We start from the raw sequence: 108,967 nt of genomic DNA, 5'->3' as shown, positions 1-108,967 counted from the left end.
GTCTGGGCCAATTGCCTGACCATCACCGGGCTGATCATCGCTTTCGGCGCGCCTCTGCTTGGGGCAATGGCAGATGTTTCGGGTCGCCGCATACCGTGGATTTTTGCGTTTTCGGTGATGTATGTGGTGGGGTCCGCCGCACTTTGGTACACGATGCCCGACGGTTCAAACATGTGGCTGATGCTGTCGGCCTTCGGGCTGGGCTTTGTCGGGGCAGAGTATGCGCTGATCTTTATCAACTCGCAGCTGCCTGATCTGGGCGATGATAGTCAGGTGGGTGAGATCTCGGGCTCGGGTTTTGCCTTCGGGTATTTTGGTGGGCTGATTTCTCTGGCGATCATGCTGGCGCTGTTTGTCGAACAACCCAGCGGTAAGACATTGATCGGGATGGAGCCTGCGCTGGGACTTGATGCCGCCACTCGTGAGGGTACGCGCTTTGTTGGACCTTTCACCGCCGCGTGGTTCGTTTTGTTCATGGTGCCCTATTTCCTGTGGGTACGTGATAACCCGAAAGCCGAGAAAACCGGCAGTTTCGCCGAGGCGCTACGCCTGCTGGGGCACTCAATCTCGAACCTGCGGCACCGGGTCAGTCTGGCGACCTATCTCGGGTCGTCGATGTTTTACCGCGACGCGTTGAACGGGCTTTATAGCTTTGGCGGGGTCTACGCGCGGCTGGTTCTGGAGTGGGACCTGATCAAGATCGGTGTCTTTGGGATTGTCAGCGTACTGGCCTCGGCCATCTTTGCGTGGATTGGGGGCAAGTTGGACCGGAAATACGGCCCTAAACCGGTCATTCTGGTTGCAATCTGGGTGCTGATCTTTGTTTGTATCACCGTCGTTTCGATGGACCGGACGCAGATTTACGGCATTGCACTGCCCGAAGGGTCCGGACTGCCCGACATGGTGTTTTTCGGCTGTGGAATCCTCATCGGCGGGATGGGCGGGGTTTTGCAATCCGCCAGCCGCTCAATGATGGTGCGCCATACCGATCCCGAAGCTCCGGTCGAGAGCTTCGGCCTTTATGGGTTGTCCGGCCGTGCGACTGCCTTTGCCGCGCCGCTCTTGATCGGGGTAGCAACAACTGTGACTGGTAGTGCAAGACTAGGGGTGTCACCGATCATTCTGTTGTTTATTCTGGGGCTATTCCTGATGCGCTGGGTAAAGCCGGAAGGGGATCAGAGCAGATGATTTTACTACGTTTTTTGGCACTATTAGCCACGATCACATGGGCAGGCACGGCGGGGGCGCAGCCTCTGGCCAAGCAGTTGTTCGGGGCGCAAAAGCAAAGCTCACAACAAAAACCTGCCGCCTTCGGCAGTTATTCGCGCGGATGCGCCGCCGGATCGGTGCAGCTGCCTGAAACCGGGCCCACATGGCAGGCCATGCGCCTGTCGCGCAATCGCAACTGGGGCCACCCCGAGGCGATTGACTACGTACAAGACCTCAGCCGGTTTGCGGCCAAGCAGCCGGGCTGGAATGGTCTCTATGTCGGGGATATCAGCCAGCCGCGGGGCGGGCCGATGACCTCAGGCCATCGCTCGCACCAGTTGGGGCTGGATATCGATATCTGGATGCTGCCCGGAGACAACATGCGGCTGTCGCGCAACGCGCGTGAGAATATCTCGTCGATTTCCCTGCGTCGCGCGAACGGAGCGTTCGTGAACGGCAACTGGACCAAACAGCACCACGCCGTTCTGCGAGCAGCCGCAAAGGACAAGCGCGTCGCGCGGATTTTTGTGTTCCCCGGTGCCAAGGTTCAGATGTGCAAGGAAGAAAAGGGCAACCGGGCTTATCTGCGTAAGATCAGGCCTTGGTGGGGCCATCACTACCACTTCCATGTGCGCCTGAAATGCCCGCGCGGGTCGAAAGGCTGCGTCAATCAGGACCCGCCGCCAAAGGGTGATGGCTGCGCACAAGCGCAGGAATGGGTCAACAATATCCTCAACCCTCCGCCACCCGATCCGAACGCGCCTGCGCCAAAGAAACGTCGCGAATATGTTTTGGCCGATCTGCCCCAGCAATGCGCTGCCGTTTTGTCGTCCAACTGATTTCAGCCGCTTTATGGGCCGGTCAGGTCGCAGCGGTTGAGATCAAGAGCGCCACATTTCTGGGCAGCTACACATGGGTCGAGGCCACCGATTGGTTCGGTGGCTTCTCGGCTATACACCTGAGCGACGACGGATCCTACGTCACCCTCCTGAGCGACCGAGCAACCCTGGTCACGGCACGGATCACGCGCGATGGAGATGCGATATCGGGTGTCGAAGTGCAAAACCGCAGGCCGCTTCTGTCCAGCATGGGGCGTAAGCTGAGCGGCCGGGCGGGGGACTCCGAAGGAATCGCCCTTGCGCCAGGTGGCGGCTTTTTCGTGTCCTTCGAAGGTGTTCATCGCGTGGCCTATTATAGCTCTTCGGAGGCTAACGCGTTGGTTATGCCGCGCCCTCACGCCTTCAGCACGCTGAATCGCAACGGTTCTTTCGAAGGGCTGGCGATTGACGGGCAAGGGCACCTCTATACCCTGCCGGAGAAAACCCGCACGGCGAGCGGCGATATTCCGGTTTTTCGCTGGAACGGGACCACCTGGTCGACCCCTTTTACCCTTCCACCGCGGGATCGCTTCCTGCCCGTTGCGGCTGATTTCGGCCCAGATGGGCGCTTCTATGTGCTTGAGCGTTCGGTCGCATTCATCGGATTTCGGACCCGCCTGCGCCGATGGGACGTCTCAAACGATTCACCACGCGCCGAGGAGGTTCTGCTGGAAACCGAAACCGGTACACATGACAACCTCGAAGGTCTGTCGGTCTGGCGCGACGATCAGAACCGCCTGCGCGCAACGATGATCTCGGACGATAACTTTCTGGCGCTGCAGCGGACTGAGCTGGTGGAATACCTCCTGCCCGATTGACAGGACCAGACCAAGGGTCTAAACGCACGGCTTGCCTTGGGATGAGCCCTTGGCCAAGTCGCCGCTACCTTGTCAAAACGGGCATCTGAAAATGCAACGCTCTTATATTCCCGGCATCCTTGCCATGGCCGCCATTGTTGTGGCCTCGAACATTCTGGTTCAGTTCCTGATCCTCGACGGACTGCTGACCTGGGGTGCTTTCACCTATCCGCTGGCCTTTTTGGTCACTGACATCATGAACCGCGTCTATGGCGTGGGTCCGGCCCGCAAGGTCGTATTCGCCGGGTTTGTCACCGGTATCATCTGCTCGCTGATCGGCAGCCAAATCATGCTTCAGGGCGACGGGTTCGAATATGCCGCCGTTCCGCTGCGGATCGCTGTTGCGTCGGGCACCGCTTTCCTGATCGCGCAGCTGACAGACGTCACCGTGTTCAACTCGCTGCGCGGTGGCCGCTGGTGGCGCGCGCCGCTGGTCTCGACGCTGGTTGGCTCGGCGCTGGATACGGCGATCTTTTTCACTCTCGCCTTCTCGGCCTCGGTCACCTTCTTCGGTGCCAACGCGGATGTCGCGATCAACTGGGCGTGGGAGCCTGTGCCGTTCATGCTGTCCGGCCCGATGGCTCCGCTGTGGGTCACGCTGGCCTTTGCGGACTGGTTGGTGAAGCTGTTACTGGCCCTGATCGCCCTGATCCCGTTCAAGGTGATCGTCGCCCGTCTGACTGCCGCACAGCCTGCGTAAAAAAGTGCTTTGAGAATGGCGCATCTTGTGTCAGGCTCAAAGTTAACCGCAACAGATAGAAAAGGAGGTGATCCAGTGTCAAGAAAGAGATTGGAGAGAGGTGTCGGAACAACCGGGGGGAAAGCCTGCTAGGGCAGCCCTTGGCGGAGCGCTCGCTCCGGCTGGTCGATTGATCTAACCGACCCGACCTCCTTGTACTTTCGAAGGGCCGTCCCACCGGGGCGGCCCTTTCTGTTTCCACCCGCGCCTTGTAAGGTCTGAACCATGTTGCGCATCACTGACGATATCACCCTGCAGGATTGGGAATTGACCGAGAGCTTTGTCCGCTCCTCCGGTCCCGGCGGGCAGAACGTCAACAAGGTCTCAACCGCTGTCGAGCTTCGGTTTGAGGCCGCGCGCTCGCCATCCCTGCCGGAGCCGGTGAAGAACCGCCTGAAACGTCTGGCCGGGCGGCGCTGGACCAAGGATGGTGCGATCATCATTCAATGCGAAGAAACCCGTTCTCAGGCCCGCAACCGCGAACTTGCGCGCACCCGATTGGCGGAACTGATCGCCCGAGCGCTGGTCAAACCCAAACGGCGGGTCGCGACGAAGCCGACCTATGGGTCGGTCAAACGGCGGCTGGCGGCGAAAAAAGCCCGTGGCGACGTCAAGGCCCTGCGCGGCAAAGTCTCGGAAGAATGATCTGGTATCTTTGGGATGCGTTGCTACTCTGCCCCTGACTGGCAGGAGGGGTAACGACGTGAGGCTGAACGGCAAAACCGCAATCGTCACCGGCGGTGCATCCGGATTCGGGGCGGGAATTGTACAGAAATTCCTGATCGAAGGCGCGCGCGTGATGATCGCTGACATCAACGGCGACGCGGCGCAGGACCTGGCGGCGCAACTGGGCTCCGCCGCCATGGCGCAACAGGTGGATGTCAGCGACGGCGCGTCGGTTAAGGCCATGGCCGACGCGGTCGAGGCCGCCTTTGGACAGCTCGATATTCTGGTCAACAACGCGGGCGTCACCCATCTGCCCACCCCGCTGGAAGACGTGAGCGAAGAGGATTTTGACCGCGTATTCAACGTGAACATGAAGTCAGTATACCTGACTGCCCGCGCCTTTGTCCCGGCGATGAAGGCGCGAGGTGCCGGGGCGATCCTCAACGTTGCCTCAACCGCAGGGCTGTCGCCGCGCCCCAATCTGAACTGGTACAACGCCTCCAAGGGCTGGATGATCACCGCGACGAAAACGATGGCGGTAGAACTGGCCCACTCTGGCGTGCGCGTCAACGCTATCTGCCCGGTTGCCGGGGAAACGCCACTGCTGAAATCCTTCATGGGCGAAGATACGCCCGAGATTCGCGCCAAGTTCCTTTCAACCATCCCGCTTGGTCGCTTTTCAACTCCACAGGACATGGCCAACGCGGCCCTGTTTCTCTGCTCGGACGAGGCCAGCATGATCACCGGCACAGCGCTAGAGGTCGACGGTGGCCGCTGCATCTGAACCGCTCTTCATCTGGCCAAAAATACCTCCGCCGGAGGCAGCGCGCGCCTGCGCGCTTTCGGCCCAACAAAAAAGGCGAAAATGACCCCCGGACCCCGAAACCTGATCACCGATGTCCCCGGCCTGAAGGTCGGCAATGCGCAGGACACTGCGCTGAAGTCTGGCACAACAGTCCTGACCGCCGACACGCCATTCACCGCCTCGGTCCACGTGATGGGAGGGGCCCCCGGCACGCGCGAAACCGACCTGCTGGCCCCCGACAAATCCGTCACCCATGTCGACGCCATCACTTTGTCCGGTGGATCGGCCCTTGGTCTGGATGCCTGCTCGGGCGTCTCGGACGCGCTACGGGCACAAGACCGGGGATTTCCTGTCGGCGATATCAAGGTCCCAATCGTTCCCGGCGCAATCCTGTTCGATCTGTTGAACGGCGGTGACAAGTCGTGGGACGAAAACCCTTACCGCGTTTTGGGACGCAAGGCTTTCGAAACCGCCAGCAAGGATTTCACCCTAGGCACAACTGGGGCCGGGACCGGGGCCTTGGCGGCGATGCACAAGGGCGGGCTGGGTTCGGCCTCATTTGTTTTGGACAGCGGTGTGATCGTTGGCGCTTTGGTGGCGGCGAACCCGCTGGGAAGTGTGACAACGCCGGGTGATCGCCATTTCTGGGCCGCGCCGTTCGAGATTGGCGATGAATTCGGCGGTTTAGGGCCTGATTCACGCGGCGGACTGGGCCAGCCGCAAGTCAGCCGCAAGTCGCAGGCCATGCGTGCCGATCCGCAAAAAGCCAACACGACGATCGCCATCGTCGCCACCGACGCGGCCCTCTCCAAACCTCAATGTCAGAGACTTGCGGTCGCCGCCCATGATGGGATCGCGCGCGCAATCCTTCCCGCGCATACGCCGGGCGATGGCGATCTGGTGTTTGGTGTCAGCAACGGAGCAAAGCCCATGACCTCCGAGGCCGAGCTTGGGCAGATCGGCCATGCGGCCTCTCTCTGCCTCGCGCGGGCCATCGCACGGGCGATTTATCTTGCGACACCCGTCTACGACGATTTGCTACCTTGCTGGTCGACGCTGAACGCAACAGATTAGAAACGCCCGTACAAACGCCCAGAGGCGCGTATGCGCGGCAATCTGCGCGTTGACTCTGGGCCGTTCCAAAGCACCATCTGCGCAAGCCACCAAGTATCGGAGCCAAAAAATGAATCGCATCCTAGCTACAGCAATCATCGGCCTGCTGGCCCTGCCAGCCTATGCAGAAGGCGACGCCGAAGCTGGCAAGAAAGCCTTTAACAAGTGCAAATCCTGCCACATGATCGCGGATCCCGAGGGTGAAGTGATCGTCAAGGGCGGCAAGACCGGGCCGAACCTCTATGGCATCGCAGGTCGGACTGCAGGCACCTATGAAGGGTTCAAATACGGCGACAGCATCGTTGCTGCCGGTGAAAACGGGCTGGTCTGGGACGAAGAGACCTTCGTCGCCTATTCGCAGGACCCCAAAGCGTTCCTGAAGGATTACCTTGGTGAAACCTCGGCCAAATCCAAGATGTCTTTCCGTCTGAAAAACGGCGGCGAGGATGTCTATGCCTACATCGTGAGCGTCTCCGGCGAGTAAAATCGGCCGAAAATCCCTTTGGACATGACGAAAGGCCGCACACCTGCGGCCTTTCGTGCGATTGATTACCTGACCAATCATTGCCACCTTCGTTCCATGCGGTGCCCCTGCTCAGCCTTATCACACCGAACCGCCACGCCGATCTGGCCATTGCAAAACCCCAAATTCCCGCCGTTCCGGTGGATCGGCATCAGGAGATGACAGATGGGATTGATGATTCCGGCCTGGGTTGATGGCCAATTGACCCCCGTCGACAAGCTGGAGGCACATGAAAAGGGCCTCAAGCACAAGGCCGTGTCTGTCTTTGTCGTGCGGGGCACAGAGATTCTGCTGCAGCGCCGCGCCATGGGCAAGTATCACACGCCGGGTCTTTGGGCGAATACCTGTTGCACGCATCCCGACTGGAACGAAAGCGCCTCGGCCTGTGCCGTGCGTCGCCTGCGTGAGGAATTGGGGATCACCGGCCTCTACCCGGAATACCGCCACCGGCTTGAATATCACGCTGATGTCGGCAACAGCATGGTGGAACATGAGGTCGTTGATGTTTTCCTCGCCCATGTCCGCGGACCTTTGAAAATCGAGCCTAATCCAGACGAAGTGATGGATATCCGCTGGATCGACTATCACGATCTGCTGGCCGAAGTACGCCGCCATCCCACCCGTTTCACGCCGTGGCTCAAGATCTACCTCGCCAACCATGCCGACACGATTTTTGGCCCAGATCTGATCATCTCGGCCAACAGGTAGGCGCTGCGCCTTGCAAGGACGGCCCAAGCCGCCTACATCATCGCGTCATGGCCAAGCAGAAGACAGACCCGAATTACAAAGTCATCGCCGAAAACCGGCGCGCCCGCTTCGATTACGCAATCGAAGAGGATATCGAGTGCGGCATCGTGCTGGAGGGCTCTGAGGTCAAATCCCTGCGGGCTGGTGGGTCGAACATCGCCGAAAGCTATGCCTCGGTCGATGACGGTGAGCTATGGCTAATCAACAGCTACATTGCACCCTATGAGCAAGCCAAGGTGTTCAAGCATGAAGAGCGCCGCCGCCGCAAGCTGCTGGTGTCGCGCAAAGAGCTGTCGAACCTGTGGAATGCAACCCAGCGCAAGGGCATGACGCTGGTGCCGCTGGTGCTGTATTTCAACCACAAGGGCCGGGCGAAGCTGAAGATCGGGATCGCCAAGGGTAAAAAGCTGCATGACAAGCGCGAAACGCAGGCCAAGCGGGATTGGTCGCGGCAGAAGCAGCGGCTGATGAAAGATCACAGCTAACTCGAAACGCTGTTGAGGGCGGTGCCGGGCTGAAGCCCGGCCTACCCGGTGATTGCAGATCGGCTTATCAGAACGCCATGGCCGCCTGAACGGCGCGTTGCCAACGGGAATAGGCCGCGTCGCGGTCCTCTTGCGGCATGTCAGGCTCGAATCTCTGATCCAGCTGCCATGTCTCGGCGAAACCGTCCTGATCGGGATAGATCCCGGCCTTCATGCCCGCCAACCAAGCCGCCCCCAAGGCGGTTGTTTCCTGCATCACGGGCCGATCGACCGGTGCGCCCAGAATGTTGGAGAGGCCTTGCATGGCCCAGTCAGAAGCGCTCATCCCGCCATCGACGCGCAAGATCACTTCGGCCTCGGCGCCCCAGTCACCTTGCATGGCGTGCCACAGGTCTCGAGTCTGGAAGGCGATGCTTTCCAGTGTGGCGCGGGTGATTTCGGCCCGGCCCGAGTTGCGGGTCAGTCCGAACATAGCGCCACGGCAATCCGGTTTCCAGTAGGGCGCGCCCAGCCCGGTGAAGGCGGGCACCAGCACCACATGCTGGTTCGGATCGGCCTGCGCGGCCAGATCGCCGCTCTGCGGGGCCGAGTCGATGATCTGTAGCGCGTCGCGCAGCCACTGCACGGCGGCCCCGGCAATAAAGATCGAGCCTTCTAGCGCATAGGTCCGTTGCCCATCCAGCTGATACCCGATCGTGGTGAGTAGACGGTTCTTCGAGGCAACCGGCTGCGTGCCGGTGTTCAACAGGGCAAAGCAGCCGGTGCCATAGGTCGATTTCATCATGCCCGGCTGGAAGCAGGCTTGTCCGATGGTGGCGGCCTGTTGGTCCCCGGCCACGCCCAGAATAGGGACATTGCCGCCAAGCAGCGTTGTCGCGCCGAAATCAGCTGCGCAATCCAGCACCTCTGGCAGCATCGCCATCGGGACGTCCAGCAGATCGCAGATCTCAGCGCTCCACGCGCCTTTGTGGATGTCGAACAACAGGGTCCGGGCGGCGTTGGTGGCATCGGTGACGTGCTTGCGCCCTTCGGTCAGCCGCCAGATCAGAAAACTGTCGATGGTGCCGAACAGAAGCTCTCCGGCTTCGGCCTTTTCGCGCGCGCCGGGAACGGTATCCAACAGCCATTTCACTTTTGTACCCGAGAAATAGGGGTCCAAAAGCAGCCCGGTTTGCAGGGTCACGTCATCCTCGCACCCGGCCTGTTTATAGCGGGCGCAGATATCGGCTGTGCGGCGGTCCTGCCAGACGATGGCATTGTGGATCGCTTTGCCGGTGGATTTGTCCCAGACCACGGTGGTTTCACGCTGGTTGGTGATACCAATCCCGGCAATCTGCGCAGGCGTTGTGCCCGTGGATTCCATCACCTCCTGACAAACGCTCAGAACGCTGTTCCAGATATCCTCAACATCATGTTCGACCCAGCCTTCCTGCGGGAAATGCTGGGGAAATTCCTGCTGGGCCGTTCCCACACGCTGCATCTGAGCGTCAAACAAAATGGCGCGCGATGATGTCGTGCCCTGATCAATAGCCAGAATATATGTCATGCCCGCGTTCCTCCCCCGGTGGTGTTTTGCGGGACTTTAGCGCAAACACTCGCGCAGGGGCCAGAGCAGAAATCAGGCTGCAGCGACCGGGATATTGTCGATCAGCCGAACGCCATCCGCCCAGGCGGTGACAAACAGGCGGGCCGGGCGGTCGGCGCGAGGCAGGGCCTGCAGCGTTTCGGCACAGCGCAGGTCGATATATTCGACCTCGGCGAAGCCCGCCTTAATCAGGCTATTCCGTGCAGTTTGCGCAAGCGGCGCGAAATCCGCGCCCTCTGACAGCGCCTCTGCCATCCTGCGCATGATCTGGTTCTTCTGCGCCGCGATCTGCAGCCCTTCGGCTGAGAGGCGTAGATTGCGCGAGGACATCGCCAAGCCCGACGGCTCACGCACGGTGGGGCAACCGATGACTTCGATCGGGATATCCAGATCACGGGCCATGCGCCGCACGACCAACAGCTGTTGATAGTCTTTTTCCCCGAGATAGGCTCGATCCGCCTGCGTTTGCAGGAACAGTTTGGCGACCACCGTGGCGACGCCTTCGAAGTGACCGGGGCGGAAGGGCCCCTCCATCACATCGGTCAGGCCCGCGACCGAAACCGTTGTCGAGAACCCCTCGGGGTAGATCTGATCCGGATCCGGCACATAAATCGCGTCAACGCCATAGGGAGCCAGTATTTCGGCGTCCTCACGCTCGGTCCGCGGGTAGTTGGCCAGATCCTCGGGGTTGTTGAATTGTTTGGGGTTCACAAAGATCGTGACAATCACGCGGTCGCACCCGGCCTTGGCCGCCTCGACCAGTGACAAATGCCCCTGATGCAGCGCGCCCATTGTGGGGACGACGCCGATGACCTCTCCGTCACGGTGCCATTGCGTGGTCAAAGCCCGCAGGTCCGCCAATCGGCGCAGAATAGGAGCGGTCATGTGCTGGCGCCTTTGGGGGCCTGATCCGCAAACACATGCTCATCCGCCGGGAAGGTGCGGGCGCGTACTTCGGCGGCGTATTCAGCAATGGCGGCTTCGGCCAATGGGCCAAGTTCGGCGTAGCGTTTGACGAATTTCGGTTTGAACGCGGTGAAAAAGCCAACCATGTCGTCGACCACAAGGATCTGCCCATCGCAGCCTGCCGAGGCCCCGATGCCGATGGTCGGAATTGCCACCTCAGCCGTGATCCGGTCGGCCAATCCTTGCGGAACCTTCTCTAACACAACGGAAAACGCACCTGCTTGTGCCACGGCGGCGGCATCAGCCAGCACCGCGTCGGCCTGTTCGTCGCGGCCTTGCACCTTGTAGCCGCCCAGCGTGTTGATGGATTGCGGCGTCAGGCCGATATGGGCCATGACGGGAATGCCGCGCTTGACCAGAAAGCGGATGGTCTCGGCCATCTCGACCCCACCTTCCAGTTTCACCGCACCCGCCCCGGTTTCCGCCATCAGGCGGGCGGCATTGCGGAAGGCTTGCGCTGGGTTTTCCTCGTAACTGCCGAAGGGCATGTCGATCACCATCATCGCGCGGTCCAGGCCGCGAGCGACGGCCTGACCGTGCAGGATCATCATTTCGATCGTCACGCCAAGGGTCGATTCCAGCCCGTGCAGCACCATTCCGACGCTGTCGCCAACAAGGACAAAGTCGCAATGGGCGTCCATCAGTCGGGCCGTCGGCGTGGTGTAGGCCGTCAGACTGACCAAAGGATCGCCGCCTTTACGGGCGCGGATATCCTCGGCGTTCGGGGCTTTTTTGCGGGCTGTGGCGCTCATGCTCGGCTCCGGCACGGTTCATGTTGCAGCGCGGCATAACAGATCTGACCGGGCCCGCGAAACCCCGGTTGCGCGAACATTTCCTTGAATGACCCTAGGTTTAAGGGAACACTGGCCTCCGATAGGCCCAAAAACACGCGGCTACGTTGACATCAACGGGGAGAGATTTTCATGACAAAGCAGATGTTTCGAACCTTCGGATCCATATTGGCGCTAAGCGCCAGTGTGCTGGCGACGCAGGCATTGGCGAAATCCGACATCACCATCGCCATGCAGCTGGAGCCACCGCATCTGGACCCGACCAGTGCCGCCGCACAGGCCATTGATTCGGTTGTTTACACCAATATTTTCGAAGGTCTGACCCGTTTCATGGGCGACGGCTCGGTCGTGCCGGGGCTGGCGGAAAGCTGGGAGATCTCAGACGACGGCACCATCTATACCTTTAAGCTGCGCGATGGAGTGACCTTCCACGATGGCACTACGATGGATGCCGAGGACGTCAAGTTCAGCCTGGATCGCGCTATGGCCGAGGACAGTGCGAATGCGCAGAAGGCGCTGTTCGCCGGCATCGAAAGCGTTGAAGCGGTGGACCCGACGACCGTTAAGGTCACCCTGTCCGAGCCAAACGGGAACTTCCTGTTCAACTTGGCCTGGGGCGACGCCGTGATCGTGGCCTCAGACAGCATCGACGACATCAAGACAAACCCGGTCGGAACCGGGGCTTTCACCTTTGGCGAGTGGGTGCAGGGCGACAGCATTACGCTGAACCGCAATCCCGATTATTGGGGCGATCAGCCAGCGTTAGAGACGGCTACGTTTAAATTCATTTCAGACCCGACAGCCGCTTTTGCCGCCATGATGGCCGAGGATGTGGATGTGTTCGACAATTTCCCCGCGCCCGAGAACCTGCCTCAGTTCGAGGCCGATCCACGCTTTCAGGTGCTTGTCGGCTCCACCGAGGGGGAGACGATCCTGTCCACGAACAACAAGCAGGCGCCGTTTGACGATATCCTCGTTCGGCAGGCGCTGGCCCACGCGATCGACCGTCAGGCGATCATTGACGGAGCCATGTTCGGCTATGGCACCCCCATCGGCACCCATTTCGCACCGCATCACCCGGCCTATGTCGATCTGACCGGGCAATCCGCCTATGACCCGGAGAAAGCCAAGTCCCTTCTGGCCGAAGCCGGATTGGCAGACGGGTTCGAAACCACGCTGCATCTGCCGCCCCCGTCCTATGCGCGCCGAGGTGGAGAGATCATCGCCGCTCAATTGGCCGAAGTCGGGATCACGGCTGAGATCATTAATGTCGAATGGGCGCAGTGGTTGGAATCGGTCTTCAAGGGCAAGGATTTCGGCCTGACCATCGTCAGCCATACCGAGCCCATGGATATCGGCATCTACGCCCGGCCCGAATACTATTTCCAGTATGAAAGCTCGGATTTTCAGGCGCTGATGGAGTTGCTGAACACCACAACCGACCCGGATGAGCGCACCCGCCTGATGGGTGAGGCACAGCGGCTGATTTCCAGCGACTACGTCAACGGATACTTGTTCCAATTGGCCAAGCTCGGCGTGGCCAAGGCAGGCGTGCAGGGGCTGTGGCAGAATGCGCCAACAGCCGCTATTGATCTGACCGCGATCAGCTGGGCTGAGTAACTGTCGGGGCTAACCCGCCCCGTCAATCAGCCAATTGCTATGAACCCAGCCCTTGCGACGGGGCTGGCCATAGTAGACGCCGATCCACTCCCCCTGCTGCGCGCAGGTGCGGACTGTGTCGCCGTTCCGCAGTTGGTCGACCTGGAAATAGTTCGACCCAGGCCCGGTGCGCACAGCCAGAAAGCCATCACCGTTCTGATCCAGACCCGAGACGATACTGGCCGCGCATCCTGCGGCTTGCCCGTCTTCGGTGATCACGAAATCCACATCCAGTTGCTGAGCGGGCGCCGTGCCCGCTGCGGCTAAAAACAAAGCCGCAAGTACAGGTATTCTCATCATCAATTTCCTTTCAAACAATGGTCTCAGAATAGGGCCCGCACTGATTCTCGACAATGGAACTGGTGCTGGACCCAAAGCGCGGCGCGGCCTAACGTGGCGCTGATGCTTCGCTATGCCCTCAAACGTCTGATTTCGCTGGTGATCAGCCTGGCGGTTGCCTCGGTGGTGATCTTCGCCGTGATCGAGATCGCACCGGGCGATCCAGCCTCATTCATGCTGGGCGTCAACGCGCAGCCCGATACGCTGGCCGCTCTGAGGGCCGAGTTGGGGTTGGATATGTCCAAACTTGATCGGTACTTTAATTGGATTGGTGGCATGCTGGTCGGCGATTTTGGTACCTCCTACACCTATCGCACGCCGGTATCGCAGATGATCGCGGATCGGCTATGGGTGTCATTGCCGCTGGCGCTATATGCGCTGACCCTGTCCACCCTGATCGCCTTTCCAGCGGGCATCTACGCCGCCGCCCGTCGCGGTAAACCGGGCGATCTGACGGTCATGGGGGCTACGCAACTGGGCATTGCGGTGCCGAATTTCTGGTTCGCGATGATGTTGGTGCTGATCTTCGCCATCAACCTCCGCTGGTTCAACGCCGGAGGGTTCGCCGGTTGGGACAAAGGGTTCTGGCCCGGGCTGCATTCCCTGACCCTGCCCGCCATCGCTTTGGCGCTGCCGCAAGCGGCCATTCTGGCGCGGGTGATGCGGTCGTCGCTGCTCGACATACTTGGCGAGGATTTCATGCGCACCGCCCGTGCTAAGGGGCTTTCCCGCCGTCAGGCGCTGTGGAGACACGGAGTGCGCAACGCGCTGATTCCGGTGCTGACGATCATCGGGCTGCAATTTTCGTTCCTGCTGGCCGGGTCGATCATTATCGAGCAGGTCTTCTACTTGCCCGGCCTCGGGCGGTTGGTGTTTCAGGCAATCTCAGCCCGCGATTTGATCGTTGTGGAATCCGTGGTGATGCTGCTGGTTTTCGCCGTCATCACAGTGAACTTTCTGGTCGATCTGGCCTATGCCGCCGTTGACCCAAGGCTGAGGAGCCGGACATGAGCCGAAACCTGATCCTTGGCGCAGTGCTGTCGTCTCTGGTTTTGCTGGCGGCGCTGATCTCGTTTGTCTGGACGCCCTATGACCATGCTGCACTGGACATTCCCGCGAAACTGCAGCCACCCAATGCGCAGCATTGGTTCGGCACCGATCACTTCGGGCGCGACATGTTCTCGATGATCATGGTCGGCGCGCGCACGTCCATCGCCGTTGCGTTGGTGGCGGTGGGGATCGGTATGGCGTTGGGCGTGCCCTTGGGCCTGACAGCGGCCGCACGCAAGGGATCTTGGCTGGATGAAGTCATCATGCGCGGTAATGATCTGGTCTTTGCCTTCCCCTCTCTGGTCATTGCCATCCTGATCACAGCCGTTTTTGGTGCCGGAGCGATCAATGCGATCATCGCTATCGGCATTTTCAACATCCCCGTCTTCGCCCGTATCACCCGCGGCGCGGCCCTGTCCCTGTGGGAGCGTGAGTTCATCCTCGCCGCCCGTGTCTCGGGCAAGCGAGCTGCATGGATTTCGGCGGAACATATCCTGCCCAATGTCGCCAACCTGCTGATCGTTCAGGGGACCATCCAGTTCAGCCTTGGAATCCTAGCCGAGGCGGGCTTGTCCTATGTCGGTCTCGGCGCGCAACCACCCACGCCAAGCTGGGGCCGGATGCTGGCCGATGCGCAGACAATGGTCAGTTTTGCCCCGCATTTGGCTCTAATTCCGGGTCTGGCAATCATTGTGACGGTGCTGGGTCTGAACTTGCTGGGTGACGGTCTGCGCGACTGGCTGGACCCCCGCATTCGGGTGGCCCGGGCATGAGTTTGTTGCGGATAGAAAACCTGTCTCTGGCCATTCACGAGGCTGAGATTCTGAAGCGAGTCAGCCTGTCTATAGCGCCCGGTCAGATCGTTGCGGTCACAGGAGAGAGCGGCTCCGGCAAGTCCATGACTGCGCTGGCTGTTATGCAACTGACGCCAAACGGAGCGCGCACCGACGGATCGATAAATCTGGACGAGCAAGAGATCCTAAACCTGCCCGAGACAGAAATGTGCGCCCTTCGCGGCGCGTCGATCGGAATGGTGTTTCAGGAACCGATGACCGCTCTGAACCCGGTTAAAACCATCGGTGATCAGGTTATGGAGACCATCCTGATCCACAAAGCGATGCCCCGCGCGCAAGCTGAGGCCCGCGCGCAAGAGGTTCTCAGTCGTGTTGGCCTGCCTCCTGACCGTTTCCCTCTGTCCCGCTACCCGCATGAGCTGTCGGGCGGTCAGCGTCAGCGCGTGGTCATCGCGATGGCGATTGCGCTCAGGCCCAGGTTGCTGATCGCGGATGAGCCCACGACAGCCCTGGACGTGACCACTCAGGCCCAAATACTGGACCTGCTGAAGGGGCTGGTGCGCGAATACGACATGGGGCTTCTGATGATCACCCATGATCTAGCCGTGGTGGCCGATATGGCGGATCAGATTGTGGTCATGCGTCGGGGCGAAGTGGTCGAGAGCGGAGTAACCGATCATCTGCTTAAAAACATGCAGCACCCCTATACGCGGATGCTATTTGACGCCTCGAACCATCAAGTTGCTCTACCCGAAACTCAGGCGCAAAAGCCCTTGCTTGAGGTCACCGACGTGGTCCGTGACTATCGCCTGCCGCGCACGGGACTGTTCACAAAGCCCGCCCATATGCGGGCGGTGGACAAGGTCAGCTTTACCCTCAACCGCGGGGAGCGTCTGGGATTGGTCGGAGAGTCAGGGTGTGGAAAATCGACCCTAACACGGGCTATTTTGGGGCTTGAGGAGGTCCAATCCGGCGATATCCGGCTGGATGGCGCGCCTGTTTTCTCGGGCCACAAGTCAAATCTCGACGTGCGCCGCAAGATGCAGGTCGTGTTTCAGGACCCTTATGGCAGCTTCAACCCGCGCCACCGCGTCGCGCGGTTGATCACGGAACCGTTTCACCTGCTGGAAACACCTCCGACAGGGTCCGAGCGTCAGGACAGGATCGCCGAGATGTTACGTGCTGTCGGCCTCAGCCCGGATGATGCAGGGAAATACATCCATGAATTTTCGGGTGGGCAGCGGCAACGTATCGCCATTGCCCGAGCGTTGATCATCCGCCCAGAGCTGATCCTGTTTGATGAGGCGGTCTCGGCCCTCGACGTGTCGGTCCGGGCGCAGATCCTCGATCTTTTGGCGGAACTGTGCGCGGCCTACGATCTGACCTACCTGTTCATCAGCCACGATCTGAGCGTCGTGCGTACGATCACGGATCGGGTGATGGTGATGCAGGCCGGGAAAATCGTCGAACAGGGCGAGACTGAGGATGTCTTTGCCAATCCCCGCCACCCTTATACCCAGAAGCTGATCTCTGCCGCGCCGCAGCTGCCTGAAATTGGGCGTAAAATCGCATGATATGCTCCGTATTAGAGCCTAAACACAGGAGTTCCCAATGACCAACCCGATTTGGTTCGACCCCAGCCAATGCCTGATCGGCGGGGAATGGCAAAGACCGGAAGCAGGGGAATACTTGCCGCTTGTGAACCCTTCGGACGGGTCGGAACTCTGCCAGATTGCACGTGGTCAGCAGGCAGATATCGATGCGGCTGTTGTTGCCGCGCGATCTGCGTTGAACGGGGACTGGGGCCGGATGCCTGCGTTTGAGAGGGGGCGCATCCTGAGCAGACTTGGGCAATTGGTTCTGGACCGGGTGGACGACCTTGCACGGCTTGAGGCCATGGATGTCGGCAAACCGCTGACCCAGGCCCGCGCCGATGCCATCGCTTTAGCGCGGTATTGCGAATTCTACGGGGGTGCGGCGGATAAGGTGATGGGTGAGACCATCCCCTATCTCGACGGTTATACCGTCTACACCCTGCGCGAGCCGCATGGTGTCACGGGGCATATCGTGCCGTGGAATTACTCGATGCAGATCATTGGACGCTCGGTCGGGGCGGCGCTGGCCATGGGCAACGCCTGCGTTCTGAAGCCCGCCGAAGAGGCCTGCCTGACCGCCCTCGCCTTCGCCCATCTGGCGGTTGAGGCCGGTTTGCCCGCCGGGGCGCTGAATGTCGTCCCAGGTCTGGGGGCTGAGGCTGGCGCGGCGCTGTCCGGGCATACGGGTGTCGACCATATCTCGTTCACCGGATCGGTTGCGACGGGGGCTTTGGTGCAGCAAGCGGCCGGGAAAAATGTGGTTCCAGTGACGCTTGAGCTGGGCGGGAAGTCTCCGCAATTGGTTTTCGATGACGCTGACTTAGAAGCTGCCCTACCGTTTCTGGTCAATGCGGGCATTCAGAACGCGGGACAAACCTGCTCGGCCTCGTCGCGCATTCTGGTGCAACGCGGTTTGTATGAGCAGGTCAAGGAGCAGATGGCCGAGGCCTACGCGCAACTGACCGTTGGGCCTGCGTTGGATGACCTGCGCGTAGGGCCGCTGATCTCGGACCGCCAGAAGGCAATTGTTTCCGGGTTCTTGTCCAAAGGCGCGGATTTGGCGATTGCAGGACAGGGGCAAATCGCACCCGACGCGCCCAAGGCGGGGGCCTATGTATGCCCGACCCTCTTCTCTGACGTGCCTGCCGATCACGCTCTGGCCCGGGAAGAGATCTTTGGTCCAGTGCAGGTCTTGATCCCGTTTGAGACCGAAGAACAGGCTCTAACCATAGCCAATAGCACCGACTATGGATTGGTCGCCAGCATCTGGACGCGCGACGGGGCGCGGCAGATGCGATTGGCCAAGCGCCTCCGTTCGGGGCAGGTGTTCATTAACAATTACGGCGCCGGCGGAGGCGTAGAGCTACCATTCGGAGGGGTCGGAAAATCCGGACACGGTCGCGAAAAAGGGTTCGAGGCGCTCTATGGCTTTTCGCAACTCAAGACGGTGGCTGCCTTACACGGCTAGACGATCACCTCGATCGGTTTCTGCGCGCCAACGCCGAACACCCGCTTGTAGCGCTCAATTTCGTCGGCGGGTCCCATGGCCTTTTCCGGGTTGTCCGACAGTTTGACCGTCGGACGCCCATTCGCCGAAACCGCCTTGCACACGAGCGAGAACGGCGCCAGCGCGTCATCTGGAACAAGGCCGCGGAAGTCGTTGGTCAGCAGAGTGCCCCAGCCAAAGGAGATATTGGTGCGCCCTGCGAATTGACTGTGCAGCTCTTTGATCTTTTCGACGTCCAAACCGTCCGAGAAGATGATCCGCTTCTGCTTAGGGTCCTCGCCTCGCGACGTCCACCAGTCGATCGCAATCTCGGCACCGGCGGCGGGATCGCCGCTGTCGATGCGGATGCCCGTCCATCCGGCCAGCCAGTCCGGGGCGTGATCCAGAAACCCTTTGGTGCCATAGGTGTCGGGCAGGATGATGCGCAGATTTCCCTCATGTTCGTCATGCCAGTCGCTGAGAACATCATAGGGGGCCTGCGCTAGCGCCTCATCTGAGTCTGCAAGGGCAGAATAGACCATGGGCAGTTCATGCGCATTGGTGCCGATGGCCTCAACCTCGCGCCGCATGGCGATCAGGCAGTTCGAGGTGCCGGTGAACGACTTGCCCAGCCCCTCGATCATGGCCTGAACGCACCAATCCTGCCACAGGAAGGAATGCCGCCTCCGGGTGCCAAAATCTGCAATCCCAAGCCCGTCGATAGAACCCAGCTGTTCGATCTTTTCCCACACACGCGTCATCGCACGGGCATAGAGCACCTGAAGTTCGAACCGGCGCATGTGGTTCAACACCGCGCGCGAGCGTAGCTCCATCAACACCGCCAAAGCCGGGATTTCCCACAGCATGACCTCATGCCATTTGCCCTCGAAGGTCAGTTCGTATTGGTCGCCTTTACGTTCCAGATGGTAGGGTGGCAGGCGCATATTCTCGAACCATTCCATGAAATCCGAGCGGAACATCTGCCTTTTGCCATAGAACATATTGCCCCGCAGCCACGTGCTTTCCCCCCGGCTGAGGCTGAGCGAACGGATGTGATCCAGCTGTTCCCGCAGCTCTCCTTCGTCGATCAGACGGGCCAGCGGCACATGATTCGAGCGGTTGATCAGGGAAAACGCGACATCTGTTTGGGGCTTGTTACGAAACACTGACTGGCACATCAGCAGTTTGTAGAAATCCGTGTCGATCAAAGACCGCACAATCGGGTCGATCTTCCATTTGTGATTGTAGACACGGGTCGCGATGTCGACCATGGGGAACTCCTGCAATTTCCGTTGTTAGATCAATCAGCACGGCGAATGGCAAGAGTCGCTGATTCGGTGACAATGCCCGTTTGACGTCACAATGCGGGCTTAATGTCCGGTGTTTTCACCAATTAGTGATGGGGTGGGATGGAAAGACAAAACTGATGGTTGTTAATGAGTTTGCTGTACGATTTTGATATGGTTGTAAGACCGGCGGAAGGGGATGTTCCGGCTCAGGTCTGTGCGCGGTTCAGAGATGTGAAGACCTCTGACGCGTTGCGAGGGGCTTCCCCAGGGATTCGTATGATGTTCCAGGACGCGGGGTTTGAACTCGATTCCCATGTCAGTGGTATCGTACCGGACAAGTTTCCAACCGAAGACCTGCCCGACCGAACCCGGATACTGCGCACCTTGTTCGACAACATCAAAACCCGCGGTGTGCGGGGCGAGTATTGTGGTGAGTTCGATCTACGGCAGTTCCTCGGCCACATTCGCCGCGCCGAGGCGGTTGATGGGCTTGTCCGGGTTATTCCCGTTCAACACCCTCCGATCCCACAGCCTGACATACCCAAACGCCGGACGGCAAAGGGGCGGATTGGTGTTGGTCTTGGAGTAGCGGTGATTCTCTTCGCCGTGTTTAAGTATCTCGCAGAAACGGGTGCAGCGCCTTAGTCGGCCAGAGTAACCCCAGCGGCCTGCATAGCCTGTTGCGCCGCAGCAAGTGAACCCTCCATGTCAATTGCACGGCAGGCGCTTTGAACTACCGTGACGTCGAAGCCCAGCTTCGCGGCATCAACTGCAGAATAGTGAACACAGAAATCGGTCGCGAGCCCCACGAGGGTCAGTTTCGAAAAGCCGCGCGTGTCCAGATACCCTTTCAACCCGGTCGGCGTCGCCTGATCATTCTCGAAAAACGCCGAATAGCTGTCTATGGCGCTTCGGAACCCTTTGCGGATGATCAGGTCGCCATCCGTGCGCAAATCTGGGTGAAAACCTGCGCCATCGGTGCCCTGCACGCAATGGTCGGGCCACAGAACCTGCGGGCCATAGGGCATCTCAGTCATTTCAAAGGGGGCCCTGCCCGGATGCGAACTGGCGAATGAAGAATGCCCCGCCGGGTGCCAGTCCTGCGTCAGGATGACGGCGTCGAACCTGTCCATCATGGCGTTGATCGGGGCAACGATCTCGTCCCCTCCGGCCACGGCCAGCGCGCCGCCGGGGCAGAAATCGTTCTGGACGTCGATGACAAGCAGGGCATGAGTCATGGCAATCTCTCCTTTGGTCTATCGGTACGGCGCAGTGCAGGACGCGTCAATCCGATCCCTTGCGACTCTGCGCTGTCAGGTTTAGACCGCGCGCATGTACACGATCGCTGCCCTCTACCACTTCACCCGTTTCGCTGATCACGCCGCCCTGCGCGCGCCGCTCCTGGACCTGTGCCGCGCGCATTCGGTCAAAGGCACCCTGTTGCTGGCGCAAGAGGGGATCAACGGTACGATTGCTGGTCCGCGTTCCGGGATCGACGCCGTTCTGGCGCATATCAAGGCCCTACCGGGCTGTTCCGATCTGGAGTGGAAAGAGGCCACTGCCGACCATCCGCCTTTTGGCAAGATGAAGGTGCGTCTGAAGAAAGAGATCGTGACCATGGGCCAGCCGGATGTCGATCCGCGTGCCCGCGTTGGCAATTATGTTGAACCCGAGGAATGGAACGATCTGATCCGCTCGGACGATGTGGTCGTGATCGACACACGCAATGACTATGAGGTGGCGATTGGCACGTTTGAGGGCGCAATAGACCCTGAAACCGCGAGCTTCCGCGAATTTCCCGACTGGTGGGCACAGAACAAGGACCGGTTCCACAATAAGCGCGTCGCGATGTTCTGCACCGGTGGGATCCGCTGCGAGAAATCCACCAATTTTCTGCTGGGGCAGGGGGTCGAGGATGTCTATCACCTCAAAGGTGGCATCCTGCGCTATCTCGAAGAAGTGCCCGCCGAGGACAGCACCTGGCAGGGCGAGTGTTTCGTCTTCGACAATCGTGTGTCGGTTGGCCACGGTCTGGTCGAGGGGCCGCATAACCTGTGCCACGGATGTCGCCGCCCGATCCTGCCTGAAGATGTGAAGCGCCCGGAATATGAACATGGCGTGTCCTGCCATCTCTGTGTGGATGAGACCTCGGAGGCCGACAAGATGCGCTTCCGCGAGCGGCAGAAACAGATCCTTCTGGCCCGCGCGCGCGGCGATGAGCATCTGGGCAGCGTCTGAATGCCGCTTGCAGGTCGGTGGGGAATCCCGATGATCACCCCAGAACTGCTGTGATGGAGCTTCAATGACCCGCAAACCGACAACTCTGGCGGAATGGAAATCGACCTTTCTGGCCGCTGCCGGGTTGGTGCTGGCCAGTTTCCTGGCATGGTTCGGCCTGTCGCGGTTGAGTGAGACCACCGCTGGGGACACGATCGGCACCATTGCCTCGGTCGCGTTGCTGATCTGGCTGGTGTCGCAGTCGTGGTACTACATGACCCAGGTGAAATCGCCGCGCAGGTTGTTGTTCCTGATGGGTGTATCCTTCATTCAGGTCGTGCCGTTCCTGTTTGCAGCCGTCTACGGGGCCTTTGGCTACAACGACAATTGCGTTCTCGGGGCGGAAGGCCCTGCCGATATCCTGTATTTCTCATATGTCACCTTCACCACGGTCGGGTATGGCGACATGAGCCCCACAGGCCTGTGCCGCGGATTGGCCGTGTCCGAGGCCGTCACGGGGTATATCCTTTTGGGCATGTTTGTTGCGGCTGCTGTGTCGCTTTATTCGCGAAACCACGCGCATTAGGCTCTATTTATTCTGGTCGATCCAACGCGACATCAACTGTTTGTCGCGAAAGCACTCGGACGGGATCGGGCGACGTTTGCTGCGCGATATCCGTTCAGCAAAGGCGACCTGTTTGCCGGTCGGGTAGTTGGCAAAGGGCGATGAATCCTCGGGCTTGTGAGCCGAGATCCAAGCAGACATGGACTTGCGGTCACGTTGCGCCTCCACCGGGATTTCTAGTGCGGTCTGCTCGGCGATGGCGCGGGCATAGCGCATCTGCCGATCTGTGACCGGCAGCAGGTGGTAGTCGTTCGAAGGGCCGTTTAGGGCCTGATTTCGGGCGCGGTAAGACATCGGAATGTTCCTCTGACTATGTGGAACATAAATAGAACATTAACTCTTTTTTTCAAGGGCACGGCGATTCACATCAGCGGGAGTTTGCCGTGATTCAGTTTTATTGACTGGCCAATCAACAAAAGATACACGCTTGGGAAATTGCTTCGGAAAAGGAACCCGGCATGAAATTTCAGCCCAAGGCGAGCCATTTCATCAATGGCGCATATGTCGAAGACACCAACGGCGCGCCGATTGATGTGATCTATCCTGCAACGGGTGAGGTCATTGCCCGGCTGCATTCAGCCACGCCCGAGATCGTTGATCAGGCTTTGAACAGTGCAAAAGCGGCGCAAGCGGAATGGGCAGCCATGTCCGGGACCGAGCGTGGCCGTGTTCTGCGCCGCGCCGCAGACATCATGCGCAACCGCAATTACGACCTGTCGGTTCTGGAAACACATGACACCGGTAAACCCCTGCAAGAGACGCTGGTGGCCGATGCGACCTCGGGCGCGGATGCGCTGGAGTATTTCGGAGGGCTGGCCGCATCCCTGACCGGTGAACACATCCCTCTGGGCGGTGGAGACTTCGTCTACACCATCCGCGAGGCGCTGGGCGTTTGCGTCGGGATCGGCGCGTGGAACTACCCAACCCAGATCGCCTGTTGGAAGGGCGCGCCGGCGTTGGCCTGCGGAAATACGATGGTGTTCAAACCGTCTGAAACGACCCCGCTCTCTGCGTTAAAAGTGGCCGAGATCCTGATCGAGGCAGGTGCACCCAAGGGCATTTACAACGTGCTTCAGGGCTATGGCGATGTGGGTGCATCGCTGGTGACTGATGCGCGCGTTGCCAAAGTGTCTTTGACCGGCTCGGTGCCGACCGGCCGCAAGGTCTATGCCGCGGCCGCCGATGGCATGAAGCATGTGACCATGGAACTGGGCGGCAAATCCCCCATGATCGTGTTCGACGACGCCGATATCGAAAACGCGGTCTCAGGCGCAATTCTGGGCAATTTCTATTCTTCGGGTCAGGTCTGTTCGAACGGCACACGCGTGTTCGTTCAAAAAGGTATCAAAGAGGCGTTTCTGACCCGCTTGGCCGAACGTCTGGCAACCGCCAAGATCGGCGATCCGCTGGATGAAGAGGTCAACTTTGGCCCCATGGTCAGCGAAAATCAGATGAACATCGCGCTGGGCTATGTGGAAAAGGGCAAAGCCGAAGGCGCGCGTCTGGTTTATGGAGGAGAACGGATCGAGGGCGAGGGGTTCTATATGCAACCCACCGTGTTCGCCGACGTCACCGACGACATGACCATCGCCCGCGAAGAGATCTTTGGCCCGGTCATGTCCGTTCTGGATTTCGACACCGAAGAAGAAGTCTTGGCCCGCGCCAATGACACTGAATTCGGCCTCGCGGCTGGGATCTTCACCAACGACCTGACCCGCGCCCATCGCATCGTCGCCGGGTTCGAGGCCGGGACATGCTATATCAACACCTACAACCTCGCCCCGGTGGAGGCGCCCTTCGGTGGCTCCAAGATGTCGGGCGTCGGACGCGAGAACTCGAAACTCGCCATCAACCATTTCAGCGAGATGAAAACCGTCTACGTCTCGATGAACGACGTCGAGGCGCCATACTGATCAACCGCCTTGTTGACGCTCTGCTCTCCTAAATACACGAGTGGCAGAGCGTCGTTCTATCGCGATCTGGATTCTTGTTTTCTCTGAGTATCGCCATGGGGTGCAATCGCGCTTTTCATGAGTTTCGCAGACCACCGATGTTCATTCTTTTTCAGAACGACTAAGCGCCTGAGACCCATTTGCCAAATCGCACAGGATGTAGGCTCAGGGTTCAAACCCAGTAGATGCCGGTCACGGCGAGAGTGACGGCTTAGAGATAAACACGCTTGGACATGGACCTTTACATCGTTTTCCAAGCCGTGAACCATGCAAAGGCTTGGAAAGCAAAATGTCTTGAGCCGAGGCGTTATGGGGAAAGTCTTGTTATCGGAACCTCTCAGAAAGTCGCCAACCTCTTTAGTCGGCGGCGTACAGTTGGTCATGTTTCTTTGTGGCTAACGGTCGAAGGACCGCGCGAAGTCCCGCCAGAATTTTCATCAAGGTATTTATCCAGCGTCGCACTAAGGGGAAATACGCTATTAGATTGAAAATGAATTATCGGAATCTGCGCTAGACCTTTGGTGTCATTGGTTGGGATCTGCTCCCTCGTCAGGCGCGCGTTCTGGGTCGGAGAGTAAACCGAAAAGGTCGGCAATATGCGCTCGGGTCTCTTCACTGTCGGCCAGTAGGCTGTTGGCGTCGGCCAGAGGCATCTCAATAAGACGACGAGGCGGTAAGGCAAGCTTGTCCGAAATCTCGGACAGGTTCGCAAATCGACCTTCAGGCTCAATATTTTCGGGCAATCCAGCCAACCAGAAATACCGGTTCGCAACCTCGGTTTCGCCGAGGTCTCGGTACAAGTCTGCCGTCGCATCCAGATCACCGGTTGCCGCCAGGGCCTGAGCGCGCAGGGTATCGGCGGCCACTGAAGCATCATCGGAAAGTTCCAGCATCGCTTTGTGCGGTTTTTGGTCCAACAGTGCCGCGCGCGCGCGCAATCGGGCCCGTTGGGATCGGTCCGTCGTGTCATGTGTCCGATTTGCAAAGGCAGAACTTTGAGCCGCAAATCCTAAAGCGCCCAACCGATCTGACACTGCAATAGCGGCTTGCGTGGTCAAAGCCATCGAGTCGCTATCAGACATGGACAGCACCTGTTTCAGAAAGGTTACATCGTTTGACCTTTCTTCCAGCAGATGTGTGTGGCGGTTTAGAACATCCGCGCGATCATCACCCTCGGGAAGAGCTTGGATCAGGTCGTAGGCCGTATCGAACTCATTGTTCAAACTCAGCGCAACGATATGTGCGTGCTGCATCATTGGTCCGGTTTCAGATCCACGAAACTCCAACGCGTAGGCTGCGGCAAGGGCAACGTCCTGCGGGGATACCGCCCCCCGCTCTGCCCAGCGTTTCTCGATCAAGCGCGCCAAGGCCAGAGGGGCATCTGTTGCGGTTTCCGGCGTAGAAATCACCTCTTCCAAGATGGCATCGGCCACCTCAGAGTCGCCTTCGGCCTGAGCGATCTGAGCCTTGGCAACGTTGGGCTGTTCCTCCGTTTCCACGCGATCAACGGAACGCATCACCCGCCGCGCCGCTTCCAGCTTATCAGCTTCAACCAAAATCGATGACAGTCTTGGGCCCAAACTGCGGCGCAAATGTCGGGGAAGGCTGGAGAAAGACTGCTCTATCGCGTCCAGATCGGCATCTGGACTCAACGTCTGCTCGCTGAGCAGTGACCAGAAAGCTGCATCGCTACTGCAACGCTGAAGACCCCGAAAAGGGCTTTCTTCTGAAGACTCACGGTGATCCACAAACCCGGCTATGGCTTGAACCCAGCTTTTCTCTTCGGAGTGGTCTTTAACCAGAGCAAGCGTGGAGACAGCTTCGGCACCGAAACCGAAATAAGCGTAGAGTTTTGCCAGCTTGAAGGCCTGGTCGGTGTCCACGCGATCGAATTCCTGAAACAGGCCAGAACGCAGGTCAGCGATCTGTTCGTCAAATGGGCGAGCGTCGGTCCATGTGTCGAACCCCAATCGAGCGCTGCTGATACAGGCAGGACGTTTTTCTATTTGGGGGATATCGGGGCCAAGAAGACCTTCCAGTTCGTCCACAACCGTTGAGACACTCATATTCGCTGCAAAATTCGGCAGCATGTCCGTGTCGTTCGGAGGTGTTGACGTGCGGGGGCCGATGGCGGCCAGGTCCAGGTCAAGGACCTCTCGGTCGGCACCTTGCAGTAGGCTGGCTGAGAGTTGATCTTTGAAGCCCTGTTGGTTCAGCGTCAAAAGCGGCAAAGCTAAGGGTTCAGGCGAATCTTCTACTCCCAACGGCGGCAGAGACGGTGGCAAAGGGATGTTGGCAGTCAAAGGCGGAGGCAAAGTGCCTTGCGAAATATCCACGACAATCATTGATTGTTGAAACAGAAAGGCCATGGCCACGCAGTCGCATCCAAACTCCAAATCAAGTGCGGCACCTGGTTCCGATTGAGACAGGGCTGACAAGCGATTTGATGTCAGTCGCCCGAACACGCCTTCTGTTTGAAACAGGACGTCGTCGATTGAAACGGTCAGCCGCGCCCCGTTTTTCCGGCGTGCAAGTACCCACTCGGTGCCCGGCGGAACCTTTACGACGAGGCGGGTGTGGCTTTCATGTTCTCCCGATCGGACAACCAACGTTTCAGCAGTGGCCGAGGTTGCTACTGTGATGAGGATCGACGTGAAGAGAGCCAGGCCTTTCATGCCGCCGCCTGTTTGAGTTCCTTGAGAGCATCCTCAAGTTCCGAGAAACCAGGCCGGTTGTGGGTTGGTGTGTTCTGGCGGCCGACTTCGATGCACATGGCGGCATTGTGGTTGTGCAGGTTGGCGACCAAAACTTCTTTGATCAGCTGGTAGAAGTGATTGTCTTCTTCCACGACGGATTTCAGCTTGCCAGCAAAGGGCCCCACCAGACCATAGGCTAGAAACACCCCTAGAAATGTCCCGACCAGAGCTCCCCCGATCAGCTTGCCCAGAACCTCAGGCGGCTGGTCGATTGACCCCATCGTTTTGATCACGCCCAGAACGGCGGCGACAATCCCGAGGGCGGGCAAGCCGTCGGCGACGGTTTGCAGCGCATGGCTGGAATGCATGGCGTGATGAAAATTGGCCTCCATCCGTTTATCCAGAACTTCTTCGACCTGATGGGGGTCATCATAGTTCAGCGCAGCCGAGCGCATCGTGTCGCAGATCAGGTCCACGGCTTCCTTGTCGGACTGGATTTTCGGGTAGACGGAAAACAGACTCGAGTTCTCGGGGTCTTCAATGTGCTGTTCAACCTCGACCGGGTTTGCGCGTGCGATGCGGATCAAAGAGAATAGAAGGCACAGAAGGTCACGGTAGTCTTCGGGTTTCCATTCTGCTCCCTTGAAGACCTTGCCCATGTCTTTGATCGTATGTTTGATCCCACCCATATCGTTGCTGATCAAAAAGGCACCAACAGCGGCGCCGCCGATCATCATCATCTCAAACGGCAGGGATTTCATGATAATCGTCATCTTGCCGCCCGCAGCCAGATAACCGCCGAACACCATCACAAAGATGACAACAATTCCAACAATTCCAATCATTTGCGATCTCCGACAAGTATCCAAATAGCCTTGATAAGCATGCGATTATTCCTGTGGCGCATTGGCATTTCGACCCGCCATGACGACACTGATCGTATAGGCAGCTTCGGGGCTGAGACCGGCCAGCACGCCCGCTGCGGCATCGGCGGGCATTCGCGACAGGAAACCGGCCGCAAAGCTGGGATGCATCGTCTCGAACAGGGCGGCGGCATCTTTGGGTTTCATGTTTTGGTAGACGTCCGTCAGCCGGGTCAGGTCCGTTTCAGCGGCCTTGTTTGCCAATGCTAGTGTTTCCCGCAGGTCTTCTTCGGCCTGCTGTAATACGGCCAAGCGCGTTTCGATGGCCCCATGGGCAATCTCCAGTGCCTTTTCCTTTTCTTCCAAGGCTTCTTCCCGCTGCTTCAGGCGTTTTTCACGGCGCAGAAGTTCGTTCAAAAGCACCTGCAGATCCGGAGAGGGTTTTGACTTCGACGGCTCTTCGGTCTTTGTCGGCTCAACAGTCTTAGCCAATGCCGGCCCCGCTTCCAGCCCAAGGCGAATCGCAGCGGAACCGATCATCAGCAGGGCAATCACCGCCAACACGCCGCCGCGGGGTCGCGCCCTGCCTATCTGCGTACCAGAGCGTTTCATTCCGCGGCCTCCACGCCCTGCCGTTTGTGCCGGAAGAACATCAAACCTTCAGGTGCCTTGTTTGGTTGGTCGGACTTGCTCTCGTCGGCGGGCGTGTCGACCATATCTGATTCCTGAGTGTCAGGTGCCTCCTCAGGCTCGGCCTTGCCCTCAGCCTCTTCATCCGGCTCTGACGATTCTTCCGGCGCGGGCGGTTCAGGCGCGGCCTGTTCTTCTGGGACGACGTCATGCATTGAGGCCATCATCAGTTCGAGCCGCTGCGCAACCGATTGCGCGCGTTCCGTCAGTTCTTTCAGCTCATTCCCGGATTGGTCCGAGGCAGCCCGAGCGCTGTCCAGCGACTTTTTCAACTCTTCCGCCTGGGTGGACAGCACCGCGACGGCACCACCCACGCCTTGTTCCAGATCTGTGAACCGTTTCAGGCGGCGTGACAGAACAAAGCAATACAGACCGGCGCCCAGCGCGCCCGCGACCAGCAAAATATCTGCAATAAGCTCCAATTTCGCCTCCTAATTCAGAACAAATTCCATCACCAGAACGTCGCGCACACGACCTTCTCCGACGACGATTTCAATGCGCCGCAGCAGATGTCCCCGGATACGCACCAGCGCTAAGGAGTCCTCGAGATCCGAAACCTCCAGCGCGCGAAGGTACCCGTTCAGCACATCCATGATTCGCGGCTGCATTTTTTCCACATCACTGATGTAGGCCGAGTTAACTTCGAGCTGCGCGTGGAATTTCAGATGCCGCGACTCACCAGCATTCACCGACAGGATGACGGGCGGAAGATCGACGAATTCCACGTCTGGCAGGGCCTTGGCCGGTTTGTCTTTTTCTGCGTCCAGCGATTCTGCCTTTTCGGATTTTGCCCCAAAGGGCAACAGCCCGGACGTGGTCGCGTAATAGCCGCCGCCCGCCCCGACGAGCGCCAGAATCAGCCCGACGATCAGACCCATTTTCCCTGATTTCTTGGGGGCTTCTGCCTCTTCCGCTACAGCGTCAGTCATGACGTCCTCATTCATTCGATCTGAAGCTGTCATAACCCGGCAGGGACTAACCGATTGTTAAGGGCAATCGTTCAAACAAGGGATGCGCCGGGCAGAATGTCGGCGAGTCGGAGGTGAGCGTGCAGCAGATCGGAACTGTCTGGGCAAGTTTGGACAAACGAAAGCAAATCATAGTCGTCGGCGCGGTTGCGCTGGTGTTTCTGGGGGTTCTCGGGATGTCCCGTCTTGTGACGGCACCCTCTATGACCCTTCTTTTTGCAGGGCTGGAAAGCGGGGCCGCGGGCGATATCGTGCGTGCGCTCGATCAGCGCGGCGTCACGTATGAGATCAGGGGCGGCTCGATTTACGTGCCTGGCTCGCAGCGGGATGAGCTGCGCATGACCCTGGCCAGCGAAGGTCTGCCTGCGAATGGCAATCGTGGCTACGAACTGCTCGATTCGCTCAGCGGGTTTGGCACCACCTCGCAGATGTTCGACGCCGCCTATTGGCGCGCAAAAGAAGGTGAACTGGCGCGCACCATCGTCGGAGGTCCTCATGTTAGTCAGGCCCGGGTGCATATCGCAAATGGCTCGGCCAACCCGTTTCAGCGTAGTGTTGCGCCCACGGCCTCGGTCTATCTGGTTCCATCGGGCGCGCAAATAACCGGAGATCAAGCCAAGGCGATTCGCTTTCTGGTTGCCTCGGCGGTTAGCGGGCTTGCGCCAGAGAACGTGACGGTTGTGGATTCAAACGGCGCCGTGATTGGCGGGCAGGACACGGCGGTTGCGGCTGACACGGCAGATGACAAATCCCGTCAGTTGCGCGAACGCGTGCTGCGCCTTGTCGAGGCGCGTGTCGGCACCGGTAACGCAGTGGTTGAGGTCAGTGTGGACACGGTAACCAAAACCGAATCCATCCGCGAACGCCGCTTTGACCCCAAAGGGCGAGTCGCGATCAGCACGGATGTCGAGGAACGCTCGGACAGTGCGCGCAATCAGTCCGGCGATGTGACGGTTGCCTCCAACCTGCCGGATGGTGACGGCGCGGGCGGGGACGAATCGAACTCAAACGCGACGCAGACCCGCGAGCGCGTGAACTATGAGGTCTCAGAAACGGAGCTTGAGGTTCACAACGCACCCGGAGCCATCAAGCGCCTGACAGTCGCGGTGTTGGTCAATGGCCTCCGGTCGGTAGATGAAAACGGGGCGGAAAGCTTTGAGCCCCTGCCTCAGACTGAGCTTGACGCGCTTGAGGAACTTGTGGCCTCAGCCGTTGGTTTCGATGCAGCTCGGGGCGATGTGATCACGTTGAAATCGCTTGATCTGCCGGTGGTAGAGCCGCAGGGAACGCTGGTTTCGTCTTCAATGTGGCAGAATATTCATCTGGACGCGATGTCTCTGATCCAGATGGCGGTGCTTGCAGTTGTTTCGTTGGTTCTGGCCTTGTTTGTCATTCGCCCCATCCTGATGAAACCGGCGGCAGCCCCGACATTGTTGCCTGCAGGTGGTGGTGATGCACAGGATGCTCAGGTTCTGGTTGGTGAGATCGCGCCAGATGAGTCGGCTGAGTTCACGGCTCTGCCGGGACAAGCGCAGTCGGCCGGCGTGCCGGCGCTTGGGTCGGACAGCAACGCAGATCCTGTGGATCGGTTGCGGGCGATGATCGGTGGCAAACAGGAAGAAACGGTCGAAATCCTGCGCAGTTGGCTTGAAGAAGGTGAGGAGCGGGTCTGATGTCGATTGCTCACCTTCTTGAGGATTTCACCGCGCAGGTCGAAGGCGGCAAGCTGCATCTTCTGGATGAAGACGCGCTGGAGGAACAGCGCCTGGCCGCCTTCGAACAAGGCTACGGGGCCGGATGGGAAGACGCTGTTCAAGCGCAGGAGCAGAACCGGGGCCAGGTCTCGGCAGAACTGGCCAAGGCGTTGGAAGACATGTCCTTTACCTATCACGAAGCGCTGACACGTATGACCCTGTCGCTGGAGCCGATGTTCCAAAGCCTGGTGAACTTGGTGCTGCCAGATTGTATCGACCGCAGCTTTGCTCACCGCCTGTCGGAACAGCTGCAAGACATGGCACGAACCCAGATCGACCAACCCATCCAGATACTTGTGCCAGGAGGGCGCGCAGCCGAGGTCGAAGATTTGCTGTCATCGGATATGCCACAGCCCCCGCGCGTGATTGAGGATTCCTCGCTGCAACCCGGACAAGCGCGGCTGCAGGTCGGTATCTCGCGACGCGAGGTGGATTGCGTGGATCTGCTGACCTCGGTGCAGCAGGCATTTGACTCCTACATGTTTGAGGCGAAAGAGGCTTTGACCCATGACTGATACCCAATCCCAGAAAACCAACCCTTTTGATGCTGTCCCGATCGAAGTCACCGTTTCTGTCGGCCGCGCCCGCCCGCTGATCCGGGACCTGCTGAATATGGGTGAAAATGCGGTGTTGACGCTGGACAAACGGATCGAAGACCCCGTGGACCTATATGTCGGGGATCAACTGGTTGCTCGCGGTCTTCTGGAAGAGATGGATGGCGATCAGGCCGGTCAACTGGCCGTACGTCTGACCGAAATCGCGGATTTGCAGAACGGGATCGGCTGATGCGCCTGTGGCTCTGGCTGATTGTGGCGGTGGTGGCTACGCTGCCCTCGCTGGCTGCGGCTCAAGACGTGACCCTGTCGCTTGGGGAAGGTGGGTCCATCTCGGCCCGGACGATCCAGTTGATTTTGCTGATCACCGTTCTCAGCGTCGCTCCGGGGCTGGCGATCATGATCACCTGTTTTCCATTTCTGATCACGGTTCTCGCGATCCTGCGGCAGGGTATCGGGTTACAGCAATCTCCGCCGAATATGCTGATCGTCAGCCTTGCGCTGTTCCTGACCTATTTCATTATGGAGCCGGTTTTCACCGAAGCCTGGACTATTGGTATTGAGCCTTTGATCCATGAAACGCTTGAGGTTGAAACGGCTCTGGAACGCGCCCTGAACCCGTTCCGAGAGTTCATGGCCGCGCGACTGGATATAGAGACGTTTCAATCCATGGCCGCTCTGCGCCCCGGAGGCGAGGGGATGGTCCTGTCTCCGGATGCTCCACTTTCAGTTCTGATGCCATCCTTCATGTTGTCTGAAATCGCTCGGGCGTTTCAGATCGGGTTCCTGATTTTCCTGCCTTTTCTGATCATTGACCTAGTTGTGGCTGCCGTTTTGATGTCGATGGGCATGATGATGGTGCCGCCTGCAATCGTCTCGCTGCCGTTCAAGCTGGCGTTTTTCGTGATCGCAGATGGATGGGCTTTGATAGCCAGCGCTTTGGTCCGAAGTTACATGCCCTAGAGGGTCCGCGGGCTGGGCGTGGAGCGGGGTACAAGCTTAGTTTTAGTGAGAGCTTTGGAAAGCGGCGCATCAACTTCTGCGCGTGTTAGGTCACAAGGTAAAATAACTTTCTTGTGGGTATAGAAACGAAGACGCCTCCGACGTACAGAGCGCGGAGGCGTTTAAGCACACAAAAAGGCGGTGCTACCCGGTTCTGTTGAGGTCTTTGATCAGCTGGTTCAAGTTGCCTTTACGCGCATCCAGCATCGCCCCGATTTCGGTGCGTTCGGTCAGCAGCAAGTTCACTCCCTCAATGAACATGTTGTAGAACTTATCGCGACCGGATTTGTCAGAAACCAGGAAGGTCACGTCAAAGGGCGACGATCCCCGCAGCTTGACCGAGGTGCGCACTTCATAGCCGGCTTTGATTCGGCGCGCGTTTCGTACATCCACCTGGCCGCCAATGAATTCGCGGAACCGGCGTCCGTATTTGCGCGAGATATAGCCTTGGAACGCCTTGGTGAATTGTCTCAACTGCGCCGGAGAGGCAGAACGGGCGTCCGCCCCAAGCGCATAGCGCGCCATGATCGGAACATCAGCGTATTGCACGAAAATCTTTTCGAAATCGCGCAGCATGGCTTTTTCCGACTTGCCCGAGGCGATCACGCGGTTGATATCCGCGACAACACTGTTGACCAGCTGTTTGGCGCCCGCCTCGGTCAGGGCCAGAGCGGGCAAGGGCAGGGCAACAATAGCTGCTCCGGCCACAGAGGTTTTCAGGAAATGTCTTCGGTTTAAAGCGTTACTCAGCATAAGGGTCCTCGTAGGGGTCGAGAAGGGGGTCACTAACAGGGTCGGTTCCGGCGTCGGCATATGGATCGTTGTAGAGATCCAAGAAGGCGTCCTCGTCGTCGCGTGCCAATTCGAAGCGGCGGTTTTGCAGGTAGATCAGTCGGGCCTGCGCATAGCTGTCGGCACTTTCGTAGAGAATCGAGTCCACTGTATCAGAAAAACGACCCCGATCCCCCATCCGACGTACGACTTCGGCATAAACCCCCAGGTTGTCCGCAGGGCGTACCGGCGTGAAGTTGATAGGGTTCGAGAACAGATTGATTATAACGCCTACAGCGTCGCGGGTGGTCGATGGGCCATAGAAAGGCAGCTCGACATAGGCGCCTTCCCCAACACCCCAGACGTGCAAGGTTTCGCCGAAATCCGTATCGACAGGGGGCAGGTTCAGCTCATCTGCGGGTGCCGACAGGCCAAAGCCACCGACGGTCATGTTAATCACGAACCGCAACAAGGCGTTGCCCATTTGCTTGGGGTTTCCCTGCAGCAGGTAATCCACCGCTTGACCGGGCAGAGAGATGTTTTCCGCAAAGGTACTGAAGCTGGTCACCATCGGATCAGGGACGATCTTCACATAGCCTTTCGAGGCCGGGCGAAACAGAAACCGGTCGACGCCAAGGTTGAACTTGTGAATGCCCCTGTTGGCGTTTTCATAGGGGTCGAAAATCTCTCCCCGAGCAGCCTGTTCCGGGGGTTGCGTCGCACAGGCCGACAACACAGCCATAAGTGACAGAACAACAAGATGTTTGAAGCCAAATTTGCTCAACACGGTCTTAGCTACTCCAATACGGCCCGGCACGACGCGTGGGCGATCAATCAATACCTGCGTGTCCAACCGACACAAGTTGTTGTCACATAGAGGTTTCAGAGCTTGAATGAAACACATAGCGTTAAACCCGGTAAATCAACGAAGGTAAAGTGACACGACTTCAACAGTTCGAAATAGGACAGGATATGCCCACTGAACGCGACGGTCAGAAAAATCGGTTTCCGGCTTTCCCAGCGGCATCATCCCGGTTAGCGTCCGCCCGAGTCGATTTTGGGTGAGGACAATCACATGAGCATCTCGGAAAAACTGCAAAGCCTGGGCGTATCGCTGCCAGACGCACCGGCCCCGGCCGCAAACTATGTGCCTTTCGTGCGCGTGGGCAATATCGTCTATGTCTCGGGTCAGATTTCCAAAGCGGACGACCTGATCACCGGCAAACTGGGCGATGACATGGATGTCGACGCGGGTGCAGCGGCGGCAAAGGTCTGTGCGATCAACCTGCTGGCTCAGGTCAAAGCGGCCTGCGATGGGGATATCGAGAAGCTGGTACGGGTGATCAAGCTGACCGGTTTTGTGAACTCGACTGCTGATTTCACCGCGCAGCCGCAGGTGATCAACGGTGCGTCCGATTTCCTGGTTGAGGCGCTGGGCGAGGCGGGTCGTCATTCCCGCTCGGCGGTTAGCGCTGCATCACTGCCGCTGGGTGTTGCTGTCGAAATCGAAGGTATTTTCGAAGTCCAATGACACCTGCTCTGCCGCCTGTGTTCCTTGAGGCCCCGATCTCGCACCGGGCGCTGCATGACAAAACAAATAACCGCCCGGAAAACAGCCGGGCGGCCATTCGTGCCGCGATCGATGCCGGTTACGGGATCGAGATTGACCTGCAGCGGACCTCGGACAACCGTGCGATGGTGTTTCATGACTACGACATGGCGCGTCTGACCGGGCAGTCTGGACCGATCCAGCAGGTCTCGGCCGCGCGGGCGCAGGCCACGCAGCTGCTGCATGCCGAGGATGGCATTCCCACCCTCGACGCTGTGCTTGAGATGGTCGCGGGCAAAGTCCCGCTGCTGATTGAGCTCAAGGATCAGGACGGAGCCATGGGCACCAATGTCGGCCCGCTTGAGGCGGACGCTGTGCGGGCGCTAGAAGGCTACGACGGTCCAGTGGCGTTGATGTCATTCAACCCCAACAGCGTGGCCGAGCTTGCCCGCCTGGCCCCGCATCTGCCACGTGGGATCGTGACTTGTTCCTATAAGCCGAGTGTCGAGCTGCTGCCGCAATCGGTGTGCGATCACCTGCGCAATATTCCCGATTTCGACCGGGTTGGGGCCAGTTTCATCAGCCATGAGGTTCATGATCTGGACCGTTCGCGCGTGGCCGAGCTGAAAGCGCGCGGTGTGCCGATCCTGTGTTGGACGGTAAAGTCGCCTGAACAAGAGGCAGAGGCCCGCGCCGTTGCCGACAATGTGACCTTTGAGGGGTATCTGGCCAAGCATCCGGGTTGAACCTGTCGCACCTCGTCACAGATAAAGACCAGACGCGGAGGGCACATGGATCAGGCGCAGATCGAAATTCAAATACTTGGATCACTCTCGCAAATCTCTGCGGCCGAGTGGGATGCCTGCGCTTGCCCCGAAACAGCAGATGGCGGGCGTCCGCTGGATCCCTTTACTACGCACCGGTTTTTGCTGGCCCTGGAAAGCAGCGGCTCGGTTGGGCGGGGCACCGGGTGGCAGCCTCAATATCTGACGGCGTATCTGGATGGGATGCTGATCGCGGCGGCGCCGATGTATGCCAAATCGCACAGTCAGGGAGAGTATATCTTCGACCACAGCTGGGCCCATGCATATGAAAACGCGGGCGGGCGGTACTATCCCAAACTGCAAATCGCGGCCCCTTTCACGCCCGCCACAGGGCGGCGCTTTTTGGTGCGTCCGGGATATGAAGGGATTGGGATGTCCGCGCTGGTGCAGGGCGCCGTTCAACTGGCGGCAGACAATCAGGTCTCGTCACTTCACGCGACCTTCTGCACCGAGGACGAGGCGTTGGCGGGTGAGCAGATGGGCCTGATGCTGCGCAGCTCACAACAGTTTCATTGGCTGAATGACGATTACGCGGATTTCGACGGCTTTCTGGCGGCGCTGTCCTCGCGCAAGCGTAAGAACATCCGCAAGGAGCGTGCTCAGGCCAACGCATTCGGTGGTGAGATCCGTACCTTGTCCGGTGATGACCTGCGGCCCGAGCATTGGGATGCCTTCTGGCGGTTCTATCAGGACACCGGCGCGCGCAAGTGGGGATCACCTTACCTGACGCGCCAGTTCTTTGATATGGCGCAGGAGACGATGACCGCTGATATGGCTTTGGTGCTGGCAGAACGCGATGGGTATCCCATCGCGGGGGCGCTGAATTTCATCGGGCGTGAGACGCTCTATGGTCGTTATTGGGGCTGTGTCGAACATCATGCCTGCCTGCATTTCGAGCTGTGCTATTATAGGGCCATCGACTTTGCCATCGCGCATGGCATGCAAAGGGTCGAAGCCGGAGCGCAAGGTGAACACAAGCTTGCACGTGGCTACCTGCCAACACGCACGCACAGCCTTCATTGGATTGCCGATCCGGGATTCGCCGATGCCGTCAAAAAATATCTGGACGCTGAAGGCCGCGCGGTGGGAGAAGAGATTGAGATTCTGACGGATTACGGTCCGTTCAGAAAATCGAACCCGGAGGAACAGCAATGACCGAGCTTTTGTCGACCGAGACCCGTGGCCCCCTTCTTGATCCGCTGTTCAACAATGGCTGGACGATGGTTGAGGGCCGGGATGCGATCACCAAGACTTTCATCTTTGATAATTTCGTCGCGGCCTTTGGATGGATGACGCAAGTGGCGATCTGGGCCGAAAAATGGAACCACCATCCCGAATGGTCCAACGTCTACCGCACGGTCGAGGTCGTGCTCTCCACCCATGACGTCGGCGGGTTGTCTTCGCTGGATGCGAAACTGGCGCGCAAGATGGACGGTCTGGTCTAGTCGCGATCCTGTCCGGACCCAATTCCGCCAGCCAAGGATGCCGTGATCGCCATCTGGCGGAACTCATCCGGCGTGACTGTGCCACTACTGACGTCGATATTGCCAGGAATGCGGGTCGTTTTGTTGCCGATAGACCGAACACTGCGCGCCGCTGGGTTGATGTCCAGACACCGCCTCTCATAGCAGGTCAGCCCGCTGGTGTTGATCTGGATGCGGGCCTGCCCGTCTGGGCCGGTCACAACCGGGGCCTGCGGTACGTCACAAGCAGCCAACACGGCCAGCGCGCCGATCCAGATCCATCTGTTCATCTCACCCTCCGGGGTTAGTCCAACCGGCCGTTTCCATCCTTGTCCGCAGAGTCGAAATCGTTGCTCATCTGCGCGTCGTATTCCGTCCGTGAGATAAGGCTGTCGCCGTTCTGGTCAACGTCCTGAAATTGCTTTATGTCCAGGAAGGGTTTGGCCTCGGACAGGCCGAGTGTGCCGTTCTTGTCTTCGTCCATCGCCTGAAAGGCGTAGTCTGAAAAGGCATTGAACTCGTCCTTGGACAGAAAGCCATCATTGTTCGAGTCGATGGCTGTCAGCTCTTTTTCATTCAGCTCAGCCACGTCGTCCGCAGCTGCGGCACTGGCCATCACAAGCGCGGCGATACAGATTATTCGTTTCATCACTGTCCCCCTCAACATGCGAATCTTGCACCACTGATGCTGCCGGTAGCGGCACCTGCACCCGTCAGAATGGACTTGCCTGAACCGCCTCCGAACTGATTGCCGATTGCGCCTCCGATCAGCGCGCCACCCAAGGTGCCGCTCAGGCAGGCGATTTCATGTTGCCGTGCCGCTTGTTGCTGTGGTGTTGGGGCCGGGCCGCAAGCTGCAAGAAGGCCTGCGCCGCCCAGAATGAGTGAAATGGCTTTGAGATACATAAACATACTCCCCAGCTATGTGCCTTTGATAATCGCACACTGGGGCTTTGTATCAAGTTAAATAGGGTTAGGACGGCCCCGGTTTAGCCGGGGCCGAACAGCGTCAGATTACTTCGAGCAAGCCTTCACCGGCTGAAATCTCGCAAGCGCCGGGGCTTTCTTCCAGGTTCAGCGCAGTGACCTTGCCGTCTTCGACCAGCATCGCATAGCGCTGCGAACGCGCCAGCAGCCCGGCTGGAGGGGCGTCGAAATCCATGCCGATCGCCTTTGTGAACTCGGACGCGGCATCGCCCAACAGGGTCAGGCCGGCCTCGGTCGCGCCGGTCGCTTCGCCCCAGGCTTTCATCACGAACGGGTCGTTGACGGAGATGCAGATGATCTCATCCACGCCCTTGGCTTCGAACTGATCCTTGGTGCGCATGAAGCTGGGCACATGTGCCGAATGACAGGTCGGTGTAAACGCGCCGGGCACTGCAAAGATCACCACTTTGCGGCCCGCGGTTTTGTCTGAAATCCGAACCTCTTCTGGGCCTTCCGCACCCATTTGGGTCAGCGTGGCGTCGGGCAGCATCTCACCTGTTGTAATCATTTTTCAGCTCCTGTCGTTTGGATTTGCAGAGTCGGGCTATGCCGCAATATAGGTGGTCGGACAAAAGTAACCATGAGAATTCGACAGGGTGTGATGAACATGAGCCATATTGTCGTGATCGGCGCCGGGCAGGCCGGATCGTCGCTTGTTGCGAAACTGCGCAAGGATGGGTTTGAAGGGGATATCACCCTGATCGGGGCCGAGCCGCATCTGCCGTACCAGCGCCCGCCCTTGTCCAAGGCCTATTTGCTGGGCGAGATGGAGCTGGAGCGTCTGTTCCTGCGCCCCGAAAGCTTCTATGCCGACAACAACATCACCCTGCGTCTTGGCCAACGCGTTAGCGTAATTGACCCCAAGGCCAAGACCGTGACCCTGGGAGATGAAGTCATCTCATACGATGAACTGGCGCTGACCACCGGGTCGGATCCGCGCTATCTGCCTGCCTCTATCTGCGGTGATCTTCAGGGCGTTCATGTGGTGCGCGATCTGGCTCATATCGACGAGATGGAGCCTCGGGTCACTGAAGGCGCGCGCGCTCTGATCGTCGGGGGCGGCTATATCGGGCTTGAGGCCGCAGCCGTATGCGCCAAGCGCGGGGTCAAGGTGACGCTGGTAGAAATGGCCGAGCGTATCCTGCAACGCGTCGCCGCCAAGGAAACCAGCGACTATTTCCGCGCGCTGCATTCGGGTCATGGAGCGGACATCCGCGAGGGCGTGGGCCTTGATCGTCTGATCGGTGAAAACGGCAAGGTGGTCGGCGCGGTTCTGACAGATGGAACCGAAATCGAGGTTGATTTTGTGGTCGTCGGCGTGGGCATCGCGCCGTCCACCCAACTGGCCGAGTTGGCTGGGCTTGAACTGGACAACGGCATCAAAACCGACGCGCATGGCCGCACATCTGATCCGTCGATTTGGGCGGCAGGGGATTGCGCCTCCTTCCCGCATGGCGCGGGGCGTATTCGTTTGGAAAGCGTGCCTAATGCAATCGATCAGGCTGAGATCGTGGCTCAGAACATGCTGGGGGCTGCCAAGGACTATACAGCAACGCCGTGGTTCTGGTCGGATCAGTATGACGTGAAACTGCAGATCGCAGGTCTGAATACGGGTTATGATCGGGTTGTCACCCGTCAGGGCGAAGGTCAGACCGTGTCGTTCTGGTACTACAAGGGTGACCAGCTGATTGCAGTCGACGCGATGAACGACCCGCGCGCCTATATGGTTGGCAAGCGCCTGATCGACGCGGGCAAAACCGCTGATCCTGCCGTGGTGGCCGATCCGGCTGCGGATCTGAAACCGCTGCTCAAAGCGTGAGGATCATCGCCGGAGAGTTCCGGGGTCGTGCCTTGGCCTCGGTCGGCAAAGGGGATACGGGTGCCCATTTGCGTCCCACCACCGACCGAGTGCGTGAAAGCCTGTTCAACGTCCTGAGCCATCAGATCGATTTTGACGGTCTGCGTGTATTGGACCTGTTCGCAGGCACTGGCGCGCTGGGGCTTGAGGCGCTGTCGCGCGGGGCTGACTACGTCACCTTTGTGGATGACGGGCGTGTCGCGCAGGGCCTGATCCGCAAGAATATCGACCTGACCCGCAGCACAGATCGGGCCGATCTGATCCGCAGGGACGCGACGCGTTTGAGTGAAAACCCGAACGCGCACTATGACCTGATCTTTCTGGACCCGCCTTACGGCAAGTCTCTGGGCCAAAAAGCGCTGGCTAAGGCGACCGAGGCTGGATGGATCGCTGAGGGAGCGTTTATCGTGTGGGAAGAAAACGCCCCAATGCAGGCACCGGATGGTTTCCAGCTGGTGGACAGTCGAAAATACGGCGACACGTATATCTCGCTGATGCTTAAACCACTTGATCATGTGGGTTGATCCTGACAGTCTTAATTCGTTTTAAAATTGAATTAGGGTGGCCAGCAATTTGACGCATCTCCGCCAAAATTGCGGCCAAATTCGCCTCTAGGCGCCGTAGAAACGCGGAACAACCCTCAAAGGACTCTCTATGCTTCTCAGAGCTGCCCTGACCTCAGCCATCGTGCTGGGCTCCTCCCCTGTTGTTGCAGGGCAAACAAAACTAGATGCGAATGAATTTATGGCCAATTGCACCTCGTCTGTGGATCAATCCAACGTGACGTTGGCCCGTTCGGGCGGGTCCAACAAAGGGCACATCACTGTCGGAGATCTGCAGGGCGAGGCGGACATCCTGCCGGGTTTGGACAACCTGACGTTTTTGCTGATTCAGGATGGTCAGGTCGTCAACTTTGCCGTTGATCTTGTAAGTCTCGAATATGACATGATGATCAAAGGCACTTCGCAGCGTTTTGACAGAGGCAGCTGTACGCCATCGTGATCCGGTTTTGAGGCGCGAGCCGGTTTGTGCTAGGCTTCTGGCATGTACCGCGCCCTACCGCCCTTGTTCTGGGGTTTGGCTCAGGACACTGACACAGAAACCGGCCCGCCGCGCAAACCTGCATGCGCGCCGGTGTTCATCCACGACGCGATCACGCCGTGGGGGGCTGAGACGATGCTGCTGAAAGTTCTACGGGATCAGGCTGCCGATCACGAAGAATAGGTCGGATGGAACTTGCCGACGGGTGACAGGGTAAAGATCTCGACCCCATTTGCGGTTACACCGACCGAATGTTCGAACTGTGCCGAGAGCGACTTGTCGCGGGTCACAGCAGTCCAGTCGTCGGCCAGAGTCTTGGTCTCAGGGCGGCCCAGATTAACCATCGGTTCGATGGTGAAGAACATTCCCTCTTCCAGAACGGAACCGGTGCCGGGGCGGCCATAATGCAGCACGTTTGGCGGCGCGTGGAACACTCGACCAAGCCCGTGGCCACAGAAATCGCGGACGACGCTCATACGGTGCGCTTCGACATAGGACTGGATCGCATGGCCGATATCGCCGAACGTGTTGCCCGGCTTGACCATCTCGATGCCCTTGAAAAGCGCGTCATGGGTGACTTGAATCAGACGCTCGGCCTTGCGAGGCAGTTTACCTGCGACATACATCCGCGAGGTGTCACCGAACCAGCCGTCCACGATGACAGTGACGTCAATGTTCAGGATATCCCCGTCCTTGAGCTTTTTCTCACCGGGAATGCCGTGGCACACCACGTGGTTCACACTGATACAGCTGGCGTGCTGGTAGCCCTTGTAGCCAATCGTCGCCGAAGTCGCGCCGGCGTCCTCGACCATCTGGGTGATGATCCCGTCGATCGCGCCGGTGGTTTGGCCGGGGAAGACATGTTGCGCGATGTCATCCAGTATCCGCGCAGCCAAAGCCCCTGCCGCATGCATGCCGGCAAAGTCACCCTGTTCATAGATGCGGATACCGTCTTTGGTCAGACGGCCACGGTGTTCTTTCATGGATGCGAGGCTCCAAATGTTTCGCGCAGTGTTCTATTTACGCTGCTTGTGCAGAAAGTTCCAGAGGGTGCAGCGTCGCAGGCCTGTATCTCGGATGGATGATGATCCGATCACAGGTGGACGCGTACAGCGATATAAACTAGCACGGATAAGATAGTTCTCGGGCGTTAAATTAGAAGAAGGGCAGTCAGATGCAGAAAGCCGACCAGCTGAGGACCGAGATTGCCACCATCAGTGAAATGCTCAAGACCGGGCGCGCGGACAGGGCGCTGAAGCGTGCAGTCAAGGCCGGGAAGAAATGGCCCAAAATGCCAGCGTTTCCGCAGATGGCAGGTCTTGCATGCATTCACCAGGGAGATTTCAAACAGGCACAGACCCATCTGGAGCGCGCCTGGAAGATGGAGACGGAGAACCCCGACCTGATCCAGAATTTCGGGCTGAGCCTTGTTCAGGGCGGCGATGCTGGCAAGGCTCTGACCCTGATGAATAAAGTCGCTGCCAAGGCCCCTCTGACCCCACCGCAACGCTATGTGCGCGCCATGGCGCTGTTGCAGGAGCGTCAGCTGAGCGAGGCGTTAGAGGACGTAGATGAGGTTCTGCGCCATCAAAACGGCAATCTGCAGGCCCATTGCCTGAAGGCCGATATTCTCGATGAGATGCACCAGTGGAACCAGGCCATCGACGTCCTATTGGCCGTGGCCGAGAAGCACCCGAAATTCCACTATGGTCAGCTGCGACTGGCCAAGGGCCTGGTCGGTTTGGGGCGTATGTCTGAGGCTCTAACCCATGGTCGCGCCGCCTTTGCGCTGGCGCCCGAGGATCCCGAAACGCTGGAGTTCGCTGCAACTCTGCCGAACCTGTCGGCTGAGGATAGGGCGGAATTGCAGGCTCTGACCTCTAAACTGCTTGAGGCCGGCAACGCCAATCGGGAAGCCGCAGCCACCGTGCATTTCGCCGCCGCGAGCCTTGCGAAACAGGAGGGCGATACCGCGACCGAGATGCTTCAGCTGCGCAAGGCGCATGATCAGTTGCAGCATGGGTTCAAAAGCTGGGAAACCCGGGCCGAGAAAGCCTGCCGCCAGCGTCTGAGCACGCCTCTGCCCGACCCTGCCTCAGCGCCGCGCACCGATATCCCGCGGCCGGTGTTCGTGGTTGGCTTGCCGCGCTCTGGCACCACTCTGATCGAGCGGATTCTGGCCTCACATTCCGCCGTGCAAGGGCTGGGAGAGTTGGCAGGCGTGCACCACTGGGCCCGCAAGGCCGAAAGCCAATCGAGCGCTGGAAGTGACGTGCAGGAGCTGGCCGACTACTACGCGGATAACTTGCCCCAGACGGCGGAAGGAACGCGCGCCTTTGTCGACAAAGCGCCGGGAAACTACGCTTTTCTGGGGGCGATTGCGCAGGCCTTTCCAAATGCCGTGATTCTTAATGTCACGCGCGATCCACGCGATGTGGCGCTGTCGATGTGGCGGACGCATTTCGGAGCGGGTGGCCTGTATTATACGCATGATCTGAGCTGGATGGCAGCCGAAGCCAACCGCTATCGCCGCTATATTCAGCACTGGCATGCCGTCCTTCCGGGGCGGGTCCATGACATAAGCTACGAGCATCTGGTGAATAATCTGGAGGACGGTGCCAAGGAGCTGGCCCAGCTCTGCGACCTGCCTTTTGAACAGGCGATGCTGTCGCCCGACAAATCCTCGGATGCGATCAAAACGGCCAGCAATCTGCAGGCGCGGAGACCGGTCAACACCGCCTCGGTCGGGGGGTGGCAGGCTGTGGCCGATTACTTCGCACCGTTTGTGATGGGGTTGGACGCCGATCTTTGGCCTGAAATTCACAAATAGAGGTTCAAGTTTCGTTGATCATCCCGTCTGCGCGTGGCCATCCGCGCCGCTTTGCGCCACGGTGCCACGGAGGATGCATCAGCGGGAACAGGGGCTGAGATGGTCAGAGCGATTGCTGCTCTTCTGGTCGTTCTGACCTGCGGTTGCCGCGAAGAGGTGACGATGCTGACGCAGGATCAGCTTGCGGCGCTTTTGGTACTGGATCGCAAGATTGCACTGAACCGCGCGGGCGTCACCGGCACGGCACGTGTGAACGCCGACCAAAGCTTTGTCGTTGAGATTCCTCGGCTTGGCCGTGACACTGGCGTCTGGTGGTACGAGGGCGACAGGATCTGCAGCCGCTGGGAGACGTTCCGCAAAGATCAGGACCTCTGCGCTGTGGTGGGGCAGGTCGCGGATGGCACATATCGCGGTTACACACCGGGGCGAGGCTCTTATCTGGGAGAGTTCACTCTCCTGCCTTAGCCGATAGCCCAGGCCTTCGCCGCATCGACCTCGATTCCCTCTGGCGACATCCGCGTCCCGTAAACCAACCGCTCAACCCCATGCGCTTGCGCCGCGTCAAAGGCCGCCGCATAGGCGGGGTCGATATCGGCCGCCAGCGCGAAGCGGTCGCAATCGGTGCGTTGCACCAGATACAGCATGATCGCGCGGTGGCCCTGTTCGGCCATGGCGGCCAGTTCATGCAGATGTTTGGTGCCGCGAGCGGTGACGCTGTCGGGAAACTCGGCCAGACCGGGCTGGCGGGAAAGCGTGACGCTTTTGACCTCGACATAGGCATCCGGCAGGCCGGGTTGGGTCAGCAGGAAATCAATGCGGCTGTTCTCGCCGTATTTCACCTCGGCCCGGAGGGTTTCGTATGCGGCCAGTTCGGGGATCTCGCCGCCCTCTAGTGCCGCGCGCAGTGCCCGGTTCGGCACCGAGGTATCAACACCGGTGAAATGACCATTCTCGTGATCAACCAGCCGCCAACCAAATTTCAGCTTTTTCTTCGGATCGTCGTTGGGTTCCAACCAGATTTTCTCGCCCGGTTCGGCCAGCCCCATCATCGAGCCCGGATTGGCGCAATGGGCTGTCACCTCGCGCCCGTCCTTCAGCGTGCAATCGGCTAGAAAGCGTTTGTAGCGGCGGATCAGGCGGGCGGGGACAAGGGGGGTTTCAAATCTCATGCCCCACGGCCTATACCTGCCCCAACAGCCGATCAAGAGGGGGCGCGCGCCATGGCCAATCCAACCGCTGCAATGCTTGTCATCGGGGATGAGATTCTCTCGGGCCGGACGCGCGATGCGAATATGCATTACCTTGCGGGGGAGCTGACCAAGCACGGCATCGACCTGAAAGAAGTGCGTATTGTCAGCGATGACGCCCCGGCCATCGAGGCGGCGGTCAAGGCTCTGTCGGAGTCCTACGACAATGTCTTCACCAGCGGCGGCATCGGGCCGACACATGACGATATCACCGCCGATTGCATCGCCCGCGCTTTTGGCACCCCTATCGACGTGCGCGACGACGCGCGCGCGCTTTTGCAGGCGCATTACGACAAGTCAGGGCTGGAGTTGAATGAGGCCCGCCTGCGTATGGCCCGCATTCCTGATGGGGCCGCGCTGATCGACAATCCGGTCTCAACCGCGCCCGGATTTACCATCGAAAATGTGCATGTGATGGCCGGGGTGCCCTCGGTCTTCCAAGCCATGGTGGCTAGTGTTTTGCCGGGTCTGACGGGCGGTAGCCCGCTGTTGTCTCAGACATTGCGGGTGGATCGGGGCGAAGGCGACATTGCTGCCACGTTGTCTGCACTGGCTGAGGCGTTCTCGGACCTGTCCATCGGTTGCTATCCGTTTCAGATCAACGGGGTCTTCGGCGCCAATGTGGTGATCCGGGGCATTGAAGGCGCTCGCATCGACGCGGCCATGACCCAATTGGCAAAAGAGCTTGAGTTGTGAGCATCAACTGGCCCGACATCGTTGACGGAACATGGCCCGCTGCGCGCTATGAGGCCCTTGGCCCCTTCCGCCTGCGCGAAGGGCAGGGCGGTGGATCGCGCGTGTCTGCCGCCAATGCGCTGGGTGACGCGACCGAGGCCGATATCATCGCGGCCGAGGGTGCCATGCAGACCATGGGCCAGAAACGCATCTTTTGTCTTTGGCCCGATGACCACAAGCTCGACGCTCAACTGGAAGCACGCGACTATGAAGTCCTGGACCCAGTCAACATCTACGCCTGCCCGCCAGAACTGCTGACTGATCAGCCTCTGCCCCGCGTGACCGCGTTCGACATTTGGCCCCCGCTTGCAGTCATGGCGGAGATCTGGGCCAAGGGCGGTATTGGCCCTGAACGTCTGGCCGTGATGGAACGTGCTGCGGGCCCCAAGACTGCGTTCCTGTTGCGGCATTCCGATCGCCCAGCGGGAACTGTGTTCTTAGCCATGCAAGGTGATGTGACCATGGTACATGCGCTTGAAATCTTGCCCGATCACCGCCGCCAGGGTCTGGGCCAATGGGCCATGCGGGCGGCAGCCTTGTGGGCGCGGGACAATGGGGCGAAAACGCTCAGCGTGATCTGTACAAAGGCCAACGACGGGGCGAATGGCCTCTACCGTGCGCTCGGGATGGAGATTGTCGGGGAATACCATTATCGTCAACGTGTCTAAGGAGTTAAGAAAGCCCGTGAAGCAGACTGATCTACCCACCGCGCTGAACCTGCCCATGGCCGACCCTTTGCCGCCCGAGACGCAGAAATATTTTGATGTCTGCCTCGAAAAGCTGGGCATGGTGCCGAATGTGCTGAAGGCTTACGCGTTCGACATCGACAAGCTGAATGCGTTCACGGCCATGTATAACGACCTGATGCTGGCAGAGAGCAGGCTGTCCAAGCTTGAACGTGAGATGATCGCGGTGGTCGTGTCCTCGATCAACAAGTGCTTTTACTGCCTTGTTGCTCATGGTGCAGCAGTGCGGCAGATGTCCGGTGATCCGCAATTGGGCGAGATGCTTGTGATGAACTACCGCACCGCCCCTCTGGGTGCGCGCCAGCGTGCGATGTTAGATTTTGCAGCGAAGATGACCACCGCCAGCGCCGAGATTGAAGAGGCCGACCGCCAGCACTTGCGCGATCATGGCTTCAGCGACCGGGATATCTGGGACATCGCCAACGTCACCGGATTCTTCAACATGTCCAACCGGGTGGCCAGTGCCACCGCAATGGCGCCCAACCCCGAATACCACGCGCAAGCCCGATGATCCGATGCCTCGCCCTTGCCTTTTGTCTGATGGCCGGGCCCGTTCTGGCGCAAGATCTAACCCTGCCTGCCAGCGCCCGTCAGATCAGCGAGAGGACTTCGCCATTGGACAGCTATGAGCTGCCCACAGGGTCCGTTGCGGATGGCATAGTCCCGTCTCGCACGGTCGAGGGGCGGGTCGAGCGGCTGACATGGCGCTTGCAGGCGGGCTCTAGCACGACGCTGCAATTGCTGGCTCCGCTGCGGGATCAGCTCGTGGCGCAGGGCTTTAATATCCTGTTTGAATGTGAGGCTCGGACCTGTGGCGGGTTCGATTTCCGCTTCGGAACCGAAGTGGTGCCAACGCCGGATATGTACGTCGCCATTCGTGACTATCGTTTTCTGTCCGCCACCAAAGGCGACGAGGCGCTCAGCCTGCTGGTCAGCCGCAACCCGCCGGATGGCTACGTGCAACTGATCCGCGTCGCACCCGTTGATGCGCCGGACCCAAAGCCTGTGGTCGTTGAGCAATCCGCAAGCGGAACCGAAGGCCTTTTGGACGCGTTGCGGCAGTCGGGCCATGTGATTCTGGACGATTTGCATTTCCGCACCGGTGAGGTGGCACTGGGCGACGGCCCGTTCGCCTCCTTGTCGTTGCTGGCGCAGTTCTTGGCAGACAACCCGTCGACCCGATTGGCGTTGGTCGGTCATACCGACGATACGGGCGCGCTGCAGGCCAATATCAAGGTTAGCACCGAACGGGCGCAGGCCGTGCGCGCCCGCCTGATTGACACACATGGCGTCGCGGCGGATCGGATCGAGGCACAGGGCGTGGGATATCTTGCGCCGCTGACCTCGAACGCGACGCCGGAAGGGCGCGATCTGAACCGTAGGGTCGAGGCTGTCTTGCTGGTCAACTGACGCGTCTTCAAAAAAAAAGACCCGCACGCAGAACGAACGGGCCGATCCAGTTCACCGGGAGAATTACCAGTCCATCGCGCCTTTTTCGGAATAAGCGTCAACGAGGAAGTCTATGAAGGCCCGTACTTTGGGCTGAGTGAAGCGGCCTGGAGGATAGACCGCGTAGATGCCTTGCACCTCATCCGGCAGGGATGGCATTGCATCTACAACCTCACCGGTCTTCAACGCATCGGCGTAAAGATAGCTGGGCAGATAGGCGATCCCGAGGCCCGAGACCGCCGCGTTTAACAGCGATTGGCCATCATTCACGCTGAGCCAACCGGCCGTGCGCACCTGACGTTTCTCGCCCGACGGGGCGGTTAAGCGCCAGACATTGCCCGAGGATTGGCTGGAATAGTGCAGCAGCTTGTGTTCATTTAGATCGTCGATCTTCTGCGGCCGTCCGTATTTCTCGATATAGCTGGGGGCCGCGACCATGCGTTTGACGGTTTCGGTCAGTTTGCGGGCGCGCAGAGTGCTGTCTTCCAGTTCTCCGATGCGAACGGCGACGTCAAAGCCCTCGGAAATCAGTTCCACGTAGCGGTTGTTCAGCACCATGTTCACGGTGATATCGGGATAGGTGGCCAGAAAATCCGACAGGACAGGCGACAGGTGATTGACGCCGAAATCCGTCGCTACGCTGATCCGCAGCAGGCCAGAAGGGGCCGATTGCATCGCGGTGACCAGCGAATCCGCTTCACCCGCGTCGTTCAGCACCCGGCGGGCGCGGTCATAATAGGCCAAACCAATCTCGGTCGGAGAAACGCGGCGCGTGGTCCTGTTGAGCAATCGTGCCCCCAGCCGCGACTCGAGGCTGGACACGTGCTTGGAAACGGCTGATTTGGAGATACCCATCTTCTTGGCCGCATCGGTGAAGCCACCTTGGTCCACCACGTTGGCAAAGGCTTCCATTTCCGTCAGTCGATCCATTCTCGTTCCCCAGGTCTTGCTACTTGCAACGACCTTGCACCTCAATCTGGGCGGAATCGGGGCGGACATGGGATAATATCAGGGTTTTGAATCGGATCGTTTGCGTATCAGAAACGCGGAAACAGTTGTTTCCCGCGACGGTGATCGCCCTGCAAACGGGCGTTTTCTGGAAAATATTCAAGATGTGCTAGGTTTAGAATGGCATTTTTGTGACGAGGGAGGAGATCATGAAAGCCATTTTTACAGCCATTTCAGTTGTTCTGTTTGCCACAGCCGCCGGAGCGCAGGAACAAACGCCATCCGCGCCGGGTGCGCAGGTCTATTTCGCGAACCTTGCGGATGGTGACACAGTGCAATCACCGGTCACGGTGGTCTTTGGCCTCAGCGGCATGGGCGTTGCGCCTGCAGGGACCGAAGCGGACAATACCGGCCACCACCACCTGCTGATCAATCGCCTACCACTTGGTCAGGGCGAAGACGGCGCGGATGAGCTGCTGTATGGGCTGCCATCAGACGAAAACCACATGCATTTCGGCGGTGGCCAGACCGAGGTCACTCTGGATCTGCCCGCTGGTCAGCACACGCTACAACTGGTTCTGGGCGATGCTGGACACGTGCCGCACAACCCGCCCATTGTATCCGAAGTGATTACGATTTTGGTCGAATAAGGGGGCGCCGGGTAACGCCGCAAACCAAGAGTTTTGAGGGCCGCTAAGGGTTTGAAGTGCCTGCTCTTCGCTGCTATTCCTTCTCATCACATTGACGTGATCAAGGGGGGGCGCGATGCAGGTGGTCTATGGCGTGAACAGGTCTTTTCTGTTCCCGGCTCTGCTTTCCGCATATTCCGCTGTCAAAAACGCCAGCAAGCCCTTGGATGTGACGATCTTCGGGCAGGATTTCACAGACGAAGACATTGCGATTGTTGAGCAGGTCAATCATTCCCTTGCGGAGGGAACGATTTCGTACCGGAAATTCGATCTGGAAAATCTGCCAGGCTTTTCCGAGTATAAGTCGAAGTTCCCTGCGATCACGATGCTGCCTTTGTTTCTGCCCCAGCTTTGCGAAAAGCGCTGCGTTTTTGTGGATGCTGACACTCTGGTTGTTTCGGATGTTTGGGAATTGCTGGACATGGACCTTGAAGGGCAGCCCTTTGCCGCATGTGTGGATATGGGGTTGGTGACGCTTGGCGGAGGGGATTTTCTGCGCCCTTCCCTGCAGCAGATTTTCAGACCGGGGCGCGAGCATAAAAAGTCGCTCAGCCGTGTGAGCAAGAGCATTCGGCTGGGGTTCATACCCGGCGAAGGGTATTTCAATGCCGGCATCATGGTGATGGACTGTTCGGCCATTCATGGCGATCGTGAATTACGTGAAATTAGCGATTTCGAGAAGCTGGTTCCGCACATTCCCTACCTGCCCGAACAGGACAGAATGAACCAATTGTTTCACGGTCGCTGGTTTCGCTTGCCTATTCAGTGGAACACGCGCCCTCAGATCTGGTTTGACGCACACAGTCCGAAATACCGCAAAATGTCCAAGACGTTCCGCCAGCATCTGAGTGATGCAAACAGAACTCCAAAAATCTGGCACTATGTCGGTGGCAAAAAACCTTGGCGCGCGACGCGAATGGCGCGCCTGCTGTTCCATCGCGCCTACCGTGACTACGAAACCTACATGGCCCAATTCGAGAAAGAGACAGGCCTGACTTATACCATGTAGACCTCAGCGCCCCTACATTGCGGCGGCCAGACGGGTGCCCTGATTGATCGCCCGTTTCGCATCCAATTCCGCCGCAACATCTGCGCCACCGATCACATGCGGCGTGATCCCGCGTTCGATCAGGGCGTCCGCAAGGCTGCGCTCGGACAGTTGACCGGAACACACAACGATGGTGTCCGCAGCAATCACCGTCGGGTCGGCGCGCTCTTCACCAAAGCTGATATGCAGGCCGTCATCGTCGATATGCTCGTAATTCACGCCGCCCACGAAGTTGACGTTTTTCATCTTGAGTGTCGCGCGGTGAATCCAGCCGGTGGTCTTGCCCAAGCCTTTGCCATGCGCCTGATTCTTGCGTTGCAACAGAGTCACCTGACGCGCCGGGGCTGCAGGCTGAGGGCCTTCCGGTGCCAGACCCGAACGGTGCTGTTCCGGGTCGGTTACGCCCCATTCCTTCATCCAGGCCGGCAGGTCGGTGGTGATGCTGTGGCCGTCCTCCAGCAGGAACTCGGATACGTCAAAGCCGATACCGCCAGCGCCGATGACGGCGACGGATTTGCCGACCTCTGCTTTCTCGCGCAGCACGTCGATATAGCTGATGACGTTGTCGCGGTCCTGACCTGGGATTTCCGGATCACGCGGGATAACGCCGGTGGCAATGACGACTTCGTCAAAGCTGGTCAGGTCGTCGGCGCTGACTTCGCGGTTCAGTTCCACCTTCACGCCCAGATCATCCATCATGGTGCGGTACCAATCGACCAGCCCCCAAAATTCCTCTTTCCCCGGCACCTGTTTGGCCATGTTCAACTGTCCACCGATCTCCGAGGCGCGATCAAACAGCGTGACGTCATGGCCGCGCTGGGCGGCGGTCATAGCGGTAGACAGGCCGGCCGGGCCAGCGCCCACAATGGCAACGGTCTTACGCGTCTCGGCCTTGCCAATGACAAGTTCGGTCTCATGGCAGGCACGGGGATTGACCAGGCAAGAGGTCAGCTTTCCGCCGAACGTGTGGTCCAGGCAGGCCTGGTTGCAAGCGATACACGGCGCGATCTGCGCGGACTGACCAGCGACCGCCTTGTTGACGAAATCCGCGTCCGCCAGCATGGGACGCGCCAGCGAGACCATGTCGGCACAGCCGGTCGACAACACCTCTTCTGCGACCTCGGGCGTGTTAATCCGGTTCGAGGTGATCACCGGGATACCAACTTTGCCCATCAGCTTCTTGGTCACCCAGGCAAAAGCCGCGCGCGGAACGCTGGTTGCGATGGTGGGAATCCGTGCCTCGTGCCAGCCGATGCCGGTGTTGATGATCGTCGCTCCTGCTTGCTCGATCCGCTGAGCAAGCTCGACTACCTCTTCATGGGTCGAGCCATTTGGGATCAGATCGATCATCGACAAGCGGTAGATGATGATGAAATCAGTACCCACAGCCTCACGCGTGCGCCGCACAACCTCGATCGGTAGGCGCATCCGGTTTTCATAGGAGCCGCCCCAGCGATCCTCACGTTTGTTGGTGTGGGTCACGAGGAACTGGTTCAGGAAATACCCCTCGGAACCCATGATCTCGACCCCGTCATATCCCGCCTTCTGGGCGAGGACCGCCGCATTCACGATGTCGCTGATCTGCTTCTCGATTCCGTCTTCGTCCAGCTCACTGGGCGGGAACGGAGAAATCGGAGATTTCACCGGGCTGGGCGCCACGCATTTGGGGCCATAGGCATAGCGTCCTGCGTGCAGAATTTGCATCGCGATCTTGCCGCCCGCCTCATGCACGCGGTCGGTCACGACCGAGTGGTTCGCCACGTCCTTTTCGGTGGTCATCATCGCAGCGCCCGGCAGGACCGAGCCTTCGAGGTTCGGGCCAATCCCACCCGTCACCATCAGCGCCACGCCCCCGCGTGCGCGATCCGCATAGAACTCGGCCACGCGGTTCCAGTCGCCGGTCTCTTCCAACCCGGTATGCATCGAGCCCATCAGCACGCGGTTCTTCAACGTGGTAAAGCCCAGGTCCAGCGGGGCCAGCATGTTTGGGTACGCAGTCATGGCGAACTCTCCCTTCCGAAGTTGAGGAATAGATTGACGTTCGCGTAAACATTGTCACGCGAAACCTAACGTCATCCCCTTTGCGCCTGTCGCGCGGCTTGATAGAGAGGTCGCGAACCCTATCCAAGAGGCCGCGCATGACCCCGGAAGAGATCGCCAAACTGCCCTATCGCCCCTGTGTCGGTCTGATGCTGATTAATGCTGAGGGCAAGATCTTTGTCGGCCAGCGCAATGACCGCAACAAGGACGCGTGGCAGATGCCTCAGGGCGGGGTGGACAAGGGCGAGGACCCCCGCGACGCGGCTCTACGCGAGCTGTGGGAAGAAACCGGGGTGACCGCTGATCTGGTCGAGGTTGTGGCTGAGACTGACGGCTGGCTGCCCTATGATCTGCCGCACGACATCGTTCCTAAAATCTGGAAAGGCCGCTATCGCGGGCAAGAGCAGAAATGGTTTCTGCTGCGCTTCACCGGCCATGACGACCAGATCAATATTGCAACGGACCATCCGGAATTCACCAGCTGGAAATGGCAGGCCCCGGATCAACTGGTCGAAGAAATCGTGCCGTTCAAGCGCGCGGTCTATGAGCAGGTGATTGCGGGTTTTGCGGATCATCTGAGCTGATCACCAGCCTGCACGTTGCCGTGAGGGGGCGTGGTTCGGGTCAGGGCGCGCCTCTAGCTTGGAGGCATGAAAGACACCCTGCCAGACCCCATCTCCATCAAACCCGCCGGACGGCGATTTCAGGGCTCGGACCAGTGCGCGCCTCTGCGTGAGGGATTGCGCGGGTGCGGAGAGTTCGGTCCCTCTCAGACGGCAGGGCGGTTCTACCCGATGGCCTGTGTCGCGCTTGAGGTGACGCAGCGCTGCAATCTGGACTGCACTCTGTGCTACCTCTCGGACCGGGCCGAGATGACCTATGATCCTCCGCTTTCAGTCCTGTTTGCGCGGATTGCCACGATCCGCAGCCACTATGGCGGTGGCGTTTCTGTGCAATTGACCGGCGGCGACCCGACCCTGCGCAAAGTTGACGACCTTGAGGCGCTCTGCCGCGAGATCAGGCGGCTTGGCATGCGCTCGTGCCTGATGACCAACGGTATCCGCGCCAGCCGGGCGATGCTGACGCGATTGGCCGCGGCGGGGCTGGATGACGTGGCCTTTCACGTGGACATGACGCAAGAGCGCAACGGGTTCACCTCCGAAATGGAGCTCAACCGCGTGCGCAAAACCTATATCGACCGGGCGCGCGGTTTGGGGCTGCGTATTCTCTTCAACACGACCGTTTTTGGCGGCAACTTTGCCGAAATCCCCGATTTGGCCCGGTTTCTGCGGGACCAGCCCGAGGTCGGTTTTGTCTCGTTCCAGATGCAGGCAGATACCGGGCGTGGTGTGTTGCGGGCGCGACCCGATGCAATCACGCAAGACAGCGTCATCCGCGCTGTCGAGCAGGGTTATGGCACGTCTTTGCATTTCGACTCGGCGGCCGTCGGGCATTCCAGTTGCAACCGGTATGGCAGCGTTGTTTCTGCGGGGGGCAAGGCCGTGTCGTTACTGTCGAACCGGCGCCTGGTTCAGCGGGTGATTGCGGCGCTTGAGGAGGTGGATACAGGCCAAGACGCTCATATCCGCATCCGCCCCTGCGTGGGACGCCTGATCCGCCGCCATCCGCTGCTGGCCCTTTGGGCGCTCAGCCATCTGGCCGGGTGCCTTCTGCGGCTGGGGACCGGCGTATTGCGCGGACCGGTACGGCGGCAGGCCGTGTTCATCCACAATTTCATGGCTGCGGATGCGTTAGAGGAAGACCGCTGCGCCTCTTGCGTGTTCATGGTTGCGACGGCCAACGGGCCGCTCTCCATGTGCGTCCACAACGCGCAGCGGGATCATCATCTGGCCGCGCCGGATCGGGTGGACAGTCCGATGGGCACCTATTGGTGGAACGCGGCGACGCGCGGTCTGTCTGCGCGCCCGGATCTGCCCGCGTTGAAAGACCCTAGGGTGGCCCCACTGAAACGCCTCAAAGGGCAGTTGCGCGCTGCCCGCCAAAGCCGAAAGAACGCTTCATGAGACAGGTTCTGATCTTGCTGCTGCTGCTTCTGGCCGCCTGCGCCAGTGTGGAGAGGCTGGCCTTGCCTGCCGCGACGCCGTTGCCCGACACGGCCCTGACCCGCGCCGCGCCCCCTCCGGGTGAGAAGGTAGATCATGGCGATTGGACCCGCTTTCTGACCCGCTACGTGGCCCCCGATGCGCGCGGCGTGAACCGGGTGGCTTATGGACAGGTGAGCGCGGCAGACAACGCGGTGTTGGATGCCTATCTGACCGAGTTGCAGGCCGTGGATCCGGCCAATCTGACCCGTGATCAGCAGCTGGCCTATTGGATCAACCTCTATAACGCGCTGACGGTGGATGTGGTGCTCGAGGCCTATCCGGTCGCCTCGATCCGGGACATCAAGGATGGGCTGTTGTCGATCGGCCCGTGGGGTCGCCCCTTGGCCGTGGTGTCGGGTCAGAGCCTGACCCTCAACGACATCGAACACCGCATCATCCGACCGACTTTCAATGAGCCGCGCATTCACTACGCGCTGAATTGTGCCGCGGTCGGGTGCCCGAACCTGATGGCCCGCGCCTGGGAGGCCACGACGCTGGAACGCGATCTCGCCGCAGCCGAGCGCGCCTATGTCAACGATCCGCGCGGAGTGCAGTTCGATGATCAGGGGCGACTGATCGTGTCGAAAATCTACATCTGGTTCCGCGAGGATTTCGGGCCGAATGAACAGGCTGTGATCGCCTATCTTGAAACAGCAGCTGACCCGGAGTTGCAACAGCGCCTCAAACAGGCGCGACGTGTGAATGCCTATGAGTATGATTGGGCGTTGAACGATGCAGGGGTCGGTTTCTAACGGCGCGGAGCAAAGGCCGTAGGCCGCCGCGCCAGCGCCGACCCCCCCTCGGGGCGGCGCTTTTGCAGCGTTGGGTGTTTACCGAACCTATCAGTATCTGGTTGCCATAAAGCTCTTTACATCCGAGGCCGGGTGCGCCTTCCCGCGGGTCGGCGCTGTCTCGGCTCAGCGCTTTACAGCAGGCCTTCTTCCCGCAGCAATTCTTGCAAGTTGGCTTCGGGGCGCGGACCGATATGGCTGATCACTTCGCGCGCGCAGACGTTGCCGATCCTGGCGCAGGTCTCATAGTCGCGGCCGGTGGCCATGCCGAACAGGAACCCGGCGGCGAACTGATCGCCTGCGCCGGTCGCATCCACGGGCACTACTTTTTCGACGGCAACATCGTGACGGGTATCGCCGTTCAGAACCGTCACGCCGTCGCCCGAACGGGTGCAGACGACCAGAGGGCAGATTGCGGCGGTTTTGGCCAGTGCGTCCTCAAGATCATCGGTTTCGAACAGCGATTTGATCTCAGCCTCATTGCCGATCAAGAAGTCCAGTTCGTTCTCGATCAGCAGCAGGAAATCGACCCGGTGACGCTCCACGCAGAAAGGATCGGAAATGGCGATACCGGCCTTGCCGCCGCCTCTGTGACAGGCACGCGCGGCCTCAAGAAACGCAGCTTTGCCCTTTTCCTTGTCGAACAAATACCCCTCGAGGAACATGATCTGGCTGTTTCCGGCAACCTCGTCCGAGACATCCTGAGACGATAGTTCCGAGGAAATCCCCAGATATGTATTCATCGACCGCTCGCCATCGGGCGAGACAAAGATCATCGAGCGTGAGGTCGGCAGCTCGCCGCCCGGCACAGGTGGGTTCACGAAATCCACGCCGTCTTCGTTCATCGCATCGGCATAGAAGCGACCCAGCGCGTCGTCATGTACACGGCCAATAAAGGCAGCATCCAGACCCAGCGCACCCGCGCCCGCAATGGTGTTTGCGACCGAGCCGCCCGGTGTCTGCACCCGACCCTCCATCGAGGCATAGAGCACTTCGCCGCGCTCTTGCTCGATCAGTTGCATGATGCCTTTTTCAATGCCCATCAGTTCCAGGAAACTGTCATCGGCTTGGGAAATGACATCCACAACGGCATTTCCGATGCCGGTCAGTTGGTAGGTTTTCATAGGGTCTTGTCCTCGAATTGACAGAGATCACGGATGATGCAGGTCGGGCATTGCGGCTTGCGCGCTTTGCAGTGATAGCGCCCGTGCAGGATCAGCCAGTGATGTGCATGGAGTTGAAAGTCGGCTGGAATATTGTCCTCGATGGCGCGTTCGACGGCATCTACGTCCTTGCCGGGGCAGATACCAGTGCGGTTGCCGACACGGAAGATATGCGTGTCTACCGCTTGCGCCGGTTGCCGCCACCACATGTTCAGAACCACATTGGCCGTCTTACGACCCACACCGGGCAGAGATTGCAGCGCCGCGCGGGAATTGGGAACCTCGCCATCGTAGTCCTCGACCAGAATACGGCTGAGCTTGATGACGTTCTTCGCCTTCTGGCGGAACAGTCCGATGGTTTTGATATGCTCGATCAGGCCCTCTTCGCCCAGATCCAGCATCTTTTGCGGGGTGTCCGCGATCTTGAACAGCGCGCGCGTGGCTTTGTTGACGCCCGCATCGGTTGCCTGCGCTGAAAGCGCCACGGCGACGACCAGAGTGTAGACGTTCACATGCTCCAGCTCGCCCTTGGGTTCCGGGTCGGCCTCTTGAAAGCGCGTAAAGATCTCGCGGATCGTGTGGTAATCGATTTGCTTTGCCATCCGAGCCTTAATGCCGCCCAAGGGCCAATGACACAAGCCCAAAGCCAATGCGCAAGTTCCGGGTCGCGGGGGCGTGACCTGCGCGTTATGGTTCAGATCAACAGATGAGGTGAAAGCCATGAACGTCCAGACCCCCGAAAGCGGATACCACTACAACGTCATGCGCCGCGCGATCGAGCTGATTGATCAGGGCGGCGAAACCCTCAGCCTTGAAGAGCTGGCTGGTCAGATGGGCATGAGCCCCGCCCATTTCCAGCGCCTGTTCTCGCGCTGGACTGGGGTATCGCCGAAGCGCTACCAGCAATACCTGACGCTGGGCCATGCCAAGGCGCTGCTGCGGGAACGATTCACCACGTTGGAGACTGCCCATAATGTCGGCCTGTCCGGCAGTGGCCGGCTGCATGATTTGTTCCTGAAATGGGAATCCATGAGCCCCGGTGAATACGCCCGAAAAGGCGCGGGGCTGGCGGTCTACTGGGGGTGGTTCGATTGTCCCTTTGGACCAGCCTTGGTCATGGGGACTGACAAGGGCATTTGCGGAATTGCCTTCGGTGCCGAAACCGGCGAGGCCGCCGCGATGAAGGATATGACCGCGCGTTGGCCCAAGGCCAATTTCGTCGAGGATACCGAAAAGCTGCGTCCTTGGGTCGAGGCCTCCTTTGGCGCGGACCGGTCCGAGACACCACTGCATCTGATCGGCTCGCCCCTGCAGATCAAGGTTTGGGAGGCGCTGATGCACATCCCCTCGGGTCAGGTCACAACCTATTCAGAGATCGCGCAGCGGGTGGGGTCGCCTCAGGCGGTGCGCGCGGTGGGGACAGCGGTTGGGCGCAATCCGGTTAGCTGGCTGATCCCCTGTCACCGGGCCTTGCGCAAGTCGGGCGGTCTGGGCGGATACCATTGGGGTCTGCCGGTGAAGCGCGCGATGCTGGCCTATGAGGCCGCGCAAGCGGATGCCTGATTGACTCTGCAACCAACTAGTGCAAAAGGACGCGCAAGGTTTGGGTCCCCTGCCGTTCGCGGGCTTTGGCTTTGGTGAAACCCTGAATATGAACATCTGTTGCCACTTTAACGGCGCGCGGATGGCAATGCGAACCCCGTCCTGATTTCGCGCCCGTTTAAGGAAACGAGGCACATGATGACGATACAAAAGACGATCCCACCTGTGGACGAGTTGAAAGCGCAGGCCAAGCGCTTGCGTGAAGATTTACGCGCCAGAGAGATGACCCTGTCACATAGCGACGCGTTGGAGATGCTGGCCCATCAATATGGCGTTCGGGATTGGAATACACTGCACGCCAAAGCTGAAAACCGCATGCACTTGCGTGTCGGAGATCGGGTTGAAGGGCGATATCTGGGGCAGCCGTTCTCAGCCGAAATACGCGGCATGACCCTGTTGGGTGACGGATCCAACCGCAGGGTTACCCTGCATTTTGAAACGCCAGTTGATGTGGTGCAGTTCGAGAGCTTTTCCTCGTACCGCCAACGTGTAACCGGGGTGATCGGTTGGGATGGACGCTCAGCGCAAAAGACATCGGACGGGCAACCCCAGCTGGTTGTGCGTCCAGCCTAAAAAAGGGTGAGGCTCTGCCCTAGCCTCACCAATCTTTCTGGATCAGGCCATATGGCTATTCTGCGGCCCAGCCGCCGACGGCTTTGATCTCAAGGAAGTCTTCCAGACCGAATACGCCGCCCTCGCGACCATTGCCGGACTGCTTCATGCCGCCGAACGGAGAACCCGCGCTGCGCGACTGACCGTTCATCTCAACCATCCCGGACCGCAATACCCGCGCCATACGGTTGGCGCGCGCGCCGTCCTGTGTCTGGACATAGTTGGTCAGGCCATAGGGCGTGTCATTGGCGATCTCGACGGCTTCTTCTTCGGTGTCGAAGGGGATCATGGTCAGGACCGGGCCAAAGATCTCTTGCCGCGCAATGGTCATCTGGTTATTGGCATCGGCAAACACCGTGGGGCGCACATAGTAGCCCTTGTTCAGCCCCTCGGGCCGCCCGGTGCCACCTGCGACCAGCCGCGCGCCTTCATCGATACCAACTTGGATCAGGTCCTGAATCTTGGTCCACTGAAGCTCATTCACAACGGGCCCGATATGGCGGCCTTCCTCCGTGGCCGGGCCGACCGTGACAGCGTTGGCCACTTCGGCTGCGGTCTCCACCGCCTTGTCATAAATCGGGCGCTGCACCAGCATCCGGCTGGGGGCGTTACAGCTTTGGCCGGTGTTGTTCATCATGTGCAGCACACCGCGTTTCACGGCTTTCTCATCCGCATCCTCAAAGATCACGTTGGCGCCTTTGCCGCCCAGTTCCAGATGCACCTTCTTCAGCGTATCTGCAGCGCTTTTCGAAATCGCAGTGCCCGCGCGGGTCGAGCCGGTGAAGCTGATCATGTCCAAATCCGGATGCGCAGAGAGTTGCGAACCGACACCCACGCCATCACCGTTCACCAGGTTGAATACTCCGGGTGGGAAACCAGCCTCGTCCATCAGTTCGGCAAAGATCATCGCATTCAGCGGGCTCTGCTCGGACGGTTTCAGAACCATGGTACAACCCGCGATGGCCGCCGCGCCGACTTTGAGGGTGATCTGGTTCATCGGCCAGTTCCACGGCGTGATCAGACCGGCTACCCCCACGGCCTCATAGATGATGCGATCATTGGGGGCGTGATCGCCCAAGGGACGCTCGAATTCAAACGCCTTGGCGGCGCGGATGAAGTTCTTCAGGTGATAGATCCCGGCACCCGATTGAGCCGTGCGCGACATGTCGATCGGCGCGCCCATCTCAAGCGACATGGCCTGCGCCAGGTCCTCGGACCGGGTCATGTAGAGGTCGGCCAGCTTTTCAACCATGGCGATACGCTCTTGGACCGGCGTGGCCATCCAGCCGGGCAAAGCCGCCTTGGCCGCGGCAACAGCAGCGTCAGTGTCGGCATGCGCGCCGAGGGAGATCACCGCGCAGGGTTCCTCGGTCGAGGGGTTGATAACCTCGAAATCATTCGTCTGAGACGGGGCAACCCATTGACCGTTAATGTAGAAATCGCGTTTTTCGATCATGGCGTATCCTCCGGGCCGTGATGTCAAAGACTGGTTTTGTCGCGCAGTCTGTCATTCGCTCTGAGGCGCGGCAAGGGGGTAATTTGATCAAATTTGTTTGGCGATGCCTCGGAAAAAGACTTTTGCGGAAGGTTTAACTCTGGCGCAAAGTGGTTAGGTTCACTGCATTCGACTCGGTCAGTAGCCAAAGAAGGAGTTGCACCATGGGTTTGCGTATCAACGACACGGTCCCGAATTTCACCGCAGAGACGGATCAGGGCACCATTCAGTTTCACGATTGGATTGGTGACAGCTGGGCGATCCTGTTCTCGCATCCCAAGGACTTCACCCCGGTCTGCACCACCGAGTTTTCGGCTGTTGCTCAGCTGAACGACGAATGGGCGGCGCGCAATACCAAGGTGATCGGTGTTTCGGTCGACGGGGTCGAGGACCACAAGAAGTGGAAGAAAGACATCGAAGCCTATGGTAAGGCAAACCCCGGTTTCCCGATCATTGCAGATGACGGGTTGGCGGTGTCCAAGGCCTTTGACATGCTTCCCGCCGAGGCCTACCTGCCCGATGGCCGAACGCCTGCAGATAGCGCCACTGTGCGTTCGGTTTTCATCATCGGACCCGACAAGCAGTTGAAGTTGTCGATGACTTATCCGATGACCGTGGGCCGGAACTTTGCTGAGATTCTGCGGGCGTTGGACGGGCTGCAGATGTCGTCCAAGGGTGTTGCGACACCTGCGAACTGGGTGCCGGGTGAGGATGTGATCATCCCGCCGACCGTTTCGAACGAAGACGCCAAGGCGAAGTTTGGTGAGTTCGAGACGATCTTTCCTTATCTGCGGAAGACCAAGGCTCCGTCCTGATTTAGGCCGGGTCAGGGGGGCTGTCTGCCCCCCTATCGCGCCTGAGGAGCAATTCCCCCCGAGGATATTTTCAGCCAGATGAAGCAGGCGGGCGCTGCGGGTGCAGGTGGAGCTGTGCTCGGTAAGCGGCGCGTTTGACTTCTCGGGTCAGTTTGTCTGAGAAGGGTGGTTTCGTCTGGATGGTCGAGCCGCCGATATCGCGGGCCACTTCGCGGTTGCCGCTCCCCAGAAGGGCATGGATTGGCTGACCGGTGATCCAGTGCATTTGCAGGAATGTATCCACTGGGCGGTCGATTTGATCGGTTGCCTTCAGGAGCCGTTTGGCGGCGTTGCGGCCGACCATCTGGCAGACGCATTGCAGGCCGATCACTTTGGGCAAGATCAGGCTTAGGCCATCTTGCTCGGTAAGTGTGTGGGCCGCGACTTCGCGTTGTTTGACGGGGATGCGGATATAGTGGTCCGGGCTAGCGATGGCGTGCAGCATTTTGATTGCTTGGGCCATTTTGTCAGGATCGACGCTCAGGTCATCCTCGGTGATGATGGCCAGGTCGATCTCTTCATCCACCAGTTTTTGCCAGAGGCGCCTGTGGCTTTGGAACACGCCGATTTCTGCCGGGCGGAGGTCGAACGGGTAGTGTGGTTTGTGCAGGGTGCCGGGGTGCAGGCGGACATCTGCGATCTGGTCCGGGTCGCGCCCATTGGTCGCCTCGAACAGTTCGGCATTCGGCAGGTCGTTGCACAGCTGGTCTGCATTGGCGCGGCGGGCCGTGCTGGAAGACATATGGATGACAAAGGATCGCATGATGCGTGAATAGAACACGGGCGCGTGAGGGGGAAGAGCAACGCGAGAGAAATGGGCGTTCATTTTTTGCAAGCTGAACTAGTGCGAGCGGTGTCGGCGACCGGTTCTTGAAAGGACAGAAATATGCTAGGGTGCGATAGGCAGACGAACCAGGCATCCGCACCATCGGGCGATCACACTGTGAAACACAGGAGAAGACGATGGCTTTTACAGATTGGTATGTTGAAGGTGATGCTTTTGGGAACTGTAATTGCGGTTACGCGTGCCCTTGCCAGTTCGAGGAACTTCCAACACAGGGCAATTGCCGTGGGTTCGAAGTGCTTGAAGTCTCGAAAGGCCATTTTGGAGATACCGACTTAGCGGGTGCCAAGGCTGCATTGATCTATGCCTGGCCGGGTCCGATCTTTGAGGGCGGAGGCGAAATGCAGGTGATCATCGATCCAAGCGCCTCAGATGCTCAGAGGGCCGCACTAGAAAAGGTCTTTCACGGGGAAGAGACCGAAGAGATGGCGACCCATTGGTTCGTCTTCCGCGCGATGTGCAATACCGTGCATGAGACTCTGTTTCTGCCGATAGATTTCGAGATGGATATGGAGGAGCGTACGGCCAAGGTGTCTATCGGTGATGTGCTGAATTCGACTGGCCGTCCTATTGAAGCGCCGCATGGTGGTGGCCCACATCGCGTGCGGATCGACATTCCCGGCGGGATTGAGTTCACTTTAGCCGAGATCGGCAGTGCCTCGACCAAGGCCGACGCGGCGATCAAGCTGGACCTGAACGACAGTTACGGGCAGTGGCATCTTATGAAGCACGGGCCGTCGGGGGTGGCGCACTAAGGATCAGGCTTCTCCAAAATCCACAAGAACCGGTGCGGTATCGTAGATGATCCGCACCGATTGGAATCGGGTTTGATCCTCGGTCAGTTCAAACAGGTCTACGCATTCAATCGTTTCAGGGTGCCCGTTTCGGATGGTGCGGGTGTAGTTGAAATGCACCGCCATCTGCGGCGCGCCGGATGTGTCGGCAAAGGTGTTCTTGTGAAGGGTGGACCGGTGGCTCGTGATATTCATAACGTTGGTATAGAAGTCACGCGCCGGTTGCTTGCCCGATATCGGAGAGGTTGCCGTCGCGTCCTCGGCAAACAGGTTTAGCATCGCGGTTAGGTCACCGCTTTCGATGGCTTGTAGGTACAGCCGCGCCAGTTCATCCATCTGCTCCTTGTTAGACATCGCTAACCCTCCTGCTGGGCGGCACTGTAGCACAAAAAAGGCCCCGGTGGTTTCACCGGGGCCTTCATCATTTGAAAGTAGAACAGATTACTCTGCGTCTTCTTTCTTTTCTTTCTTCTCGGGAACGATCTCTTCGCCGGTTTCCTGATCGACGACTTTCATCGACAAGCGGACTTTGCCGCGATCGTCAAAGCCCAGCAGCTTGACCTTAACTTCCTGACCTTCTTTCAGGACATCCGACGGATGGTTCAGGCGGCGGTTTTCGATCTGGGACACGTGGACCAGGCCATCGCGCTTGCCAAAGAAGTTCACGAAGGCACCGAAGTCGACGATCTTGACCACTTTACCGGTGTAGATCTGACCTTCTTCCGGCTCGGCCACGATCGAATAGATCATGTCATAGGCCTTCTGGATCGATTCACCATCCGGCGAGGCGATCTTGATGACGCCGTCGTCGTTGATGTCGACCTTGGCACCCGAAACCTCAACGATTTCGCGGATGACCTTACCGCCCGAGCCGATCACTTCGCGGATCTTGTCGGTTGGGATGTTCATGGTCTCGATGCGCGGAGCGTGGACCGAGAATTCGTTGGTCTCGGACAGGGCTTTGCCCATCTCGCTCAGGATGTGCATACGGCCGTCTTTGGCCTGTGCCAGAGCGGTTTCCATGATCTGCGGCGTGATGCCTGCGACCTTGATGTCCATCTGCAGCGAGGTGATGCCGTTTTCGGTACCCGCCACTTTGAAGTCCATGTCGCCCAGGTGGTCTTCGTCACCTAGAATGTCGGTCAGAACAGCGTATTCGCCGTCATCTTCCAAGATCAGACCCATGGCCACACCGGCAACCGGTGCTTTCAGCGGAACGCCCGCATCCATCATCGACAGCGAACCGCCGCAGACAGAAGCCATCGAGGACGAGCCGTTGGATTCGGTGATCTCGGACACCACGCGAACGGTGTAGGGGAAGTCGGTCGGCGCAGGCAGAACCGCCTGCAGCGCGCGCCATGCCAGCTTGCCGTGGCCGATCTCACGACGGCCGGGCGAGCCAACGCGGCCCACTTCACCCACCGAATACGGAGGGAAGTTGTAGTGCAGCAGGAAGTTCGATTTGAAGTTGCCATGCAGCGCGTCGATGAACTGCTCATCGTCACCGGTGCCCAGCGTGGTCACGGCCAGCGCCTGAGTTTCACCACGGGTGAACAGGGCGGAACCGTGCGTACGCGGCAGCAGCGAGGTTTCGGCTTCGATGGCACGCACGTCGGTGGTCGAACGACCGTCGATACGCTTGCCGCCCTTGACGACGTCACCGCGCAGGATGCCAGCTTCCAGCTTTTTCATCGCGGAACCCAGGTTCGCGTCTTCCAGCTGTTCCTCGGTCAGCGCTTCTTTGATCGCTTCACGGGCCGCGGCAACAGCTGCGGTGCGCTCTTGCTTGTCGGTTATTGCGAACGCGGCGCGCATCTGCTCTTCACCGGCGGCCGAAACAGCGGCGTACAGCTCCGAGTAATCGGGGGCGACGAACTCAAACGGCTCTTTCGCGGTTTCTTCGGCCAGATCAATGATCAGGTCCAGAACCGGCTGGATTTGCTCATGCGCGAAGTTCACGGCACCCAGCATTTCTGCCTCGGATAGTTCGTAGGCTTCCGATTCCACCATCATCACGGCGTTCTTGGTACCGGCCACAACCAGGTCCAGACGCTGTTCGGGGTTCAGGCGCAGGTCCTGCATGTCGTCCACGGTCGGGTTCAGGACGTATTCGCCATCCACGAAACCAACGCGGGCACCGGCGATCGGGCCCATGAACGGCGCGCCGGAAATGGTCAGAGCAGCCGAGGCAGCGATCATTGCAACGATGTCGGGGTCGTTGACCAGATCGTGGCTCAGCACGGTGCACATCACCAGAACTTCGTTTTTGAAGCCGTCAACGAACAGCGGGCGGATCGGACGGTCAATCAGACGCGCGGTCAGCGTCTCTTTCTCGGTCGGGCGCGCCTCGCGCTTGAAGAAGCCACCCGGAACTTTACCGGCGGCATAGTATTTCTCTTGGTAGTGGACGGTCAGCGGGAAAAAATCCTGACCGGGCTTTTGTTGCTTGGCAAAGGTCACGTTGGCCATGACGCTTGTTTCGCCCAGCGTGGCAATCACGGTGCCGTCCGCCTGACGGGCAACCTTGCCGGTTTCCAGTGTGAGCGTCTCTTCGCCCCACTGCATAGATTTCTTAGTTACATCAAACATATGCGTATCCTAGAACGGAGCACTCCCGCCCCTGCGGGTCTCCGGTTTGCATGGCGGCCCCATTGCCGCCGACCCCACTTTATCTTCCATTCGAGTGCCGGGGTCAGGGCACAACGTCTCAGATACCCGCGCGCATACATGAGAATGCTTTGAAAGGAAAGGGGAACCGCTGCGATTGGCAGAAACGTGCAGACTGGTATTTGAGCACCCTCCGCAGCACCATTTTTGAGGCTGTGAGACGTCAGTTCCCAAGGGGCGTAAGATTCAAAAAAATGAATGAGTTTTGAAAAAACTGTATGCAGTGTAGACTGTTAACACTGAACCCACGGTCGAAGAGACGGGAATACGCCAAGGGGGTAACATACTCATATCCGTCAGCCGGCCGACTACCTTGGCGTTTGCAGCTTGCGAGCAAAGGGGCAAAGTATGGCTCAAACCAAGAAAATGCTGGATCCGGATCCGCGGATCTACGATTTCGAAACCGAGTATGAATTGGGTCAGGACAATGTCCGGCCATTCGGTTTGGATATCCACAACCCGGTCTTCCTGATCTCGAGTATTTTGATCTTTGCGTTCGTTTTGATCGCATTGGCCAATCAAGAGGCCGCGGCCGCCTTTTTTGGCTGGCTCAGACCATGGCTCACCAGCACGTTTGACTGGTTCCTCGTCCTGTCAGTGAACGCCATCACCCTGTTCTGTCTGGTTCTGATCGTTCTGCCGGTCGGCAAAGTCAGGATCGGTGGCAAAGACGCCAAACCTGACTATTCCTATGCCGGATGGATCGCGATGATGTTCGCCGCCGGTATTGGTATCGGCCTGCTGTTTTTCGGCGTGATGGAGCCGGTTTACTACAACTTTGCCGAAGGTGGGAACGCCCGGCCTCTGGGTATCGACATCGCAGTGCCCGGCAATGAGTATATTGGTATTGTCGGCACGATCCACCATTGGGGCCTTGAAGGCTGGGCGGTATATGCCGCCGTTGGTCTAAGTCTTGCGATCTTTGCCTATAACCTTGATTTGCCTCTGACTTTGCGCTCGGCTTTCTATCCGCTTCTGGGTGAGCGTGTCTGGGGCTGGTGGGGTCACCTGATCGACACGCTGGCGGTGTTTGCCACGCTGTTCGGTCTGACGACCTCGCTGGGTCTTGGGGCGCAGCAAGTTGCTGCTGGGTTGAACGAGGTGTTCGGCATCGAACCCAGCCCGACCGTCACCGTCCTGCTGATCATTGGCATCACGCTGATTGCGCTGGGCTCGGTCCTGCTGGGTATGGATGCGGGCGTAAAACGGTTGAGTGAGATCAACATGATCATGGCTGTTGGTCTGTTCCTTTTCGTCATCATTGTCACCGGTGTGGGTACAGCCATTTCGCGGTATTTCAACGTGATGGTGGATTACGTGACCCATCTACCGGCACTCTCCAATCCATTCGGGCGAGAAGACACCAGCTATTTCCATGGCTGGACGACCTTCTACTGGGCCTGGTGGATCGCATGGTCGCCCTTTGTGGGCATGTTCATCGCCCGCATTTCCAAGGGCCGCACAGTGCGTGAGTTCATCCTCTGCGCGCTACTGGCCCCCACGGCGGTTTGCGCCCTGTGGATGTCGACCTTCGGCGGCGCCGCTATCGACATGCTGAACGCAGGCGGAGCCGAAGGCGTGCGCGCCACCGTGATCGACAGCTATGCCCCCGAGGGCGCCCTGTTCGGCTTCCTAAAGGAACTGCCGCTCTACGGCATCATCGCGCCGATCGCCCTGATATTGATCGTCGTGTTCTTTGTGACCTCGTCGGATTCAGGCTCGTTGGTGATTGATACGATTACCGCCGGAGGCAAGATGGATGCACCGGTGATCCAACGGGTGTTCTGGTGCACGCTTGAGGGTTTGGTCGCGATCGCTTTGCTCTTGGGCGGCGGTCTTGCGGCTCTACAAGGCGCAGCGGTGTCAACGGGCATCCCGTTCACATTGGTGGTTCTGATGATGTGCTACTGCCTGTGGCTGGCGCTTAAATCGGAAAAAGCCAAGATGTAGCCAAGTATCAGACATGCAGGGCCTTCCAGCCCTAGCTACATGGCAATGCCAAAAAAAACGCCCGCTGTTTCGGCGGGCGTTTGATATCAGTTTGATCAGTTCTGATCTTAGCGGCGGATGCCCAGCTTTTTGATCAGGTCCTGATAGCGTGCTTCTTCCTTACCCTTCAGGTAGTCCAGCAGCTTACGGCGCTGGGCGACCATTTTCAGCAGACCGCGACGACCGTGGTTGTCTTTCTTGTGGGTCTTGAAGTGCTCGGTCAGGGTGGTGATGCGCGAGGTCAGGATGGCAACCTGGACTTCAGGCGAACCGGTGTCGCCCTCTTTGGTGCCGAATTCTTTCATGACGCGTGCTTTTTCAGCGGCAGTAATCGACATCGGGGTCTCCTTCAAAGGTTAGAGTTAATGGCGCAGGCCGGGATGTCGTCCAGCACAGGCCCATGGAGAAAACCGCACTGATTCCGATGCGGATGGGCGCGTATAGGCGCTTTTGGCGCGAATGGCAAAGGGATTCTGACGGCTCAGCCAGCGGGTAGGTATTCCGCCAACTCGGCCTCGGTCAGTAACTGGATATCGTCCACCGTCAACCCGTCGGCCCCGAACAGATGCGCGACCTCGTGGCCGTTGAGGCTGACGCGGGTCAGGTTCTCATTCTCGGGGTCCTGTTCGATTTCGATCTCGGGTGGGTCCTGATCTTCCCAGGTGATCAGCAGGCGGTCCTCACCGGGTTGAAAGCCCATCACGGTGACTTCGGATTTCTCCGTGTCGGCGATGATTTCATCCGCGCCTGCGCCTCCGGTCGCGACATCGCCGTCTTTGGCCAGGATCGTGTCCTCTCCCGCGCCGCCGTTCAGATAATCCGTCTCGCCCTTATCCTCATCACCCAGCAACAGGTCGTCGCCATCGCCGCCGAAGAGTGTATCCTCGCCCGCGCCGCCGGTCAGTGTGTCATCACCATAGCCGCCATGCAGGGCATCATTGCCTTCTCCGCCGTTCAGATCATCGTCACCCTGACCGCCATACAGCGCGTCGTTGCCTTCTCCACCCTGCAAATGGTCCTCGCCGAAATGACCATATAGCCTGTCATCGCCCTCGTCCCCGAACAGGGTGTCATCGTCTGCCTCGCCACGCAGTAGGTCATCGCCTTGACCGCCGTACAGTGTGTCCTCACCTTCGGCTCCGTGCATCACGTCGTCGCCATCGCCACCCATGATGTGGTCATCACCGCCATAGCCGTTGATCTGGTCCGTGCCGTCCTGCCCGGTTATGACATCGGCGTTGTCGCTTCCGGCGATCACCAGATCGCCTTCATGTTCCGAGATCACCGTGCCGCCGGTGTTGGTGTCGTCGCTGAGCTGCAGAGCGTCGACGCTTTCGCCCACGTCAAGGAACTCACCTTCGCTGATTTCGGTCTGGCTTTCGTCCTCCGCACCCTCGTCCTGCTCATCTTCGTCTTCGATGAACGCATCGCCAATGGCGTATGCCGCGCCGCCGACGGCAGCCAATCCGATCAAACCGGCCAGAAAAATATCGAACCCTCCGAAAGAAATGAGACGCCTTAGAGGCACTGTCCCATCCGAACGGTTCATCGGTCAAAGCATAGCTGACCGAGTGGTTAACCCTTTGTCACCAGGGTTCAGGCTGCTGGGTATAGGCGATGTAAAGCGGATGTTTGGGGTGCCCCTCTTTGGACAGGCCCAGATGAAACAGAGGCTGCCCGGTGCCGCGCAGCAGCGCCTCAACCGCTGGGCCGCGGTCCAGATGCGCGCCGTGGGTGCCCCAGGCGGCAATGATCTGATCGGCCCATTGAGCGCCATCCAGAATCGCCGTGTCGTTTGCCGGACCGACCGGATCAGCGGCGGCGCGCATCTTGCGCGGATCGGTGTCGCGCCAGGCAAAGATGTTGGTGACCTGAAACGCCCCGAACCCCAGCGCCCGTGCGCGGCGTTCGCAACGCTCGACCGTCGGGTCGTTCTGCACCTCGGTCGCGGTTGACGGGTTCAGCATCACAAACAGCGCTTTATGCCCTGCCGGATCCCAAACACGGGTCAGGCTATAGCGGTACTTCTCGCAATCCGAGTAGACGGCAGTCGAGGGCGCATCGCCCTTGGTATGCGTTCGGGTAATCATGCCCTTCGCCTAACACGGAGTTCAGGTGACGAACACCCGGCTTGGGTGCAGCTCGCCGGATTTGTAGATGCCCACCGCCACGGCCTTACCGTCGAGCGAGGCCCATGCCTCATCGCCATATTCCACGTCCGAGGCCAGTACCATGCCCGGATTGCCGTTGCGCAGACGAGTGGCGCCTTCGGGTGTACACTTCAGTTCGGGCAGGTCCGACAATCCGGTTTCCAGCGGATGCAGGTAGTCGTCCAGCGCGGTGGTCTTGGCCATCTCATCGATCTGTTCGACGGACAACCCATCCTCGGCCTCAAACGGACCGGACCAGATGCGGCGGAGTTCCTTGACGTGGCCGTGGCATCCCAAAGCCTCACCCAGATCACGCGCGATCGAGCGGACATATCCGCCTTTGCCACAGGTCATCTCCAGCACCACATGGTCTTCGTCAGGGCGGTCAACAAGGATCAGTTCTTCGACCCAGAGGGGGCGGGCGGACAGTTCTATCTCTTCGCCATCGCGGGCCAGCTTATAGGCGCGTTGCCCGTCGATCTTCACGGCCGAAAACTTGGGCGGCACCTGCATGATATCTCCCAAAAACAGGGCGAGTGCCTGTTTGATATCGTCATCCGAAGGACGCGCATCGCTTTGCGCAATCACTTCGCCCTCGGCATCGTCCGTGTTGGTCGCATGACCCAAACGCACGGTGAAAGTGTAGGCTTTCAGCGCATCGGTAATGTAGGGAACGGTCTTGGTCGCCTCACCCAAAGCCACGGCCAGAACACCGGTTGCTTCGGGGTCCAGAGTACCCGCATGGCCCGCTTTCTTGGCGTCCATTGCCCAACGCACCTTGTTGACCACTGCGGTCGAGGTCATGCCCGCAGGCTTGTCCACCACCAGCCAACCGGAAATGTCGCGGCCCTTGCGTTTGCGTCCCATATTGCACCTTGCCTTTTGCTAAGGCGCGCGGGTTAGCGGATCGTTTTGCCGCTGTCAAACTCAGGGCGCGTCTTCGACGACGCCTACGATTGGCCCCAGTGAGAACCCGATATCCGACCGGTTGCTGGCGCGTTCATACATGCGCGAGATATTTCCATCGAGGAACAGCGCATTCGGCGTTTCCAGCACGTCGCGGAACAGCCTGCCGAACTCATGGAAGGTCACGTAATCATCAGAGATCGCAAAGACCGTGCGCGTGCCATCAGCACTTGTGCCCACACCGTTGCGAATGTAGCGCGAGGTCGAATCGGGCAGGAATCGGGGGTGCAGTTCGCCGTCGATCACCAGCATTGGGCCGGATTGGGTTGCAAAACGGCACTGTGGGGCCTGATCCACGAAAGTGAGCGTTTCGAACACGTCAGCGCGGCCCTCGCGAATGCAGAACACCCCGTTGGGCAACAATCCGAAATTGCCCGGCCCGGAATTCGGGATCACACGCATCTTCTCTTGCCCGTTTTCCACATAGTGGCCGACGGGCGAGCGGTCGTCGTGATACATGCCCGCATTCATAGCAAAGACCAGCCGTTTGCCTTCGGGCTTGAGCGTGTCGTTTACCGATGAAAAATGTCCAAGCAGATCGCCCTGGTCATCGTTCAGAAACAGGCGTAGGTCTTCTGAGGCATCGACCTCGCAGACCGTGTACCGCTTGTCCTCATGGGTCAGCTTTTCACAAGTGACCGCATGGGCCTGCGCGGCCCAGAGAACCGCGCCCATTGTTACGAATGCCCGGATCACTCGTCCAAATCGCGGCGCACCGCGTCCTGTTCGAACATACGGCGGGTGTCGTCCAACCGGTCGAACGTGTCATCCAGACGGAACCGCAGATCGGGCGAGAATTTGAGGTTCAGCTTTTTGCCGATCATGCGCCGTAGTTCGCCTTTGTTGCGAGCGAGCAGGTCGATCACATCCTCTTGGCCTTTGCCGCCCAGCGGCAGCACATAGGCGGTTGCGATCTTGAGATCGGGCGAGGTGCGGACCTCACCCACGGTGATCGACATACGGTTCAGGTCGGGGTCGTGGACATCTCCGCGCGCCAGAACTTCGGACAGGGTGCGGCGGATCAGTTCGCCGACACGCAGTTGTCGTTGGGACGGGCCGGGGCCATCGTGGAATTTGTTCTTTGCCATACCTGACGATCTAAGCCCTAACCGAGCCTTTGCCAAGCGGGCGCGAACCGGGTAGGAGGCTTTGAGCCGACTTAGCGAAAAGGACCAGCGCAATGACCCATATTCCGGGGATCGTCATCACAGGAGCTTCGGGCCGTATGGGGCAGATGCTGATCAAGACCGTGACTGACAGCGATCAGGCGCGCTTGGTCGGTGTGGTCGAACGTGCGGGACATGACTGGATCGGTCAGGACGTGGGCACCGCGATGGGCGGCCAGGCGCTGGGCGTGACAGTGACAGACGATCCGCTGGAAGCCTTCGCACAGGCGCAGGCGGTGATCGACTTCACCGCGCCTGAGGCGACGCTGGAGTTTGCCGCGCTGGCCGCGCAGGCGCGCTGTGTCCATGTGATCGGCACAACCGGCATGACGGATGAACAGATCGCGGCGCTGGAACCCGCCGCGCGCCATGCGGTGATCGTGCGGGCCGGGAACATGAGCCTTGGGGTCAATCTTCTGGTGCAACTGACCAAAAAAGTCGCCGCTGCGCTGGACGAAGATTTCGACATCGAGGTGATCGAAGGCCATCACCACCACAAGGTCGACGCGCCCTCGGGCACAGCCCTGATGCTGGGTGAGGCTGCCGCTGAAGGGCGTGGTGTCAAGCTGTCGGATGTGGCCGACCGGGGCCGCGATGGCATCACCGGCGCGCGAAAGCGCGGAGACATCGGCTTCCACGCCATTCGCGGCGGAGACATCGTGGGCGAACACGACGTCCTGTTCGCCGCACCAGGAGAGCGTATCGTCCTGCGCCATCTGGCCACCGACCGGGCGATCTTTGCCCGCGGCGCGCTGAAGGCCGCGCTCTGGGGGCAGGGGAAATCACCGGGTCAGTACGACATGGTGGATGTGCTGGGGCTTTAAACCAACACAACCAATGAGATTTTTTGAACATGGGCTTTACCTGACGCTTGGACTCGATCCATGCTTGCCTCGTAAAGCAAAGGGGAAGAGTGTTTTGGTCAAGCCTGTCGCAGGGGCGTTTCTATTTTCGCTGGCCGCTGGCAGCGTATTGGCAGAGGACCAGCAGGTGGTTTGCACGGTCGAGGGCTGCAAGGAAATCACGCTGCAAAAGCCCCGCTTCAGTGAGTCTAGTGCGTTTTCAGTGCAGCAGGTTTGGGGTGTGGTGGACAGTATCCTGGCCGTTTCTGGCCTATTGCCAAATTTCGAGGTGCTTGAAACCAACGAGGTCGACAATGCAGCGGCTGTGATCTTTGAAGAACAGCGCTACCTCGCGTTCAACCCGGACTGGCTGTCGCAATACGAGGCGGACCCGAATGCCCATTGGCAGCTTTATGGGGTGATCGCCCATGAGGTCGGTCATCATCTTCAAGGCCATACGATCATCGAAGGAGGATCGCGCCCGCCCACCGAGTTAGAGGCAGATGAATACGCCGGGTTCGTTCTTGCCGCACTTGGGGCCAACCTGACGCAGGCTCGGTCTCTGTGGGAGACCTTACCGGCACAAGGGTCAGCGACCCATCCGCCCCGCCATCAGCGCCTTGCAGCGGTTGAGCGCGGATGGCTGCGACGCAACGGGCAGGCGCCATCCACTGCGACACCAACGGCTGAGCCGCCTGCACCCGAAGTGCCACCGCCTCCGGGTTGGCTTATGAACAGCTGTACCGGTATTTCGGTTGCCGGGCAGTGGGCGGATTTGTGTTTCAGTTCAGTTTTGAAGGCACAGGGCAGCAACAACTACGGCCCTCGAAATGTGACGGACCAAGACAACCGCACCGCTTGGGTGGAAGGCGCGCTGGGGCATGGCTACGGTGAAGCATTCGTTCTGGCTTTTGATTCACCCACTCGGATCAACCGCTGGGCAATTCGGAACGGCTATGCCAAATCTGAACGGACCTTCATCCGCAACAGTCGTGTGCGCGAGCTGAAATTGAGCTTTTCGAATGGTTCCACGACATCTTTCACCATCGACGACACATCTGACTGGCAAGAGACCAGTGCTTTGGCCAACTATGGTGCCGTATCCTGGGTCGTGTTCGAGATCGCCGATGTCTACCCCGGCACGCATTATCAGGACACGGCGATTACCGAGCTCGTCTTCGAGTGATCGTCAAAGATCCTTAACCTTGTCCGCGCGCAGCGGGCAGGCGAGATAGACGCCGAATTCTTTGCCGATATCTGCGCTGACGCGGGCGTGAACCGCGCCTTGCCGGTCGAGAAAGCGCTGGTTGTCTTCGACCGGGAAAATCCCCTCATGCCAAATGCCGGGATGGATATAGAGGCCGCGTGAGCCATCGCACCAGAAGGCCACCACTTTGTTCGGTGTTAGGTTGTCTCCGGGCAGGGCAACGGGAACGATGAAGGGCTTGTTGTCCAGCGGCCAGAACATCTGTCCACCGTCTGGGTGATAGTTCATGTGCCACAAAAGGACTTGATCGCGCGGTGCGCTCTGCCGCTCGACCTGTGCCTGCTGAGGATCAGTTGACCAACCCAGCACATAGTGGCCGCCCACCGCCTCATTCCGGCCGTAGAGGACATCGCCTTTCCACTGCCCATGGAACGTGCCTTCGACCCAGCCGCCTTCATCCCCGGTGCCTTCGTCGATGGGCCGCCAGCCTTGCTGCGGCCAGCGGGTGATCTCGATCTCGAACCCGTCGGGGTCATCGACCAGACAGCCATAACCTTTGACCGATGCGTCCGTGGCGCGGATTAGGGGAACCTCGTGCCACGGCAGCGAGGGTTTGGTGCTGGCTTCAAAGATATATTCCGGGGCGTTCATGGCGTACCCAAATGCTTGTCGACCATACGCTGCACCATCGGGGCGAAATGTGCAAAGTCAGGGGTTTCCATACCCGCGCGCTTTCCGGCCTCATCGAGATATCGCACCTGAATGATCTCTTTCAGGTTCGGGTTGGCCTCAAACTCGGTCACTTCTTCGGAACTCATCGGACCGCCTTGCAGTTCCAGCGTGTGGACCGAGGCGGCGGACAGCCGGTTGAAATACTCGGGCTTTGTGGCGCAAAGATACCGTTTGGCCGCCACATGGTAGCGGCAGCAATCGGTGATGACCGAGGGGAAGAACTGCTCCAGCACTTCGGCGCCTGCGTCTTCGTGATGGCGGTCCTCGGTGTCATCCGGGTGATATGTCCCGAATTCCGAAGTGAAGTGGCCGATGTCATGCAAAAGGGCACCCACGATGATCTCTTCGGGCATGCAGTTCTGTTCGGCGATGGTGGCCCCTTGCAGCATGTGTTCGGCCATGGTCACGGGCTCGCCCAGATATTCCTCGCCGCCGCGGCGGTCGAAGATATCGCCGATGAAGGCCACGATGTTGTCGCGGTTCAGGGTCGTGAAATCGGGCTTCATTCCGCCGCCTCCGGCTGCGCCATGTCCATAGCGGCCAGAGTGGACAGCAGCCCGTCCTTGTCGGCGTAGCAGCCCTGCAGCCACCGCGACCCTGCGCCCGAATAGCCAAGCCGCGCATGCAGCACGCGGGTGTTGTCGACGATGAAGCTCTCGCCCGGTTCAAGCTTGAACGACACGCCCATCGCAGGGTCGTCGATAATGTCCCCCAATTGGCGGTAGGCGGCGTAGTAGGCCTCCATCTTGTCAAAAGGCACGTCCACAAACGGCGCGGAGGAGCGGTTGTTGAACCGGATGCCGATGATTTCACCATCGGGGGACAGTTCGATCATCGGGCGGCGTGAGCGCAGGCAGACGCCGTCCGAGCCTTTGTATTCGAACCGCGCAGGATAGCCGGCCAGTAGGGCAAAACCCTCGGGGTTTTGGTCCCGCAGTTTTTCGGCGGCGCGGAACCCGTCAACCACGATCGAGTCGCCGCCCTCGGCGCTGTTTTCAAGACAGTAGAGGATTTGCAGCGTCGGCACCGGATCGCGATAGGGATTGTCGGTGTGGGCCTGCAGTCCCAACCCGGTATAGGCGAGGTTGGTCGGGTTCACCTCGGTCCGGACCTCGAAATAGGGGCCGTAGTTAGTCTCACGCACATAGCCAAACAGGTCGGCCACTTTCAGAAGCGATTCGGGCTCGGTCGGGCCACCGGTCAGTTTGGCAAGACCGTATTCGGCCACAGCCGCCAGCCAGTTGCGTTTGGCACTGGGGTCGACGTGAACCGCGTTCCACTCGCCGCTGGGGGCTGCGATGCCGCGTTCCCAAGTCGTGATATCGGGGGCTATGCGACCGAACTGGGCGCTTTGATCATGATCGTAGACGTGATCGGCCAGCCATGCGGCAGGGAAGGTGACGGTTTTGCCCTCTGGTTGGAAGGTGACACTCAGATCGCCGTCGATCACTTCGGCCGCGCTGACTGAGGTGTTTTCGGGGATGTCGCCAATGGTGATCAGACGCTGCCCGTTGCCTGGTGCGCGGGTGTCGGGGTCAAGCGCGTTGTCACGCAACCAGATGGCATGAAATCGGGCCGAGGTTCCGTCGGTGAATTCAACAGTCACAACCGAAGGGTCAAAGGTGGCGGTGCGCAGCATGGGGTCTCTCCTGTTCAGCGCGGGCTTTGCTTGAAGGGGATACGCCCCTCGTGTCATTATCACAATTAATGCTTATTTCGTCTGAGGGTTGGTTTTTCTAATGGCTAAGGAAAAGATCGGTTTGCCACCATTGGACTGGCTGCGGGTGTTCGAAGCGGCTGGTCGACTGGGCGGTTTCTCGGCCGCTGCGCGTGAGTTCGGTTTGACTCAGGCCGCGGTGAGCCAGCGGATTGGCAACCTTGAGGCCTGGCTCGGGCGCACTCTTTTTGTGCGTGAGGCGCGGGGCGTGTCGCTGACCATCGAAGGCGAAAGCTATCTGCCGCTGGTGCAAGACAGCCTGCAGGCGCTGGAACGCAACACCGAAGACCTGTTCGGTAAATCCCCACGAGAGCTACGGGTCGCGGGGCTTTCCTCACATATCCACGCACTGGTTCTGCCAGCCTTGCCTTCCTTTCTGAACATGCGCCCCAAGGTGCGGGTGATGACAGATTCGGTGACGCGTAGAACGTCGTTGGAGGAAGAGCGGACATGGCTGCAAATCCGCTACGGTCGCGGTGTCTGGCCGGGGCGCAAGGCCAAGCTGATCGCGCCCGAGGTGCTGGCCCCGATGGCTACGACCGATGTGTCCTGGGGCGCGCCGGTGATTGATCTGCGAGGCGAGCGGCCCGGCTGGCAGGACTGGGCGCAGGGTTCAGGGATCAAGGATCTGCCGCCGGGCCGGATCAGCTTTGATTCCGTCGGGCATGCGATGAAGGCGGCGCGGCAGGGATTGGGGGTTGTTCTGGGATCAGTGCCCCTCGCTGCAGAAAGCCTGCAGTCGGGGCGTTTGCGCAGGCTCGACCTGCCAGAGCTGAAGACCAAGGATGGCTATTGGCTGACATGGCCTGAGGATCGGGCCAAATCGAAAAAGCAACGCGCGTTGTTGGATGATTTCCTGCAAGCGCTGCGGAGGTAAACCATCAGAAGTCGATGGCGATGCCCTTTTTCTCCCAATCGCCATAGCGCGCCGGGTCCGGGCCATCACGTCCGCCCAGCTCTTTCGGCATCTCCATTGCCTCGGCTTCGGCCTTGCGGCGACGCTCGGCGGCCTCGGCCAATGCGCGCTGGGCTGCGGGCGGCAGATCTTTGGTGTCGTCACTCATGACATCGGGTTCCTTTCCGGTCACGGTCTTGATATACGCCACCGTCCGCCAAAGGCAATGCGGACCACAAGCACATCAAAAGGCGGTTCCATGTCCGACAATGCAACAGCGGCGCGACGCAGCGCGATCTATCTGCTGGATCAGATTTTGGGCGAAGGGCGGCTTTTGTCCGAATGTCTGGCCGCAGGCGCGCTGGACCGGTTGGCCCCGGAAGACCGGGCGCGGGCGCAACGCCTGACGCTGGAAACCCTGCGCGGGCTCGAGCGCGCGGACCGGCTGCTCGACAATCACCTCAATCGCACCCCCGCGCTGACCGTTCACAATGCGTTGCGTCTGGGCGCAGTCGAACTTTGCCACGGCGAGGCCGCGCATGGTGTGGTGAATTCCATGGTCGAAATTGTTGGCCGTTCGCGCAAGCATGGGCGTCTCAAAGGATTGGTGAATGCGGTGCTGCGCAAGGTGGCCGCCGAAGGGCCAGACGCTTGGCCCAAGATGCGCGTGCCACGTCTGCCGGACTGGCTTCGTGATCCGCTGGTCATGGCCTGGGGGGCAGAGGCTGTCGCTGGCATGGAGCAAGCCCATTTCGCAGCCGCGCCACTGGATTTGACGGTCAAGCCGGGGGCGGATGCGCCGGGTCAGGCCCTGCCGACCGGATCAATGCGGGTGCAGGATGCGGGGCAGGTTTCGGCCTTGCCGGGCTATAACTCGGGCGATTGGTGGGTGCAGGATGCGGCGGCGGCGATACCGGTGCGCGTGCTGGCCCCAAAGGCCGGCGAGAAAATCCTCGACCTCTGCGCCGCGCCGGGGGGCAAGACGTTGCAAATGGCCGCTGCTGGGGCCGAGGTGACGGCGCTGGATATCTCGGAGCAGCGGTTGGACCGGGTGCGCGAAAACCTCACGCGCACCGGGTTGAAGGCAAGCGTTATCGCGGGCGACGCGTTGGACCATCAGGGTCAGTATGATGCGATCCTGTTGGACGCGCCCTGTTCTGCAACCGGTACGATCCGCCGCCACCCGGATCTGCCCTTTGCTAAGGACGGCTCGGAATTCGGCGGTCTGATCGAGTTGCAGACCCAGATGCTGGCCCATGCCTGGAGCCTGCTCAAACCGGGCGGGCGGTTGGTCTATTGCACCTGCTCGTTGCTGCCTGACGAGGGCGAGGTGCAGGTCGAAGAGGCGCTGGACATGTACCCGGACATGACCGTGGATCGCGACGCGCTGACCCTCGATGGGGTCGAGCCGGAGTGGATCACCGAGGAAGGCGGCCTGCGTCTGCGGCCCGATTATTGGCCGGATCGCGGCGGGATGGATGGATTCTACATCGCCTGTCTGAACAAATCCGCCTGAGCGCATGCTTTTCGATGACTTGACGATCGGCGCGGTCTATCGTTGGGTCTCAAGCGCCAGCAGAGCGCAAGAGGCAGAGTAACGAGCGTCATGTCAGATACGGACACCATGACCAGCCGGTGGATGCGGTTCCAGAACCGTCTCTATGCGCGCCTGAGCCAGCGGCAAAAGGCGGTCACGGGGTTTGTCACGCAGCCCGAACCGCGCACCGTCGGGTCTTTTGCCCGCGGCCGTCAGCTGGTGGCGGGCAATCTGCTGTTCTCGGGATATCTTGTCGAGGCACAGGATACGGGTCTGTGGGAGGTCACAGCCCCCAGTCTGGGCTTTGATGATGAGAGGCACGGCTTTGCTTGGCTGGATGATCTGGCGGCTGTCGGTGACATGCGGGCGCGAGACAAGGCGCAGCGCTGGGTCTGGGGCTGGATCGAGGTGCATGGGCGCGGGCAGGGCCCCGGATGGGTTCCCGATCTGACCGGACGGCGTGTCATGCGCTGGATCAACCACGCGTCCTTTTTGCTGCGGGGCGCAGATGAGGCGCAGAGCAAACTGTTTTTCCGGTCTCTCGCGCAACAAACATGGTTTCTGTCTAAACGCGCCCATGCCGCAACGCCGGGTTTGCCAAGGTTCGAGGCACTGGCTGGTCTGGTCCAGGCCGGGCTGGCTCTGCAGGGGCTGGAGGGGATGGCCGATCCCGCCCTGCGTGCGTTGGCGCGCGAATGCGAACGGCAAGTCGACAAACAGGGCGGGATCCCGACGCGCAACCCCGAAGAGTTGCTTGAGGTGTTTACGCTACTCGGCTGGACCTCCGCCGCCCTCAGCGATCTTGGGCGCGGCACGCCGGTGGCGCAGGCCGCAGCGATCAAGCGGATCGCGCCTACCCTGCGCAGTTTGCGCCATGCGGATGGAGCTCTGGCCCGGTTCCATGGCGGCGGACGCGGGATCGAAGGCCGGTTGGAACAGGCGCTGGCCCAAAGCGGGGTCAAGCACAAGGCGGCAACCGAATTGCCAATGGGCTTTGCCCGGCTGTCTGCCGCCCGCACGACCGTGATCGTTGATGCCAGCCCTCCGCCCGTCGGCGCGGCCTCGCTGAACGCGCATGCCTCAACCACGGCGTTCGAGCTGACCTCGGGCCGGCGTCCGCTGATCGTGAATTGCGGCTCCGGGGCCAGTTTTGGACTGGATTGGCGTCGGGCGGGACGAGCCACGCCGTCTCATTCCACGCTCTGTCTGGATGGATATTCCAGCGCGCGTCTCGCTAAACCTGTAACGGGCAGTGAGCGGCAGGCGCTGGTGGATGCGCCACAAGACGTCCCCGTGGATTTCGAGGACGCGTTCGAGGGCATCCGCTTCATGGTCGGCAATGATGGCTATACCAAGGTTTTCGGCCTGACCCACGCGCGCACGTTCGAGCTGCGCTTTGACGGGCGTGAGCTGACGGGCGAGGATATCCTGCTGACAACAAGCGACAAATCCAAGCGGCAGTTTGACAAGGCGATGGATGCCTCGGGTCTTTCAGGTGTCGGGTTTGATATCCGGTTTCATCTGCACCCGGATGTGGATGCGGCCGTTGATTTGGGTGGTTCGGCGGTGTCGATGGCCCTCAAAAGCGGTGAGATCTGGGTTTTCCGCCATGATGGCGTGGGAAAATTGTCCGTCGAGCCAAGCGTTTACCTTGAAAAAGGGCGTTTAAAGCCGCGCGCGACAAAACAGATCGTTCTATCTGGCCGCGCAATGGAGTATGCGACGCGCATCCAGTGGACGTTGAGCAAGGCGCAGGATACAGCCTATGCCGTGCGCGACATGCACCGGGACGAACCCGAATTCGACTGACGCCAAAAGGACCTTTGGACCCATGACCGACCTTCACCCCGTGCGCCGCGCGTTGCTTTCCGTTTCCGACAAGACCGGGCTGATCGAGCTGGGAAAGGCGCTGGCCGAGCGCGGGGTTGAGCTGCTGTCCACCGGGGGGACCGCCAAGGCCCTGCGCGATGCGGGGCTTGAGGTTCGGGACGTCAGCGAGATCACCGGCTTCCCCGAGATGATGGATGGTCGGGTCAAAACCCTGCACCCGATGGTTCATGGTGGCCTTTTGGCGCTGCGCGACAATGACAGCCACGTGGCGGCCATGGAAGAACATGGCATTGGTGCGATCGACCTGCTGGTCGTGAACCTCTACCCGTTCGAGGCGACAGTGGCCAAAGGGGCCGACTATGACACCTGCATCGAGAATATTGATATCGGCGGTCCGGCGATGATCCGCGCGGCGTCCAAGAACCACACTTTTGTGAACGTGGTTGTGGATGTCGAAGACTATTCATCGCTGCTTGACCAGTTGGACGAGAACTATGGCAAGACGTCCTATGGGTTCCGCCAATGGCTGGCGCAAAAGGCCTATGCCCGCACAGCGGCCTATGACACAGCTGTTTCGAACTGGATGGCTGATGCCCTGCAGCTGGAGGCCCCCAAGCGCCGTGCCTTTGCCGGTGAGCTGAAACAGACCCTGCGCTATGGCGAGAACAGCCACCAGCAGGCGGCGTTTTATACCGATGGCACCAACCGCCCCGGCGTGGCGACCGCCCTGCAGCATCAGGGCAAGGAACTGAGCTACAACAACATCAACGACACCGACGCAGCTTTTGAGCTGGTTGCCGAGTTCAACCCTGCCGACACTGCCGCCTGCGCGATTATCAAACACGCCAACCCCTGCGGTGTCGCGACCGGAGCGACCTTGCTGAACGCGTATAAATCTGCGTTCGATTGCGACCGGACCTCGGCCTTTGGTGGGATTGTCGCGCTGAACCAACCTCTGGACGCGGAAACCGCGCAGGAGATTACTGGCATCTTCACCGAGGTCGTCATTGCCCCCGGTGCCTCGGATGAGGCCAAGGAGATCTTTGCCGCCAAGAAGAACCTGCGCCTGTTGACGACTGAGGGTCTGCCGGACGTGACCGCCGGTGGGAAAACCGTGCGTCAGGTGGCCGGTGGCCTTCTGGTCCAAGACAAGGATAACGGGTTTGTCGGCATGGATGACCTGAGAGTGGTCACCAAGAAAGCTCCGACCGACGAACAGATGCGAGACCTTCTGTTTGCGTGGAAAGTCGCCAAGCACGTCAAATCCAACGCTATCGTCTACGTCAAGGACGGGGCGACCGTCGGGGTTGGCGCAGGCCAGATGAGCCGCGTCGACTCGGCGCTGATTGCGGCCAAGAAAGCCGAGCGTATGGCTGATGTGCTTGGACTGCCGCAGCCGCTGACCATCGGCTCAGCCGTGGCCTCGGATGCGTTCTTCCCCTTCCCAGACGGTCTGATGGAAGCGGCTGAGGCAGGTGCGACCTGCGTGATTCAGCCCGGCGGTTCAATGCGCGACGACGAAGTGATCGCTGCGGCAGACGAGGCTGGTCTGGCCATGGTCTTCACCGGCATGCGCCACTTCCGCCACTGATGCGCAGCCGTCTACTGCTCTGGGCCGCAATCACGGCATTTCTGATCGACCAGATCAGCAAATATCTGGTCGTTCACGTGATGCGCGTTGCTGAGGGCAATATCGACGTTCTGCCGCCGCTACTGGTTTTCAAGTATGGCGAGAATCGCGGGATCAATTTTGGCCTGTTTCAAGGGAACTCGGACGCTGCGCGGTGGGTTCTGATTGGTATCTCGGTTGCCGTCTGCATCGCGGTTGCGATCTGGCTGTGGCGGTCGGCCCCAACCAAGGTGATGCTGTTGAGTGGCGGGCTGCTGATCGGCGGGGCGCTGGGGAATGTGGTTGATCGGGTGCTGTATGGCTATGTTCTGGATTTCCTGAACATGTCCTGTTGTGGCATCAACAATCCCTTCGTGTTCAATCTGGCCGATGTGTTCATCTTTGCCGGTGCCATCGGGCTTGTGTTGTTCGACAGTAAAAAGCCCTCGTGACGCGCCCGAAGAGATGCGTTAAAAGCACCTGAAACAGGTTGGAGACTCTTATGCGGTTTTCGCGCGCCCTAATTGCCATGATCCTTGGTGCAGCCGTTGCGGGCTGCAACAACCCCGGCCTGCGCGATCTTGACCCTCCGGGGGAAGGGCCGGATGAGTTCTCCGTGCTGCCGGTTAAACCCCTGACCCAGCCGAAGGACTATGCGTTTCTGCCGGCCCCCACACCGGGCGGCGGCAACCTGACGGATCCGAACCCGAACGCAGACGCCGTGGTGGCCCTTGGGGGCAACGCATCGGCGCTGAACCCGAATGCGGCGATCCCATCCTCGGATGCCGCGCTTGTAACAGCCTCAAGCCGTTATGGCGTTCCGGCGAACGCGCGCGCCGTGGTCGAGGCTGATGATGAAGCCTTCCGCAAGCGCCGTGGCCGTTGGACCGGTCTGCGCCTGTTCCCGGTCGACCGCTACCAGCAGGTTTACGAACGTCAGTCGATCGATCCCTTTGTCGAAACCGATGCAGCCCGTCGCATTGGGGTAGAGACACCGTCTTCACCTCCGAATGAATAATTCTTTAACTTTCTGTCATCTCCCTTGATCCCGACGGGCTCCACCGTAGTTTGAAGTCTAGAAACGAAACGGAGGATGCCCCATGGTTCGGGCTTTGGCACTATCTGCCGCCCTGATGGCAGCCACCCCGGTCCTGGCCGAGGACGGGAAAGAGGCGGTCACAACCTTCACTTTGGACAACGGCATGGATGTCGTCGTGGTCGAGGATCACCGCGCGCCAGTTGTGCAGCACATGGTCTGGTATCGCGCCGGATCGGCAGATGAGCCGATCGGGTCGTCCGGCGTGGCGCATTTCCTCGAACACTTGCTGTTCAAGGGCACCGATACTCTGGCACCGGGCGAATTCTCGGCCACGGTTGCGGCCAATGGGGGTAATGACAACGCCTTTACCTCCTATGACTACACAGCCTATTTCCAGCGCGTCGCGGCCGACCGGCTGGAGCTGATGATGCAGATGGAATCGGATCGGATGCGCAATATTCGCCTGTCTGAAGACGATATTGCCACCGAACGCGACGTGATTCTGGAAGAGCGGAACCAGCGCACTGACAACAACCCGCGCGCGCTGTTTGGCGAGCAGATGAACGCAGCGCAGTACCTCAACCACCGCTACGGCGTCCCGATCATCGGCTGGCGGCATGAGATGGAGACGCTGGACATGGAGGACGCGCTCTCCTTCTACCAGACGCACTACGCCCCCAATAACGCCATCCTTGTCGTGACCGGAGATGTCGACCCGGACGACGTGCGCAGCCTTGCGGATCAGTATTACGGCGTGATCCCGGCTAACCCGGACCTGCCGGAACGCATCCGCTCGCAGGAGCCTCCGCAAACGGCGGAACGTCGCCTGACCTACAAAGACCCACGTGTGTCGCAGCCCTATGTGCAGCGCAGCTACCTCGCCCCGGAACGCGATCCGGGTGCGCAGGAGAAAGCGGCCGCCCTGTTTCTATTGGCTGAACTGCTCGGGGGCGGAACGACCTCATATCTGAACGAGAAACTGCAATTCGAAGATCAGGTCGTTACCTATGCAGGCGCGTTCTACCGGGGGGTCTCACTGGATGACACCACCTTTGACCTTTTGGTTGTTCCGGCCGAAGGTGTCTCGCTGCAAGAGGCCGAGGATGCCATGGATCGGGTCGTGGCGGAGTTCATCGCCGAGGGTGTGAACGAAGACGATCTTGACCGGATCAAGATGCAGCTGCGCGCGTCGCAGACTTATGCCCGTGACAATGTGGACGGCATCGGCAACCGCTATGGCCGTGCCCTGACCAGCGGCTTGACGGTTGAGGATGTGCAGGCCTGGCCCGACGTCCTGCAGGCCGTGACCGGGGATGAGATCATCGCCGCCGCCCGTGAGGTTCTGCAACTGGAAAGCTCGGTCACCGGCTGGCTGATGCAGGATGATGAGGTGACCCAATGAAACGCATCTTCGCAACCCTGATCGCCTTTGTCCTCGCGCTGCCCGCATGGGCCGAGATCGAGATTGAGGAGGTCACCTCGCCCGGTGGTATCACCGCGTGGCTGGTCGAGGATCATTCGATCCCCTTCGCAGCGCTCGAGCTGCGCTTTCGCGGCGGCACTTCGCTGGATGATCCGGACAAGCGCGGCGCGGTTTACCTGATGAGTGGCCTGATCGAAGAGGGCGCGGGTGATATGGATGCCCGCACATATGCGCGCGAGTTGGAGTCGCTGGCGGCCTCATTCACCTATAATGCCGGAGACGATACGGTTTCGGTATCGGCCCGTTTCCTGACCGAAAACCGGGATGAGGTGATTGACCTGCTGCGCACAACCCTGCTTGAACCGCGCTTTGACGAAGACGCGGTGGAACGTGTGAAGGCGCAAATCCTGTCCGGCCTGCGCTCGGACCAGACCGACCCGAACGATATAGCCGGTCGCAGCTTTGCCGCCATGGCTTATGGAGATCATCCCTACGGGTCCGAAGGCAAAGGCACGCTTGAAACCGTGGCAGCGTTGACACGCGATGATGTGGTTACGGCCTATGAAAGTGTATTTGCCAAGGATCGCCTCTATGTGGGCGCTGTCGGCGATATCACCGCAGAAGAACTGGGCGTGTTGCTGGATACCCTGCTGCTGGACTTGCCCGAGACCGGAAAACCGATCCCTGACAGAGCTGAGGTTCAGATCGAGGGTGGCGTAAGCGTGGTCGAATTCGACACGCCGCAATCCGTGGCGCTGTTCTCGCAGAAAGGGATCGACCGGGATGATCCCGATTTCTTCGCGGCCTTTGTTCTGAATCACATTCTTGGAGGCGGCGGTTTCGAAAGTCGCTTGATGCAAGAGGTGCGCGAAAAGCGCGGCCTGACCTACGGCGTCTATTCTTATCTGGCGCCCAAGGACCTTGCCTCGGTTTATCTGGGTTCGGTGTCGTCCTCCAACGATCGCATCGCTGAAGCCGTCGAGGTGATCCGCGACGAATGGGCCCGAGCAGCGTCCGAGGGTGTAACCCAGAAGGAGTTGGACGACGCCAAGACCTATCTGACCGGGGCCTATCCGCTGCGGTTTGATGGCAACGGCCGTATTGCCGGGATCATGGTCGGGATGCAGATGCAAGGTTTGCCGATCGACTATATCGCGACTCGCAACGACAAGGTGAATGCGGTGACGCTGGATGAGATCAATCGCGTGGCGTCCGAACTGCTGGACCCGGAGGGCCTGCACTTCACCATCGTTGGAAAACCCGAAGGGGTGGACGGCTGACGCCGTCCCCCTGCGCTTGCAGGGCGGGATACCTATCACTAGCGAGCAATGCGCCGCTTACCGGATCGGCAACTCTCCGCCTTAACCAACCGTTAACGCGTCTTGGCCATACTTTAGCCAGAAATGTCGAGAATTCTGTGATAATCGGAATATGAGATGGGATTCCTTTGGTCCTCATCTCTTGTCACAGCTTGGGATGGATAGTGACGCTATGGTAGTTGCGATTATGGGATTGGGCACAGTTGCAGGGTTGCTGACCTTTGCGGCAGCTTTGATTCTTGGCCAATCCCTGCTCAGCGCCTTTGCACTTTACGTGGTGGCCGGCGTCCTGACCTCGCTGCTGGTCGCCGCAGGAATCTATTTCAGAAGCTCTTGAGGAAGCTGTAGCCGAAACAAAGCCCCGCGGCTGAACATTCAGCCTTAAAGCTTTAGCCCTTTTTCGCCGCCCGCAGCATCTGACCCATCATCTGGCCAAACTTGCCCGAGCCGCGCTGATACAAGGCTCCATCAACCGCCATGACTGTGCCGCTGATATAGCTGGCCATATCTGAGCTGAGGAAGAGGCAAGCGTTGGCCACGTCCTGCGGTTGGCCCCAACGACCCAATGGAACGTCCTTGCGCAGCGCTTCGCCCGCATCGGGGGTTGGCGCAAGGCGTTTGGCCCCTTCGGTGCCCTCAATGAAACCAGGCACGACCGAGTTCACACGGATGCCTTCGACGCCCCATTCCATGGACAGGGTTCGGGTGATCTGATCAACGCCCGCCTTTGCCGCGCAGACATGAGCCTGCCCTTCATACGGCAGATAGGATTGCGGGGCCGAGATGTTGATGATGCTGCCACCGGGCCGTTTGAGGTAAGGGTAGGCCCCTTTCAGAACATGAACGGTGCCCATCAGGTCAATGTCGACAACGGTCTTGAACGCATTGACCGACATCTCGGACATCAGCGCCGGGAAGTTCCCTGCCGCACCTGACACCAGCACGTCGAAATCGCCAAACGCATCATGGAACTGTTTCAACGCCGCCGTCACCGCGTCCGGATCGCGCACGTCAAACGCCGCACCGATGGCCTCCGCCGCGCCTGCCGCTTTCAGCGCAGCGACGGTATCATCCACTTTTTCTTGTGAGCGGCTGGCAACCGCCAACCTCGCGCCTGAGGCCGCAAAGGCCTCGGCAATGCCCCGGTTAATACCGCTGGTGCCGCCAATGACGATGACGGTTTTGTTTGCAAAGTCCATGTGGGCCTCCCGTGATGCGGGAGCCCTACTCGCCGTAGGGCACCCAGATGTTTTTCACTTCGGTCGCAGCCTGAAGGAAGCGGCGGGAATGGTCCATGCTCCAATCAAATGCCGTCGCGTTATTGACCCAGGTCCGTTTCAGGTTCCCGGCTGAGATGACCTCGATCTCTTTCGACAGATCCGTCGAAGAGAATGACCAGACCGCATCCACGTTCAGATGCGAGGCCAGCGGCTTCGCCAATTCCACATGGCTGCCAGTCAGGATATTGACCACACCAGCGGGCACGTCCGAAGTTTCGAGGATCTGATAGAAATCCGTCGCCGCCAGCGGATACGGCTCGGATGCCGCCAGAACCACTCGGTTCCCCATGGCAATCGCAGGGGCCATCGCCGAGACCAGACCCAGCAGCGGCGCCTCATCCGCGCAGAGCGCGCCGATCACGCCGACGGGTTCCTTCATGGCGATTGCTACGCCCCGGATCGGAACGCCATGCACCTGACCGTCATATTTGTCGGCCCAGGCAGCGGCGGTGAACAGGCGCTGGATCGAAGCTTCAACCTCTTTTGCACCGTCCTTCTTGCCGGTCATGGCGTCGATACGGGCGGCAAATTCACCCGCACGGGCCGAGACATTCTCGCCGATATAGTAAAGGATTTGCGCCCGCAGATGACCGGTTGTCTTGGACCAGCCTTTCGCGCCTGCTGCGGCCTCAACCGCGTTGCGGACGTCCTTGCGGTTGGCAAGGCCAACGTGACCCAAAAGACCTGACTTGCCCCAAACAGGCTTGGAATACCCGCCATCCGGCCGGGCCTGCTTGCCGCCCACATACATTTTGGCAGTGCGGTCGATGGGGTCGACCGAAGCGCCTTCGCCTGCGGCTGCCTCGACCTTGGTCAGCGGTTTGGCCTTGCCCTTGGGCTTGGTGTAGGCCGTCAGCCCCTCCCAACCGCCTTCACGGCCAAAACCGCTTTCGCGCACTCCGCCAAACCCGGCTGCGGCGTCGAACAGGTTGGTGGCGTTGACCCAGACCACGCCCGCAACCAGCTTGGGCGCGATATCCAGCGCGAGGTTCACATTCTCGGTCCAGACCGTTGCGGCCAGGCCGTAGCGGGTGTTGTTCGCCAGCTCGACCGCCTCAGCCGGGGTGCGGAAGGTCGAGGAGACCAGAACCGGGCCAAAAATCTCCTCCTGCATCAGCGGGTCCGAGGTCTCGAGCCCCGAGATCAGCGTTGGAGGGTAGTAGCAGCCGTTTTCCGGCAGCTCACAGGCTGCGTGGTAGACATGGCCAGCGGTGTTGGTGTCGACCAAGGATTTGATGGTCTGCAGCTGAACCGGGTCCACAACCGCGCCGACGTCGATGCATTTGTCCAGCGGATCACCGATGCGCAAACCGTCCATCCGGGCGCGCAGCTTGTCGTGAAAGCGGTCGGCAATGCCCTCCTGCACCAGCAGGCGGGATCCTGCGCAACAGACCTGACCCTGATTGAACCAGATCGCATCGACCAGACCTTCGATTGCGGAATCAATATCGGCGTCGTCGAAGACGATATAGGCGGACTTGCCTCCCAGCTCCAAGGTCAGTTCCTTGCCCGAACCCGCAGTCGCCTCGCGGATACGCCGCCCCACGACGGTCGAGCCGGTAAACGCGATCTTGTCAACGTCCGCGTTTACGATCATCTCGCCCACCGCACCGTCACCGGTCACGATATTGACGACGCCCTTGGGTAGCCCGGCCTGTAAGCAGATATCAGCAAACAGCAGCGCAGTCAGCGAGGTATATTCGGCCGGTTTCAGAACCACCGTATTCCCCATCGCCAGCGCGGGCGCGATTTTCCAGGCCAGCATCAGCAGCGGGAAGTTCCACGGGATGATCTGCCCACACACGCCCAAGGCCTCAGCATCGGGCAGCTCGCTCTCCATCAATTGCGCCATACCGGCGTGGTAGTAGAAGTGGCGTTGCGCCAGAGGGATGTCGATGTCACGCGATTCACGGATCGGCTTGCCGTTGTCCATGCTCTCAAGCACGGCGAACAGGCGCGCATGTTTCTGCAACAGCCGCGCAATGGCATAGAGATACCGCGCCCGGCCTGCGCCGCCCAGTTTCTCCCACTTGGGTTGCGCCTTGCGGGCAGCTACGACTGCCGCGTCCACATCCGCCTGCTTGGCCTGGGTCAGCTTGGCCAGAACCTCTCCGGTCGCGGGATTGCTGCTTTCGAACCCTTTGCCCGGTTTGGTGAAACTCCCGTCGATATAGTGACCGAACGCATCGCCCTGATCGACCAGCCAGGCCAACGCCTCAGCTGCGCTTTCGGGGGCAGGGCCATAGTCCATGGTCTCGAAGATTTCTTTGACTGTCATTGTTCTTTTCCTCAGCCCATGGAGTGACGATAACCGGCGGAATACGCGCCCGTCACATAATGTTCCAACTGCCGTTCGATATCGCCCAGAAGTGACGAGGCGCCAAAGCGGAACAGGTCCGGCTCCAGCCAGCGGTCGCCCAGTTCATCCTTGATCAGCGACAAATAAACCAAGGCATCCTTGGCCTTCGAGATACCACCCGCAGGCTTGTACCCCACACGATACCCGGTGCGGTCATAGTAGTCGCGAATCGCGCGGATCATCACCAGCGATACGGGCAGAGTAGCGTTGACGCTTTCCTTCCCGGTCGAGGTTTTGATGAAATCCGCCCCCGCCATCATGCAGACCAACGAGGCGCGGGCGACGTTGCGCAGGCTGCCCAGCTCTCCGGTCGCCAGAATGGCTTTGACATGGGCATCGCCGCAGGCAGCGCGGAAGGCCTTCATCTCATCATACAAAGCCTGCCAATCGCCCGACAGCACGTGACGGCGTGAGATCACGATGTCGATTTCTTCGGCGCCTGCTTTGACGCTTTCCTCAATCTCGGCCACGCGCAGGTGGAAGGGCGACAGGCCCGCCGGGAACCCGGTCGACACCGCCGCCACCGGAATGCCGGTGCCGTTCAACGCGTCCACGGCGGTCTCGATCATGTCATGATAGACGCAAACCGCCCCGGTTGTGATAGGCGGCATGTCCAGCGCCTGCAACAATGCGGAGGAAACCGGCTGGCGCGCTTTGGAGCACAGGCGGCGCACGCGGCCTACCGTGTCATCCCCCGACAAGGTGGTCAGGTCGATCATGGTGACTGCTTTCAGCAACCACGCGGCCTGATAGTCTTTCTTGACGGACCGCCGACCGGGCAGGGTCGCGGCGCGGCGCTCAATCGCTGAGGTGTTGGCCTGCACGGCGCGGACCCAATCCAGATCCAATTCCATGCCGGGGTTTCTGGGTTCGGTCACTTGCGGCAGATGCGCGGTGCGCACGGGGCTGTCTGAGCTCTGCGTTTCCATACTCACATCCTTTGGGAGGTTTGCGCCAAAATCGCACGGCTTGGCAGTAAATGGAAGGCAGCAGAGCGGCCTTGCGGTATTTTTTTGACCATTTGGACAAATAAACTGGGATTTTGTTGCGACTAATTCGCAATAGCATTGACTTAGTTGCGAGTCGTTCTCATATTTAATCGCAACAGGGTCCGAATTCCGGAGATCAACCATGATTCGTCGCAGTTTCCTTGCTGCTCTCGCTATCACCGCTGCCATGCCGCTTGCTGCATGGGCGCAGGCTCCGCTGAAGGTCGTGGCTACGACCGGCATGATTGCCGACGCCGTGCGACAGGTCGGCGGCGATCAGGTTGAGGTAAAGGGCCTCATGGGTCCCGGCGTTGATCCGCATGCTTACCGTCAGACCCGCAGCGATATCGTCGCCATGACCCGCGCAGATCTGGTGTTGTGGCACGGTCTCTATCTCGAAGCGCAGATGGAAGATTTCTTTGTAGATCTCAGCCGTAAGCAGACCGTGGTAGCCGTGGCCGAAAGCCTCGATAAATCGAAGCTGCGCGCGCATGATGACTATGCCGACAAATATGACCCGCATATCTGGATGAGCCCAACCCTGTGGGCCGATGTGGTCACCAAGGTCCAAGAGACATTAACCGAGGCCCGCCCCGAAGCTGCCGAGATTTTTGCCGCAAACGCACAGGTGCATCTGGCCGAACTTGACGCCCTGACAGCCTATGCAGAACAGGCCCTGACAGCAGTGCCCGAAGACAGCCGCGTACTGCTGACCGCCCATGACGCCTTTGGCTATTTCGGTGCGGCCTATGGCTATGAGGTGATGGGCGTGCAGGGCATCTCGACCCAGTCAGAGGCCGGTCTGAATCGGATCGGAGAATTGGTCAACACTCTGGTCGACCGCCAGTTGACCGCCGTGTTCGTAGAAAGTTCGGTCTCGGATCGCTCGATGCGCTCGCTGATCGAAGGGGCTGCGGCCAAGGGGCACAAAGTCTCGGTCGGTGGGGAGCTGTATTCCGATGCCATGGGCGAGCCAGGTACCTATGAGGGCACCTATGTCGGCATGCTGGATCACAATATCACCGTGATCGCAGGGGCCTTGGGGGCGGATGTTCCAGATCAGGGTCTGAACGGCAAACTGTCTGCGGGGTTTTGAGTGATGCTAGAGCTTGCAGCGGTTCAGGGTGTTTCCGTCGAAGACCAAGGGATTGAGGCCAGCCCGCTGGCTGTGCGTGGTCTAACTGTCTCATACGGTCAGAAGCCTGCTGTATTCTCTGTAGATATGACGGTTCAGCCGGGAGCGATGACCGCGATTATCGGCCCGAACGGGGCAGGGAAATCGACACTCCTAAAGGCGGCGCTTGGGATCGTGACGCCCTTGTCCGGTCAGGTGACGGTATTCGGAAAACCGCTCGAGGCACAGCGTGCCCGGATTGCCTATGTCCCGCAGCGGGCCAGTGTCGATTGGGATTTTCCGACCCGCGTGATTGATGTGGTTCTCATGGGCCTGTCGAGGCAGTTGGGCCTGTTGGGCCGTGTTCGCGCGCGGCACAAAGCGGCAGCAATGGATTGCCTGAACCGCGTTGGCATGCGCGATTTTGCAGATCGTCAGATCGGCCAGCTGTCCGGCGGCCAACAACAGCGCGTGTTCCTAGCCCGTGCTTTGGCGCAAGACGCCGATCTGTATCTGCTGGACGAGCCCTTCGCTGGTGTCGATGCGGCCACCGAAAAAGCCATCATCGCAGTGCTGAAATCGCTGAAAGAGGCGGGCAAGACCGTTGTAGTCGTCCATCACGATCTGGCCACGGTCACGGACTACTTTGATCATGTCTTCCTGATCAACACGCGCAAGATCGCCGAAGGCTCGGTGGCGCAGGCCTTTACCGCTGAAACCCTGCAATCCGCATACGGAGGCCGCTTGGCCACCGCGCAAATCGACCAGATTTCGCGCGCGCTGGGGTAGGGAATGCTCTGGGATGCGCTCAGCCTGCAGCTTGGTTACAACGCCACGCTGGTTGCTATTGGTGCGAGTTTGCTGGGAGTCTCGGCTGGAGTGACCGGCACCTTTCTGTTTTTGCGCAAACGCGCGCTGGTCAGTGACGCGATCAGCCATGCGACCCTGCCGGGGGTCTGTCTGGCCTTCATGCTGCTTGTGGCTTTGGGTGGGGACGGGCGCAACCTGCTGGGTCTGCTGGCCGGATCGGCGGTGTCGGCTTGGGTTGGCCTGCTCTGCCTGAACTGGCTAACCCGCCACACCCGACTGGCCGAGGATGCAGCCATCGGCGCGGTTCTGTCGGTGTTCTTCGGCTTCGGCATCGTCCTGTTGACCGTCATTCAGACTATGGGCGTTGGTCGGCAAGCGGGGTTGGAGGGCTTCCTTCTCGGATCAACCGCCGGGATGCTGTGGGCGGATGCCTTGATCATCGCGATCGGAGGTGCGGCGACTCTGGTGCTTGTGATGATCCTGCGCCGCCCTATGACTTTGGTGGCGTTTGACCCCGAATATGCCGCCGCCCGGGGCTTGCCCGTGCATCGCATTGACCTTGCCATGATGGGTCTGGTGATGGCGGTCACTGTGGTGGGCCTGAAGATCGTTGGTCTGATCCTGATCGTGGCTTTGCTGATCATCCCTCCAGTCACCGCGCGGTTCTGGTCCGAGCGGTCGGATCGCGTCGTCTTGCTGGCCGGTCTCGCGGGTGGTTTGGCGGGCTATATCGGCGCCGCCTTGTCGGCCACTGCGCCGAATCTGCCGACTGGGCCTATCATCGTTCTGGTCAGCTTCGCCTTCTTCGTCCTGTCCCTGTTCCTCGCCCCGGTCCGCGGGATTCTGGCCGCCGTTCTGCGCCATCTGAGGTTCCAACGTCGGGTGCATATCCGGCAAGGGCTGTTGGCTTTGGCACAAGGCCAGAAGATCTACGAACCTCTAACCCTGCGCCTGTTGCGCCACGCTGATCTTGTGCGCGCCGATGGCGTGGCGACCGAGGCTGGCAAAGCTCGCGCTGCAAAAGCGTTGCGCGATGAAAAGCGGTGGGAGGTCGTGCGCGCGGATCAGGCGCATGAGGCGACTGCCGCGCTATACGATGGCCTGCGTGACATCGAAACCGTACTGACCAAGGATCAGATCGCGGAAATAGACAATCGCATCGGCGGACCACAGGGGGTTCCGACATGAGCGGTGAAGAATTCGTTCCCCTGTCGCTGACGCCACTGCTGATCGGCACCTTCGCGGCGATAGCCTGCGCCTTGCCCGGCAATTTCCTCGTGCTGCGCAAACAGGCGCTGATCGGGGATGCGATCAGCCATGTGGTCCTGCCCGGCATCGTTGTGGCCTTTCTGCTGACCGGAGCGATCTCCACCTGGCCCATGATGCTGGGCGCGGCGGGAGCGGCGATCGTTGCCGTTGTTCTGATCGAGGCGATCCGGAGGCTGGGTCAAATCGAGCCGGGTGCGGCGATGGGTGTGGTCTTTACCACGATGTTTGCGGCAGGTGTGCTGCTGTTGGAGCAGACGGATACCTCAACCGTACATCTGGATGTGGAACATGCGCTTTATGGAAATCTGGAAAGCCTGATCTGGCTGGATGCGACGGGCTGGTCCTCGCTTTGGGACTTGCAGGCCTTGGCCGGGCTGCCGCCGGAACTGCTTCGGATTGCAGTGACGATGCTGGGTGTTCTGCTGTTCACATGGCTCTTCTGGCGGCCGCTGAAAATCTCGACCTTCGATGAGGGGTTCGCGCGTACCATAGGCATCCGCACGGGCGCGCTAGGGCTGGCGTTGGTCATCGTCGCCGCGATCGCTGCTGTTGCCGCCTTTGATGCCGTCGGCTCGATCATCGTGATTGCCATGTTCATCTGCCCCCCTGCTGCGGCGCGCATGATGACCAACCGGCTGGAGACGCAAATCGCCTGGAGCGTGGGTTTCGCCATCCTCTCAGCTGTTTCGGGATATGTGCTGGCCGGGTATGGCCCGCTTTGGCTGGGCGCGGCGGACGCCGTCAGCGCGGCAGGGATGATCGCCACCATGTCCGGCGTGATTCTCGTCCTGACCGCCATTTTCGGCCCGTGCCGCACCCGAGTGGGTGCGCACACACCTGCGTGAAGCGGCACTTTCCTGCCACTGGTTCCCGCAGGTCATCGGCTGAACTTTGCCCAGAGTAAATAAAGATGACTCTTAATAAGCAATTTAACTAATTGCGTGTTAGGTCATTTGCATTACCGGCTAAAACCTACCACTCACTTCGGTAAGTCCGGGCAGGGTTCGGTGAGGGCGGCACAGCCAGCCCCCGAACGCTGTCCGGCCCCCCTCCCTTCTTGATCTGAAAGATCGGCCGATATTACGGTTCAATCCGGTGGCAGAATCGGGCCGTGATGTGCTAGGTCTGGTGGTATGGCGCAGACGACCCCCAATATCAGCGAAACACGACCCGTTATCCGGCAGCTCGACGATGCTGCGATCAACCGCATCGCCGCCGGTGAAGTGGTCGAACGTCCGGCCTCGGCCGTCAAGGAACTGATCGAGAATGCCATCGACGCCGGAGCCACCCGTATTGCCATAGATATCGCGGACGGGGGCAAGACCTTGATTCGTGTCACCGATGATGGCTGTGGTATCGCGCCCGAGGATCTGCCGCTGGCCTTGTCGCGTCATGCGACCTCGAAAATCGACGGGTCCGACCTTTTGAACATTCACACCTTCGGCTTTCGGGGTGAAGCTTTGCCCTCGCTCGGCGCGGTAGGTCGTTTGTCGATCACCAGCCGCGTTCCGGGGGCGAATGCGGCGTCGATTGCGGTTTCGGGCGGCAAGATGGAGGCGGTGAAGCCCGCCGCCCTTCGTGCAGGCACAGTGGTCGAGCTGCGCGATCTGTTTTTCGCCACGCCGGCACGGCTCAAGTTCATGCGCACCGATCGGGCCGAGGCGCAGGCTATTGGCGATACGGTCAAACGCCTCGCCATGGCTGAGCCTTCCGTCACGTTCACCTTGCGCGACAGCTCGGGCGGAGGTGAGGGCCGCGTGACCTTCCGCGCCGACCGCGAGAATGGCGATCTTTTTGATGCCCTTCACGCCCGTCTGGCCCACGTGATCGGGCGCGAGTTCGCCGAAAACGCCCTGCAGATCGATGCGACCCGCGAAGGCATCCGGTTGTACGGTTATGCTGCCCTTCCGACCTATTCGCGCGGGGCTGCTGTCGCGCAATACCTGTTCGTCAATGGCCGTCCGGTCCGTGACAAGATGCTCACGGGCGCGCTTCGGGCCGCATACTTCGACTTTCTCAGCCGTGACCGCCACCCTGCTGCGGCGCTTTTCATCGACTGCGATCCGACGCTGGTGGACGTGAACGTGCATCCCGCCAAGTCAGAGGTTCGGTTCCGCGATCCCGGCGTCGCGCGTGGTTTGATCGTATCCGCCCTGCGCCACGCGCTGGCCGAAGCCGGACATCGGGCGTCCTCGACCGTTGCCAACGCGACTTTGGGCGCGATGCGGCCCGAGGCGCCGCAGCCTACCCCTGCGCGGGTCTACCAGATGGACCGGCCGTCGCAGGCGGCCCGGCAAGCCGCGTATCGAGTGCAATCCCCCGGCTTTGCTGAATTGGCAAGGGACTATAGCGGCAGCATCGTTGAGCCGACCCCGGTTGTGACCCCGGTGACCGCTGAAGAACCCGCGCCTCAGGACCTGCCCTTGGGGGCAGCACGCGGTCAGGTGCATGAAAACTACATCATCGCACAAACCGCCGACGGGATGGTCATCGTCGACCAGCACGCGGCGCATGAGCGGTTGGTTTATGAAAAGCTCAAAACGCAAATGGCCGAGAACGGTGTCGCCGCGCAGGCTTTGCTGATCCCCGAGATCGTCGAACTGTCCGAAGGCGATTGCGCGCGGCTGATGGCAGTGGCCGATGACCTCTCACGCCTTGGCCTGACGCTGGAGCCTTTTGGCGGCGGTGCCATTGCCGTGCGCGAAACCCCTGCCATTCTGGGCGAGGTTGATGCCCGCGCGATGATCCTGGATGTCCTCGATGAGCTTGCCGATCAGGGCGACAGTCAGATGGTGCAGGCGCGGATTGAGGCGATCCTCAGCCGCGTTGCCTGCCATGGTTCGATCCGCTCTGGCCGCCGGATGCGGGCCGAGGAAATGAACGCCCTGCTGCGCGAGATGGAGGCCACCCCGCATTCCGGCCAATGCAACCACGGGCGACCCACTTATGTTGAACTGAAACTCAGCGATATCGAGCGCCTGTTCGGGCGCAGTTGATCCGGTATCGCGAAGCGTTTAAGAAGATAGAAACAAAACGAGAACGTACAGGTTCATATGATTGAGATTGCAGGCACCCAATATGCACTGAATGACCCCGTAATCCTCGTTGCGGGTGGCGTTCTGGCGCTGGTTCTTTTGTTGCTGTTTCTGTCGCTGCGGGCGTCGCAACGTTCCGCGCGGATGGCAGAGCCCCTCGCGCGACAGATGGCACATCTGGGGCAACATGTGCAGGCATTGGGGCAGGGGCAGGAGCAATTGCGCGGCGGGCTGCAGCACGTCTCGGACACTCAGGCCAATGCGCAGGTGCAGGTGATCCAAACGGTCGAATCCCGCTTGTCCTCGGTACAGCAGCAGATGAATGACCGGCTGGCCGACAATGCCATGAAATCAGCCCGCGCGCTGGCTGAGATGCAGGAGCGGATGAAGGAATCTCTGCACGGGTCCTCTAAGCAGACCGCGACCTCGCTGACTCAGCTGCAGGAGCGGTTGGCCGCCATCGACAAGGCGCAGGACAACATCACCAAGCTGTCCGGCGATGTGTTGTCGCTGCAGGATATCCTGTCGAACAAACAGACTCGGGGCGCGTTTGGTGAGATTCAGCTGAATGACATAGTCTCCAAAGCGCTGCCGCATGACAGTTTCCAGTTGCAGGCGACCCTCTCGAACGGACGCAGGGCGGATTGTCTGATCCATCTGCCGAACCCTCCGGGACCCATTGTGATCGACAGCAAATTCCCGTTGGAGGCCTATGAGGCGCTGATTGGCTCGACCAATGACGCCGAACTAAAGGCGGCGGTTCAGATGTTCCGCGGCACGGTGCGCAAACATATCAACGATATCGCTGAGAAATACATTCTGGATGGCGAAACCGCCGATGGCGCGCTAATGTTCCTGCCGTCTGAGGCGGTCTATGCCGAGTTGCACGCCAAGTTCCCCGAATTGGTGCAGGAGAGTTTCACCAAACGTGTTTGGATCGTGTCACCGACCACCTGCATGGCGACGCTGAACACGATGCGCGCGATCCTAAAGGACGCGCGGATGCGGGAACAGGCGGGTGCCATCCGCAAAGAACTGGGGATGCTGCACAAGGATGTCGAGCGTTTGGGCGACCGCGTCGCCAATTTGGATCGCCATTTCGGGCAGGCGGCCAAGGACATTTCGGACATCAAGATCAGCGCGGAAAAAGCTGGCCGCAGGGCGCAACGGCTTGATAACTTTGATTTTGAGGAACTTGCGCCAGAGGCCCCCTCGGAGGTCGTCCCTTTAACGCGGCACGAGGGCTGAGTGCGCATCCTGACAGACAGGTTGCAGAATGAAAAATGCGGCGCACCCGCCAGAAATTGACCAACTGCTGAGAACGGCCGAGCAGGACGCGGAACAGATCGTTGGCCTGTTGCGAATGGGTGTTGCGGCGGGCCTTGGCGTCTTTTTCCTCGTCACGATCCAACCGGTTTCGAACAGCGGGCACGCAGTTCTGGAGCGCCAATGGGCGTTCGCGTTCGGAACCCTCTTTGCCTATTTCTTGCTTGGCTTCGTGACATGGATCGCGGCACGCAGGGGGCGCTTTTCGGGTTGGATGGCGTGGCCTGTGTCGGGTGCGGATTCCGTGTTCCTGATTGTCTCGGTTTGGTTGGGTTTGCTCAATACAGGCCTCGTTGGTGATGAGGTCTTCGTTTTGCCTGCCGTCTGGCTGGTTCCTGTGGTTCTGGCTTTCGGAGTATTGCGCGGCAACCACAAGGTCATGTTGATGCAGGTTGTCTTGCTGTCGCTAGGGTTTTTGTTCCTGATCGGGATAAATGCAGGATCCGCGCGGGGCCATACAGACAGTCCTATTTGGCTATTTCTGGCACCGCCGCCCAACCTGATCCGAGTCTTCATGATCGCCCTGGCCGGGGTGGTTCTGATCGTCGCCGCAAGGCGGGTTCACAAGTTGCTGTTTCAATCCATAACTGAGGCGCAGCGTCGCGCGAACCTGACGCGCTACCTGCCCTCACAGGTCGTGCAGGACCTTGGTGACAGCGGATTGGCGGCTTTGAAGAACGGACGCCGCCAGAAGGCCGGTTTGATTTTCATCGATCTGCGCGGATTCACGACACTGTCGCAACAGCTTGAACCGGATGAGGTCTCTGAGCTGGTGTCAGATTACAGACGCCGGGTCTCGGCTGTTGTGCGTCGGGAAAACGGTATCATCGACAAGTTCATCGGAGACGCGGTCATGATCGTGTTTGACGGAGAGCAGGCCGCAAAACGCTGCCTGAACTGCGGCGCAGGACTGTTGGACGAAATGGCCCGCTGGACCGCCGAGCGCAAATCGGCGGACCTTCCTTCACTTGGCACCGGAATCGGCTTGCATTGGGGTGAGGTTTTTCTCGGCGTTATAGGCGATCAGGACAGGCTGGAGTTTTCAGTGTTCGGAGACGCGGTGAACACAGCCGCAAGGCTAGAAAGCCTGACCCGCGATCTGCAAATGGACCTGATCGTCTCGAACGACCTTGTGACAGCGGCTGGAGGGCCGGGCCTATTGGACGGGCTGGTCAGTATCCCCCCTATCGAGGTCAAAGGCCGCAGCGGCGCGTTAGAGCTGTTGGGGGTTCCCATTCGGTCTGAAAACGCCGAAGTCGACAGCGAGGCCATGTAGCACCTTACTGGATCGACAGGTCCAGATTGTAGCCCACGGTTTTGCCTGTATCTCGGTCATTGCCCATCAAGTACACGCGGATCGTATAGTCCCCGTCCTCGGGCAGATCGATCCGGGCGGTGTTGCCGTCAATCGAGCCGTTATAGATCGCGACGCCATCGCTACCGGGGGGCAGGATGTTGAAATAGACCACACCATTGCCGTTGGTATCGCTGACTTTGAGGTCGGCAAACATCTCTTGCCCGGCTTTCGCGCCGAGCGAGTAGTCAAAATACTCATCTCCGGTCACGGTACCGTTGACCATTGTGCCAAAGTTGCCTGGCTCGAACTTCACATCAGCCTTCATCTGGGCAGACGCAATCGTGGCAAAGCACGCAAAGCCAAGCGCAATCAAGCTTGTTCGGTTCATGAAATATCTCCTGTCAGAGGCAGTTCTGATCCGAACCATACACGATCAGATCCGCAGGAAGGGCTGGAAAAGGCGCGGCATCAGTTTGCTAAACTTCAGCGGTGCGTCCGTAACGGCCAGACAGATGCAATCCTCGGTGATGTCGGCCGTCGGCGTGTGATGCAGATCTTCATCTGCAATCTCGACATCGCCACGGGCAAAGCGATCAACCTCATCCGAAAAGGCACCCTGAAGAACCATCGTCAATTCAGTACCGTTGTGGCTGTGATCCGGGACGGCGACACCTGCAGGGATGAACAGCAAGCGGGCAGTGGCCTCCTTGCTGGTCGGCAGGATCGCCTGTTTCACGCCCATGCCAATCGGTTTCCACTGAATGTCATCAACTGTCCCACCGACGTAGTCTTGCAGGGGGGTCGGCAGGATGGCGCAGCCCGGACGAGCGGGCTTGGGGGTCGGTGCGCCTTGAGAGATCAGGGCCATCGTCGCGGCAAGGGATGCGTCACTCATGCTGACTGCATCAGGTTGTTCATCCAGAACATGTCCGCCCACGACCTCATAGCTTTCGGCGCGCGCACGGCAGTGGTCGCAAAGCGACAGATGGGTTGCGACCATCAGGTCGAACGCCTCGGGCAGCGAGCCGGCGGCATAGGCCATCAGCAGCTCATCTGTCAGGTGATGTTTAATCGACTGGCTCATCTTGCTCATCTCAGTTCATCGCGTGGCGCAAGCGGTCCAGCGCCAACCTAATACGTGATTTGATCGTTCCCAGGGGCAACCCGGTCTGAGACGCAATCTCTCGGTGACTCAAATCACCGAAATACGCCTTCTCGATCAGTTCTCTCTGCGCTTCGGGCAACGCCAGCATGGCGGTGCGCAGCTGCGCGGTTTCCTGTTGCAGCGCAAGGACATCGTCTTGGTCCGGCTCAGCCTCGGGGCCCCATCCCAGTTCCTCGGGTTCAGGGCGACGTTGCTTGCGCAGGACGTCAATGCGCTTGTTCCGAGCGATGGTGAACACCCAAGTGGCCACCGTGGCCCGCGACGGATCGAACAGATGGGCCTTGTGCCACAAGGTCGCCATCACCTCTTGCGCGCACTCTTCGGCCAGCGCAGCGTCTGATCCTGACTTCATCAGGAACGCCTTGATACGCGGCGCGAAATGCTGGAACAGCTCGGCAAAAGCCGCCTGGTCCTGCGCGTCTCGGATGCGCCTGACATGGTCCACCCACTCGGTCCTGGTGTCGCAACTGCCGTTCGTTCCGTTCACCTGTCTACCCTTGATGCGTTTCTTTGCGCGCCAAGGCTGAGGGGCGGCCTGTTCAGCCGCAGGTTCGTCCAAGGTCACGGTATTGATCTCGGTAAACATAACCGGATTACGCGGGGGGCACCAAGGCGGATCACTTTCATGCGGCAAAAAAAGTCCAAACCGGGGTGGATTCCGTATTTCAAATGACGTCTCTTTTCTGAAAAGGGCGCAAGTCGAACAAATTACGGGCAAAGCAGGACGCGCGGCGGAATGAAAAATATCGACCACATAGCAGGTTACACCTATCACGGTCGCAAAGGGGCGATTGAAAACGCCTTTCGCTATTCGGTCGATTACATCCTGCTGGACCCCGAAGCCGATCTGTTCACGCCGCTTCTTTTTTCGGTTGACCGAGTGAATATCACCAATTGGCGCAAGTCAGATCACGGGGGTGAACCGGGGCAGGGGATCGGAGCCCCATGGCTGCGCGCCCGGTTTGAGGAACTGGAGGTGCCCCAGCCTGCGCAGATCATGTTACTGACGCAGCCGAGGGTTCTGGGCCATGTTTTCAACCCGGTCAGTTTCTGGTTCTGTTTCGATCAGGAAGGGCAGCTTTACGCCGTGGTCGCTGAGGTCACGAACACTTACGGGACGCGCCATAGCTATGTCTGCCACAAGCCGGGTTTCGCGGTCATCGACCCTTCGGACCGGGTGGTGGCGGACAAGCTGATGCATGTGTCACCCTTCCAAAAGATTGAGGGTAATTACACGTTCCGCTTCGATTATCGCCCCGACCGTGTTGGGGTTTGGATCGACTACGGGCGTGAAGGAGGCGGGCTGATCGCCACGCTGACGGGTCCGCGCCAGCCGCTGACCAACCGCTCTATTCTGTGGTCTTTGCTGCGCCGTCCGTTTGGTGCACGGCGCACCTTCGTGCTGATCGTGTGGCAGGCAATCAAGCTTTGGATCAAAAAAGCCCGGTTTCGTCCGTTCCGCACGGCCCCAGTACCGGATCAGCCGGTGTCGCGGGTTCGCCGATAGTTGCCCCTCTGTTTGCGTAAGATCAAAGACTCAGGGCGCGTGTCGGGGTCTGATGTGTCGAAACCGCGAACAAAAGGAGCTGAAGGCATGTTGGAAATTTCGGCAAGGAAAGTGGCTCAGGTTGCCATGATGGGACGTGAGCTGGGACGGGCCGAAGGTGAATTGCGCGCCTTTGTCGACCGGATGAGCGAGGATGAACAGGCCGAGCTGGTCGCCATCATGTGGATCGGGCGCGAAAGCTTTTTCGCCGAGGATCTGGCCGAGGCCATTGCCACCGCCAAGTCCGAGGCTTCGACCCCCTGCGCCGACTATCTGATCGGTACACCCCATCTGTCGGATCATCTTGAGAACGGGTTGGATGCCTTGGGCATATCGGCTGAGGATATCGAGAACGATCTGATGTAGCCGAAGGTTCCAGATAGCGCGTGGCATCGCGCTCCATCTTCCTAAAGAAACTTTAATGGAACGCTGCTTTTTGGTTAACGCAGCGTCCCTTTATTTGATGTCAGTACTGCACTGAAAATCAAATTTAGGAGGAAAATAAATGGCACATACACATACTGCAGAAGCCCGGACTGGCCTCTTTGACGGTTTGTTCTCGAACTACGCGGACGCAAAGGTCGAGTTTTTTCGGAGACGCATTTTCTCGAACACGGTGCGCAATCTGGAAAGACTTTCGGATCACCAACTCGCGGATATCGGGATTGATCGGAGCGAGATCAAACAGCGCGCCTACGAGAGCGTTTTCAACGGTGCCCCGCTTCGACATTGAAACAGGGTCCGCGACCGTTCGCAAACGCTGTTTTCTTAATGAGTGAGGTAACGAATATGTTTGATGTCATCCCGCCCGTATATCAGCCAACGCCGTCTGCTACGGCTCTGCTGTTGTTTGATCGCGCCATGCGTATCAAGGCCATAAGTCCGGAAATTGTGCGTGCCGCGCAGTATCTGGATGGCTTGAGCGACAATCAGTTGGCCGAGTTGGGCATAAACCGCAGCGATATCGAGGACACGATCAATCGATACATCTGACGCTCGGGCGTCGTAAGGAAAGTCAGGCTTAGAAATGGAAATAATACGAGATTGAAGGCCATTCCAGACATGCTGGGATGGCCTTTTTCTTTTCCCGGCTGGTTAACCCAAGTGATCCACGATTTGCAGATGCTGCGCGAGCGTGTCGATTTCACCCATCCAGCCTTGCACCAGTTTCGGGTCGCTGGGTGCTGCGTGAACGCCAGCAGGGATGGCGCGGTTCAGGACGGCTTCAACCGCCAGTGAGACCGGGATCGACACCAGACGCGCCATCGCGGTGCCGCGTTCATCGCCCCAGGCATCCATGACGTAGGTTTTGTGCCAAACCTCAACGCCGTCTTTCTCGGCTTTCAGGCCAACGCACAGCACCACGCGGTCGGGCTCGCCTTCGTCATAGGCGTTTTCGGCCCAGAACTGATCCGACATCTCTTTCAGGCGCGCGTCGCCTTCGGGGCCTGAGAGGGTCTCGATTTCGGAGAACACGTCGGCCCAGGCATCGGTCCAGCCGTTCAGGCGCAGGGTGCCGCGGACGAATTCTTTGACCGGCCAGTGATCCTCAAACTGGTATTCGGCCATGAACGGCAGCGAGTCACGATTGGGGTAGACCTCAAAGCTTTCTGGGGTGGGCAATGGTGCGATATAGCTGCTGATTGCGTCCCATGGGCGGGCGACGTCCAGCGGTGCGTAGTCGCGGATCGATTTTGACGGTGAGCGAAGCGCCTTGAGGACGCCCAGTGGCGACCAGCTGAACTTGTAGCGGAACTGATTCGGGTTCTTGGGGATGCCACCGCAATACGAGATGAAGCTCAGGTGGTTCTGCGCGTCAAAAGCATCCGAGGCGCGGTAGTCGGCCACCAAAGCATGCGCCATCAGGTGGTCGATGCCCGGGTCCAACCCGACCTCATTGACCAAAGCCACACCAGCTTCACGCGCCTTGTCGTCCAGCGCGCGCATTTCGGGCGCGATATAGGACGACGAGACGAAGTTCGCTGCTTTGGAGATTGCCAGCTCCGCCAGCGGCACGTGCCAATCGCCCGGCAACATCGAGACGATCACGTCGCGCTTCTCCAGCACCGCGCCCAGAGCGTCGATGTCGAAGGCACGGATGTCGTCGGTCAGGTCTCCGACCTCGGCTTCGGCCTTTTCGATGGTTCGGTTCCAGACGGTGACCTTGTGCCCGCCCTCGATCAGGCGGCGCAGGCCGGGGATGGCCGACAGGCCGGTGCCACACCAGTGAATCGTCATCGCTCAGAGTCCTTCGATATGAGTTTTGTAGGTTGCTTCTGCCCGACCCCAGACGCCGCTGTCCAGATCAGTTAGCGTCAGCAGAGACGGCAGCAGTTGCGCCGCGTAGTCTTGCGAGCTTTCGACCGGCAGCATCGAGGGCAGGTTGTCGATGGCCATCACGTCCATCACCGGGTCGGTCGCAACGCGCAGGGCGGGGGCCTCCCACGTGGTGGCACGGTCATAGACCGGGACCGGGTTATAGTCGCTGTCCGGGTCACAGGCCACGTCGCCGATGGCGGTCAACTTACGCGGCGCGGTCAGCGCCTCGCGCGGGACAAAGACCGGCGTGCCGGGGCGCGCGAAGATGCAGTTCAGGAACAGGTCATGATCCAGGATTTCCGGGAATGGTCCTCCGCTGGCGGTTTCAGCCATGTCCCATTTGGTGACGCTGACACCCATCGCTTCGCACATATCTGCGGCACCGGTGCCAACACGGCCCAACGCGCCAATGACGATGGCGCGGGGGCGGTTAGCGCCTGTGGCGTCCAACTCGGCCAGCAATTCGGCATTCAGGGCGTCTTTGTTGGCATAGACGCCAACGGGCGGGCATTCCTGTCCGCGTTGCTGCGCGGCCCATGTTTTCAGCGTGACAGCGGCCCCGGCATACCCAGCCCAATAACCAAAAGCGGCGACGCGGCGGCCGTCTTCGTCGACCAGATATTCCAGATCATAAAGGGTGCCGCCGCCCGCCTTGAACCGCTCCAACAACGCCCGGCCAGAATGTTGGCCTTTGTAGGCATGGCCGAACATGATGTGGCGATGAGGCAGGAGGGTGCCGTCCTCGGGCAGCTCTTTCAGGCCGAAGATGATCGCGTCCTGCGGGGCCTCGGGCCAGCTGTTTTCAGCCGCGATCTCGCAGCCTGCGTCCTTGTAGCCGTCCAGCGGGATGGCACGGACAGAGCTTTCCTCGACCGTCACGCGGATGCCTGCCGCGATCAGCGCGGCAGCACCTTCGGGGGTCAGCCCGACCCGATCCTCGTTCGGGCGCTGTTCTGCCCGGACCCAGAGATGTGTCATTGTCATTCCTTTTGTCAGAGCATTCCGGCGGCATGGGCCGCCTGAACGGAAGGGCGAGCCTCCATCGCCTCGCGGAAGGCGAGAATTTTGGGGAAGGCCGAGACGTCTACGCCGTCGCCCTCCAGCCAGCTGCACACCACATAGAGGTAGGCATCGGCGAGCGAGAAGGACTCACCCAGAACGAACGGCCCGCGCAGCCCGTTCGATGAGATGTATTTACAGGACGCGGTCATGGTCTGCGCGACCTTGTCCTTCATATCCTGCCAGCTGGATTTCTTGTCGGCCCAGCGGTGCCCGCGCATCTTGTGGGCATGGTTCACATGCATGGTCGAGGCGAGGTAGTACATCACCTCGCGCATCCGCGCGGCCATGACCGGGTCTTCGGGGACCAGCCCGGCCTGCGGGGCGATTGTTGCCACATATTCCAGCAACGCGCCGGTTTCGGTCAGGATGCCGCCATCCACTGCAAGCGCCGGAACCCGGCCCTTGGGGTTGATCTGCTTGTAGGCGGGTTTGGTCTGTTCGCCATCGGCAAAGTCCAGTCGGACCGCCTCATAATCCAGACCGGCCTCCTCCAGCGCGATGGCGACAGCGACCGAGATGGTGCGGGGAGCGTAGTAGAGCTGCATCGGGACCTCCTTACAGATGGGTCTGGGCGAATTGCCGGTCTGGCGCTTCCAGATGCGGGGTAGCGTTGAACAGAACCGGGCTAAGCTGCGCTCCAATCGGATGCAGCCGGTGCAGCGAGGTGTTCATGATGGCAAGTGCCACCCGCGCCATCGACGGGATATCCAGACCCATTGCCTGCCGCACCACCATAGAGATCAACCCACCCGAAGTTACAACAATCGCCGGCCCACCCTCGGTTCCGATCTCATACAGGGCGTCACTGACGCGGGTTTCAAACTGTTCGAAACTTTCGGGCGCATCCTGGATATCGCCATCGGCCCAGGCAGCGAATGTGCGGGGCAGGTGATCAACAAAACCTTCGCGATCTGTCGGGATCGCCACACCGTGCTGTTCATGAAACAGCTGCGCCAGGGTGAAATACTCGATCTCATTCAGGCGTGCATCGCGAACCGGCTCAGGCAGCCCCATGCTGGAGGCCGTTTCAACATGCCGGGTCAGCGTGCCGCAATAGACGCGCGGATAATGTGCCCGCGTGTCGCGCAGATGCGCGCCCAGCCAGCGCGCCTGCTGGTGGCCCAGATCGCTGAGCTTGTCATAGTTTACCTCGTCCCGCGCTGCCGTGTTGGCCTGACCGTGACGAACCAGTGTGATATGTGACATGGCGGTCCCTCTTGCTGGCAAGTCTTAGGGCAGGTTCCGGGCCGGGGCCAGAGGGGTTCGGCAAAAATCGAAGGGTGATTGCAGGTTGCCAGCCGGGCGCTATGGTTGGCCGCGCAAGACGTTTGGGGGGAGTTCATGGCAATCAACGAAAACCGCTTTTTGGCCGATCTGCACAAGCTGCGCGAATTCGGAGCCTCGGGCGTGGGCAAAGGCGTCATCCGCCCAGCCTTTTCCGAGGCCGACATTGCCGCCCGGACATGGCTGGCAAGCCGGATGGCAGATGCGGGCCTGACCCCGCAATTTGATCCGGTCGGGAACCTGTTTGGTTTGGCCGAAGGGCCGTCCTTGCTGATGGGGTCACATAGCGACAGCCAGCCCGAGGGCGGCTGGCTCGACGGTGCTTTGGGCGTAATCGCTGCGCTTGAGATTGCGCGCAGCAGCGATCAGCCTGTCTCGGTTGTCAGCTTTCAAGATGAAGAGGGCCGGTTTGGCGTCACCACAGGCTCGGCCATCTGGTCGGGCGGGCTGCCTTTGGATCAGGCGGACAAGCTGACCGACCATGCGGGTATACCCTTCGCCACGGCTCGGGGTGCGATGGGCGATCTGGCCGAGGGCTTTGTCGATCCTACCCGTTTCACAGGCTTCATCGAGATGCATATCGAGCAAGGCCCGATGCTTGATACCCAGAAAGAGCAAATCGGCGTTGTCACCGACATCGTCGGCATACGCGATATGGTTGTTCAGTTCGACGGTCAGCAGAACCACGCCGGAACCACGCCGATGCATCTGCGTCGCGACGCGTTTCAGGCTCTGTCTGCGTTCAACACCCGTCTGAACGACCGGTTCAGAAACGTGGTTACGCCGCAAACCGTCTGGACCATTGGGCATGTAGATCTGCACCCCAACGCCTCGTCCATTGTACCGGGCCGAGTGCGGTTTTCGATGCAATGGCGTGACGGGGATGCCGACCGTCTGGCAAGGATGGAGGAGATCATTCGCGCTACAGCCGCCGAGATCGCCGCAGAGATGGGCATGAGCCTGAGCTACGGCCCGATGCTAGGGCTGGAGCCGGTGGCCATGGACCCCTCGCTGCGCGCAGCTTTGGAGCATGGGGCCGAACAGGTCGCGCCCGGCAAATGGCGCAGGATGCCCTCGGGGGCGCTTCATGACGCCACCAACGTCTCGCGCCTGATGCCGGTTGCCATGCTGTTTGTGCCGTCTATCAATGGAATCAGTCACGATTTTGCCGAGGATACCGCCGAAAGTGACCTGATCGCCGGGCTTCATGTGCTGGATCACGCCGTTCAAAGGCTGCAGCCAAAACCGTTGTGAATTGTAGCGAATACGCAAATTCTCGATTGTCTGCATGGCCATAGCCAAACTCCGAGTTGAACACACGGCTTCGAAAACGTGCCAGTTACCAGCACTGGGAATATCGTCTGTTGCCTAACGGAAAATAGTTTCCTATAGGAACATTGCCGATGCATGCGTTCGTATACATGCCCGCTCTGGCTGCGGTTCTGGGCCGAAACACCAAGGCTGAATCGTTGCATTAGATCCAGCTTGGGGCAAACTTACGGGTATGCGTTCCGACCAATCGATACGAAAAGGTATCTGCCATGACCGACGCACCGAATCGCACTCCACTTTACTCTCTTCACGTTGAGTTGGGTGGAAAGATGGTTGATTTTGCGGGCTGGGAGATGCCTGTTCAGTATCC

General features: G+C 59.6%; 118 protein-coding genes (1 of these 118 cut by a window edge). 70 read left to right on the top strand and 48 right to left on the bottom strand.

The window, feature by feature from the left end; translation table 11 throughout:
• From ACR0IP_RS16730 to smpB, 10 genes are all read left to right on the top strand, one after another.
• Positions 1-1,188, top strand: partial view of an MFS transporter gene (locus ACR0IP_RS16730; RefSeq protein WP_170661828.1) — the 3' portion only. The gene continues 180 nt to the left of window position 1, outside the view; only the last 1,188 of its 1,368 coding nucleotides appear in the window; its start codon lies off the left edge, out of view; it ends in the stop codon at positions 1,186-1,188.
• Positions 1,185-2,048 carry a penicillin-insensitive murein endopeptidase gene (mepA, locus tag ACR0IP_RS16725; protein ID WP_170379497.1) on the top strand — a complete coding sequence of 288 codons (864 nt, stop codon included), beginning with the start codon at positions 1,185-1,187 and terminating at the stop codon, positions 2,046-2,048. Before ACR0IP_RS16730 ends, mepA begins: the two co-directional genes overlap by 4 nt.
• The gene (locus ACR0IP_RS16720) at positions 2,021-2,905 is read left to right on the top strand and encodes an esterase-like activity of phytase family protein (protein ID WP_170661832.1); all 885 of its coding nucleotides are present in this window, start codon (positions 2,021-2,023) and stop codon (positions 2,903-2,905) included. Before mepA ends, ACR0IP_RS16720 begins: the two co-directional genes overlap by 28 nt.
• Before the next feature lie 91 nt (positions 2,906-2,996).
• Complete coding sequence (locus ACR0IP_RS16715; RefSeq protein WP_170661834.1) at positions 2,997-3,644, top strand: queuosine precursor transporter; 648 nt, start codon at positions 2,997-2,999, stop codon at positions 3,642-3,644.
• A gap of 264 nt (positions 3,645-3,908) precedes the next feature.
• Positions 3,909-4,328 (top strand): alternative ribosome rescue aminoacyl-tRNA hydrolase ArfB, encoded by a 420-nt coding sequence (gene arfB, locus ACR0IP_RS16710; RefSeq protein WP_170661836.1) that lies wholly within the window; start codon positions 3,909-3,911, stop codon positions 4,326-4,328.
• A 58-nt stretch (positions 4,329-4,386) separates the two neighbouring features.
• Positions 4,387-5,133, top strand: coding sequence for an SDR family oxidoreductase (locus ACR0IP_RS16705; RefSeq protein WP_170661838.1), 747 nt, complete (start codon positions 4,387-4,389; stop codon positions 5,131-5,133).
• 81 nt (positions 5,134-5,214) lie between these two features.
• Positions 5,215-6,228 (top strand): P1 family peptidase, encoded by a 1,014-nt coding sequence (locus ACR0IP_RS16700; RefSeq protein WP_170692228.1) that lies wholly within the window; start codon positions 5,215-5,217, stop codon positions 6,226-6,228.
• Positions 6,229-6,337: 109 nt separating this feature from the next.
• A complete protein-coding gene (locus ACR0IP_RS16695; protein ID WP_170640574.1) occupies positions 6,338-6,751 on the top strand; it encodes a cytochrome c family protein in 414 nt (137 codons plus the stop codon).
• 204 nt (positions 6,752-6,955) lie between these two features.
• Positions 6,956-7,498 carry an isopentenyl-diphosphate Delta-isomerase gene (gene idi / locus ACR0IP_RS16690; RefSeq protein WP_480526805.1) on the top strand — a complete coding sequence of 181 codons (543 nt, stop codon included), beginning with the start codon at positions 6,956-6,958 and terminating at the stop codon, positions 7,496-7,498.
• Positions 7,499-7,545: 47 nt separating this feature from the next.
• The gene (gene smpB, locus ACR0IP_RS16685) at positions 7,546-8,022 is read left to right on the top strand and encodes an SsrA-binding protein SmpB (protein ID WP_170453563.1); all 477 of its coding nucleotides are present in this window, start codon (positions 7,546-7,548) and stop codon (positions 8,020-8,022) included.
• A gap of 67 nt (positions 8,023-8,089) precedes the next feature.
• Here the strand turns inward: smpB and glpK are convergent, their stop codons facing one another.
• From glpK to panB, 3 genes are all read right to left on the bottom strand, one after another.
• Positions 8,090-9,568, bottom strand: coding sequence for a glycerol kinase GlpK (gene glpK, locus ACR0IP_RS16680; protein WP_170640570.1), 1,479 nt, complete (start codon positions 9,566-9,568; stop codon positions 8,090-8,092).
• Between the two features lie 72 nt (positions 9,569-9,640).
• Complete coding sequence (gene panC, locus ACR0IP_RS16675) at positions 9,641-10,492, bottom strand: pantoate--beta-alanine ligase (protein WP_480526804.1); 852 nt, start codon at positions 10,490-10,492, stop codon at positions 9,641-9,643.
• The gene (panB, locus tag ACR0IP_RS16670) at positions 10,489-11,325 is read right to left on the bottom strand and encodes a 3-methyl-2-oxobutanoate hydroxymethyltransferase (RefSeq protein ID WP_480526803.1); all 837 of its coding nucleotides are present in this window, start codon (positions 11,323-11,325) and stop codon (positions 10,489-10,491) included. The genes panC and panB overlap by 4 nt, the downstream gene beginning before the upstream one ends.
• A 171-nt stretch (positions 11,326-11,496) precedes the next feature.
• Between panB and ACR0IP_RS16665 the strand changes: the two genes are divergently transcribed.
• The gene (locus tag ACR0IP_RS16665) at positions 11,497-12,984 is read left to right on the top strand and encodes an ABC transporter substrate-binding protein (protein WP_480526802.1); all 1,488 of its coding nucleotides are present in this window, start codon (positions 11,497-11,499) and stop codon (positions 12,982-12,984) included.
• A gap of 9 nt (positions 12,985-12,993) precedes the next feature.
• On the opposite strand, the gene ACR0IP_RS16660 is transcribed toward ACR0IP_RS16665, so the two are convergent.
• Positions 12,994-13,320: an SH3 domain-containing protein gene (locus tag ACR0IP_RS16660; RefSeq protein WP_480526800.1), complete on the bottom strand. Its 327-nt coding sequence runs from the start codon at positions 13,318-13,320 to the stop codon at positions 12,994-12,996.
• Between the two features lie 105 nt (positions 13,321-13,425).
• Here ACR0IP_RS16660 and ACR0IP_RS16655 point away from each other — a divergent pair, with 105 nt between their 5' ends.
• Genes ACR0IP_RS16655 through ACR0IP_RS16640 form a run of 4 tightly spaced genes read left to right on the top strand, consistent with a single transcriptional unit; the run spans position 13,426 to position 18,269 of the window.
• On the top strand, positions 13,426-14,373 hold the full coding sequence (locus ACR0IP_RS16655; RefSeq protein ID WP_480526798.1) for an ABC transporter permease: 948 nt from the start codon (positions 13,426-13,428) through the stop codon (positions 14,371-14,373).
• A complete protein-coding gene (locus ACR0IP_RS16650) occupies positions 14,370-15,185 on the top strand; it encodes an ABC transporter permease (RefSeq protein WP_170379466.1) in 816 nt (271 codons plus the stop codon). The genes ACR0IP_RS16655 and ACR0IP_RS16650 overlap by 4 nt, the downstream gene beginning before the upstream one ends.
• The gene (locus ACR0IP_RS16645) at positions 15,182-16,780 is read left to right on the top strand and encodes an ABC transporter ATP-binding protein (protein WP_480526796.1); all 1,599 of its coding nucleotides are present in this window, start codon (positions 15,182-15,184) and stop codon (positions 16,778-16,780) included. Before ACR0IP_RS16650 ends, ACR0IP_RS16645 begins: the two co-directional genes overlap by 4 nt.
• 37 nt (positions 16,781-16,817) lie before the next feature.
• Positions 16,818-18,269 carry an aldehyde dehydrogenase family protein gene (locus ACR0IP_RS16640; protein WP_480526794.1) on the top strand — a complete coding sequence of 484 codons (1,452 nt, stop codon included), beginning with the start codon at positions 16,818-16,820 and terminating at the stop codon, positions 18,267-18,269.
• On the opposite strand, the gene pncB is transcribed toward ACR0IP_RS16640, so the two are convergent.
• Positions 18,266-19,558 (bottom strand): nicotinate phosphoribosyltransferase, encoded by a 1,293-nt coding sequence (gene pncB / locus ACR0IP_RS16635; RefSeq protein ID WP_170555367.1) that lies wholly within the window; start codon positions 19,556-19,558, stop codon positions 18,266-18,268. The two genes, ACR0IP_RS16640 and pncB, sit on opposite strands and share 4 nt — an antisense overlap.
• Positions 19,559-19,852: 294 nt before the next feature.
• Here pncB and ACR0IP_RS16630 point away from each other — a divergent pair, with 294 nt between their 5' ends.
• On the top strand, positions 19,853-20,221 hold the full coding sequence (locus ACR0IP_RS16630) for a hypothetical protein (RefSeq protein WP_480526792.1): 369 nt from the start codon (positions 19,853-19,855) through the stop codon (positions 20,219-20,221).
• Here the strand turns inward: ACR0IP_RS16630 and pncA are convergent.
• Entirely contained in the window at positions 20,218-20,814 is a 597-nt protein-coding gene (gene pncA, locus ACR0IP_RS16625; protein WP_480526790.1) for a bifunctional nicotinamidase/pyrazinamidase, read from the bottom strand. The genes ACR0IP_RS16630 and pncA overlap by 4 nt on opposite strands.
• A 94-nt stretch (positions 20,815-20,908) precedes the next feature.
• On the opposite strand from pncA, the gene trhO reads away from it, so the two are divergent.
• A complete protein-coding gene (gene trhO, locus ACR0IP_RS16620; protein ID WP_170379455.1) occupies positions 20,909-21,814 on the top strand; it encodes an oxygen-dependent tRNA uridine(34) hydroxylase TrhO in 906 nt (301 codons plus the stop codon).
• Positions 21,815-21,878: 64 nt separating this feature from the next.
• Positions 21,879-22,379: a potassium channel family protein gene (locus tag ACR0IP_RS16615; RefSeq protein WP_170379453.1), complete on the top strand. Its 501-nt coding sequence runs from the start codon at positions 21,879-21,881 to the stop codon at positions 22,377-22,379.
• 3 nt (positions 22,380-22,382) lie between these two features.
• Here the strand turns inward: ACR0IP_RS16615 and ACR0IP_RS16610 are convergent, their stop codons facing one another.
• Positions 22,383-22,712, bottom strand: a complete 330-nt coding sequence (locus tag ACR0IP_RS16610) for a hypothetical protein (protein WP_480526787.1) — start codon at positions 22,710-22,712, stop codon at positions 22,383-22,385.
• Between the two features lie 164 nt (positions 22,713-22,876).
• Between ACR0IP_RS16610 and betB the strand changes: the two genes are divergently transcribed.
• Positions 22,877-24,331, top strand: coding sequence for a betaine-aldehyde dehydrogenase (gene betB, locus ACR0IP_RS16605; RefSeq protein WP_480526785.1), 1,455 nt, complete (start codon positions 22,877-22,879; stop codon positions 24,329-24,331).
• 563 nt (positions 24,332-24,894) lie between these two features.
• On the opposite strand, the gene ACR0IP_RS16600 is transcribed toward betB, so the two are convergent.
• From ACR0IP_RS16600 to ACR0IP_RS16580, 5 genes are read right to left on the bottom strand one after another with little or no spacing between them, the layout of a single operon-like run.
• The gene (locus ACR0IP_RS16600) at positions 24,895-27,045 is read right to left on the bottom strand and encodes a hypothetical protein (protein WP_480526783.1); all 2,151 of its coding nucleotides are present in this window, start codon (positions 27,043-27,045) and stop codon (positions 24,895-24,897) included.
• Entirely contained in the window at positions 27,042-27,911 is an 870-nt protein-coding gene (gene motA / locus ACR0IP_RS16595) for a flagellar motor stator protein MotA (protein ID WP_480526781.1), read from the bottom strand. Before motA ends, ACR0IP_RS16600 begins: the two co-directional genes overlap by 4 nt.
• A 45-nt stretch (positions 27,912-27,956) precedes the next feature.
• The gene (locus tag ACR0IP_RS16590; protein WP_170379443.1) at positions 27,957-28,541 is read right to left on the bottom strand and encodes a MotE family protein; all 585 of its coding nucleotides are present in this window, start codon (positions 28,539-28,541) and stop codon (positions 27,957-27,959) included.
• On the bottom strand, positions 28,538-29,041 hold the full coding sequence (locus ACR0IP_RS16585; RefSeq protein ID WP_170379441.1) for a DUF6468 domain-containing protein: 504 nt from the start codon (positions 29,039-29,041) through the stop codon (positions 28,538-28,540). The genes ACR0IP_RS16590 and ACR0IP_RS16585 overlap by 4 nt, the downstream gene beginning before the upstream one ends.
• A 9-nt stretch (positions 29,042-29,050) precedes the next feature.
• Positions 29,051-29,548, bottom strand: a complete 498-nt coding sequence (locus ACR0IP_RS16580) for a flagellar basal body-associated FliL family protein (RefSeq protein WP_170379439.1) — start codon at positions 29,546-29,548, stop codon at positions 29,051-29,053.
• Between the two features lie 119 nt (positions 29,549-29,667).
• Here ACR0IP_RS16580 and fliF point away from each other — a divergent pair, with 119 nt between their 5' ends.
• Genes fliF through fliP form a run of 4 tightly spaced genes read left to right on the top strand, consistent with a single transcriptional unit; the run spans position 29,668 to position 32,858 of the window.
• Positions 29,668-31,260, top strand: coding sequence for a flagellar basal-body MS-ring/collar protein FliF (gene fliF, locus ACR0IP_RS16575; protein ID WP_480526778.1), 1,593 nt, complete (start codon positions 29,668-29,670; stop codon positions 31,258-31,260).
• Positions 31,260-31,856, top strand: a complete 597-nt coding sequence (locus ACR0IP_RS16570) for a FliH/SctL family protein (protein WP_480526776.1) — start codon at positions 31,260-31,262, stop codon at positions 31,854-31,856. The genes fliF and ACR0IP_RS16570 overlap by 1 nt, the downstream gene beginning before the upstream one ends.
• Entirely contained in the window at positions 31,849-32,127 is a 279-nt protein-coding gene (locus ACR0IP_RS16565; RefSeq protein ID WP_480526774.1) for a FliM/FliN family flagellar motor switch protein, read from the top strand. Before ACR0IP_RS16570 ends, ACR0IP_RS16565 begins: the two co-directional genes overlap by 8 nt.
• The gene (gene fliP / locus ACR0IP_RS16560) at positions 32,127-32,858 is read left to right on the top strand and encodes a flagellar type III secretion system pore protein FliP (protein WP_480526772.1); all 732 of its coding nucleotides are present in this window, start codon (positions 32,127-32,129) and stop codon (positions 32,856-32,858) included. Before ACR0IP_RS16565 ends, fliP begins: the two co-directional genes overlap by 1 nt.
• Positions 32,859-33,041: 183 nt before the next feature.
• Here fliP and ACR0IP_RS16555 read toward each other — a convergent pair whose 3' ends face one another.
• The gene (locus ACR0IP_RS16555) at positions 33,042-33,650 is read right to left on the bottom strand and encodes an ABC transporter substrate-binding protein (RefSeq protein ID WP_170379430.1); all 609 of its coding nucleotides are present in this window, start codon (positions 33,648-33,650) and stop codon (positions 33,042-33,044) included.
• Positions 33,640-34,410, bottom strand: a complete 771-nt coding sequence (locus ACR0IP_RS16550) for an MlaA family lipoprotein (protein ID WP_170379838.1) — start codon at positions 34,408-34,410, stop codon at positions 33,640-33,642. The genes ACR0IP_RS16555 and ACR0IP_RS16550 overlap by 11 nt, the downstream gene beginning before the upstream one ends.
• A gap of 333 nt (positions 34,411-34,743) precedes the next feature.
• On the opposite strand from ACR0IP_RS16550, the gene ACR0IP_RS16545 reads away from it, so the two are divergent.
• From ACR0IP_RS16545 to ACR0IP_RS16530, 4 genes are read left to right on the top strand one after another with little or no spacing between them, the layout of a single operon-like run.
• Positions 34,744-35,199 (top strand): RidA family protein, encoded by a 456-nt coding sequence (locus ACR0IP_RS16545; protein ID WP_170459597.1) that lies wholly within the window; start codon positions 34,744-34,746, stop codon positions 35,197-35,199.
• On the top strand, positions 35,196-35,963 hold the full coding sequence (locus tag ACR0IP_RS16540) for a glycerophosphodiester phosphodiesterase family protein (protein WP_170692163.1): 768 nt from the start codon (positions 35,196-35,198) through the stop codon (positions 35,961-35,963). Before ACR0IP_RS16545 ends, ACR0IP_RS16540 begins: the two co-directional genes overlap by 4 nt.
• Before the next feature lie 45 nt (positions 35,964-36,008).
• The gene (locus tag ACR0IP_RS16535; protein ID WP_170692162.1) at positions 36,009-37,196 is read left to right on the top strand and encodes a GNAT family N-acetyltransferase; all 1,188 of its coding nucleotides are present in this window, start codon (positions 36,009-36,011) and stop codon (positions 37,194-37,196) included.
• The gene (locus tag ACR0IP_RS16530; RefSeq protein WP_170379422.1) at positions 37,193-37,486 is read left to right on the top strand and encodes a 4a-hydroxytetrahydrobiopterin dehydratase; all 294 of its coding nucleotides are present in this window, start codon (positions 37,193-37,195) and stop codon (positions 37,484-37,486) included. Before ACR0IP_RS16535 ends, ACR0IP_RS16530 begins: the two co-directional genes overlap by 4 nt.
• Here the strand turns inward: ACR0IP_RS16530 and ACR0IP_RS16525 are convergent.
• From ACR0IP_RS16525 to ACR0IP_RS16510, 4 genes are all read right to left on the bottom strand, one after another.
• Positions 37,483-37,794: a hypothetical protein gene (locus tag ACR0IP_RS16525; RefSeq protein WP_170379420.1), complete on the bottom strand. Its 312-nt coding sequence runs from the start codon at positions 37,792-37,794 to the stop codon at positions 37,483-37,485. The genes ACR0IP_RS16530 and ACR0IP_RS16525 overlap by 4 nt on opposite strands.
• A gap of 14 nt (positions 37,795-37,808) precedes the next feature.
• Positions 37,809-38,153 carry an EF-hand domain-containing protein gene (locus tag ACR0IP_RS16520; protein ID WP_480526769.1) on the bottom strand — a complete coding sequence of 115 codons (345 nt, stop codon included), beginning with the start codon at positions 38,151-38,153 and terminating at the stop codon, positions 37,809-37,811.
• 11 nt (positions 38,154-38,164) lie between these two features.
• On the bottom strand, positions 38,165-38,410 hold the full coding sequence (locus ACR0IP_RS16515) for a hypothetical protein (RefSeq protein WP_170379414.1): 246 nt from the start codon (positions 38,408-38,410) through the stop codon (positions 38,165-38,167).
• A 103-nt stretch (positions 38,411-38,513) separates the two neighbouring features.
• Positions 38,514-38,999: a peroxiredoxin gene (locus ACR0IP_RS16510; protein WP_170379412.1), complete on the bottom strand. Its 486-nt coding sequence runs from the start codon at positions 38,997-38,999 to the stop codon at positions 38,514-38,516.
• Between the two features lie 99 nt (positions 39,000-39,098).
• Here ACR0IP_RS16510 and ACR0IP_RS16505 point away from each other — a divergent pair, with 99 nt between their 5' ends.
• The 4 genes from ACR0IP_RS16505 (at position 39,099) to ACR0IP_RS16490 (ending at position 41,573) form a co-directional block, all read left to right on the top strand.
• Entirely contained in the window at positions 39,099-40,310 is a 1,212-nt protein-coding gene (locus ACR0IP_RS16505; protein ID WP_170692437.1) for an FAD-dependent oxidoreductase, read from the top strand.
• Entirely contained in the window at positions 40,307-40,873 is a 567-nt protein-coding gene (gene rsmD, locus ACR0IP_RS16500; RefSeq protein WP_170692157.1) for a 16S rRNA (guanine(966)-N(2))-methyltransferase RsmD, read from the top strand. Before ACR0IP_RS16505 ends, rsmD begins: the two co-directional genes overlap by 4 nt.
• A 130-nt stretch (positions 40,874-41,003) precedes the next feature.
• Positions 41,004-41,351, top strand: a complete 348-nt coding sequence (locus tag ACR0IP_RS16495) for a hypothetical protein (protein WP_170692155.1) — start codon at positions 41,004-41,006, stop codon at positions 41,349-41,351.
• Between the two features lie 42 nt (positions 41,352-41,393).
• Complete coding sequence (locus ACR0IP_RS16490; RefSeq protein WP_170692152.1) at positions 41,394-41,573, top strand: hypothetical protein; 180 nt, start codon at positions 41,394-41,396, stop codon at positions 41,571-41,573.
• On the opposite strand, the gene map is transcribed toward ACR0IP_RS16490, so the two are convergent.
• Positions 41,561-42,373 carry a type I methionyl aminopeptidase gene (map, locus tag ACR0IP_RS16485; RefSeq protein WP_480526766.1) on the bottom strand — a complete coding sequence of 271 codons (813 nt, stop codon included), beginning with the start codon at positions 42,371-42,373 and terminating at the stop codon, positions 41,561-41,563. The two genes, ACR0IP_RS16490 and map, sit on opposite strands and share 13 nt — an antisense overlap.
• A gap of 191 nt (positions 42,374-42,564) precedes the next feature.
• Between map and ACR0IP_RS16480 the strand changes: the two genes are divergently transcribed.
• Both ACR0IP_RS16480 and ACR0IP_RS16475 read left to right on the top strand, forming a co-directional pair.
• The gene (locus ACR0IP_RS16480; protein WP_480526764.1) at positions 42,565-44,220 is read left to right on the top strand and encodes a tetratricopeptide repeat-containing sulfotransferase family protein; all 1,656 of its coding nucleotides are present in this window, start codon (positions 42,565-42,567) and stop codon (positions 44,218-44,220) included.
• A 99-nt stretch (positions 44,221-44,319) separates the two neighbouring features.
• Positions 44,320-44,685 (top strand): hypothetical protein, encoded by a 366-nt coding sequence (locus ACR0IP_RS16475; protein ID WP_480526762.1) that lies wholly within the window; start codon positions 44,320-44,322, stop codon positions 44,683-44,685.
• Here the strand turns inward: ACR0IP_RS16475 and sfsA are convergent.
• Entirely contained in the window at positions 44,682-45,389 is a 708-nt protein-coding gene (gene sfsA, locus ACR0IP_RS16470; protein WP_480526760.1) for a DNA/RNA nuclease SfsA, read from the bottom strand. The genes ACR0IP_RS16475 and sfsA overlap by 4 nt on opposite strands.
• A gap of 51 nt (positions 45,390-45,440) precedes the next feature.
• Between sfsA and ACR0IP_RS16465 the strand changes: the two genes are divergently transcribed.
• From ACR0IP_RS16465 to ACR0IP_RS16450, 4 genes are read left to right on the top strand one after another with little or no spacing between them, the layout of a single operon-like run.
• Positions 45,441-46,163, top strand: coding sequence for a molybdopterin-binding protein (locus tag ACR0IP_RS16465; RefSeq protein ID WP_170379395.1), 723 nt, complete (start codon positions 45,441-45,443; stop codon positions 46,161-46,163).
• A complete protein-coding gene (locus tag ACR0IP_RS16460) occupies positions 46,160-46,870 on the top strand; it encodes a GNAT family N-acetyltransferase (protein WP_480526759.1) in 711 nt (236 codons plus the stop codon). Before ACR0IP_RS16465 ends, ACR0IP_RS16460 begins: the two co-directional genes overlap by 4 nt.
• 16 nt (positions 46,871-46,886) lie before the next feature.
• Positions 46,887-47,459, top strand: coding sequence for a peroxidase-related enzyme (locus tag ACR0IP_RS16455; RefSeq protein ID WP_480526757.1), 573 nt, complete (start codon positions 46,887-46,889; stop codon positions 47,457-47,459).
• Positions 47,456-48,358: an OmpA family protein gene (locus tag ACR0IP_RS16450; protein ID WP_480526755.1), complete on the top strand. Its 903-nt coding sequence runs from the start codon at positions 47,456-47,458 to the stop codon at positions 48,356-48,358. The genes ACR0IP_RS16455 and ACR0IP_RS16450 overlap by 4 nt, the downstream gene beginning before the upstream one ends.
• Positions 48,359-48,421: 63 nt before the next feature.
• Here the strand turns inward: ACR0IP_RS16450 and ACR0IP_RS16445 are convergent, their stop codons facing one another.
• Entirely contained in the window at positions 48,422-49,327 is a 906-nt protein-coding gene (locus ACR0IP_RS16445) for a LysR family transcriptional regulator (protein ID WP_170379389.1), read from the bottom strand.
• Positions 49,328-49,554: 227 nt separating this feature from the next.
• Here ACR0IP_RS16445 and ACR0IP_RS16440 point away from each other — a divergent pair, with 227 nt between their 5' ends.
• Together ACR0IP_RS16440 and ACR0IP_RS16435 are read left to right on the top strand one after the other, a co-directional pair.
• Entirely contained in the window at positions 49,555-49,995 is a 441-nt protein-coding gene (locus ACR0IP_RS16440) for a DUF4399 domain-containing protein (protein WP_170379386.1), read from the top strand.
• Positions 49,996-50,110: 115 nt separating this feature from the next.
• A complete protein-coding gene (locus ACR0IP_RS16435) occupies positions 50,111-51,043 on the top strand; it encodes a glycosyltransferase family 8 protein (protein ID WP_480526752.1) in 933 nt (310 codons plus the stop codon).
• A 12-nt stretch (positions 51,044-51,055) separates the two neighbouring features.
• Here ACR0IP_RS16435 and ACR0IP_RS16430 read toward each other — a convergent pair whose 3' ends face one another.
• Positions 51,056-53,083 (bottom strand): 2,4-dienoyl-CoA reductase FMN-binding domain-containing protein, encoded by a 2,028-nt coding sequence (locus ACR0IP_RS16430; protein ID WP_480526750.1) that lies wholly within the window; start codon positions 53,081-53,083, stop codon positions 51,056-51,058.
• Between the two features lie 137 nt (positions 53,084-53,220).
• Here ACR0IP_RS16430 and ACR0IP_RS16425 point away from each other — a divergent pair, with 137 nt between their 5' ends.
• From ACR0IP_RS16425 to ACR0IP_RS16415, 3 genes are all read left to right on the top strand, one after another.
• Positions 53,221-53,706 (top strand): RNA pyrophosphohydrolase, encoded by a 486-nt coding sequence (locus tag ACR0IP_RS16425; RefSeq protein WP_480526748.1) that lies wholly within the window; start codon positions 53,221-53,223, stop codon positions 53,704-53,706.
• Positions 53,707-53,772: 66 nt separating this feature from the next.
• A complete protein-coding gene (locus ACR0IP_RS16420) occupies positions 53,773-55,146 on the top strand; it encodes a radical SAM protein (RefSeq protein WP_480526747.1) in 1,374 nt (457 codons plus the stop codon).
• Complete coding sequence (locus ACR0IP_RS16415; RefSeq protein ID WP_480526745.1) at positions 55,143-55,979, top strand: DUF547 domain-containing protein; 837 nt, start codon at positions 55,143-55,145, stop codon at positions 55,977-55,979. The genes ACR0IP_RS16420 and ACR0IP_RS16415 overlap by 4 nt, the downstream gene beginning before the upstream one ends.
• Positions 55,980-56,152: 173 nt before the next feature.
• Here ACR0IP_RS16415 and ACR0IP_RS16410 read toward each other — a convergent pair whose 3' ends face one another.
• Positions 56,153-57,142, bottom strand: coding sequence for an adenosine kinase (locus tag ACR0IP_RS16410; protein WP_170692124.1), 990 nt, complete (start codon positions 57,140-57,142; stop codon positions 56,153-56,155).
• Positions 57,139-57,783 (bottom strand): endonuclease III, encoded by a 645-nt coding sequence (gene nth / locus ACR0IP_RS16405; RefSeq protein ID WP_480526928.1) that lies wholly within the window; start codon positions 57,781-57,783, stop codon positions 57,139-57,141. Before nth ends, ACR0IP_RS16410 begins: the two co-directional genes overlap by 4 nt.
• A gap of 118 nt (positions 57,784-57,901) precedes the next feature.
• Here nth and ACR0IP_RS16400 point away from each other — a divergent pair, with 118 nt between their 5' ends.
• Positions 57,902-58,744, top strand: a complete 843-nt coding sequence (locus ACR0IP_RS16400; protein ID WP_170379373.1) for a bifunctional helix-turn-helix domain-containing protein/methylated-DNA--[protein]-cysteine S-methyltransferase — start codon at positions 57,902-57,904, stop codon at positions 58,742-58,744.
• A 174-nt stretch (positions 58,745-58,918) separates the two neighbouring features.
• Positions 58,919-59,356, top strand: a complete 438-nt coding sequence (locus ACR0IP_RS16395; RefSeq protein ID WP_480526742.1) for a glyoxalase superfamily protein — start codon at positions 58,919-58,921, stop codon at positions 59,354-59,356.
• Between the two features lie 55 nt (positions 59,357-59,411).
• On the opposite strand, the gene ACR0IP_RS16390 is transcribed toward ACR0IP_RS16395, so the two are convergent.
• Complete coding sequence (locus ACR0IP_RS16390; protein ID WP_480526740.1) at positions 59,412-60,851, bottom strand: aldehyde dehydrogenase family protein; 1,440 nt, start codon at positions 60,849-60,851, stop codon at positions 59,412-59,414.
• Positions 60,852-61,054: 203 nt separating this feature from the next.
• On the opposite strand from ACR0IP_RS16390, the gene ACR0IP_RS16385 reads away from it, so the two are divergent.
• Entirely contained in the window at positions 61,055-61,705 is a 651-nt protein-coding gene (locus tag ACR0IP_RS16385) for a peroxiredoxin (RefSeq protein ID WP_170459651.1), read from the top strand.
• Positions 61,706-61,775: 70 nt separating this feature from the next.
• Here the strand turns inward: ACR0IP_RS16385 and ACR0IP_RS16380 are convergent, their stop codons facing one another.
• Positions 61,776-62,507 carry a glycosyltransferase family 25 protein gene (locus tag ACR0IP_RS16380; protein WP_480526926.1) on the bottom strand — a complete coding sequence of 244 codons (732 nt, stop codon included), beginning with the start codon at positions 62,505-62,507 and terminating at the stop codon, positions 61,776-61,778.
• 200 nt (positions 62,508-62,707) lie between these two features.
• Here ACR0IP_RS16380 and ACR0IP_RS16375 point away from each other — a divergent pair, with 200 nt between their 5' ends.
• On the top strand, positions 62,708-63,343 hold the full coding sequence (locus ACR0IP_RS16375; protein WP_170379365.1) for a DUF1326 domain-containing protein: 636 nt from the start codon (positions 62,708-62,710) through the stop codon (positions 63,341-63,343).
• A gap of 3 nt (positions 63,344-63,346) precedes the next feature.
• On the opposite strand, the gene ACR0IP_RS16370 is transcribed toward ACR0IP_RS16375, so the two are convergent.
• Positions 63,347-63,736: a nuclear transport factor 2 family protein gene (locus ACR0IP_RS16370; RefSeq protein ID WP_170379363.1), complete on the bottom strand. Its 390-nt coding sequence runs from the start codon at positions 63,734-63,736 to the stop codon at positions 63,347-63,349.
• An 87-nt stretch (positions 63,737-63,823) separates the two neighbouring features.
• The gene (gene pnp / locus ACR0IP_RS16365; RefSeq protein ID WP_170767862.1) at positions 63,824-65,971 is read right to left on the bottom strand and encodes a polyribonucleotide nucleotidyltransferase; all 2,148 of its coding nucleotides are present in this window, start codon (positions 65,969-65,971) and stop codon (positions 63,824-63,826) included.
• A 426-nt stretch (positions 65,972-66,397) separates the two neighbouring features.
• On the opposite strand from pnp, the gene ACR0IP_RS16360 reads away from it, so the two are divergent.
• Entirely contained in the window at positions 66,398-67,999 is a 1,602-nt protein-coding gene (locus tag ACR0IP_RS16360) for a BCCT family transporter (RefSeq protein ID WP_170473108.1), read from the top strand.
• A 107-nt stretch (positions 68,000-68,106) separates the two neighbouring features.
• Here the strand turns inward: ACR0IP_RS16360 and rpsO are convergent, their stop codons facing one another.
• The 6 genes from rpsO to rbfA form a co-directional block, all read right to left on the bottom strand.
• Positions 68,107-68,376, bottom strand: coding sequence for a 30S ribosomal protein S15 (rpsO, locus tag ACR0IP_RS16355; protein WP_170379357.1), 270 nt, complete (start codon positions 68,374-68,376; stop codon positions 68,107-68,109).
• A 143-nt stretch (positions 68,377-68,519) separates the two neighbouring features.
• Positions 68,520-69,587 carry a calcium-binding protein gene (locus ACR0IP_RS16350; RefSeq protein ID WP_480526736.1) on the bottom strand — a complete coding sequence of 356 codons (1,068 nt, stop codon included), beginning with the start codon at positions 69,585-69,587 and terminating at the stop codon, positions 68,520-68,522.
• Between the two features lie 37 nt (positions 69,588-69,624).
• Complete coding sequence (locus tag ACR0IP_RS16345) at positions 69,625-70,128, bottom strand: DUF1643 domain-containing protein (RefSeq protein WP_425084882.1); 504 nt, start codon at positions 70,126-70,128, stop codon at positions 69,625-69,627.
• A gap of 21 nt (positions 70,129-70,149) precedes the next feature.
• A complete protein-coding gene (gene truB, locus ACR0IP_RS16340; protein ID WP_425084883.1) occupies positions 70,150-71,055 on the bottom strand; it encodes a tRNA pseudouridine(55) synthase TruB in 906 nt (301 codons plus the stop codon).
• Positions 71,056-71,115: 60 nt separating this feature from the next.
• Positions 71,116-71,829: a phosphodiester glycosidase family protein gene (locus ACR0IP_RS16335; protein ID WP_480526733.1), complete on the bottom strand. Its 714-nt coding sequence runs from the start codon at positions 71,827-71,829 to the stop codon at positions 71,116-71,118.
• A gap of 17 nt (positions 71,830-71,846) precedes the next feature.
• Positions 71,847-72,242 (bottom strand): 30S ribosome-binding factor RbfA, encoded by a 396-nt coding sequence (gene rbfA, locus ACR0IP_RS16330; RefSeq protein ID WP_170379347.1) that lies wholly within the window; start codon positions 72,240-72,242, stop codon positions 71,847-71,849.
• A 92-nt stretch (positions 72,243-72,334) separates the two neighbouring features.
• Between rbfA and dapB the strand changes: the two genes are divergently transcribed.
• Positions 72,335-73,144, top strand: a complete 810-nt coding sequence (dapB, locus tag ACR0IP_RS16325; protein ID WP_480526731.1) for a 4-hydroxy-tetrahydrodipicolinate reductase — start codon at positions 72,335-72,337, stop codon at positions 73,142-73,144.
• Between the two features lie 94 nt (positions 73,145-73,238).
• The gene (locus ACR0IP_RS16320) at positions 73,239-74,348 is read left to right on the top strand and encodes an NADase-type glycan-binding domain-containing protein (RefSeq protein WP_480526729.1); all 1,110 of its coding nucleotides are present in this window, start codon (positions 73,239-73,241) and stop codon (positions 74,346-74,348) included.
• Positions 74,349-74,351: 3 nt separating this feature from the next.
• Here the strand turns inward: ACR0IP_RS16320 and ACR0IP_RS16315 are convergent, their stop codons facing one another.
• Genes ACR0IP_RS16315 through tmpA form a run of 3 tightly spaced genes read right to left on the bottom strand, consistent with a single transcriptional unit; the run spans position 74,352 to position 76,740 of the window.
• The gene (locus ACR0IP_RS16315) at positions 74,352-75,020 is read right to left on the bottom strand and encodes an ureidoglycolate lyase (RefSeq protein ID WP_480526727.1); all 669 of its coding nucleotides are present in this window, start codon (positions 75,018-75,020) and stop codon (positions 74,352-74,354) included.
• Positions 75,017-75,607 (bottom strand): (R)-1-hydroxy-2-trimethylaminoethylphosphonate oxygenase, encoded by a 591-nt coding sequence (gene tmpB, locus ACR0IP_RS16310; protein ID WP_480526725.1) that lies wholly within the window; start codon positions 75,605-75,607, stop codon positions 75,017-75,019. The genes ACR0IP_RS16315 and tmpB overlap by 4 nt, the downstream gene beginning before the upstream one ends.
• Positions 75,604-76,740 carry a 2-trimethylaminoethylphosphonate dioxygenase gene (gene tmpA, locus ACR0IP_RS16305; protein WP_170379338.1) on the bottom strand — a complete coding sequence of 379 codons (1,137 nt, stop codon included), beginning with the start codon at positions 76,738-76,740 and terminating at the stop codon, positions 75,604-75,606. Before tmpA ends, tmpB begins: the two co-directional genes overlap by 4 nt.
• Positions 76,741-76,840: 100 nt before the next feature.
• Between tmpA and ACR0IP_RS16300 the strand changes: the two genes are divergently transcribed.
• Positions 76,841-77,695 (top strand): LysR family transcriptional regulator, encoded by an 855-nt coding sequence (locus ACR0IP_RS16300; protein WP_480526723.1) that lies wholly within the window; start codon positions 76,841-76,843, stop codon positions 77,693-77,695.
• Positions 77,696-77,699: 4 nt separating this feature from the next.
• Here the strand turns inward: ACR0IP_RS16300 and ACR0IP_RS16295 are convergent, their stop codons facing one another.
• Positions 77,700-77,882, bottom strand: coding sequence for a DUF1674 domain-containing protein (locus ACR0IP_RS16295; protein WP_170379334.1), 183 nt, complete (start codon positions 77,880-77,882; stop codon positions 77,700-77,702).
• A 90-nt stretch (positions 77,883-77,972) separates the two neighbouring features.
• On the opposite strand from ACR0IP_RS16295, the gene ACR0IP_RS16290 reads away from it, so the two are divergent.
• The 8 genes from ACR0IP_RS16290 to ACR0IP_RS16255 all read left to right on the top strand — a co-directional run bounded on the left by ACR0IP_RS16290 (position 77,973) and on the right by ACR0IP_RS16255 (position 86,807).
• Complete coding sequence (locus tag ACR0IP_RS16290; RefSeq protein WP_480526720.1) at positions 77,973-79,229, top strand: RsmB/NOP family class I SAM-dependent RNA methyltransferase; 1,257 nt, start codon at positions 77,973-77,975, stop codon at positions 79,227-79,229.
• 90 nt (positions 79,230-79,319) lie between these two features.
• Complete coding sequence (locus ACR0IP_RS16285) at positions 79,320-81,059, top strand: heparinase II/III domain-containing protein (protein ID WP_170747415.1); 1,740 nt, start codon at positions 79,320-79,322, stop codon at positions 81,057-81,059.
• 22 nt (positions 81,060-81,081) lie between these two features.
• On the top strand, positions 81,082-82,671 hold the full coding sequence (gene purH / locus ACR0IP_RS16280) for a bifunctional phosphoribosylaminoimidazolecarboxamide formyltransferase/IMP cyclohydrolase (RefSeq protein ID WP_480526718.1): 1,590 nt from the start codon (positions 81,082-81,084) through the stop codon (positions 82,669-82,671).
• Positions 82,671-83,141 carry a signal peptidase II gene (lspA, locus tag ACR0IP_RS16275; RefSeq protein WP_170482152.1) on the top strand — a complete coding sequence of 157 codons (471 nt, stop codon included), beginning with the start codon at positions 82,671-82,673 and terminating at the stop codon, positions 83,139-83,141. Before purH ends, lspA begins: the two co-directional genes overlap by 1 nt.
• 50 nt (positions 83,142-83,191) lie before the next feature.
• Positions 83,192-83,707, top strand: coding sequence for a DUF3035 domain-containing protein (locus ACR0IP_RS16270; RefSeq protein WP_480526716.1), 516 nt, complete (start codon positions 83,192-83,194; stop codon positions 83,705-83,707).
• A gap of 82 nt (positions 83,708-83,789) precedes the next feature.
• The gene (locus ACR0IP_RS16265; RefSeq protein ID WP_480526714.1) at positions 83,790-85,130 is read left to right on the top strand and encodes a M16 family metallopeptidase; all 1,341 of its coding nucleotides are present in this window, start codon (positions 83,790-83,792) and stop codon (positions 85,128-85,130) included.
• Entirely contained in the window at positions 85,127-86,431 is a 1,305-nt protein-coding gene (locus ACR0IP_RS16260; RefSeq protein WP_480526712.1) for a M16 family metallopeptidase, read from the top strand. Before ACR0IP_RS16265 ends, ACR0IP_RS16260 begins: the two co-directional genes overlap by 4 nt.
• A gap of 211 nt (positions 86,432-86,642) precedes the next feature.
• The gene (locus ACR0IP_RS16255; protein WP_170379318.1) at positions 86,643-86,807 is read left to right on the top strand and encodes a hypothetical protein; all 165 of its coding nucleotides are present in this window, start codon (positions 86,643-86,645) and stop codon (positions 86,805-86,807) included.
• 52 nt (positions 86,808-86,859) lie between these two features.
• Here ACR0IP_RS16255 and ACR0IP_RS16250 read toward each other — a convergent pair whose 3' ends face one another.
• From ACR0IP_RS16250 to deoC, 3 genes are read right to left on the bottom strand one after another with little or no spacing between them, the layout of a single operon-like run.
• Entirely contained in the window at positions 86,860-87,669 is an 810-nt protein-coding gene (locus ACR0IP_RS16250) for an SDR family oxidoreductase (RefSeq protein WP_480526709.1), read from the bottom strand.
• Between the two features lie 25 nt (positions 87,670-87,694).
• A complete protein-coding gene (locus ACR0IP_RS16245) occupies positions 87,695-90,028 on the bottom strand; it encodes an aldehyde dehydrogenase family protein (RefSeq protein ID WP_480526707.1) in 2,334 nt (777 codons plus the stop codon).
• Between the two features lie 11 nt (positions 90,029-90,039).
• Complete coding sequence (gene deoC, locus ACR0IP_RS16240; protein ID WP_170667431.1) at positions 90,040-91,038, bottom strand: deoxyribose-phosphate aldolase; 999 nt, start codon at positions 91,036-91,038, stop codon at positions 90,040-90,042.
• A 202-nt stretch (positions 91,039-91,240) separates the two neighbouring features.
• Between deoC and ACR0IP_RS16235 the strand changes: the two genes are divergently transcribed.
• From ACR0IP_RS16235 to ACR0IP_RS16205, 7 genes are all read left to right on the top strand, one after another.
• The gene (locus ACR0IP_RS16235) at positions 91,241-92,194 is read left to right on the top strand and encodes a metal ABC transporter solute-binding protein, Zn/Mn family (protein ID WP_480526705.1); all 954 of its coding nucleotides are present in this window, start codon (positions 91,241-91,243) and stop codon (positions 92,192-92,194) included.
• 3 nt (positions 92,195-92,197) lie between these two features.
• On the top strand, positions 92,198-93,001 hold the full coding sequence (locus ACR0IP_RS16230) for a metal ABC transporter ATP-binding protein (RefSeq protein ID WP_480526703.1): 804 nt from the start codon (positions 92,198-92,200) through the stop codon (positions 92,999-93,001).
• A gap of 3 nt (positions 93,002-93,004) precedes the next feature.
• A complete protein-coding gene (locus tag ACR0IP_RS16225) occupies positions 93,005-94,210 on the top strand; it encodes a metal ABC transporter permease (protein WP_170679362.1) in 1,206 nt (401 codons plus the stop codon).
• Positions 94,207-95,136: a metal ABC transporter permease gene (locus ACR0IP_RS16220; protein WP_480526700.1), complete on the top strand. Its 930-nt coding sequence runs from the start codon at positions 94,207-94,209 to the stop codon at positions 95,134-95,136. Before ACR0IP_RS16225 ends, ACR0IP_RS16220 begins: the two co-directional genes overlap by 4 nt.
• A 288-nt stretch (positions 95,137-95,424) precedes the next feature.
• Positions 95,425-97,287: a DNA mismatch repair endonuclease MutL gene (gene mutL, locus ACR0IP_RS16215; protein ID WP_480526698.1), complete on the top strand. Its 1,863-nt coding sequence runs from the start codon at positions 95,425-95,427 to the stop codon at positions 97,285-97,287.
• Positions 97,288-97,344: 57 nt separating this feature from the next.
• Complete coding sequence (locus ACR0IP_RS16210) at positions 97,345-98,574, top strand: DNA recombination protein RmuC (RefSeq protein WP_170379300.1); 1,230 nt, start codon at positions 97,345-97,347, stop codon at positions 98,572-98,574.
• Positions 98,575-98,602: 28 nt separating this feature from the next.
• The gene (locus ACR0IP_RS16205; protein ID WP_170379298.1) at positions 98,603-99,928 is read left to right on the top strand and encodes an adenylate/guanylate cyclase domain-containing protein; all 1,326 of its coding nucleotides are present in this window, start codon (positions 98,603-98,605) and stop codon (positions 99,926-99,928) included.
• A 4-nt stretch (positions 99,929-99,932) separates the two neighbouring features.
• Here ACR0IP_RS16205 and ACR0IP_RS16200 read toward each other — a convergent pair whose 3' ends face one another.
• From ACR0IP_RS16200 to ACR0IP_RS16190, 3 genes are read right to left on the bottom strand one after another with little or no spacing between them, the layout of a single operon-like run.
• Complete coding sequence (locus tag ACR0IP_RS16200) at positions 99,933-100,337, bottom strand: hypothetical protein (RefSeq protein WP_170379296.1); 405 nt, start codon at positions 100,335-100,337, stop codon at positions 99,933-99,935.
• Positions 100,338-100,382: 45 nt separating this feature from the next.
• Complete coding sequence (locus ACR0IP_RS16195; protein WP_170692054.1) at positions 100,383-101,033, bottom strand: ChrR family anti-sigma-E factor; 651 nt, start codon at positions 101,031-101,033, stop codon at positions 100,383-100,385.
• A gap of 10 nt (positions 101,034-101,043) precedes the next feature.
• Positions 101,044-101,559 (bottom strand): sigma-70 family RNA polymerase sigma factor, encoded by a 516-nt coding sequence (locus tag ACR0IP_RS16190; RefSeq protein WP_475220036.1) that lies wholly within the window; start codon positions 101,557-101,559, stop codon positions 101,044-101,046.
• Between the two features lie 291 nt (positions 101,560-101,850).
• On the opposite strand from ACR0IP_RS16190, the gene ACR0IP_RS16185 reads away from it, so the two are divergent.
• From ACR0IP_RS16185 to ACR0IP_RS16170, 4 genes are all read left to right on the top strand, one after another.
• Entirely contained in the window at positions 101,851-102,621 is a 771-nt protein-coding gene (locus ACR0IP_RS16185) for a DUF1365 domain-containing protein (RefSeq protein WP_480526695.1), read from the top strand.
• An 87-nt stretch (positions 102,622-102,708) separates the two neighbouring features.
• Entirely contained in the window at positions 102,709-103,026 is a 318-nt protein-coding gene (locus ACR0IP_RS16180) for a DUF3775 domain-containing protein (protein WP_170379290.1), read from the top strand.
• 139 nt (positions 103,027-103,165) lie between these two features.
• Positions 103,166-103,393 carry a DUF1127 domain-containing protein gene (locus ACR0IP_RS16175; RefSeq protein ID WP_480526693.1) on the top strand — a complete coding sequence of 76 codons (228 nt, stop codon included), beginning with the start codon at positions 103,166-103,168 and terminating at the stop codon, positions 103,391-103,393.
• Between the two features lie 56 nt (positions 103,394-103,449).
• Positions 103,450-103,653 (top strand): DUF1127 domain-containing protein, encoded by a 204-nt coding sequence (locus ACR0IP_RS16170; RefSeq protein ID WP_170473219.1) that lies wholly within the window; start codon positions 103,450-103,452, stop codon positions 103,651-103,653.
• A 102-nt stretch (positions 103,654-103,755) separates the two neighbouring features.
• Here the strand turns inward: ACR0IP_RS16170 and ACR0IP_RS16165 are convergent, their stop codons facing one another.
• Genes ACR0IP_RS16165 through ACR0IP_RS16150 form a run of 4 tightly spaced genes read right to left on the bottom strand, consistent with a single transcriptional unit; the run spans position 103,756 to position 107,247 of the window.
• The gene (locus ACR0IP_RS16165; RefSeq protein WP_480526691.1) at positions 103,756-104,898 is read right to left on the bottom strand and encodes a saccharopine dehydrogenase family protein; all 1,143 of its coding nucleotides are present in this window, start codon (positions 104,896-104,898) and stop codon (positions 103,756-103,758) included.
• Between the two features lie 3 nt (positions 104,899-104,901).
• The gene (locus tag ACR0IP_RS16160; RefSeq protein ID WP_170379282.1) at positions 104,902-105,957 is read right to left on the bottom strand and encodes a saccharopine dehydrogenase; all 1,056 of its coding nucleotides are present in this window, start codon (positions 105,955-105,957) and stop codon (positions 104,902-104,904) included.
• 14 nt (positions 105,958-105,971) lie between these two features.
• Complete coding sequence (locus ACR0IP_RS16155; RefSeq protein WP_170379280.1) at positions 105,972-106,586, bottom strand: glutathione S-transferase family protein; 615 nt, start codon at positions 106,584-106,586, stop codon at positions 105,972-105,974.
• A gap of 10 nt (positions 106,587-106,596) precedes the next feature.
• Positions 106,597-107,247 (bottom strand): histidine phosphatase family protein, encoded by a 651-nt coding sequence (locus ACR0IP_RS16150; protein WP_170379278.1) that lies wholly within the window; start codon positions 107,245-107,247, stop codon positions 106,597-106,599.
• A 135-nt stretch (positions 107,248-107,382) separates the two neighbouring features.
• Here ACR0IP_RS16150 and ACR0IP_RS16145 point away from each other — a divergent pair, with 135 nt between their 5' ends.
• Positions 107,383-108,579: a Zn-dependent hydrolase gene (locus ACR0IP_RS16145; protein WP_480526688.1), complete on the top strand. Its 1,197-nt coding sequence runs from the start codon at positions 107,383-107,385 to the stop codon at positions 108,577-108,579.
• Positions 108,580-108,967: the final 388 nt, after the last annotated feature.

This window comes from Ruegeria sp. AL11 (assembly GCF_056540865.1).
This window is presented reverse-complemented; position numbering and strand designations above follow the sequence as displayed.

Bases quoted from the DNA above. Each gene is read 5' to 3' on its own strand.
- mepA (WP_170379497.1), top strand. From the start codon at position 1,185: ATGATTTTACTACGTTTTTTGGCACTATTAGCCACGATCACATGGGCA.
- ACR0IP_RS16720 (WP_170661832.1), top strand. From the start codon at position 2,021: ATGCGCTGCCGTTTTGTCGTCCAACTGATTTCAGCCGCTTTATGGGCC.
- ACR0IP_RS16715 (WP_170661834.1), top strand. From the start codon at position 2,997: ATGCAACGCTCTTATATTCCCGGCATCCTTGCCATGGCCGCCATTGTT.
- arfB (WP_170661836.1), top strand. From the start codon at position 3,909: ATGTTGCGCATCACTGACGATATCACCCTGCAGGATTGGGAATTGACC.
- ACR0IP_RS16700 (WP_170692228.1), top strand. From the start codon at position 5,215: ATGACCCCCGGACCCCGAAACCTGATCACCGATGTCCCCGGCCTGAAG.
- ACR0IP_RS16695 (WP_170640574.1), top strand. From the start codon at position 6,338: ATGAATCGCATCCTAGCTACAGCAATCATCGGCCTGCTGGCCCTGCCA.
- idi (WP_480526805.1), top strand. From the start codon at position 6,956: ATGGGATTGATGATTCCGGCCTGGGTTGATGGCCAATTGACCCCCGTC.
- smpB (WP_170453563.1), top strand. From the start codon at position 7,546: ATGGCCAAGCAGAAGACAGACCCGAATTACAAAGTCATCGCCGAAAAC.
- glpK (WP_170640570.1), bottom strand. From the start codon at position 9,568: ATGACATATATTCTGGCTATTGATCAGGGCACGACATCATCGCGCGCC.
- panC (WP_480526804.1), bottom strand. From the start codon at position 10,492: ATGACCGCTCCTATTCTGCGCCGATTGGCGGACCTGCGGGCTTTGACC.
- panB (WP_480526803.1), bottom strand. From the start codon at position 11,325: ATGAGCGCCACAGCCCGCAAAAAAGCCCCGAACGCCGAGGATATCCGC.
- ACR0IP_RS16665 (WP_480526802.1), top strand. From the start codon at position 11,497: ATGACAAAGCAGATGTTTCGAACCTTCGGATCCATATTGGCGCTAAGC.
- ACR0IP_RS16660 (WP_480526800.1), bottom strand. From the start codon at position 13,320: ATGAGAATACCTGTACTTGCGGCTTTGTTTTTAGCCGCAGCGGGCACG.
- ACR0IP_RS16655 (WP_480526798.1), top strand. From the start codon at position 13,426: ATGCTTCGCTATGCCCTCAAACGTCTGATTTCGCTGGTGATCAGCCTG.
- ACR0IP_RS16650 (WP_170379466.1), top strand. From the start codon at position 14,370: ATGAGCCGAAACCTGATCCTTGGCGCAGTGCTGTCGTCTCTGGTTTTG.
- ACR0IP_RS16645 (WP_480526796.1), top strand. From the start codon at position 15,182: ATGAGTTTGTTGCGGATAGAAAACCTGTCTCTGGCCATTCACGAGGCT.
- ACR0IP_RS16640 (WP_480526794.1), top strand. From the start codon at position 16,818: ATGACCAACCCGATTTGGTTCGACCCCAGCCAATGCCTGATCGGCGGG.
- pncB (WP_170555367.1), bottom strand. From the start codon at position 19,558: ATGGTCGACATCGCGACCCGTGTCTACAATCACAAATGGAAGATCGAC.
- ACR0IP_RS16630 (WP_480526792.1), top strand. From the start codon at position 19,853: ATGATGTTCCAGGACGCGGGGTTTGAACTCGATTCCCATGTCAGTGGT.
- pncA (WP_480526790.1), bottom strand. From the start codon at position 20,814: ATGACTCATGCCCTGCTTGTCATCGACGTCCAGAACGATTTCTGCCCC.
- trhO (WP_170379455.1), top strand. From the start codon at position 20,909: ATGTACACGATCGCTGCCCTCTACCACTTCACCCGTTTCGCTGATCAC.
- ACR0IP_RS16615 (WP_170379453.1), top strand. From the start codon at position 21,879: ATGACCCGCAAACCGACAACTCTGGCGGAATGGAAATCGACCTTTCTG.
- ACR0IP_RS16610 (WP_480526787.1), bottom strand. From the start codon at position 22,712: ATGTCTTACCGCGCCCGAAATCAGGCCCTAAACGGCCCTTCGAACGAC.
- betB (WP_480526785.1), top strand. From the start codon at position 22,877: ATGAAATTTCAGCCCAAGGCGAGCCATTTCATCAATGGCGCATATGTC.
- ACR0IP_RS16600 (WP_480526783.1), bottom strand. From the start codon at position 27,045: ATGAAAGGCCTGGCTCTCTTCACGTCGATCCTCATCACAGTAGCAACC.
- motA (WP_480526781.1), bottom strand. From the start codon at position 27,911: ATGATTGGAATTGTTGGAATTGTTGTCATCTTTGTGATGGTGTTCGGC.
- ACR0IP_RS16590 (WP_170379443.1), bottom strand. From the start codon at position 28,541: ATGAAACGCTCTGGTACGCAGATAGGCAGGGCGCGACCCCGCGGCGGC.
- ACR0IP_RS16580 (WP_170379439.1), bottom strand. From the start codon at position 29,548: ATGACTGACGCTGTAGCGGAAGAGGCAGAAGCCCCCAAGAAATCAGGG.
- ACR0IP_RS16570 (WP_480526776.1), top strand. From the start codon at position 31,260: ATGTCGATTGCTCACCTTCTTGAGGATTTCACCGCGCAGGTCGAAGGC.
- ACR0IP_RS16565 (WP_480526774.1), top strand. From the start codon at position 31,849: ATGACTGATACCCAATCCCAGAAAACCAACCCTTTTGATGCTGTCCCG.
- fliP (WP_480526772.1), top strand. From the start codon at position 32,127: ATGCGCCTGTGGCTCTGGCTGATTGTGGCGGTGGTGGCTACGCTGCCC.
- ACR0IP_RS16555 (WP_170379430.1), bottom strand. From the start codon at position 33,650: ATGCTGAGTAACGCTTTAAACCGAAGACATTTCCTGAAAACCTCTGTG.
- ACR0IP_RS16550 (WP_170379838.1), bottom strand. From the start codon at position 34,410: ATGGCTGTGTTGTCGGCCTGTGCGACGCAACCCCCGGAACAGGCTGCT.
- ACR0IP_RS16545 (WP_170459597.1), top strand. From the start codon at position 34,744: ATGAGCATCTCGGAAAAACTGCAAAGCCTGGGCGTATCGCTGCCAGAC.
- ACR0IP_RS16540 (WP_170692163.1), top strand. From the start codon at position 35,196: ATGACACCTGCTCTGCCGCCTGTGTTCCTTGAGGCCCCGATCTCGCAC.
- ACR0IP_RS16535 (WP_170692162.1), top strand. From the start codon at position 36,009: ATGGATCAGGCGCAGATCGAAATTCAAATACTTGGATCACTCTCGCAA.
- ACR0IP_RS16530 (WP_170379422.1), top strand. From the start codon at position 37,193: ATGACCGAGCTTTTGTCGACCGAGACCCGTGGCCCCCTTCTTGATCCG.
- ACR0IP_RS16525 (WP_170379420.1), bottom strand. From the start codon at position 37,794: ATGAACAGATGGATCTGGATCGGCGCGCTGGCCGTGTTGGCTGCTTGT.
- ACR0IP_RS16520 (WP_480526769.1), bottom strand. From the start codon at position 38,153: ATGAAACGAATAATCTGTATCGCCGCGCTTGTGATGGCCAGTGCCGCA.
- ACR0IP_RS16515 (WP_170379414.1), bottom strand. From the start codon at position 38,410: ATGTATCTCAAAGCCATTTCACTCATTCTGGGCGGCGCAGGCCTTCTT.
- ACR0IP_RS16510 (WP_170379412.1), bottom strand. From the start codon at position 38,999: ATGATTACAACAGGTGAGATGCTGCCCGACGCCACGCTGACCCAAATG.
- ACR0IP_RS16505 (WP_170692437.1), top strand. From the start codon at position 39,099: ATGAGCCATATTGTCGTGATCGGCGCCGGGCAGGCCGGATCGTCGCTT.
- ACR0IP_RS16495 (WP_170692155.1), top strand. From the start codon at position 41,004: ATGCTTCTCAGAGCTGCCCTGACCTCAGCCATCGTGCTGGGCTCCTCC.
- ACR0IP_RS16490 (WP_170692152.1), top strand. From the start codon at position 41,394: ATGTACCGCGCCCTACCGCCCTTGTTCTGGGGTTTGGCTCAGGACACT.
- map (WP_480526766.1), bottom strand. From the start codon at position 42,373: ATGAAAGAACACCGTGGCCGTCTGACCAAAGACGGTATCCGCATCTAT.
- ACR0IP_RS16480 (WP_480526764.1), top strand. From the start codon at position 42,565: ATGCAGAAAGCCGACCAGCTGAGGACCGAGATTGCCACCATCAGTGAA.
- ACR0IP_RS16475 (WP_480526762.1), top strand. From the start codon at position 44,320: ATGGTCAGAGCGATTGCTGCTCTTCTGGTCGTTCTGACCTGCGGTTGC.
- sfsA (WP_480526760.1), bottom strand. From the start codon at position 45,389: ATGAGATTTGAAACCCCCCTTGTCCCCGCCCGCCTGATCCGCCGCTAC.
- ACR0IP_RS16465 (WP_170379395.1), top strand. From the start codon at position 45,441: ATGGCCAATCCAACCGCTGCAATGCTTGTCATCGGGGATGAGATTCTC.
- ACR0IP_RS16450 (WP_480526755.1), top strand. From the start codon at position 47,456: ATGATCCGATGCCTCGCCCTTGCCTTTTGTCTGATGGCCGGGCCCGTT.
- ACR0IP_RS16445 (WP_170379389.1), bottom strand. From the start codon at position 49,327: ATGGATCGACTGACGGAAATGGAAGCCTTTGCCAACGTGGTGGACCAA.
- ACR0IP_RS16440 (WP_170379386.1), top strand. From the start codon at position 49,555: ATGAAAGCCATTTTTACAGCCATTTCAGTTGTTCTGTTTGCCACAGCC.
- ACR0IP_RS16435 (WP_480526752.1), top strand. From the start codon at position 50,111: ATGCAGGTGGTCTATGGCGTGAACAGGTCTTTTCTGTTCCCGGCTCTG.
- ACR0IP_RS16430 (WP_480526750.1), bottom strand. From the start codon at position 53,083: ATGACTGCGTACCCAAACATGCTGGCCCCGCTGGACCTGGGCTTTACC.
- ACR0IP_RS16425 (WP_480526748.1), top strand. From the start codon at position 53,221: ATGACCCCGGAAGAGATCGCCAAACTGCCCTATCGCCCCTGTGTCGGT.
- ACR0IP_RS16420 (WP_480526747.1), top strand. From the start codon at position 53,773: ATGAAAGACACCCTGCCAGACCCCATCTCCATCAAACCCGCCGGACGG.
- ACR0IP_RS16415 (WP_480526745.1), top strand. From the start codon at position 55,143: ATGAGACAGGTTCTGATCTTGCTGCTGCTGCTTCTGGCCGCCTGCGCC.
- ACR0IP_RS16410 (WP_170692124.1), bottom strand. From the start codon at position 57,142: ATGAAAACCTACCAACTGACCGGCATCGGAAATGCCGTTGTGGATGTC.
- nth (WP_480526928.1), bottom strand. From the start codon at position 57,783: ATGGCAAAGCAAATCGATTACCACACGATCCGCGAGATCTTTACGCGC.
- ACR0IP_RS16400 (WP_170379373.1), top strand. From the start codon at position 57,902: ATGAACGTCCAGACCCCCGAAAGCGGATACCACTACAACGTCATGCGC.
- ACR0IP_RS16395 (WP_480526742.1), top strand. From the start codon at position 58,919: ATGATGACGATACAAAAGACGATCCCACCTGTGGACGAGTTGAAAGCG.
- ACR0IP_RS16390 (WP_480526740.1), bottom strand. From the start codon at position 60,851: ATGATCGAAAAACGCGATTTCTACATTAACGGTCAATGGGTTGCCCCG.
- ACR0IP_RS16385 (WP_170459651.1), top strand. From the start codon at position 61,055: ATGGGTTTGCGTATCAACGACACGGTCCCGAATTTCACCGCAGAGACG.
- ACR0IP_RS16380 (WP_480526926.1), bottom strand. From the start codon at position 62,507: ATGCGATCCTTTGTCATCCATATGTCTTCCAGCACGGCCCGCCGCGCC.
- ACR0IP_RS16375 (WP_170379365.1), top strand. From the start codon at position 62,708: ATGGCTTTTACAGATTGGTATGTTGAAGGTGATGCTTTTGGGAACTGT.
- ACR0IP_RS16370 (WP_170379363.1), bottom strand. From the start codon at position 63,736: ATGTCTAACAAGGAGCAGATGGATGAACTGGCGCGGCTGTACCTACAA.
- pnp (WP_170767862.1), bottom strand. From the start codon at position 65,971: ATGTTTGATGTAACTAAGAAATCTATGCAGTGGGGCGAAGAGACGCTC.
- ACR0IP_RS16360 (WP_170473108.1), top strand. From the start codon at position 66,398: ATGGCTCAAACCAAGAAAATGCTGGATCCGGATCCGCGGATCTACGAT.
- rpsO (WP_170379357.1), bottom strand. From the start codon at position 68,376: ATGTCGATTACTGCCGCTGAAAAAGCACGCGTCATGAAAGAATTCGGC.
- ACR0IP_RS16350 (WP_480526736.1), bottom strand. From the start codon at position 69,587: ATGAACCGTTCGGATGGGACAGTGCCTCTAAGGCGTCTCATTTCTTTC.
- ACR0IP_RS16345 (WP_425084882.1), bottom strand. From the start codon at position 70,128: ATGATTACCCGAACGCATACCAAGGGCGATGCGCCCTCGACTGCCGTC.
- truB (WP_425084883.1), bottom strand. From the start codon at position 71,055: ATGGGACGCAAACGCAAGGGCCGCGACATTTCCGGTTGGCTGGTGGTG.
- ACR0IP_RS16335 (WP_480526733.1), bottom strand. From the start codon at position 71,829: ATGGGCGCGGTTCTCTGGGCCGCGCAGGCCCATGCGGTCACTTGTGAA.
- rbfA (WP_170379347.1), bottom strand. From the start codon at position 72,242: ATGGCAAAGAACAAATTCCACGATGGCCCCGGCCCGTCCCAACGACAA.
- dapB (WP_480526731.1), top strand. From the start codon at position 72,335: ATGACCCATATTCCGGGGATCGTCATCACAGGAGCTTCGGGCCGTATG.
- ACR0IP_RS16315 (WP_480526727.1), bottom strand. From the start codon at position 75,020: ATGAACGCCCCGGAATATATCTTTGAAGCCAGCACCAAACCCTCGCTG.
- tmpB (WP_480526725.1), bottom strand. From the start codon at position 75,607: ATGAAGCCCGATTTCACGACCCTGAACCGCGACAACATCGTGGCCTTC.
- tmpA (WP_170379338.1), bottom strand. From the start codon at position 76,740: ATGCTGCGCACCGCCACCTTTGACCCTTCGGTTGTGACTGTTGAATTC.
- ACR0IP_RS16300 (WP_480526723.1), top strand. From the start codon at position 76,841: ATGGCTAAGGAAAAGATCGGTTTGCCACCATTGGACTGGCTGCGGGTG.
- ACR0IP_RS16295 (WP_170379334.1), bottom strand. From the start codon at position 77,882: ATGAGTGACGACACCAAAGATCTGCCGCCCGCAGCCCAGCGCGCATTG.
- ACR0IP_RS16290 (WP_480526720.1), top strand. From the start codon at position 77,973: ATGTCCGACAATGCAACAGCGGCGCGACGCAGCGCGATCTATCTGCTG.
- ACR0IP_RS16285 (WP_170747415.1), top strand. From the start codon at position 79,320: ATGTCAGATACGGACACCATGACCAGCCGGTGGATGCGGTTCCAGAAC.
- purH (WP_480526718.1), top strand. From the start codon at position 81,082: ATGACCGACCTTCACCCCGTGCGCCGCGCGTTGCTTTCCGTTTCCGAC.
- lspA (WP_170482152.1), top strand. From the start codon at position 82,671: ATGCGCAGCCGTCTACTGCTCTGGGCCGCAATCACGGCATTTCTGATC.
- ACR0IP_RS16270 (WP_480526716.1), top strand. From the start codon at position 83,192: ATGCGGTTTTCGCGCGCCCTAATTGCCATGATCCTTGGTGCAGCCGTT.
- ACR0IP_RS16265 (WP_480526714.1), top strand. From the start codon at position 83,790: ATGGTTCGGGCTTTGGCACTATCTGCCGCCCTGATGGCAGCCACCCCG.
- ACR0IP_RS16260 (WP_480526712.1), top strand. From the start codon at position 85,127: ATGAAACGCATCTTCGCAACCCTGATCGCCTTTGTCCTCGCGCTGCCC.
- ACR0IP_RS16255 (WP_170379318.1), top strand. From the start codon at position 86,643: ATGGTAGTTGCGATTATGGGATTGGGCACAGTTGCAGGGTTGCTGACC.
- ACR0IP_RS16250 (WP_480526709.1), bottom strand. From the start codon at position 87,669: ATGGACTTTGCAAACAAAACCGTCATCGTCATTGGCGGCACCAGCGGT.
- ACR0IP_RS16245 (WP_480526707.1), bottom strand. From the start codon at position 90,028: ATGACAGTCAAAGAAATCTTCGAGACCATGGACTATGGCCCTGCCCCC.
- deoC (WP_170667431.1), bottom strand. From the start codon at position 91,038: ATGGAAACGCAGAGCTCAGACAGCCCCGTGCGCACCGCGCATCTGCCG.
- ACR0IP_RS16235 (WP_480526705.1), top strand. From the start codon at position 91,241: ATGATTCGTCGCAGTTTCCTTGCTGCTCTCGCTATCACCGCTGCCATG.
- ACR0IP_RS16230 (WP_480526703.1), top strand. From the start codon at position 92,198: ATGCTAGAGCTTGCAGCGGTTCAGGGTGTTTCCGTCGAAGACCAAGGG.
- ACR0IP_RS16225 (WP_170679362.1), top strand. From the start codon at position 93,005: ATGCTCTGGGATGCGCTCAGCCTGCAGCTTGGTTACAACGCCACGCTG.
- ACR0IP_RS16220 (WP_480526700.1), top strand. From the start codon at position 94,207: ATGAGCGGTGAAGAATTCGTTCCCCTGTCGCTGACGCCACTGCTGATC.
- mutL (WP_480526698.1), top strand. From the start codon at position 95,425: ATGGCGCAGACGACCCCCAATATCAGCGAAACACGACCCGTTATCCGG.
- ACR0IP_RS16210 (WP_170379300.1), top strand. From the start codon at position 97,345: ATGATTGAGATTGCAGGCACCCAATATGCACTGAATGACCCCGTAATC.
- ACR0IP_RS16205 (WP_170379298.1), top strand. From the start codon at position 98,603: ATGAAAAATGCGGCGCACCCGCCAGAAATTGACCAACTGCTGAGAACG.
- ACR0IP_RS16200 (WP_170379296.1), bottom strand. From the start codon at position 100,337: ATGAACCGAACAAGCTTGATTGCGCTTGGCTTTGCGTGCTTTGCCACG.
- ACR0IP_RS16195 (WP_170692054.1), bottom strand. From the start codon at position 101,033: ATGAGCCAGTCGATTAAACATCACCTGACAGATGAGCTGCTGATGGCC.
- ACR0IP_RS16185 (WP_480526695.1), top strand. From the start codon at position 101,851: ATGAAAAATATCGACCACATAGCAGGTTACACCTATCACGGTCGCAAA.
- ACR0IP_RS16180 (WP_170379290.1), top strand. From the start codon at position 102,709: ATGTTGGAAATTTCGGCAAGGAAAGTGGCTCAGGTTGCCATGATGGGA.
- ACR0IP_RS16175 (WP_480526693.1), top strand. From the start codon at position 103,166: ATGGCACATACACATACTGCAGAAGCCCGGACTGGCCTCTTTGACGGT.
- ACR0IP_RS16170 (WP_170473219.1), top strand. From the start codon at position 103,450: ATGTTTGATGTCATCCCGCCCGTATATCAGCCAACGCCGTCTGCTACG.
- ACR0IP_RS16165 (WP_480526691.1), bottom strand. From the start codon at position 104,898: ATGACGATTCACTGGTGTGGCACCGGCCTGTCGGCCATCCCCGGCCTG.
- ACR0IP_RS16160 (WP_170379282.1), bottom strand. From the start codon at position 105,957: ATGACACATCTCTGGGTCCGGGCAGAACAGCGCCCGAACGAGGATCGG.
- ACR0IP_RS16155 (WP_170379280.1), bottom strand. From the start codon at position 106,586: ATGCAGCTCTACTACGCTCCCCGCACCATCTCGGTCGCTGTCGCCATC.
- ACR0IP_RS16150 (WP_170379278.1), bottom strand. From the start codon at position 107,247: ATGTCACATATCACACTGGTTCGTCACGGTCAGGCCAACACGGCAGCG.
- ACR0IP_RS16145 (WP_480526688.1), top strand. From the start codon at position 107,383: ATGGCAATCAACGAAAACCGCTTTTTGGCCGATCTGCACAAGCTGCGC.